Origin of the sequence: Sphingomonas kaistensis (assembly GCF_036884275.1) — a bacterium.
GTDB lineage: Bacteria > Pseudomonadota > Alphaproteobacteria > Sphingomonadales > Sphingomonadaceae > Sphingomicrobium > Sphingomicrobium kaistense_A.
The window spans coordinates 1,990,622-2,103,104 of the sequence record NZ_CP145607.1 but is presented as its reverse complement, the minus strand read 5'-3'; the positions used below and the strand labels follow the sequence as shown (position 1 = coordinate 2,103,104).

110 protein-coding genes, 3 tRNA genes and 1 pseudogene (2 of these 114 cut by a window edge) are annotated in these 112,483 nt (G+C 65.1%); 43 read left to right on the top strand and 71 right to left on the bottom strand.

What is annotated here, in order from left to right:
- The 3 genes in view from V6R86_RS10210 to V6R86_RS10200 are tightly spaced (at most 4 nt apart) and all read right to left on the bottom strand, a layout consistent with a single transcriptional unit that may run on beyond the window.
- Positions 1-276: the 5' portion of a YbaK/EbsC family protein gene (locus V6R86_RS10210; RefSeq protein ID WP_338504316.1), read on the bottom strand. Its footprint begins 192 nt before the window's first position; 276 of the gene's 468 nt are visible here — the first part of the coding sequence; its start codon is at positions 274-276; its stop codon lies beyond the left edge, outside the window.
- A complete protein-coding gene (locus tag V6R86_RS10205) occupies positions 273-689 on the bottom strand; it encodes a secondary thiamine-phosphate synthase enzyme YjbQ (protein ID WP_338504315.1) in 417 nt (138 codons plus the stop codon). The genes V6R86_RS10210 and V6R86_RS10205 overlap by 4 nt, the downstream gene beginning before the upstream one ends.
- Positions 690-693: 4 nt before the next feature.
- Entirely contained in the window at positions 694-1,911 is a 1,218-nt protein-coding gene (locus tag V6R86_RS10200) for an NADP-dependent isocitrate dehydrogenase (RefSeq protein ID WP_338504314.1), read from the bottom strand.
- 89 nt (positions 1,912-2,000) lie between these two features.
- On the opposite strand from V6R86_RS10200, the gene V6R86_RS10195 reads away from it, so the two are divergent.
- Together V6R86_RS10195 and V6R86_RS10190 are read left to right on the top strand one after the other, a co-directional pair.
- Positions 2,001-2,738: a phosphatidylserine decarboxylase gene (locus V6R86_RS10195; protein WP_338504313.1), complete on the top strand. Its 738-nt coding sequence runs from the start codon at positions 2,001-2,003 to the stop codon at positions 2,736-2,738.
- Entirely contained in the window at positions 2,735-3,508 is a 774-nt protein-coding gene (locus V6R86_RS10190; protein WP_338504312.1) for a phosphatidylcholine/phosphatidylserine synthase, read from the top strand. Before V6R86_RS10195 ends, V6R86_RS10190 begins: the two co-directional genes overlap by 4 nt.
- Here V6R86_RS10190 and V6R86_RS10185 read toward each other — a convergent pair.
- The 9 genes from V6R86_RS10185 to V6R86_RS10145 form a co-directional block, all read right to left on the bottom strand.
- Positions 3,462-3,686, bottom strand: coding sequence for a hypothetical protein (locus V6R86_RS10185; protein ID WP_338504311.1), 225 nt, complete (start codon positions 3,684-3,686; stop codon positions 3,462-3,464). The genes V6R86_RS10190 and V6R86_RS10185 overlap by 47 nt on opposite strands.
- Before the next feature lie 139 nt (positions 3,687-3,825).
- Positions 3,826-4,449, bottom strand: a complete 624-nt coding sequence (gene hisIE, locus V6R86_RS10180; RefSeq protein ID WP_338504309.1) for a bifunctional phosphoribosyl-AMP cyclohydrolase/phosphoribosyl-ATP diphosphatase HisIE — start codon at positions 4,447-4,449, stop codon at positions 3,826-3,828.
- A complete protein-coding gene (hisF, locus tag V6R86_RS10175) occupies positions 4,446-5,213 on the bottom strand; it encodes an imidazole glycerol phosphate synthase subunit HisF (protein WP_338504308.1) in 768 nt (255 codons plus the stop codon). The genes hisIE and hisF overlap by 4 nt, the downstream gene beginning before the upstream one ends.
- Positions 5,200-5,913 carry a HisA/HisF-related TIM barrel protein gene (locus V6R86_RS10170; RefSeq protein ID WP_338504307.1) on the bottom strand — a complete coding sequence of 238 codons (714 nt, stop codon included), beginning with the start codon at positions 5,911-5,913 and terminating at the stop codon, positions 5,200-5,202. The genes hisF and V6R86_RS10170 overlap by 14 nt, the downstream gene beginning before the upstream one ends.
- Positions 5,910-6,494, bottom strand: a complete 585-nt coding sequence (gene hisH / locus V6R86_RS10165) for an imidazole glycerol phosphate synthase subunit HisH (RefSeq protein WP_338504306.1) — start codon at positions 6,492-6,494, stop codon at positions 5,910-5,912. The genes V6R86_RS10170 and hisH overlap by 4 nt, the downstream gene beginning before the upstream one ends.
- Positions 6,491-8,143 carry an imidazoleglycerol-phosphate dehydratase HisB gene (gene hisB / locus V6R86_RS10160; RefSeq protein WP_338504304.1) on the bottom strand — a complete coding sequence of 551 codons (1,653 nt, stop codon included), beginning with the start codon at positions 8,141-8,143 and terminating at the stop codon, positions 6,491-6,493. The genes hisH and hisB overlap by 4 nt, the downstream gene beginning before the upstream one ends.
- Positions 8,140-9,426, bottom strand: coding sequence for a histidinol dehydrogenase (gene hisD / locus V6R86_RS10155; RefSeq protein ID WP_338504303.1), 1,287 nt, complete (start codon positions 9,424-9,426; stop codon positions 8,140-8,142). Before hisD ends, hisB begins: the two co-directional genes overlap by 4 nt.
- The gene (gene hisG, locus V6R86_RS10150) at positions 9,423-10,313 is read right to left on the bottom strand and encodes an ATP phosphoribosyltransferase (protein WP_338504302.1); all 891 of its coding nucleotides are present in this window, start codon (positions 10,311-10,313) and stop codon (positions 9,423-9,425) included. Before hisG ends, hisD begins: the two co-directional genes overlap by 4 nt.
- A complete protein-coding gene (locus tag V6R86_RS10145; protein ID WP_338504301.1) occupies positions 10,303-10,635 on the bottom strand; it encodes a YerC/YecD family TrpR-related protein in 333 nt (110 codons plus the stop codon). The genes hisG and V6R86_RS10145 overlap by 11 nt, the downstream gene beginning before the upstream one ends.
- A 372-nt stretch (positions 10,636-11,007) precedes the next feature.
- Between V6R86_RS10145 and proS the strand changes: the two genes are divergently transcribed.
- The 5 genes from proS (at position 11,008) to dnaE (ending at position 18,967) form a co-directional block, all read left to right on the top strand.
- The gene (proS, locus tag V6R86_RS10140; RefSeq protein ID WP_338504300.1) at positions 11,008-12,330 is read left to right on the top strand and encodes a proline--tRNA ligase; all 1,323 of its coding nucleotides are present in this window, start codon (positions 11,008-11,010) and stop codon (positions 12,328-12,330) included.
- Entirely contained in the window at positions 12,327-13,583 is a 1,257-nt protein-coding gene (locus tag V6R86_RS10135) for a lipoprotein-releasing ABC transporter permease subunit (RefSeq protein ID WP_338504299.1), read from the top strand. The genes proS and V6R86_RS10135 overlap by 4 nt, the downstream gene beginning before the upstream one ends.
- A complete protein-coding gene (locus V6R86_RS10130) occupies positions 13,576-14,271 on the top strand; it encodes an ABC transporter ATP-binding protein (protein WP_338504298.1) in 696 nt (231 codons plus the stop codon). Before V6R86_RS10135 ends, V6R86_RS10130 begins: the two co-directional genes overlap by 8 nt.
- Before the next feature lie 15 nt (positions 14,272-14,286).
- Positions 14,287-15,360 (top strand): hypothetical protein, encoded by a 1,074-nt coding sequence (locus V6R86_RS10125; RefSeq protein WP_338504297.1) that lies wholly within the window; start codon positions 14,287-14,289, stop codon positions 15,358-15,360.
- Between the two features lie 166 nt (positions 15,361-15,526).
- The gene (dnaE, locus tag V6R86_RS10120) at positions 15,527-18,967 is read left to right on the top strand and encodes a DNA polymerase III subunit alpha (RefSeq protein WP_338504295.1); all 3,441 of its coding nucleotides are present in this window, start codon (positions 15,527-15,529) and stop codon (positions 18,965-18,967) included.
- Positions 18,968-19,025: 58 nt separating this feature from the next.
- Here dnaE and V6R86_RS10115 read toward each other — a convergent pair whose 3' ends face one another.
- The 4 genes from V6R86_RS10115 to V6R86_RS10100 form a co-directional block, all read right to left on the bottom strand.
- Complete coding sequence (locus V6R86_RS10115) at positions 19,026-19,679, bottom strand: hemerythrin domain-containing protein (RefSeq protein ID WP_338504293.1); 654 nt, start codon at positions 19,677-19,679, stop codon at positions 19,026-19,028.
- Between the two features lie 101 nt (positions 19,680-19,780).
- A complete protein-coding gene (locus V6R86_RS10110; RefSeq protein WP_338504292.1) occupies positions 19,781-20,251 on the bottom strand; it encodes a host attachment family protein in 471 nt (156 codons plus the stop codon).
- Between the two features lie 82 nt (positions 20,252-20,333).
- Entirely contained in the window at positions 20,334-23,045 is a 2,712-nt protein-coding gene (gyrA, locus tag V6R86_RS10105) for a DNA gyrase subunit A (RefSeq protein ID WP_425335986.1), read from the bottom strand.
- A 159-nt stretch (positions 23,046-23,204) separates the two neighbouring features.
- Positions 23,205-23,957, bottom strand: a complete 753-nt coding sequence (locus V6R86_RS10100; RefSeq protein WP_338504290.1) for a YaaA family protein — start codon at positions 23,955-23,957, stop codon at positions 23,205-23,207.
- 177 nt (positions 23,958-24,134) lie between these two features.
- Between V6R86_RS10100 and V6R86_RS10095 the strand changes: the two genes are divergently transcribed.
- Positions 24,135-25,328, top strand: a complete 1,194-nt coding sequence (locus tag V6R86_RS10095; RefSeq protein WP_338504289.1) for a hypothetical protein — start codon at positions 24,135-24,137, stop codon at positions 25,326-25,328.
- Positions 25,329-25,436: 108 nt separating this feature from the next.
- Complete coding sequence (locus V6R86_RS10090) at positions 25,437-26,834, top strand: methyl-accepting chemotaxis protein (protein ID WP_338504288.1); 1,398 nt, start codon at positions 25,437-25,439, stop codon at positions 26,832-26,834.
- Between the two features lie 5 nt (positions 26,835-26,839).
- On the opposite strand, the gene V6R86_RS10085 is transcribed toward V6R86_RS10090, so the two are convergent.
- On the bottom strand, positions 26,840-27,682 hold the full coding sequence (locus V6R86_RS10085) for a MoxR family ATPase (protein WP_338504287.1): 843 nt from the start codon (positions 27,680-27,682) through the stop codon (positions 26,840-26,842).
- A gap of 30 nt (positions 27,683-27,712) precedes the next feature.
- Positions 27,713-28,384 (bottom strand): DUF6975 family protein, encoded by a 672-nt coding sequence (locus tag V6R86_RS10080; RefSeq protein ID WP_338504286.1) that lies wholly within the window; start codon positions 28,382-28,384, stop codon positions 27,713-27,715.
- Between the two features lie 241 nt (positions 28,385-28,625).
- On the opposite strand from V6R86_RS10080, the gene V6R86_RS10075 reads away from it, so the two are divergent.
- Genes V6R86_RS10075 through V6R86_RS10060 form a run of 4 tightly spaced genes read left to right on the top strand, consistent with a single transcriptional unit; the run spans position 28,626 to position 31,905 of the window.
- The gene (locus V6R86_RS10075) at positions 28,626-29,408 is read left to right on the top strand and encodes a hypothetical protein (RefSeq protein WP_338504284.1); all 783 of its coding nucleotides are present in this window, start codon (positions 28,626-28,628) and stop codon (positions 29,406-29,408) included.
- Positions 29,405-30,619, top strand: coding sequence for a M48 family metallopeptidase (locus V6R86_RS10070; RefSeq protein WP_338504282.1), 1,215 nt, complete (start codon positions 29,405-29,407; stop codon positions 30,617-30,619). The genes V6R86_RS10075 and V6R86_RS10070 overlap by 4 nt, the downstream gene beginning before the upstream one ends.
- A gap of 14 nt (positions 30,620-30,633) precedes the next feature.
- Positions 30,634-31,272, top strand: a complete 639-nt coding sequence (locus V6R86_RS10065) for a hypothetical protein (protein WP_338504280.1) — start codon at positions 30,634-30,636, stop codon at positions 31,270-31,272.
- 42 nt (positions 31,273-31,314) lie between these two features.
- Positions 31,315-31,905 (top strand): phosphatase PAP2 family protein, encoded by a 591-nt coding sequence (locus V6R86_RS10060; RefSeq protein WP_338504278.1) that lies wholly within the window; start codon positions 31,315-31,317, stop codon positions 31,903-31,905.
- A gap of 16 nt (positions 31,906-31,921) precedes the next feature.
- On the opposite strand, the gene V6R86_RS10055 is transcribed toward V6R86_RS10060, so the two are convergent.
- Entirely contained in the window at positions 31,922-32,182 is a 261-nt protein-coding gene (locus V6R86_RS10055) for a hypothetical protein (RefSeq protein ID WP_338504276.1), read from the bottom strand.
- A gap of 109 nt (positions 32,183-32,291) precedes the next feature.
- Between V6R86_RS10055 and V6R86_RS10050 the strand changes: the two genes are divergently transcribed.
- From V6R86_RS10050 to V6R86_RS10040, 3 genes are all read left to right on the top strand, one after another.
- Positions 32,292-32,376: transfer RNA gene (locus tag V6R86_RS10050), tRNA-Leu, on the top strand.
- A 59-nt stretch (positions 32,377-32,435) separates the two neighbouring features.
- Positions 32,436-34,058, top strand: a complete 1,623-nt coding sequence (gene tig, locus V6R86_RS10045) for a trigger factor (protein ID WP_338504275.1) — start codon at positions 32,436-32,438, stop codon at positions 34,056-34,058.
- Between the two features lie 104 nt (positions 34,059-34,162).
- Positions 34,163-35,176 (top strand): glycosyltransferase family 2 protein, encoded by a 1,014-nt coding sequence (locus V6R86_RS10040; protein ID WP_338504272.1) that lies wholly within the window; start codon positions 34,163-34,165, stop codon positions 35,174-35,176.
- On the opposite strand, the gene V6R86_RS10035 is transcribed toward V6R86_RS10040, so the two are convergent.
- Entirely contained in the window at positions 35,173-36,189 is a 1,017-nt protein-coding gene (locus tag V6R86_RS10035; protein ID WP_338504270.1) for an acyltransferase family protein, read from the bottom strand. The genes V6R86_RS10040 and V6R86_RS10035 overlap by 4 nt on opposite strands.
- A gap of 172 nt (positions 36,190-36,361) precedes the next feature.
- On the opposite strand from V6R86_RS10035, the gene clpP reads away from it, so the two are divergent.
- Positions 36,362-37,018 (top strand): ATP-dependent Clp endopeptidase proteolytic subunit ClpP, encoded by a 657-nt coding sequence (clpP, locus tag V6R86_RS10030; RefSeq protein WP_338504268.1) that lies wholly within the window; start codon positions 36,362-36,364, stop codon positions 37,016-37,018.
- Positions 37,019-37,074: 56 nt separating this feature from the next.
- Here the strand turns inward: clpP and V6R86_RS10025 are convergent, their stop codons facing one another.
- From V6R86_RS10025 to V6R86_RS10005, 5 genes are all read right to left on the bottom strand, one after another.
- The gene (locus V6R86_RS10025) at positions 37,075-38,292 is read right to left on the bottom strand and encodes an acyl-CoA dehydrogenase (protein ID WP_338504264.1); all 1,218 of its coding nucleotides are present in this window, start codon (positions 38,290-38,292) and stop codon (positions 37,075-37,077) included.
- 10 nt (positions 38,293-38,302) lie between these two features.
- The gene (locus tag V6R86_RS10020) at positions 38,303-39,628 is read right to left on the bottom strand and encodes a lipopolysaccharide biosynthesis protein (RefSeq protein ID WP_338504263.1); all 1,326 of its coding nucleotides are present in this window, start codon (positions 39,626-39,628) and stop codon (positions 38,303-38,305) included.
- Positions 39,625-40,737 (bottom strand): hypothetical protein, encoded by a 1,113-nt coding sequence (locus V6R86_RS10015; protein ID WP_338504261.1) that lies wholly within the window; start codon positions 40,735-40,737, stop codon positions 39,625-39,627. Before V6R86_RS10015 ends, V6R86_RS10020 begins: the two co-directional genes overlap by 4 nt.
- On the bottom strand, positions 40,734-41,789 hold the full coding sequence (locus tag V6R86_RS10010; RefSeq protein ID WP_338504258.1) for a glycosyltransferase family 2 protein: 1,056 nt from the start codon (positions 41,787-41,789) through the stop codon (positions 40,734-40,736). Before V6R86_RS10010 ends, V6R86_RS10015 begins: the two co-directional genes overlap by 4 nt.
- A 45-nt stretch (positions 41,790-41,834) precedes the next feature.
- Positions 41,835-41,924 (bottom strand) — tRNA-Ser (locus V6R86_RS10005).
- A gap of 204 nt (positions 41,925-42,128) precedes the next feature.
- Between V6R86_RS10005 and V6R86_RS10000 the strand changes: the two genes are divergently transcribed.
- From V6R86_RS10000 to V6R86_RS09950, 11 genes are all read left to right on the top strand, one after another.
- Positions 42,129-43,199, top strand: coding sequence for a lytic murein transglycosylase (locus V6R86_RS10000; protein WP_338504256.1), 1,071 nt, complete (start codon positions 42,129-42,131; stop codon positions 43,197-43,199).
- 54 nt (positions 43,200-43,253) lie between these two features.
- Positions 43,254-44,426: a D-alanyl-D-alanine carboxypeptidase family protein gene (locus V6R86_RS09995; protein ID WP_338504254.1), complete on the top strand. Its 1,173-nt coding sequence runs from the start codon at positions 43,254-43,256 to the stop codon at positions 44,424-44,426.
- 4 nt (positions 44,427-44,430) lie between these two features.
- Entirely contained in the window at positions 44,431-45,051 is a 621-nt protein-coding gene (gene tmk / locus V6R86_RS09990) for a dTMP kinase (RefSeq protein ID WP_338505467.1), read from the top strand.
- A complete protein-coding gene (locus V6R86_RS09985; protein ID WP_338504251.1) occupies positions 45,048-46,025 on the top strand; it encodes a DNA polymerase III subunit delta' in 978 nt (325 codons plus the stop codon). The genes tmk and V6R86_RS09985 overlap by 4 nt, the downstream gene beginning before the upstream one ends.
- A gap of 47 nt (positions 46,026-46,072) precedes the next feature.
- Positions 46,073-47,581: a methionine--tRNA ligase gene (gene metG / locus V6R86_RS09980; protein WP_338504250.1), complete on the top strand. Its 1,509-nt coding sequence runs from the start codon at positions 46,073-46,075 to the stop codon at positions 47,579-47,581.
- Positions 47,578-48,360, top strand: a complete 783-nt coding sequence (locus tag V6R86_RS09975; RefSeq protein WP_338504248.1) for a TatD family hydrolase — start codon at positions 47,578-47,580, stop codon at positions 48,358-48,360. Before metG ends, V6R86_RS09975 begins: the two co-directional genes overlap by 4 nt.
- Positions 48,361-49,125 (top strand): MBL fold metallo-hydrolase, encoded by a 765-nt coding sequence (locus V6R86_RS09970; protein ID WP_338504246.1) that lies wholly within the window; start codon positions 48,361-48,363, stop codon positions 49,123-49,125. It begins immediately after the preceding gene.
- 10 nt (positions 49,126-49,135) lie between these two features.
- Positions 49,136-49,726 carry a retropepsin-like aspartic protease family protein gene (locus V6R86_RS09965; RefSeq protein ID WP_338504245.1) on the top strand — a complete coding sequence of 197 codons (591 nt, stop codon included), beginning with the start codon at positions 49,136-49,138 and terminating at the stop codon, positions 49,724-49,726.
- The gene (locus V6R86_RS09960) at positions 49,723-50,316 is read left to right on the top strand and encodes a retropepsin-like aspartic protease family protein (RefSeq protein WP_338504243.1); all 594 of its coding nucleotides are present in this window, start codon (positions 49,723-49,725) and stop codon (positions 50,314-50,316) included. Before V6R86_RS09965 ends, V6R86_RS09960 begins: the two co-directional genes overlap by 4 nt.
- Positions 50,317-50,428: 112 nt before the next feature.
- Positions 50,429-51,208: a nucleoside triphosphate pyrophosphohydrolase gene (gene mazG / locus V6R86_RS09955; protein WP_338504241.1), complete on the top strand. Its 780-nt coding sequence runs from the start codon at positions 50,429-50,431 to the stop codon at positions 51,206-51,208.
- Position 51,209: 1 nt separating this feature from the next.
- Positions 51,210-51,665 (top strand): tRNA (cytidine(34)-2'-O)-methyltransferase, encoded by a 456-nt coding sequence (locus V6R86_RS09950; RefSeq protein WP_338504240.1) that lies wholly within the window; start codon positions 51,210-51,212, stop codon positions 51,663-51,665.
- Here V6R86_RS09950 and hflX read toward each other — a convergent pair.
- The 5 genes from hflX to dusB all read right to left on the bottom strand — a co-directional run bounded on the left by hflX (position 51,662) and on the right by dusB (position 58,226).
- Positions 51,662-52,966: a GTPase HflX gene (gene hflX / locus V6R86_RS09945; RefSeq protein WP_338504238.1), complete on the bottom strand. Its 1,305-nt coding sequence runs from the start codon at positions 52,964-52,966 to the stop codon at positions 51,662-51,664. The genes V6R86_RS09950 and hflX overlap by 4 nt on opposite strands.
- Positions 52,963-53,460, bottom strand: a complete 498-nt coding sequence (gene hfq / locus V6R86_RS09940; RefSeq protein ID WP_338504235.1) for an RNA chaperone Hfq — start codon at positions 53,458-53,460, stop codon at positions 52,963-52,965. The genes hflX and hfq overlap by 4 nt, the downstream gene beginning before the upstream one ends.
- A gap of 41 nt (positions 53,461-53,501) precedes the next feature.
- Positions 53,502-54,893, bottom strand: coding sequence for a sigma-54 dependent transcriptional regulator (locus V6R86_RS09935; RefSeq protein ID WP_338504233.1), 1,392 nt, complete (start codon positions 54,891-54,893; stop codon positions 53,502-53,504).
- Between the two features lies 1 nt (position 54,894).
- Positions 54,895-57,141 carry a sensor histidine kinase gene (locus V6R86_RS09930; protein ID WP_338504231.1) on the bottom strand — a complete coding sequence of 749 codons (2,247 nt, stop codon included), beginning with the start codon at positions 57,139-57,141 and terminating at the stop codon, positions 54,895-54,897.
- 89 nt (positions 57,142-57,230) lie between these two features.
- The gene (dusB, locus tag V6R86_RS09925) at positions 57,231-58,226 is read right to left on the bottom strand and encodes a tRNA dihydrouridine synthase DusB (protein ID WP_338504229.1); all 996 of its coding nucleotides are present in this window, start codon (positions 58,224-58,226) and stop codon (positions 57,231-57,233) included.
- Positions 58,227-58,276: 50 nt separating this feature from the next.
- On the opposite strand from dusB, the gene V6R86_RS09920 reads away from it, so the two are divergent.
- Both V6R86_RS09920 and V6R86_RS09915 read left to right on the top strand, forming a co-directional pair.
- Positions 58,277-59,416 (top strand): bifunctional 2-C-methyl-D-erythritol 4-phosphate cytidylyltransferase/2-C-methyl-D-erythritol 2,4-cyclodiphosphate synthase, encoded by a 1,140-nt coding sequence (locus tag V6R86_RS09920; RefSeq protein ID WP_338504227.1) that lies wholly within the window; start codon positions 58,277-58,279, stop codon positions 59,414-59,416.
- 10 nt (positions 59,417-59,426) lie between these two features.
- Positions 59,427-59,930 carry a CinA family protein gene (locus V6R86_RS09915; protein ID WP_338504226.1) on the top strand — a complete coding sequence of 168 codons (504 nt, stop codon included), beginning with the start codon at positions 59,427-59,429 and terminating at the stop codon, positions 59,928-59,930.
- Here the strand turns inward: V6R86_RS09915 and V6R86_RS09910 are convergent.
- From V6R86_RS09910 to V6R86_RS09900, 3 genes are read right to left on the bottom strand one after another with little or no spacing between them, the layout of a single operon-like run.
- The gene (locus V6R86_RS09910) at positions 59,891-60,349 is read right to left on the bottom strand and encodes a type II toxin-antitoxin system RatA family toxin (protein WP_338504224.1); all 459 of its coding nucleotides are present in this window, start codon (positions 60,347-60,349) and stop codon (positions 59,891-59,893) included. The two genes, V6R86_RS09915 and V6R86_RS09910, sit on opposite strands and share 40 nt — an antisense overlap.
- 4 nt (positions 60,350-60,353) lie before the next feature.
- A complete protein-coding gene (gene lipA, locus V6R86_RS09905; protein ID WP_338504222.1) occupies positions 60,354-61,277 on the bottom strand; it encodes a lipoyl synthase in 924 nt (307 codons plus the stop codon).
- Between the two features lie 54 nt (positions 61,278-61,331).
- Positions 61,332-61,667: a hypothetical protein gene (locus tag V6R86_RS09900; RefSeq protein WP_338504220.1), complete on the bottom strand. Its 336-nt coding sequence runs from the start codon at positions 61,665-61,667 to the stop codon at positions 61,332-61,334.
- A gap of 160 nt (positions 61,668-61,827) precedes the next feature.
- On the opposite strand from V6R86_RS09900, the gene V6R86_RS09895 reads away from it, so the two are divergent.
- From V6R86_RS09895 to mtgA, 5 genes and pseudogenes are all read left to right on the top strand, one after another.
- Positions 61,828-62,454: a carbonic anhydrase gene (locus V6R86_RS09895; protein WP_338504218.1), complete on the top strand. Its 627-nt coding sequence runs from the start codon at positions 61,828-61,830 to the stop codon at positions 62,452-62,454.
- Between the two features lie 4 nt (positions 62,455-62,458).
- On the top strand, positions 62,459-63,163 hold the full coding sequence (locus V6R86_RS09890) for an NYN domain-containing protein (protein WP_338504216.1): 705 nt from the start codon (positions 62,459-62,461) through the stop codon (positions 63,161-63,163).
- Positions 63,164-63,229: 66 nt separating this feature from the next.
- The gene (locus V6R86_RS09885) at positions 63,230-63,751 is read left to right on the top strand and encodes a pyridoxamine 5'-phosphate oxidase family protein (protein ID WP_338504214.1); all 522 of its coding nucleotides are present in this window, start codon (positions 63,230-63,232) and stop codon (positions 63,749-63,751) included.
- 154 nt (positions 63,752-63,905) lie between these two features.
- Complete coding sequence (locus V6R86_RS09880; RefSeq protein ID WP_338504211.1) at positions 63,906-64,118, top strand: hypothetical protein; 213 nt, start codon at positions 63,906-63,908, stop codon at positions 64,116-64,118.
- 46 nt (positions 64,119-64,164) lie between these two features.
- Positions 64,165-64,884: pseudogene (gene mtgA / locus V6R86_RS09875) on the top strand (monofunctional biosynthetic peptidoglycan transglycosylase); the annotation flags it as partial.
- Between the two features lie 247 nt (positions 64,885-65,131).
- Here mtgA and V6R86_RS09870 read toward each other — a convergent pair.
- The 8 genes from V6R86_RS09870 to V6R86_RS09835 all read right to left on the bottom strand — a co-directional run bounded on the left by V6R86_RS09870 (position 65,132) and on the right by V6R86_RS09835 (position 73,257).
- Positions 65,132-65,515 (bottom strand): DUF488 domain-containing protein, encoded by a 384-nt coding sequence (locus tag V6R86_RS09870; RefSeq protein WP_338504209.1) that lies wholly within the window; start codon positions 65,513-65,515, stop codon positions 65,132-65,134.
- A gap of 53 nt (positions 65,516-65,568) precedes the next feature.
- Positions 65,569-65,958, bottom strand: a complete 390-nt coding sequence (apaG, locus tag V6R86_RS09865) for a Co2+/Mg2+ efflux protein ApaG (RefSeq protein WP_338505466.1) — start codon at positions 65,956-65,958, stop codon at positions 65,569-65,571.
- Positions 65,959-65,978: 20 nt separating this feature from the next.
- Positions 65,979-66,590, bottom strand: a complete 612-nt coding sequence (recO, locus tag V6R86_RS09860) for a DNA repair protein RecO (RefSeq protein WP_338504206.1) — start codon at positions 66,588-66,590, stop codon at positions 65,979-65,981.
- Positions 66,591-66,593: 3 nt separating this feature from the next.
- Complete coding sequence (gene uvrC / locus V6R86_RS09855; RefSeq protein WP_338504203.1) at positions 66,594-68,540, bottom strand: excinuclease ABC subunit UvrC; 1,947 nt, start codon at positions 68,538-68,540, stop codon at positions 66,594-66,596.
- A complete protein-coding gene (locus V6R86_RS09850) occupies positions 68,521-70,413 on the bottom strand; it encodes an asparagine synthase-related protein (RefSeq protein WP_338504202.1) in 1,893 nt (630 codons plus the stop codon). Before V6R86_RS09850 ends, uvrC begins: the two co-directional genes overlap by 20 nt.
- Before the next feature lie 193 nt (positions 70,414-70,606).
- Positions 70,607-71,332: an aspartate/glutamate racemase family protein gene (locus tag V6R86_RS09845; protein ID WP_338504200.1), complete on the bottom strand. Its 726-nt coding sequence runs from the start codon at positions 71,330-71,332 to the stop codon at positions 70,607-70,609.
- A 183-nt stretch (positions 71,333-71,515) separates the two neighbouring features.
- The gene (locus V6R86_RS09840) at positions 71,516-72,973 is read right to left on the bottom strand and encodes an NAD(P)(+) transhydrogenase (Re/Si-specific) subunit beta (protein WP_338504198.1); all 1,458 of its coding nucleotides are present in this window, start codon (positions 72,971-72,973) and stop codon (positions 71,516-71,518) included.
- Positions 72,970-73,257, bottom strand: a complete 288-nt coding sequence (locus tag V6R86_RS09835; protein WP_338504197.1) for a proton-translocating transhydrogenase family protein — start codon at positions 73,255-73,257, stop codon at positions 72,970-72,972. Before V6R86_RS09835 ends, V6R86_RS09840 begins: the two co-directional genes overlap by 4 nt.
- A 149-nt stretch (positions 73,258-73,406) precedes the next feature.
- On the opposite strand from V6R86_RS09835, the gene V6R86_RS09830 reads away from it, so the two are divergent.
- Positions 73,407-75,698 (top strand): EAL domain-containing protein, encoded by a 2,292-nt coding sequence (locus V6R86_RS09830; RefSeq protein ID WP_338504196.1) that lies wholly within the window; start codon positions 73,407-73,409, stop codon positions 75,696-75,698.
- A gap of 430 nt (positions 75,699-76,128) precedes the next feature.
- Here V6R86_RS09830 and V6R86_RS09825 read toward each other — a convergent pair whose 3' ends face one another.
- On the bottom strand, positions 76,129-76,338 hold the full coding sequence (locus tag V6R86_RS09825) for a DUF2945 domain-containing protein (RefSeq protein ID WP_338504194.1): 210 nt from the start codon (positions 76,336-76,338) through the stop codon (positions 76,129-76,131).
- 86 nt (positions 76,339-76,424) lie between these two features.
- Here V6R86_RS09825 and V6R86_RS09820 point away from each other — a divergent pair, with 86 nt between their 5' ends.
- Positions 76,425-78,158 (top strand): cation:proton antiporter, encoded by a 1,734-nt coding sequence (locus tag V6R86_RS09820; protein ID WP_338504193.1) that lies wholly within the window; start codon positions 76,425-76,427, stop codon positions 78,156-78,158.
- Here the strand turns inward: V6R86_RS09820 and alaS are convergent.
- The 22 genes from alaS to V6R86_RS09710 all read right to left on the bottom strand — a co-directional run bounded on the left by alaS (position 78,155) and on the right by V6R86_RS09710 (position 101,098).
- A complete protein-coding gene (gene alaS / locus V6R86_RS09815) occupies positions 78,155-80,809 on the bottom strand; it encodes an alanine--tRNA ligase (RefSeq protein WP_338504192.1) in 2,655 nt (884 codons plus the stop codon). The genes V6R86_RS09820 and alaS overlap by 4 nt on opposite strands.
- Positions 80,810-80,904: 95 nt before the next feature.
- Positions 80,905-82,584 carry an energy-dependent translational throttle protein EttA gene (gene ettA / locus V6R86_RS09810; RefSeq protein WP_338504191.1) on the bottom strand — a complete coding sequence of 560 codons (1,680 nt, stop codon included), beginning with the start codon at positions 82,582-82,584 and terminating at the stop codon, positions 80,905-80,907.
- 78 nt (positions 82,585-82,662) lie between these two features.
- Entirely contained in the window at positions 82,663-83,361 is a 699-nt protein-coding gene (locus tag V6R86_RS09805; RefSeq protein ID WP_425335953.1) for an N-acetylmuramoyl-L-alanine amidase, read from the bottom strand.
- A gap of 39 nt (positions 83,362-83,400) precedes the next feature.
- Entirely contained in the window at positions 83,401-84,237 is an 837-nt protein-coding gene (locus V6R86_RS09800; RefSeq protein ID WP_338504189.1) for a protein-glutamate O-methyltransferase CheR, read from the bottom strand.
- The gene (locus tag V6R86_RS09795; RefSeq protein ID WP_338504187.1) at positions 84,224-85,258 is read right to left on the bottom strand and encodes a chemotaxis protein CheB; all 1,035 of its coding nucleotides are present in this window, start codon (positions 85,256-85,258) and stop codon (positions 84,224-84,226) included. Before V6R86_RS09795 ends, V6R86_RS09800 begins: the two co-directional genes overlap by 14 nt.
- 75 nt (positions 85,259-85,333) lie before the next feature.
- Positions 85,334-85,699, bottom strand: a complete 366-nt coding sequence (locus V6R86_RS09790; RefSeq protein ID WP_338504185.1) for a response regulator — start codon at positions 85,697-85,699, stop codon at positions 85,334-85,336.
- A 77-nt stretch (positions 85,700-85,776) separates the two neighbouring features.
- Positions 85,777-86,220 (bottom strand): chemotaxis protein CheW, encoded by a 444-nt coding sequence (locus tag V6R86_RS09785; RefSeq protein ID WP_338504183.1) that lies wholly within the window; start codon positions 86,218-86,220, stop codon positions 85,777-85,779.
- Positions 86,221-88,569, bottom strand: coding sequence for a chemotaxis protein CheA (locus V6R86_RS09780; RefSeq protein ID WP_338504181.1), 2,349 nt, complete (start codon positions 88,567-88,569; stop codon positions 86,221-86,223). It lies immediately after the preceding gene.
- Positions 88,570-88,644: 75 nt separating this feature from the next.
- Entirely contained in the window at positions 88,645-89,127 is a 483-nt protein-coding gene (gene rimM, locus V6R86_RS09775) for a ribosome maturation factor RimM (protein ID WP_338504179.1), read from the bottom strand.
- A 56-nt stretch (positions 89,128-89,183) separates the two neighbouring features.
- The gene (gene rpsP / locus V6R86_RS09770; RefSeq protein ID WP_338504177.1) at positions 89,184-89,693 is read right to left on the bottom strand and encodes a 30S ribosomal protein S16; all 510 of its coding nucleotides are present in this window, start codon (positions 89,691-89,693) and stop codon (positions 89,184-89,186) included.
- Between the two features lie 27 nt (positions 89,694-89,720).
- A complete protein-coding gene (gene ffh, locus V6R86_RS09765) occupies positions 89,721-91,178 on the bottom strand; it encodes a signal recognition particle protein (RefSeq protein ID WP_338504175.1) in 1,458 nt (485 codons plus the stop codon).
- A 171-nt stretch (positions 91,179-91,349) separates the two neighbouring features.
- Positions 91,350-92,618 carry an ATP-dependent Clp protease ATP-binding subunit ClpX gene (gene clpX / locus V6R86_RS09760; RefSeq protein ID WP_338504173.1) on the bottom strand — a complete coding sequence of 423 codons (1,269 nt, stop codon included), beginning with the start codon at positions 92,616-92,618 and terminating at the stop codon, positions 91,350-91,352.
- A 167-nt stretch (positions 92,619-92,785) separates the two neighbouring features.
- A tRNA-Gln gene (locus tag V6R86_RS09755) sits at positions 92,786-92,860 on the bottom strand.
- Between the two features lie 57 nt (positions 92,861-92,917).
- Positions 92,918-94,510 carry an MFS transporter gene (locus V6R86_RS09750; RefSeq protein WP_338504171.1) on the bottom strand — a complete coding sequence of 531 codons (1,593 nt, stop codon included), beginning with the start codon at positions 94,508-94,510 and terminating at the stop codon, positions 92,918-92,920.
- 56 nt (positions 94,511-94,566) lie between these two features.
- On the bottom strand, positions 94,567-95,439 hold the full coding sequence (locus tag V6R86_RS09745; protein WP_338504169.1) for a branched-chain amino acid aminotransferase: 873 nt from the start codon (positions 95,437-95,439) through the stop codon (positions 94,567-94,569).
- A 32-nt stretch (positions 95,440-95,471) separates the two neighbouring features.
- Entirely contained in the window at positions 95,472-96,260 is a 789-nt protein-coding gene (locus tag V6R86_RS09740; RefSeq protein ID WP_338504166.1) for a pyrroline-5-carboxylate reductase family protein, read from the bottom strand.
- A 228-nt stretch (positions 96,261-96,488) separates the two neighbouring features.
- Entirely contained in the window at positions 96,489-97,004 is a 516-nt protein-coding gene (locus tag V6R86_RS09735; protein WP_338504164.1) for a YbjN domain-containing protein, read from the bottom strand.
- A 2-nt stretch (positions 97,005-97,006) separates the two neighbouring features.
- Positions 97,007-97,321, bottom strand: coding sequence for an accessory factor UbiK family protein (locus tag V6R86_RS09730; protein ID WP_338504162.1), 315 nt, complete (start codon positions 97,319-97,321; stop codon positions 97,007-97,009).
- 22 nt (positions 97,322-97,343) lie between these two features.
- Entirely contained in the window at positions 97,344-97,901 is a 558-nt protein-coding gene (locus tag V6R86_RS09725) for a TspO/MBR family protein (protein WP_338504160.1), read from the bottom strand.
- 3 nt (positions 97,902-97,904) lie between these two features.
- Positions 97,905-98,642 carry a TlyA family RNA methyltransferase gene (locus V6R86_RS09720; RefSeq protein ID WP_338504158.1) on the bottom strand — a complete coding sequence of 246 codons (738 nt, stop codon included), beginning with the start codon at positions 98,640-98,642 and terminating at the stop codon, positions 97,905-97,907.
- A gap of 4 nt (positions 98,643-98,646) precedes the next feature.
- Positions 98,647-100,575, bottom strand: a complete 1,929-nt coding sequence (gene dxs / locus V6R86_RS09715) for a 1-deoxy-D-xylulose-5-phosphate synthase (protein WP_338504157.1) — start codon at positions 100,573-100,575, stop codon at positions 98,647-98,649.
- 58 nt (positions 100,576-100,633) lie between these two features.
- Positions 100,634-101,098, bottom strand: coding sequence for a Fur family transcriptional regulator (locus V6R86_RS09710; protein WP_338504155.1), 465 nt, complete (start codon positions 101,096-101,098; stop codon positions 100,634-100,636).
- Positions 101,099-101,169: 71 nt separating this feature from the next.
- Here V6R86_RS09710 and V6R86_RS09705 point away from each other — a divergent pair, with 71 nt between their 5' ends.
- Entirely contained in the window at positions 101,170-101,862 is a 693-nt protein-coding gene (locus tag V6R86_RS09705) for a TMEM175 family protein (RefSeq protein ID WP_338504153.1), read from the top strand.
- Here the strand turns inward: V6R86_RS09705 and V6R86_RS09700 are convergent.
- Entirely contained in the window at positions 101,859-102,248 is a 390-nt protein-coding gene (locus tag V6R86_RS09700; RefSeq protein ID WP_338504152.1) for a MerC domain-containing protein, read from the bottom strand. The two genes, V6R86_RS09705 and V6R86_RS09700, sit on opposite strands and share 4 nt — an antisense overlap.
- A 130-nt stretch (positions 102,249-102,378) precedes the next feature.
- On the opposite strand from V6R86_RS09700, the gene V6R86_RS09695 reads away from it, so the two are divergent.
- The 4 genes from V6R86_RS09695 (at position 102,379) to rpsI (ending at position 104,956) form a co-directional block, all read left to right on the top strand.
- A complete protein-coding gene (locus tag V6R86_RS09695) occupies positions 102,379-103,437 on the top strand; it encodes a COX15/CtaA family protein (RefSeq protein WP_338504151.1) in 1,059 nt (352 codons plus the stop codon).
- The gene (cutA, locus tag V6R86_RS09690; protein WP_338504149.1) at positions 103,434-103,769 is read left to right on the top strand and encodes a divalent-cation tolerance protein CutA; all 336 of its coding nucleotides are present in this window, start codon (positions 103,434-103,436) and stop codon (positions 103,767-103,769) included. The genes V6R86_RS09695 and cutA overlap by 4 nt, the downstream gene beginning before the upstream one ends.
- 121 nt (positions 103,770-103,890) lie before the next feature.
- Positions 103,891-104,370, top strand: a complete 480-nt coding sequence (rplM, locus tag V6R86_RS09685) for a 50S ribosomal protein L13 (protein WP_338504146.1) — start codon at positions 103,891-103,893, stop codon at positions 104,368-104,370.
- Between the two features lies 1 nt (position 104,371).
- Positions 104,372-104,956, top strand: a complete 585-nt coding sequence (gene rpsI / locus V6R86_RS09680; protein WP_338504144.1) for a 30S ribosomal protein S9 — start codon at positions 104,372-104,374, stop codon at positions 104,954-104,956.
- A gap of 70 nt (positions 104,957-105,026) precedes the next feature.
- Here rpsI and V6R86_RS09675 read toward each other — a convergent pair whose 3' ends face one another.
- The 3 genes from V6R86_RS09675 to V6R86_RS09665 form a co-directional block, all read right to left on the bottom strand.
- On the bottom strand, positions 105,027-105,476 hold the full coding sequence (locus tag V6R86_RS09675) for a GFA family protein (RefSeq protein ID WP_338504141.1): 450 nt from the start codon (positions 105,474-105,476) through the stop codon (positions 105,027-105,029).
- A gap of 110 nt (positions 105,477-105,586) precedes the next feature.
- Positions 105,587-106,612, bottom strand: coding sequence for an aspartate-semialdehyde dehydrogenase (locus tag V6R86_RS09670; RefSeq protein WP_338504138.1), 1,026 nt, complete (start codon positions 106,610-106,612; stop codon positions 105,587-105,589).
- 60 nt (positions 106,613-106,672) lie between these two features.
- Positions 106,673-108,907 carry a S9 family peptidase gene (locus tag V6R86_RS09665; protein ID WP_338504136.1) on the bottom strand — a complete coding sequence of 745 codons (2,235 nt, stop codon included), beginning with the start codon at positions 108,905-108,907 and terminating at the stop codon, positions 106,673-106,675.
- 65 nt (positions 108,908-108,972) lie between these two features.
- On the opposite strand from V6R86_RS09665, the gene V6R86_RS09660 reads away from it, so the two are divergent.
- Positions 108,973-111,249, top strand: a complete 2,277-nt coding sequence (locus V6R86_RS09660) for a M20/M25/M40 family metallo-hydrolase (protein WP_338504134.1) — start codon at positions 108,973-108,975, stop codon at positions 111,247-111,249.
- A 60-nt stretch (positions 111,250-111,309) separates the two neighbouring features.
- Here V6R86_RS09660 and rplS read toward each other — a convergent pair whose 3' ends face one another.
- The 3 genes in view from rplS to V6R86_RS09645 are tightly spaced (each overlapping or abutting the next) and all read right to left on the bottom strand, a layout consistent with a single transcriptional unit that may run on beyond the window.
- Positions 111,310-111,705 (bottom strand): 50S ribosomal protein L19, encoded by a 396-nt coding sequence (gene rplS / locus V6R86_RS09655; protein WP_338504132.1) that lies wholly within the window; start codon positions 111,703-111,705, stop codon positions 111,310-111,312.
- Positions 111,702-112,439 carry a tRNA (guanosine(37)-N1)-methyltransferase TrmD gene (gene trmD / locus V6R86_RS09650; protein WP_338504130.1) on the bottom strand — a complete coding sequence of 246 codons (738 nt, stop codon included), beginning with the start codon at positions 112,437-112,439 and terminating at the stop codon, positions 111,702-111,704. Before trmD ends, rplS begins: the two co-directional genes overlap by 4 nt.
- Positions 112,436-112,483 carry the 3' end of a hypothetical protein gene (locus V6R86_RS09645; protein ID WP_338504127.1) on the bottom strand. Its footprint extends 243 nt past the window's final position, so only the last 48 of its 291 coding nucleotides appear in the window; its start codon lies off the right edge, out of view; its stop codon occupies positions 112,436-112,438. The genes trmD and V6R86_RS09645 overlap by 4 nt, the downstream gene beginning before the upstream one ends.

Here is a 112,483-nt window from a genome sequence, read left to right as displayed (position 1 = left end):
GCCGGTGGCGGCAAGCGTCGCTTCCGCATCGAGCATGCGGATCCGCCCGCCAAATGCCGCCTTGCACCTGAGATTGTCGAGCCGCGCATCGCCGCGTGTCACCAGCAAGAGGATGCGATCGCCGACCCGCAGCGCGATCGTCTTGGCGATTCGGCCCGGTTCGACGCCCAGAGTCGCCGCAGCGTCGGCGACGGTCGCGGTGCTGCCGTGCGCTTCGATCAGACGCAGTTCAGGCGCATGTGCGGCGACCCACGATTTGACGCTTTCGAGGCTCATTCGCCCATCAGGTGCACGGCGATCTCACGCCGCCGCGGGGAACGAAGATGCTCGCAAAGATAAATGCCTTGCCACATCCCAAGCCGCATCCGGCGATCCAGCACCGGGATCGACAGGGTGGCGGCCGTCAGCGCCGAGCGAAGGTGGGCGGGCATGTCGTCCGGCCCCTCGTCGTCATGTTCGTAGTCTGACGACTCGGGCGCGATCCGCGCCAGCCAGCGCTCGAGATCGCGGCGGGCGGCCGGTGCCGCATTCTCCTGGATCAGGAGCGAGGCTGAGGTGTGGCGGACGAGGAGGGTCAATAGGCCCTCGCTCATCCGCTGGTCGGCGACCCACGCCGCCACCGCGTCCGTGATCAGGTGCAGGCCCTGACGCGGCGCGGTGACGGTGAGGGTGCCGGACGCCTGGCGCATCGGCTCAGGCGGCCTGCATTTCCTTGTCGAGGTTCTGCACGACGGCCTCGAAGAACTGCTCGGTGGTCATCCACGGCTGGTCGGGACCAACTAGGATGGCAAGATCCTTGGTCATCTTTCCGCTTTCCACCGTCTCGACGCAGACGCGCTCCAGCGTTTCGGCGAACTTCACGACCTCGGGGGTGTCGTCGATCCGGCCGCGGAACTTGAGGCCGCCGGTCCAGGCGAAGATGCTGGCGATCGGGTTGGTCGAGGTCGCCTTACCCTGCTGGTGCATGCGGTAGTGGCGCGTGACGGTGCCGTGTGCCGCTTCGGCCTCGACGGTCTGTCCGTCGGGGGTCATCAGCACGCTGGTCATCAGGCCAAGGCTGCCGAAGCCCTGCGCAACCTGATCCGACTGCACGTCGCCGTCGTAGTTCTTGCAGGCCCAGACGAACTTGCCGCTCCACTTGAGCGCCGAAGCGACCATGTCGTCGATCAGGCGATGCTGATATTCGATGCCGGCTTCCTCGAACTTCGCCTTGAATTCGGCTTCGTAAATCTCCTGGAAGATATCCTTGAAGCGACCGTCATAGGCCTTGAGGATGGTGTTCTTGGTGCTGAGGTACACCGGCCAGTTGCGCTGCAGGCCGTAGTTCAGGCAGGCGCGGGCAAAGTCGCGGATGCTTTCGTCGACATTGTACATGCCCATCGCGACGCCGGCGCTTTCGAACTCGAACACTTCATGCTCGATGACCTCGCCGTCGACGCCTTCGAACTTGATGGTGAGCTTGCCGGCGCCCGGGACGCGGAAATCGGTCGCCTTGTACTGATCACCAAACGCATGACGGCCGACCACGATTGGGTCGGTCCAGCCGGGAATTAGCCGGGGCACGTTGCTGATCACGATCGGCTCGCGAAAAACGACGCCGCCGAGGATGTTGCGGATGGTGCCGTTGGGGCTCTTCCACATTTTCTTGAGGCTGAATTCCTCGACGCGCTGTTCGTCGGGGGTGATGGTGGCGCACTTCACTCCGACGCCATATTGCTTGATCGCATTGGCGCTCTCGACCGTCACCTTGTCGTCGGTGGCATCGCGATTCTCGACCGAAAGATCGTAATATTTGAGGTCGATATCGAGGTAGGGCAGGATCAGCCGCTCGCGGATCCACTGCCAGATGATGCGGGTCATCTCGTCGCCGTCGAGTTCGACGACCGGGTTTTTCACCTTGATCTTGGTCATATGCCTGCCTGCTGAAGGAATTCCGGCGTGCAGGTAGCGTCGGCAAGCCGCTCTGGCAACGCGGGCGTGGGCTCGTTAGAGGGGAAGGCATGGCGCATATCGACAATCCCGACAGCCAACTGACCGCGGTCAAGTGGCGCTTTCCCTCGGTCCATCCGGAAGGGCGCAAGTTCGCCGTCATTTCCGGCGCGATCGCCTTCTTCCTGCTGATCCTCGACGGAGGCTTTACCGAGCTGCTCGGTTGGCTGATGGTCGGCGTGACCGTCTGGGTCGCCGCCTTCTTTCGCGATCCGATCCGGACCACGCCGAGCGACCCCAAGCTGATCGTCTCGCCCGCCGACGGGCTGGTCACCATGATCGCCCGCGTGCCGGCGCCGCCCGAACTTCGCGGCGAGCTGGGCGAGGGAGAATTTACCCGGGTGTCGGTGTTCATGAGTGTGTTCGACGTTCACATCAACCGGACCCCGATCGCAGGCGTGATCCGCCGCATCGCGTACGTTCCGGGCAAGTTCCTCAATGCCGACCTCGACAAGGCGAGCGAGGACAATGAGCGGCAGCATTTCGTGGTCGAAGGCGACGGCGGCGTGAAAATCGGTTTCACCCAGATCGCCGGTCTCGTTGCGCGCCGGATCCTGAGCTTCGTCAAGGAAGGCCAGCGCGTCTCGAATGGCGAGCGGATCGGCCTGATTCGCTTCGGCAGCCGGGTCGATGTCTATCTTCCCGCAGGCACGGGCTCGCGCCTGCTGCTCGGCCAGCGCGCGATCGCGGGCGAGACGATTATCGCCGTGCTGGGTGAAGACCCGCTGCTCAACGGAACCAGCCAGTGAGCCCTGCCGAGGGCCGCGGGCTTCCGCTTCGCGCCTTCATTCCCAATGCCGTGACGGTGCTGGCACTGTGCGCCGGGCTGACCGCGATCCGCTACGCCTTCAACGAGGATTGGGAAAAGGCGATGATAGCGATCGTCGTCGCGGGCGTTCTCGACGGCCTCGACGGCAATATCGCGAGGATGCTGAAAGCCAACAGCAAGTTCGGCGCCGAGCTCGATTCGCTGTGCGACAATATCGGCTTCGGCACCGCGCCGGCGCTGATCCTGTTTCAATTCTCGCTCGATAGCGCACCAAAGTTCGGGTGGACCGTCGCCCTGGCGCTGGCGGTCAGTTGTGCGCTTCGTCTGGCCCGTTTCAATGCGCGGATCGACGCCGACGTTCAGCCGCACAAGTCTGCCGGGTTCAATACCGGAGTTCCGGCGCCGGTGGGGGCGGGCCTCGCCTTTGCGCCGGTCTATCTGTGGCTGATCACTGGAAACGACCTGTTCCGCGACTGGCAACTGGTGATGCCGTGGACGTTGTTCATTGCGGTGCTGATGATTTCGGCGATCCCGACCTTCAGCTGGACCTCGATCCGCATCCGCCGCAGTTGGCGCATCGTCGGCCTGGCGGGGGTGGCGCTGCTGGCGGCGGCGTTGATCAACGAGCCGTGGATTACACTGCTCGCGGTGTCCTTCGCCTATCTCGCCAGCGTTCCGTTCAGCCTTTTGAGCTACGGACGGGTCAAGCGGCGACGCGCAGCGGAGGCCGTGCCGACACCGGCTGGCTGACCCGGCGGGTCGTCACGCGCACGGTCACCGGACGGGTGACCAGCACCGGCTCGGAACGCAGCGAATGACCGCTCAGCGCGGCGGAAATCTTGTTCAGATTGCTGGCGAGCGTTTCGCCGATCGTCAGCAGGCCGAGGCCCAGAATGGCAGTGAAAGCGAGGACGGCGAGAACCAGCATGGCACGTTCTTCCCTTGTTCTTGAGTAGCGCAACGGAGACCGATTCATTTCGTTCCGAGATGAAGCGGAAAACCGTGCTTATGCGCCAATGTTCTCCCTTCGTTCGCAAACTGTCAATGGATTTGTTCTTGCCCCGTTCTCATCGACTTAGATGACGTGCTTGAAGAACCGCGATCACTGATGCGAGGTCGAGCCCGCGCGAACGAAGCACGACAAGCAAATGGAACAGCAGATCTGCCGCCTCGTCGGCGAGGCCTGCGGTGTCTCGACTGACGGCGGCCAGGGCTACTTCGACCCCTTCTTCACCGACCTTTTGCGCCGCTTTGGCGGGGCCTTCCGCCAGCAGGCTCGCGGTATAGCTTTGGGCGGGGTCGGCCGACGCGCGCTCCGCCACGATCCTTTCCAGTTTTCCGAGCCAGCCCGCGCCAAGGCCCGCCTCTCCGAAACAGCTGTCGGTGCCACGATGGCAGGTCGGACCCGCCGGGTTGGCCCGGATCAGCAGGGCGTCGCGGTCGCAGTCCGCAGCGATGGACACCAGGCGCAGAACATTGCCGCTGCTCTCACCCTTGCGCCAAAGTCGCTGCTTCGACCGGCTGTAAAAGGTGACGAGCCCGTCGGACATCGTGGCGCCGAGCGCCTCGCGGTTCATATAGCCCAGCATCAGCAGCTGATCGGTCGCGGCATCCTGAACGACGGCGGGGAGGAGGCCGTCCATCTTCTCCCAGGCAAGGGCGTCCAAGTCCAAGGATCGCTCGTCGCTCATCGCCGCACCTCTACACCTTCTCCAGCAAGCCAATTCTTGAGCCCGCCGATCTCGATCAGCCGATCGTGAAACACCGTCGCCGCCAACGCGCCGCTCGCACCGGCGCGGAAGGCATCGCGGAAATGCTCGGGCGCGCCGGCGCCGCCGCTGACGATCAGGGGCACGCTGACCACGTTCATGACCGCGCGGGCATGAGGCAGGTCGTAGCCCGCGCGCACGCCATCCTCGGCCATGGCATTGAGCACTATCTCGCCAGCACCTCGTTCCGCCGCCTCCTGCGCCCACTCGACGGTCAGCCGCCCGCTGTCGCGCGTCGCCGCCGCATCGCCGGTATATTGCTTTACCCGGTAGTCGCCGTGCGCGTCCTTGAGGCTGTCGATCCCGACGACGATGCATTGGCTGCCAAAGTCCCTGGCGAGATCGGTGATCAGCGAAGGCGTTTCCAGCGCTGGAGAGTTGATCGAAACCTTGTCGGCACCGGCATCGAGCACCGCGGCGGCGGTGTCCCGGTCGCGAATGCCACCCGCGACGCAGAACGGAATGTCGATCACATTGGCGATATCGCGAACCCAGCCAAGGTCGACGCTGCGTCCCTCGGCGCTGGCCTTGATCTCGTAGAAGACGAGCTCGTCCGCGCCTTCCGCCGAATAACGCAGGGCATGCTCGACGATGTCGCCGATGTCGCGATGGTCGCGAAAGCGCACGCCCTTGGTGACGCGGCCATTCGCGACGTCCAGACAGGGAATGATCCTAGCGGCGGGCACGAAGCGCCTCCGCGAGAGGCAGGTGACCTTCCCACATGGCGCGGCCGAGAATCGCTCCCGCGGTGGTCAGCCCTCTGAGGTCATCCAGGGACGTCACCCCGCCGCTGGCCTGGATGTCCAGATGGGGCAGGCGCTCCACCGCTTGTGCAAGAAGCGCGTGATTAGGCCCTTCGAGCATCCCGTCGCGTCCGATATCCGTCAGCAGCAGGTGGCGGGCAGTGGGGTATCGGGCAGCGACATCCCACAGCGAAAGGCCGCTATCTTCCTGCCAGCCATGAGTCGCGACCATCGGCTCGCTGTCGACCCGGACGTCGAGGCTGAGCGTGATGCGCTCCGGCCCGAAGCGATCAAGCAGGGCGATGGTCGCGGCAGGATCGCGCACGGCAAGGCTTCCGATCACCACCCGCGAGGCGCCAGCATCGAGCAACGCGGCGACGTGGTCGGCGGTACGCACTCCGCCGGCCACTTGCAGGCGAAGGGGAGTCGCAGCGGCGAGCGCTTTCAGCAGATCATGCTGAACGGGCATACCCGCCTTCGCCCCATCGAGGTCGACGATATGGGCCCATTGGGCGCCGTCATCGGCAAACGAGCGCAGCGCGTCGGCTGGCAGCGGGTCGTAGAAGGTAACCTCGTCGAACCGACCCTGGCGCAGCCGCACGATGCGGCCGCCAATCAGGTCCATGGCGGGATACAGGATCATGCTGTCAGCCAAGCCTCAAGGAAGCGCGCACCCACGGGGCCAGAGCGTTCGGGATGAAATTGCGCGCCGGTCCAATTGTCCGAGCGAACCACCGCCGGGACCGGAATGCCGTGATGCGCGCGGGCGATGGTAGAAGGGCCATCGGGAGCCGCGTAGCTGTGGGCGAAATAGACATAATCTCCGGAAGTCAGGCCGATCTCAGCCGAGTCGGTCTCAATCTTGCTCCAGCCCATGTGCGGGATGGTGACGGTCGCCGACGGTGTCATTTTCCGGACGTCGCCGGGCAGCAGTCCGAGCAGGGCGACGTCACCTTCCTCACTCCGCTCGAACAGAAGGTGCATGCCAAGACATATCCCGAGCGCTGGCCCGGCGAAGCCGCGCAAGGCCTCGGCAAGACCGAGCGAGGCGATCCGTTGCATCGCAAAGCCTGCTGCGCCGACCCCCGGCAGGAGCAGACGCTCCGCACCGGTGATCCCTGCCGCTTCGCTGGTGCGACGCACCTCGGTCCCGAGCCGGCGAAGCGCGGTCTCGATCGAGCCGAGGTTGCCGTAGCCGAGGTCGACGAGCGTGACGACGTTCACAGCATGCCCTTAGTGCTGGGAAGCGAGTCACCTTTGCCTTCGATCGCAAGCGCTTGGCGAAGCGTCCTGCCAAACGCCTTGAAGCAGGCCTCGACCTTGTGGTGATCGTTCTCGCCCGCCACCTTGACGTGGATTGCGGCATCAAGGCTGTCGGCGAGGCTGCGAAAAACGTGCTGCGTCATCTCGGTCGGATAGTCGCCGATATGCGATGCGACGAAGTCGCCTTCGAAGCGGCAGTAGGGGCGGCCGCTAAGATCGATCAGCACCTGCGCCTCGGTCTCGTCCATCGGCAGCGCGAAGCCGAAGCGTCCGATCCCGCGTTTGTCGCCGAGAGCCGCCTTGAGTCCCTGTCCGAGCGCGATCGCCACGTCCTCGATGCTGTGGTGTGGATCGATATCCAGATCGCCGTCACAGCTCAGGATCAGGCTGAAACCACCGTGCGCCGCGACCTGGTCGAGCATGTGGTCATAATAAGGAATGCCCGTCGCGATTTGTCGCGGCTCGGCGCGATCGAGATCGATGGCGAGCGCAATTCGGGTTTCCTTGGTGTCGCGGGCAATTTCCGCGCGGCGCGGCGCCTTGCGTTCGACCGTGGCTCCGAACGCAGCAAGCGCGGCGTCGTTTTCGGCCCGTGTCCCGATGGTCAGCCGGATCCCGCCCGGTGCGGCCTTTGGCCGGTAGCGGACCCGAATGCCGTCGGCGCTTAGCCGTGCCGCCAGCTGCTCGGTGTCGATCGTTTCAAGGAACAGGAAATTGCCGGCGCTCGGATAGACCTTGCGGACGTAGGGGGAAGCGGCGAGCAACGGCGCCATTCGCTCGCGTTCGGCGAGCAGCTGGGCGATCCGCTCGCGGTGCACGGCCCGGCGCGCCGGCTGAAGCGCGTCGAGCGCGGCGGCGATCGACGGGGTCGGCAGCGGATAAGGCGGCAATACTCTGGCGACAATCTCCAGCGTTTCCGCCGGACCGATAAGCCCACCGACGCGAGCTCCGGCGAGCGCGAAGGCTTTGGACAAGGTCTTCAAGACGAGAAGGTTCAAGCGGACCACAGCTTCGCCAGCGAGGCTCGGCGTGTCGCTGAACTCGATATAGGCTTCGTCGGCGAGGATCATGACGTCGGGCAGCGCGTCGGCAATGCGCAGGATGTCAGCCGGATCGACCGCATTGCCGGTAGGATTGTTGGGCGTGCAGAGGAACAGCAGCTTCGTCCGCGGCTCGCCTTTCACGCCAGCTATAACGGCATCCGGATCGAGATCGAACGTCTCGGTCAAAGGGATGTCGATCACGCCCGCGCCCTGCACCCGCGCGAAATGGGCGTAGGCGGTGAAGCTCGGGCTGGTCACCGCCACCGCGTCCTCGGACCCGCGCAGGAAGGTGCGGCAGAGGAGATCGATTGCGTCGTCTCCGCCTCGTGTCACCAGGAATTGCGTAGAGACGACCCCGTAGAGTGCCGCCATGACGGCACGCAGGCGTTGCGGCTGTGGCTCGGGGTAGCGATTGACACCCGCGGCGAGATTGCCGCCAGACAGCGGACCAAAGGGGCTTTCGTTGGCGTCGAGCAGGATCGCGTCGGGGCTGACCTCGCGATTGCCGAGATCGAAGGGTTCGAGCGCGAGGATCGCGGGCCGGGCGAGGCGGCGGGCGAGGCTCATGCGGCGGCCCTCGCTTCGGCGGCGCGGGCGTGCGCCTCGAGAGATTCGAGACGGGCCAGCGCTGCGGCGGGGGCAGCAAGGGCCTGGCCAGCGGACTCGGACACGCGCTGGATGCTGATCGCCTTCATGAAGCTGTGCACCGTGATTCCACTCCATGCCCGCGCAGCGCCATCGGTGGGGAGAACGTGGCTCGATCCCGCCAGATAATCGCCGAAGCTCTCCGCCGCGGCGTGCCCCGCGAAAATCGCGCCGGCATTGTTGATAGCCGCGATCAATGGTTCGGGGTCGTCTACGGCAAGGCAGAGGTGTTCGGGCGCATAGATATTGGCGACCGACGCGGCCTCGGCGAGATCGCGGACGACAATGGCGCGGCCATGATCGAGCGAGCGACGCGCAAGGTCGGCGCGCGGGAGCTCGGCAACCTGCCGTTCGACCTCAGCTAGGGCTGCAGAGGCAATTTCGGTCGTATCGCTGACCAGAAGCACCTGCGCCGACGCGTCATGTTCGGCCTGGCTGAGGAGATCGGCGGCGACCATCACCGGCGACGCATTGCGATCGGCGATCACCATCAGTTCGGACGGACCCGCCGGCATGTCGATCGCCGGGCCACCAGGGAGGGCGCTGGCCTGCGTCTTCGCTTCGGCGACCCACGCGTTGCCGGGGCCGCAAATCTTGGGGCAAGGCGGAATGTCGCCGGCTCCGAATGCCAGCGCGGCGATCGCCTGCGCCCCGCCCACGGTCCAGATGCTGTCGATCCCGCACAATTCGGCCGCAAGCGCGATTGCCGGGTCAAGGCCACCGGGGCTCGGCGGGGTGACGACCACGATCTCGCGTACACCAGCAGCGCGTGCGGGGAGAGCGAGCATCAGCAAGGTCGAGAATAAGGGCGTCGCTCCACCCGGAACGTAAAGCCCGACCCGGTCGAGCGGACGCCAGACCTTTTCGACGACCAGGCCGGGCATGGTTTCGACCCTGGTATCGGCGGGTCGGCTCGCGTCGTGGAAGCGGCGGATGTTGTCGGCGGCAAGTTCCATCGCGGCTACCGCGTCGGCAGGTAGGCTGGCGCGGGCGGCAGTGGCTAGGGGAGCAATCGCCACTGCCTCGGGCGCGCGTCCGTCGATGCGTTCCGCGATGCGGCACAGCGCGTTCCACCCGCCGCTCCGCACCTCTTCGAGGATCGCAGTCACACCGGCGACGAGTTCAGGGGAGCGCCGCGCCGGCGGCCGAGCCAGCGCCGCCGCGCGCGCTTCGACGTCGAGATCGGACCAGCTGAGCGGGGTCACAGCATCATCTTTTCGATGGGAAGGACCAGGATCGCCGATGCGCCCGCGCCCTTCAATTGCTCGAGCGTTTCCCAGAACACCGATTCCCGCGCCACGGCGTGCACCGCGAAATGGCCCGGACGACCGTGCAGGGGGATGATGGTCGGAGCATCGGCGCCCGGCAGGATACGGGTGATCGCCGGGAGCGATTCCGAGGCGGCATTGAGGAGGATGTATTTGGCGTCCTTGGTCTGGAGCACCCCCTGAATCCGGCTGAGCAAGGCGCTGCCGAGTTCCACGCGAGCCGGCGGCACGGGACGTGTGGTGCGGATCAGCACCGCTTCGCTGTCGAATACGTCGGCAACCGCGCGCAAACCGTTGGCTTCGAGCGTCGCGCCGGTCGAGACGAGATCGCAGATGAAGGGCGCGATCTTGAGCCGCGGGGCGAGCTCCACCGCGCCGTTCATCTTGACCACGCTGGCCTCGACGCCCTGCTCCGCCAGCCAGCGCTCCACGATGCGCGGATACGAGGTCGCGACCCGCTTGCCGGCAAGGCTTTGCGGCCCTTCCCAGACCGTGTTTTCGGGAGCGGCGAGCTTGAGCGAGCAGCGGGCGGTGCCGAGCTCGGCGACGATCTCGACCGCCGATTCCTTCGACGACAGCCGAAATTCCTCCAGCACGTTGCCGCCGACGATCCCGAACTCGCACACGCCATCGGCGACGAAAGTCGGAATATCGTCGTCGCGCACGAACATGATGTCGGCCGCGAAATTCTCGACCCGCGCGGTCAAGGCGTTGCGGCCGTTCTGAAGCCGCAGGCCGGCCCCCTTCAGGAGGTCGCGGCTGATGTCGCTGAGGCGGCCGTTCTTCTGGATGGCGATGTGCAGGCGGTCGTCGTCAATCAGCATCGGAAGGGCTTTCACTGGCGGCAAGAGTATCGATCGCGGCGCGGTAACCCTGGTGCGGTTCCTGTCGCAGAAAGCGCGCGATGCGGACGATGGTGGTGGTGGAAACGCCGGTGGCGTCATGGATGTCCCGGTAGGAAAGGTCGGTCCCGTCGAGCAAACGGGCAACGTGCCAACGTTCGGCCAGCGTTCGTATTTCCTGCGGCGTGCAAAGGTCGGTCAGCAGGCGCGACATTTCTTCTGCCGATCCCGGCGTCAGAAGCGCGCGGCATAGCTCGGCGGTGAGAACTGCTCCGTCACGGGTCGGGGAAGGGTAAGGCGCCATTTGTTCCATCGTGCTAATACGATGAAACGCAGCTAGGGACGCTATTGCGCAGAGTCAACCGCGAGCACTCACCGAGGAAAGGCATGTAAAGTGGCGGGAGAGGGCTAGAGTGCGAGGCGATCAGACAGCAAAACGCCCGGGCCACCTTGCGGCAACCCGGGCGCCTTCGCGTGACGATTGCTCGTCAGCCCCCTTGGACCATTCGCGGCAGAGGAGCCGCCGCGGCTTGGAACGAAGCGAAAGGTGCCTCCTTTTGGGCGTGATGTCATCAGCTTAACGCCGAGCGTGCCAAAATCGCACAAGCCGTGTGACAGACCGGCAACAGTGCTGCTGTGATTGCCTGTTCATCTTGGCCCCTCTAGGGGGGCAGGCATGCGCCTTTCACAAGCTTTTTTGCCCGTCCTCAAGGAAAGCCCCGCCGACGCCCAGATCGTCAGCCACAAGCTGATGCTGCGCGCGGGCCTGGTTCGCCAGACGGCGGCCGGTATCTACGCCTGGCTGCCGCTCGGCCTCCGGGTCCTGAACAAGATCGAACAGATCGTCCGCGAGGAGCAGGACAAGGCCGGCGCAATCGAGCTTCTTATGCCGACGCTGCAGTCTGCCGACCTGTGGCGGCAAAGTGGGCGTTACGACGCTTACGGCCCCGAGATGCTGCGCATCCGCGATCGGCATGACCGTGAGATCCTCTACGGCCCGACCAACGAGGAAATGATCACCGCGCTGTTTGCGGCCGAGACGCGCTCCTACCGCGAACTGCCGCGCACCCTCTATCACATCCAGTGGAAGTTCCGCGACGAAGTCCGCCCGCGGTTCGGCGTGATGCGCGGGCGCGAATTTCTGATGAAGGACGCCTACAGCTTCGACCTCGACGAAGCGGGCGCGCGCCTCAGCTACTACAAGCAGATGCTGGCCTATCTGCGCACCTTTCAGCGGATGGGCATCCAGGCGGTGCCGATGCGCGCCGCCAATGGCCCGATCGGCGGCGACCTTTCCCACGAGTTTATCGTACTCGCCCCAACCGGCGAGAGCGAAGTCTTCTACGACGCAGCCTACGACAGCTTCGACTGGAGCCAGGCGGACCTGAATTACGCCGACGAAGCCGGGCTGAAGGGCCTGTTCGACCGCGTCAACACGACCTACGCCGCGACCGACGAGACCCACGACGAGGCCAAGTGGGCCGAGCTTCCCGAGGAAAGCCGCCGCACCGGCCGCGGGATCGAGGTCGGGCACATCTTCTACTTCGGCACCAAGTACAGTGACGCCATGGGGCTTAAAGTGTCCGGGCCCGACGGCTCCACCGTCTCCCCGCACATGGGCAGCTACGGCGTTGGCGTCAGCCGTCTGGTCGGCGCGATCATCGAAGCCAGCCACGACGACAACGGCATCATCTGGCCCGACGCGGTGGCACCGTGGCAGGTCGGCATCGTCACCATGCGCGGCGACGATGCGGCATCGCAGGCGGGCGCATCCGATCTCTACGACAAGCTCACCTCCGCTGGGATCGAGACGCTCTACGATGACCGCGACGAGCGGGGCGGGGCGAAGCTGGCGGGCATGGACCTGATGGGCCTTCCCAAGCAGATCATCATCGGCCCGCGCGGGCTGGCGGCCGGCACGGTCGAGCTCAAGGACCGTCCCACCGGCGAGAAGCAGGAGATCAGCATCGACAGCGTGCTTTCGAGGCTTACCGCATGATCCTCTCCCGCTACGAGCGGATCATTGCCAAGCGCTATCTCCTCCCAGGCAAGGGCGAGGGCGAGCGCTTCATCTTCCTCGTTTCGATGATCAGCCTCGCCGCCGTCGCCCTTGGCGTCGCGGCCCTGATCATCGTCATGAGCGTGATGAATGGCTTCCGCGCCGAACTGTTCGAGAAGACCGCCGGCCTCAACGGCCACGCCATTCTTCAGGGCTATGACGGCCGCCTCGAAGGTTGGCAGCGCATCGCCGATGGTGCCTTGAAGGTGCCCGGCGTCACGTCCGCCCTTCCGCTGATCGAGCAACCGCTGATGGCAAGCAGCAACGGCCGCGTCGAAGGCGTGCTGGTGCGCGGCATGCGGGTGGGGGACATCCGCAACAATCCGGTGCTGACCGGCGGCGTCAAGAGTGGCAGCCTCGCCAACCTCACCCCCGGCTGCAATTGCGTCGCCATCGGCACGCGCCTCGCCCAGCAGCTCGGCACCTTTCCGGGCGGCGAGATCAGCCTCATCAGTCCCGAAGGCCGCTCGACCCCGGTCGGGACCGTGCCGAGGATCGTCAGCTATACGGTTGCCGCCACTTTCGAGGTCGGTGTCTACGACTACGACAACGCCTTCGTCATCATGCCGATGGAAGACGCGCAAACCCTGCTGATGATGGGCGACGCGGTCGGCATGGTCGAGGTCAAGGTAACGAACCCTGACAAGGTTCAGGACCAGATGGGCGCGCTGACCCAGCTTGTGCAGGGCAGGGGCGCCGCGGTCGATTGGCGCAGCATGAATGCCGCCATCTTCGAGGCGCTGGAAGTCGAGCGCGTCGCGATGTTCGTCGTCCTCAGCCTCATTATCCTCGTTGCGGTGTTCAACATCCTGTCGAGCCTGATCATGCTGGTCCGCGCCAAGACCCGCGACATCGCGATCCTGCGGACCATGGGCGCCAGCCGCAAAGGCATGATGAAGGTGTTCGTCACCGTCGGCACAACCATCGGCACGCTTGGCATTCTCGGCGGGCTGCTAATCGGCGCCATATTCCTGTTCTTCCGCCAGCCGATCGTCGACGCCATCCAGTGGATCACCGGCCAGAACCTTTGGGATCCGAGCGTGCGCTTTTTGAGCGAACTGCCGAGCAAGACCGATCCGGTCGAGGTGACGGTCATCGTCGTCACCGCCTTTGTCCTGAGCTTCCTGTCCACGCTCTACCCGGCGTGGAAGGCGGCGAGCACGGATCCGGTGCAGGTGCTTCGTTATGAGTGAGGCGGTTCTCGAAACGCGCGGCCTCAAGCGCTCCTTTACGCAGGGCGACGTCACCATCACCGTGCTGAATGGCGTCGACCTCGCCGTGCAACCCGGCGAGATCGTCGCGCTGCTCGGGCCCTCGGGCTCGGGCAAATCGACCTTGCTGCAAGCCGTCGGCCTGCTCGAAGGCGGGTTTGAAGGCTCGATCCGCATCAATGGCCAGCAGGCCGAGGCGCTCGACACCGATGGCCGCACCGACCTGCGCCGCGAGGCGCTTGGGTTCGTCTATCAGTTTCACCACTTGCTGCCCGACTTCACCGCGATTGAGAATGTCACGCTGCCACAGCTTATTCGCGACGCGGAGCCGGAGGCGGCGAATGAGCGGGCGGTGTCGCTGCTGACCGCGCTCGGCCTCGGCCATCGCTTGAGCCACCGCCCGGCGAAGCTCAGCGGCGGCGAGCAGCAGCGCGTGGCGGTTGCCCGCGCGCTCGCCAATCGCCCGCCTTTGATCCTCGCCGACGAGCCGACCGGCAATCTCGACGAGCATACCGCCGACGTGGTGCTGGCCGAATTTCTCAATCTCGTCCGGAAAGAAGGCAGCGCGGCCCTTGTCGCCACGCACAACGAGCGTCTCGCCCGGCGGATGGACCGCGTGGTCCGCCTCCACGAGGGACGGCTCGAAGTGCTGGGACCAAAGCCCGCCTGAAGCGTTCCTGCGGCCATGGTTCAGCGTCCTCCCTTCGACCGCAACAATCCGCCGCCACCGGGCGGTTTCAATCCCCGTTTCACCGAGGGACGGAACGAGGATCGCCGCCCCGATCCGCGCTATGCCGAGCGGATTGGCGAGCGCGATGAGGAGCCGCGTTTCGAACGTCGGCCCGACCCGCGATACGACGAGGCCGACCCTTTCGACCGGGACCGTGCACGATCGCCCGCTGCCTCCGGCCCACGCCGCAATGGTCCCAACCGCTGGCTGCTGATCGTCGGAGGCCTTTTGCTGCTTGGCGCCATCCTGTTTGGGCTCTCGCTGACCCGATCAGGTCCGGGCTCGGACGCGGTTGGGGAGAATTCCGAGGGCCAGGACGAACAAACTGCCGCCGCTTCCGACCCGGAGGCGCGCTGCGCGGCGCCCGCGACCTACGACCTGATCAAGCGCGAGCTGTTTCGGCAAGCAGCCACCACGCGCGGGTCCGACCAAACGGCGTTTGATCAGCTTTCCGGCTATTCGGCCCTGCGGGTCGCCAACCCCGTACTGCGTGAACAGGACGCGGGCCTCGAGCGGGTGAGCTGTCAGGCCGACGTCACGCTCGACCTGCCGCCGGGCGTCCAAGTCGTCGGCGGGCGCCGGTCGCTTTCGGCGAGCCTTGGCTACAACCTGCAACCCGCAGCCGACCAGAGCGGCGACGTCGTGACGCTAAGTGGTGCCGAGGGCATCGTGGTGCCGCTGGCGACACTTGCCCGGATGGGAAGCCCCGCGCCGTCACCCGCTTCGACACCGCCGAGTGAGCCTGAAGTCATCGTCCCGCCGACTGCTCCCGAGGTACCCGAAGCGCCCGGCCCCGTAGACGAGCCCGCTGCCCCACCGGCCCCGCCCACGGCGTCGGCCAACCCGAGCTTCAACTGCGCCCGTGCCCGCACCCGCGGTGAGATTGCAGTCTGCAACAGCCCCGAACTCGCCGCCCTCGACCGGCAGATGGCGAACTTCTATGGCACTGCCTATCGCGGCGCCGATCCGGAAGCCCGCGCGCTGCTGGAGCGGACCCGCAGCCGCTTTCTCGGCTTCCGTGATCGTTGACGCAGCGATGAATGTGTGGCCGACGCCTATCGGGGGCGGATCAGCGAAATCAGGGACATCGCCGACGGCCGCTGGCGCGGCCAATAGCTTCCGCAGCGCGACGTAGCTGGGGATAAGTCGGCCCCTTCCGCTTCCCATCAAGAGGTCCCATCTTTAGACCTCGCTCATGGCCTTTGTTCCCCTTCGCGTCCTGTCTTCCTTCTCGATGCTCGAGGGCGCGATCGAGCCGAAGATCCTCGCCAAGACGGCGGCCAAGCGCGGCTTTCCGGCGGTGGCGCTGACCGATCGCAACGGGCTCTACGCCGCGATGGCCTTCAGCGACGCGGCGATGGATGCCGGCGTCCAGCCGATCATCGGTGCCACGCTCGGCGTCGCTCGACCGGTCGAGTGGGGCGGGGCCAAGGAAACGATCGATTGGCTGGCGCTGCTGGCCAAGGATGAGGCGGGTTACGCCAATCTGTGCCGGCTGGTCAGCAAAGCGCACATGGAGCGCCCCGATCACCTGACCCCTCACATCACGATGGACGACCTAGCAGGCCATGCCGAGGGTCTGATTGCGCTGACCGCAGGCGGGGAAGGGGCGGTCGTCCGCCTGCTCGCCGATGGCCAGGCGGGCAAGGCGCGCGCGGCGCTGGAGAGACTCGCCTCCCTCTTTCCCGACCGCCTTTATGTCGAGGTAAGCCGCCGCGGCGACGCCGCCGAGGAAACCGCGGAAGGCGCGCTGCTCGACCTCGCTTACGACCTCGCTCTGCCCTTGGTCGCGACCAACCCGGCGCTCTACGCCGAGCCCCATTTTCACGCCGCCCACGACGCCATGCTATGCATCGCCAACAGCGCTTACGTCGACGAAGCCGAGCGCCCGCGGTCCAGCGAAGACGCCTGGCTGAAGGGCGAGCCCGAGATGGCGGCCCTGTTCGCCGACCTTCCCGAAGCGCTTGCCAATACTCTCGTCGTAGCCCGCCGCTGCGCCGTCAGCGCACCCAAGCGCCGTCCGATTCTGCCGCGGATGGGGGAGGACGAGGACGAAGCTCTCCGCGCCGCGGCCCATGCTGGCCTTGAAAAGCGGATCGAACTTTATGCCGAGGACCTGAAGCCTACCTACCGTGAACGCCTCGACTTCGAACTCGACGTCATCGTCCGCATGGGGTTTGCCGGCTACTTCCTGATCGTCGCCGACTTCATCCAGTGGGCCAAGAACAACGATATTCCGGTCGGTCCAGGCCGTGGTTCGGGCGCGGGCTCGGCAGTCGCCTGGGCGCTGCTGATCACCGACCTCGACCCGCTCGAGCTTGGTTTGCTGTTCGAGCGCTTCCTAAATCCCGAACGCGTGTCGATGCCCGACTTCGACATCGATTTCTGTGAAACCCACCGCGACAAGGTGATCCGCTACGTCCAGGGCAAATATGGCCGGGACAAGGTAGCGCAGATCATCACCTTCGGACGCCTCAAGGCCCGCGCCGTGCTCAAGGACACGGGCCGCGTTCTGCAGATGAGCTATGGCCATGTCGACCGGCTGGCCAAGCTTGTGCCCAACCATCCGACCGACCCGTGGACGCTTGAGCGTTCCCTAAATGGCGTCAGTGAGTTGGCCGCCGAAGTGAAGAACGAGCCGCAGGTAAAGCGGCTGTTCGACCTCGCGATGAAGCTCGAAGGCCTGCCGCGCCACAGCTCGACCCATGCCGCTGGCGTCGTCATCGGCGATCGCCCGCTGCAGGAGCTGGTTCCGCTTCACCGCGACCCGCGGTCGGACATGCCGGTCACCCAATTCGACATGAAGTATGTCGAGGGCGCGGGGCTGGTGAAGTTCGACTTCCTCGGCCTCAAGACCTTATCGGTGCTGAAGGAAGGCCAGCGGCTCCTCGCCAAGCGCGGGATCGAGGTCGATTACTCGAAGCTCAAATGGGAAGACCCGAAAGTCTACGAACTCCTCCAGCGCGGTGACACGGTGGGCGTGTTCCAGCTCGAATCCGAAGGCATGCGGCGGACGCTGGCGGCGGTGCGGCCGACTAACTTCGGCGATATCATCGCGCTGGTCTCACTCTACCGCCCGGGCCCGATGGACAATATCCCGCTGTTCGGCGACCGCAAGAACGGCCGGCAGGAGATCCAATATCCGCACGCCCTGCTCGAGGATGTGCTCAAGGAAACCTACGGCATCTTCGTCTACCAGGAACAGGTGATGCAGGCCGCGCAGGTGCTGGCAGGCTACAGCCTAGGCGAAGCCGATCTGCTGCGCCGCGCGATGGGCAAGAAGATCAAGGCCGAGATGGACGCCCAGCGCGCCCGCTTCGTCGAGGGTTGCGGGCGGCAGGACATCAAGCCGGGCAAGGCAAACGAGCTGTTCGACTTGATCGACAAGTTCGCCGGCTACGGCTTCAACAAGAGCCACGCCGCCGCCTACGCCCTCGTCGCCTATCATACCGCCTGGTTGAAGGCGCATCACCCGGCCGAATTCTACGCCGCCTCGATGAGCTACGACCTCCACCAGACCGACAAGCTCTGCCTGTTCGTCGACGACCTCCGCCGCATGGGCCAGACCCTGCTGCCACCCGACGTCAATGCCAGCGAGGCCGCGTTCGACGTGCAGGATGGCGGCGTGCGTAATGCGCTGGGGGCGCTCAAGGGCGTGGGCGAAAAGGCGATGGAGGAGCTTGTCACCGAGCGGATGAAGAAGCCGTTCGCCAGCCTCGAGGATTTCGCGGCGCGGATCGATCCGAGGATCCTCAACCGCCGCCAGCTCGAAAGCCTCGCTTCCGCCGGGGCCCTCGACAGCCTCAACCCCGACCGTGCGGCGGTCCATGCCGGCGCCGAGACCATCCTTGCCCACGCCGCCAGCGCGCACCAGGAGAAGACCAGCGGGCAGGGCGGTCTGTTCGGTGGCGGCAGCGACGGTCCTGCCGAAGTGGTGCCGATCCGGCTGCCCCGCGACGCGCGCTGGACCCTGGCCGAGCGGATGGCGGCCGAGCGAGACGCCTTCGGTTTCTATTTTTCGGCCCATCCGGTCGATCATCACAAGCATCTGCTTGCCGCGCACAAGGTGCGGCAATCAACCGAGCTTGGCGCGGTCAACATTCCCGCCGACGGGCGCGGCGCTGCGACGATGGCGGGATTGGTCGAGGAAGCGCGCTGGCGCACCTCGCAAAAGGGTCGCCGCTTCATGATGGCCCGCTTCAGCGACAGTGGCGGTCAGTTCGACGCCACCGTATTCGACGACGAAGCCGCCGCAGCGGTAGAAGCCGCTGCCAAGGCAGGGCAATGCGGCCTGCTCACGGTCGAACTCGACCGCCGCCCGGGTGAAGAACAGCCGCGGGTCACGATCAAGCGCTTTCAGCCGCTCGAGGAATTGGCCCGCCGCAGCCGGGTCGAGCTCACCGTCCGCTGCCCTGACGAAGCCGCCATTTCCGCGGTCCTGGCCGAGTTCAAGGAGCTCGCCGCCGGAAGCGGGATCGTGCGGTTGGTGGTTCCGGTCAGCAATGGCCGGGCTGCGCAGCTGCTTTTGCCCGGGCGCTTCGCGGTCGATGCCGAGCTCGGGGCCCGACTGGAACGCTTCGTCGGCGAAGGCGGCGTTACCCTCGCCGCGGCCGAACAATTGCGCCTCGTCGGCTGACACGAAAAAGCCCCGGCATCGCTGCCGGGGCCTTCGTCGATGACAGGGCCGGAAGGCCTCAGGCCATCTTCATGCCTTCCTTGTTCATCAGGCTGGTGATCTTGGCGTTTTGCTCCTCGCTCAGCGAGTTCTTGAAGCGCGGATAGACCTGCTCTTCCTCCATCCGCGCATGTTCCTCGATCAGGTCGCGGAACTCGCGCACGGTGGGAAGGAACTCCGCACTGCCCTTGTCCATGTTTTCAAGGCGATAGAGATAGGTCTTCACATAGCCATGCTCATGCTCGAGATGGTCGGCGTCGACCGTTTCGTTGGCCTGACGCAGCGCCGGATAGACCACCTGCTCCTCCTGCGCGGCATGCTTGTTCAGCGCATAATGCAGCGTCTTGATCAGCGCCGTGCGCTTCAGAGTCTCGTCATCCTCGGTAGCGAGAATGAGATCGAACTTCGCCAGCGTCGCCTTGTGTTCGAGCGCGAGGATCTGATCCCATTCTCCGCCGGCCGCCATCGATTCCGAGGTCTGCTGGACGAATTTGCGAACCCAGTTGACGCCGATGCCGATCGCCGCGCCGGCGGCCAGCGCACCGAGTAGCGGGGCCGCTCCAGTGGCGGTGTCTCCGAAACTGAAGGCGCTACGCTCGGTGTTCGAGCGATTGGTTTTCTTGGTGCCCGCCGTGGTACGGGTGCGCGTACGATTTTCGTTTCGCGTGGCCATGTGATGTCTCCCGGATGGGGTGAATGCTTGGCCGAGAAACGGGTGGAGCAGGGTGGCCGTTCCTGTTGCGAGCGGTTTGCAACGAACGGCCACCCGGCCGGTCAGACGTCGGCGGGTTCTTCTGCCTTGGTATGCTCGACGATCAGCGCTTCGATATCGGGAATCGGACGCCCGCTCATTTCCTTGTTGATGGTACAGACGACGCGCTTTTCGACTTCCTTGTGAAGCGCCTTGCGAAGGACGCCGAGCGCCTTGGGCGGGGCGACGATGCAAAGATGCTCGAAGTCACCGCGAAGCGCGCGAAGGCGCAGCTTTTCGGCCGCTTCCTTGACCCAATTGTCCTCGTCCTGCTGCTTGAAGTCGGTTTCTTCCATGCTCGACCGGCCGGGCCCGACGCTGCTGTGCGAGGTGCCGGGGGCGTCGGTCTTCAGATCGCCGTCATGGGCTGCGTCGTCGCGCTCTTCATGCGCTTCGGTGCGCAGGTCGATCTGGTTCGTGTCGCCTTCGTTGCGGAAGAACAGCATCTTGCGGCCGTCGACCACCAGGACCAGCGCACGATTGGGAATGGGCATGTAAAACTCCTCCTTGCCTACAAGGAAGAGAACGGACGGACCCCGTCAGGGTTGCGCCCCGGCCTGTGCCGAGGCGCCACGATCATTCCTCGCTGACGCCCGGATCCACCGGTTTGTCGAGTTCGTGCTCGGCCGTGTTGGCGCCATCGTCGATCGCGACCTCGCCGTCGTTCAGTGCCTCGACCTCGACCTCGTCCTCCTCGTCGATGCGCGCGACCGACACGACATGCTCGGATTTGTCGACACGGAAGATCATCACGCCCTGCGTGTTGCGACCCGCGATGCGGATCGAGCCCACGGTGGTGCGGATCATCTTGCCCTGGTTGGTCGCCAGCATGATCTGTTCGCCGGGCTTGACCGGGAAGCTCGCCACCACACCGCCATTGCGTTCGCCGGTATCGATATTGGTGATGCCCTGGCCACCGCGGCCGGTGCGGCGGTATTCGTACGCGCTGGTGCGCTTCCCGTAGCCGTTTTCGGTGACGGTGAGGATGAACTGTTCCGCCTCCGCCATGTAAGCGTAGCGGTCGGCCTCGATCCCTTCTGCGCCATCATTGTCGCGCCATTTCGGGCTGCGCAGATAGGCTTCGCGTTCTTCCGGCGTGGTCCCGGCCCGGCGCAGGATCGACATCGAGATGACTTGGTCATCGCCCAGCAACCGCACGCCGCGAACCCCGGTGGAAGAGCGCGACTGGAATTCGCGGATCGCCGTCGACATGAAGCGGATCGCCTTGCCGTTGCGCGTCGCGAGCAGGACGTCGTCTTCCTCGCTGCACAGCGCGACGCCGACCAGCCGGTCGGTCGCATCTTCTTCCTCGCCCTCGTCGGCGATCCCGAACTTCATCGCGATCTTGCCGGCGGTGGGAATATTCTTGAATGCATCCATGCTGTTGCGGCGCACCGCGCCATGCGCCGTGGCGAACATCAGGTGAAGCGCGTTCCACTGCTCCTCGTCCTCGGGTAGCGGAAGCACAGTGGTGATCACTTCGCCCGCCTGAAGCGGCAGGATGTTGATCATGGGCCGCCCCTTGGCGGTCGGGCCGCCTTCGGGCAGGCGCCACACCTTCATCCGGTAGACCCGGCCGAGGTTTGAGAAGAACAGCACCGGGGTGTGGGTCGAGGTCACGAACAGGTTGGTGACCGCATCCTCGTCCTTGGTGGCGATCCCCGACCGGCCCTTGCCGCCGCGCTTCTGCTCGCGGAACACCGACAGCGCGGTGCGCTTGATGTAGCCGGTCATGGTCACCGTCACGACCATGTCCTCGCGCTCGATCAGGTCCTCGTCGTCGATCCCGTCGAACGCCGCGGCGAGCTCGGTCTTGCGCGGGGTCGAGAATTCCCGGTCGACCTCGTCCAGTTCCTCGCGCATCACTTCGTACAGGCGGACGCGATTGCCGAGGATTTCGAGAAGGTCGGTGATGACCTTGGCGAGCCCTTCGAGCTCATTGCCGATTTCGTCGCGGCCGAGAGCGGTCAGGCGGTGGAGGCGCAGGTCAAGAATCGCCTTCACCTGCGCTTCGCTGAGGCGATAATCCGCGCCCACGGCCTGCGCTTCGACCGCTTCGACCAGCCGGATATAGGGGCGGATCTCGTCACCCGGCCACGCCCTCGCCAGCAGCGCTTCGCGCGCTTCTGCAGGCGAGGCGCTGCCGCGGATAATGCGGACGACCTCGTCGAGATTGGTGACCGCTACCACCAGCCCGAGCAGGATGTGGGCCCGCTCGCGCGCCTTCATCAGCTCGAACTTGGAGCGGCGGGTGATGACCTCTTCGCGGAACTTGACGAAGCTCTCGATGATGTCGCGCAGGGTTAACGTCTCGGGCCGGCCCGAGCGGATCGCCAGCATGTTGGCCGGGAACGACCCCTGCGCCGGGGTATGCCGCCATAGCTGGTTCAGGACCACCTCGGGCGTTGCGTCGCGCTTCAGCTCGATAACCACGCGAACGCCTTCGCGGTTGCTCTCGTCGCGAATGTCCGAAACGCCCTCGATGCGCTTGTCCTTGGCGGCCTCTGCGATCTTCTCGACCAGCGCGTTCTTGCCCTGCTGGAAGGGAATTTCGGTCAGGACGATCGACTTGCGGTCGTTGCGGCCTTCCTCGATCTTGTACTTCGAACGCACCGCGACCGAGCCACGACCGGTGGTGTAGGCCGAGCGAATGCCCGCGGTGCCAAGAATGATGGCGCCGGTCGGGAAATCCGGCCCCTTGACGTGCTCCACCAACTGTTCGGTGGTGACCGCCGGGTCGTCGATATAGGCGCGGCAGGCGCTAAGCACTTCGCCGAGGTTATGCGGCGGGATGTTGGTCGCCATGCCGACTGCGATGCCGCCCGCGCCGTTGACCAGCAGGTTGGGAAAGCGCGCCGGAAGCACCTGCGGCTCGCGCTCGGATGCGTCGTAGTTCGGCTGGAAGTTGACCGTGTCCTTGTCGAGATCGCCGAGCAGGAAGCCCGCCACCTTGGCCAGCCGCGCTTCGGTATAACGCATGGCGGCGGGCGGATCGGGATCCATCGAGCCGAAGTTGCCCTGGCCGTCGATCAGCGGCACGCGCATCGACCAGTCCTGGGTCATGCGGGCCAGCGCATCATAGATCGCGGTGTCGCCGTGCGGGTGATATTTACCGATCACGTCACCGACGATGCGGGCGGATTTGCGGTAGGGCCGGTTGTAGACGAACCCGTTCTCGCTTGCCGAGAAGAGGATCCGGCGGTGCACTGGCTTCAGGCCGTCGCGAACGTCGGGCAGCGCGCGGCTGACGATGACGCTCATTGCATAGTCGAGGTAGGAGGTCTTCATCTCCTCGACGATGGAGATGGGGGCGATGAAATCCGTCGACGAAGGCGGGGTTTCCGCCGGGGGCAAGGTGGCCAAGTGCGTTCCTGATGCTTGTGCTTATCGTTATGCTTCGAGGTCTAGCAGCGCGCGCGTGTACGCGCGAGGGATTTCGTGGTTTCGTCAGCCTTTGACGAAGAGCGGGCGGGCAGGGGTGCTGCCTTCCGCGTCATGGGCCCAGCCATCGCGATCGAAGCCCTTCAGCGCCGCGAGGTCGCTGACCCGTTCCTCGCACAGCCAGCGCGCCATGGTGCCCCGCGCGACCTTGGCGGTGAAGCTCTGGAACTGAAGGCCCTTGGCAGTCCTTACCCGGAAATCGGGGCTGACCAGAGTCACGCCTTTCTTGGGCAGGAAGGGCTGCACCACCGCAAAATATTCGTTGCTGGCGAGGTTCATCAGCACGCCGCCGTCGGCCTTGACCTCGTCCAGCACGGCCTTGGCGACTTTACGCCCCCAATGCTCGACCAGCTTGCCGCCGCTCGGGCTCCACCCCGTACCCATTTCGAGCCGATAAGGCTTCATCGCGTCGAGCGGTCGAAGCACGCCGTAGAGACCCGACAGGATGCGCAGATGATCCTGCGCGAAAGCAATGGTTTCCTCGTCCGCGCTGGCCGCGTCGAAGCCGCGATAGACGTCGCCGGCGAACGCGCGGATGGCGGGCCGCTTGTCGGCCTTGCGGAAGGTCTTGAAGCGCGCCGCATTGAGCTCCGCCAGCTTGTCGGAAATGTGCATCAGCCCGGCCAGATCGTCGGGGGTAAGCTTGGCCGCGGCGCGCGCGATGCTGCCCGCTTCCCGCTCGAAGCGCGGCTGGGTCGGCTCCTCGTCGAAGGGGGTTGCGAAATCGAGGGTCTTGGCGGGGGAGAGAAGGATGATCACGATGAAAGGGCGGCTAGCAAAGCTGCGGCCTATCCGTCCATACCGGCTGCTAACCGCATGAAAAGTCACGGTTCAATCGAGGTTCACCGAGAATCGGCTTGAGGCTGGCGAGCGTCGCGGCTGCGGTCTAAAGGGACTTCAGTCGCTTGCCTTTCCATTTCAGGGAGTAGCTTCTCGATGACGACCAAGTCCCGCGCGCTGATGGCCGCCTTTTTGATGTCCGCGGTTGCGGTTCCGTCCGCCGGCCTGGCGCAGCAAAAGGCTGCCGAGGCGCAGCAGCCCAAGCTGACGCCGTCCAAGGAAGCGGCACCCGCCATTATCGCGCTTCAGAAGGCGGCTGTAGAAAAGCGTAATGCCGATGTTCCAGCGCTGGGCGCCGCAGCGCTGGCCGTCGCCAAGACCCCGGCCGATCGCTACCTTGCTTATCGCCTTCAGATCCCGGCGCTTGCCGCTGCCGGAAACAGCGCAGCGCTGCTTCCGGCGGTCGAAGGCGTTCTCGATTCCGGGATGGCCACGCAGGAAGACTTGGCCAGCCTCAGCATCGTTTCGGCCAAGCTGAACTACAACAAGGGCGCGGCCGACACCGCGGCCTCCGCCAAGGCGGCCACCCGCGCCCAGCAAGCGGTGCAAGCCAACCCAAATGACGGCGAGGCGCATTACATCCTCGGTCTAACGCAGAATCGCCAGAAGCAGCCGGTCCAGGCAGTTGCCTCGCTCCAGAAGGCGCAGGCGCTCTGGGCCGCCGCCGGCAAGCCGTTCGACCAGGCCGTCGCCGACCAGATCTTCAGCATCGCCTATAACAACAAGCTGCCGGTCGCCCGCGAGATCGCGCTCACGCAGGCGAAAAAGGTGCCGTCGGGCAAGAACTGGCGCAATGCGATCAAGATCTCCGAGCAGTCTATGAGCCTGTCGGCAGCCGACAAGCTCGACCTGTTCCGCCTTCAGCGCGCGACCTCGAGCTTCGAGGGCGAAGGCGATTATTTCCCTTATGTCGATGCGCTGCTGACCCGCGGTCTGCCGGGCGAAGCCAAGGCCGTGCTCGACGAAGCCTTTGCGGCCGGCAAGCTCGACCGCAACAAGTCGACCTGGAGCGAACTTTACAAGTCGGCCGCGTCGCGTGATGCCGCCGACAAGAGCACGCCCAACGCCGACGTCTATCTCGGCCGCGGCGATTACGCCAAGGCCGCGGCAGCCTATCGTGCGCAAGTGGCCAAGGGCGGGGCCGGTGCCGACCTCGCCAACCTTCGCCTCGGTATTGCGCTGGCGCGGAGCGGCGACACGGCGGGCGCGACCGCGGCGCTGAACGCCGTTCAGGGCCCGCGCGCCGGTATCGCTCAGCTGTGGCTGGCCTATCTGCAGCGCGCTGCGTGATGCTGGGCCGCCCCGGCTTCGGTCGGGGCGGCACCCGCTCTGGTTAACCGAACGGTAAAGCCTGTTGCCTACTCCGGACGCGAGGAAGTTCTCACGTTCGGAGTATGCATGGCTACCGCCGGTCTTGAACAGGTTACCGAAGACGCGATCCGCACCGTCGCGCGCAGTTGCGGTTCGCTGTCGATCGAATGTTCGGATGTCGCCGGCTACGTCAACGACGTGTCGCAGCGCATCGGCGGGCACCTGAAGGCCCTCGACGGGCTGGAAGAAGTCACCACTCGCCTCCTCGCCGACCAGGCCCGCGTGTCGGATTCGACCGACGAAGCGCGCCTTCTTTCCGAACAGGCCAAGGCCAAGCTCGAAGCCGGGCGCGAAGCGATCGAACAGACCATCGCGGGCTTCAAGGGTCTGACCGAACTGGTGGTGGAACTCGGCGACCGGATGGCCGGCTTCGCGTCGGCCATGAACCAGGTGCAGAGCGTGTCCTCGACCATCGAGGCGATCGCGCGCAAGACCAACATGCTGGCCTTGAACGCCACCATCGAAGCGGCGCGGGCAGGGGATGCCGGACGCAGTTTCGCGGTCGTCGCCGCCGAGGTGAAGAAGCTTGCGCACGATACCCGCGCCGCGACCAGCCAGATCGGCCTCACCATCAGCGAACTGACCCGCGAAGCGGGCGCGGTCACGACCGAGATCAAGACCGGCGTCGATCGCAGCCGCGCGGCACAGAAGGGCTTCGGCCAGATCAGCGAAACCGTCCGCGAAGTCAGCGAAATCGTTGGCATGGTCGATCGCCAGACCGAAGGCATCGCGCATTCGACTAGCCTTATCCAGAGCAGTGTCGACCGCGTGAAGGCCAGCCTTACCGACTTTGCCGAGGACGCACGTGAAAATGGCGGCGCGCTCGGCGTCGCGCAGCAGCGTCTTTCCAAGCTCGAACTCATGTCCGCCACCATGCTCGACACGCTGGCCAATAGCGGTGCCGAAATCGACGACACGCCGATGATCATCCTGGCGCAGGACGCGATGCGCTCCATTGCCGAGGTGGTCGAACGCGGTGTGCGCGAAGGCGGCATCACCATGGGGCAGGTATTCGACCGCCAATATGTCGCGGTACCCGGCACCAACCCGGTCCAGTACGACAATCAATTCTGCGATTTCGCGGACGAGCACATCCGTCCGCTGCTCGACCGCTACAAGCTAAAGGATTCGCGGATTCTCGGGTCTGCGATCACCAACGTCGACGGTTTTCTTCCCACCCACTTGTCCGAGCGCTGCAACACGCCCGGCCCCGATCCAGTGTGGAACGACGCCAATTGCCGCAACCGGCGCATCTTCATGGACGAACAGACCCGCGCCGCGATCGAAAGCGACAAGGCGGCGATGCTGATGACCTATCGGATGGAGCTTGGCGACAAATCCTATCCGGTGAAGAACGTCTTCGTGCCGCTGTTCATCAACGGCCGCCGCTGGGGCAATTTTGAACTCGCCTACCGCGAGGAATAAAGGGTTCAGCCCTTGCGCCGGGCCATGAAGGCGAGGCGCTCGAACAGCATGACGTCCTGCTCGTTCTTGAGCAGCGCGCCGTGCAGCGGCGGGATCGCCTTGGTCGGATCGCGCTCCTGCAGCACGTCGAGCGGCATCTCCTCGTGGAGCAGCAGCTTCAGCCAGTCGAGCAGTTCGCTGGTCGACGGCTTCTTCTTAATGCCAGGCACATCGCGCACATCGAAGAACAGCTCGAGCGCCTTGCTCAGCAGGATCTTGCTGATACCCGGGAAATGCACCTCGACGATCCGCTCCATCGTCGCCCGGTCGGGGAAGGCGATGTAGTGGAAGAAGCAGCGGCGCAGGAAGGCGTCGGGCAGCTCTTTTTCGTTATTCGAGGTGATGACGACGATCGGTCGTTCCTTGGCCTTCACCGTCTCGCCGGTTTCGTAGACATGGAATTCCATCCGATCGAGCTCCTGCAGGAGGTCGTTCGGGAATTCGATGTCCGCCTTGTCGATCTCGTCGATCAGCAGCACGGGCAGCTGCGGCGCGGTAAAGGCGTCCCACAGCTTGCCGCGCTTGATGTAGTTGCGGATGTCGTGAACCCGCTCTTCGCCGAGTTGGCCATCGCGTAGCCGCGCCACCGCGTCATATTCGTAGAGGCCCTGATGCGCACGGGTCGTCGACTTGACGTGCCACTCGATCAACGGGGCATTCAGGGCCTTGGCAATCTCGTGCGCCAGCACGGTCTTGCCGGTACCGGGCTCGCCCTTGACCAGAAGCGGGCGGCGCAGGGTGACGGCGGCATTGACCGCGACGCGCAGGTCGTCGGTCGCGACATAATCGGAGGTTCCGGTGAAACGCATGGGTCCCGCCCTAGCAGGGCAGGGCAGCGCTTAGTAGTCCTCGCGCGCCTCGCTGCGGGCTTCGAGCAGATCGAACAGAGCGCGCTGCTGAAGCAGAAGCTGCTCGGCACCGAAGCGGATGGCGCGTTCGGCCGCCATGCTGCTGGCGCCTTCCTCCAGAACCGCCGCGATGCTGTCGTCGCCCGGCAGCGCGCAGGCGGGTACATCGACCCCGACCCGCGCCGCCACCTTGTCGAGCAGGGGACGAAGCGCGGCCCAGTCGGCGACCAAGGCGGTGGTCGCGCCAAGCGCGCAGCCGCTCCGTTCCGAACGGGCGAGGGTTTCGAGCGCATGACGCTGCGCGAGCAGCGCCGCTTCGGTTTCGGCAGCGCCCGGCGTGCTCGGGATCGGCCCCACCGCCGAGGTCAGGCGAACGAGATACAGCCGCTCGCGCTCGAACGCCGCGGACGTCTGCTCCAGCCACGCCCGGACCGGGGCGGGCGGGGCGCTGCCAAGCGCGAGTTCGGACACGGTGGGTTGGCGGCCGTAGACCGCGCACAGCAGGTGCACGAAATCGTCGAGATCGCGGGCGCGATAGGGCGCAAGCGGACCGGCGAGATCCGCGGCATGGGCATGCGCACCGCTTCCTGCCGCGCCGAGGCGCGCGGCATGAGCATCGGCTACCGCCGAACTCACCTGCCGAGCCACTCCCGATTGCCCCATTACCCGTCCCCTTCGCAACGATCTTGTTCTTGAGATCGTTTCTAAGCCGGCAAGCTATACCAACCCGCGTAAAGACAGGGTTAGCGCCGCCTTAAGGATCGTATCGGGGCTTGCTGCGGCGTCGCCCGCGCTGCACTATTCACCAATCGGCAAGCGTTGTCGGATTAATGGAATTCGATTACAAGTCTTTGAAACAACGCGTGTTCTAGCGGCGTAAAGGGGTTTGCGGCGAATGAATCGAATGCGGTCCGCGCTGGCGCTCGGCGCTCTGTCGCTTTCTCTGTCAGCCTGTGTGCAAACGCGGCAGATCGCCGATCTCCAGTTCACCCCGCCGCAGGGCAATTACAAACTGCTGGTGATGCGGCCCAACGTGACCGTGGGCTCGGTCAAGGCGGGCGGTTTGACCGAGCCGCGCGCGGACTGGACCGAAACCGCGCGGGCCAACATCGTCACGGCCTTGCGCGCGCAACAGGCCGGGCGGGGCGGGCAGACCCTGATTCTCGAGCGCCGCGACGCATTGCCCCGTGTTCCGGCCGACACCGTGGCCGAGCTCGAGCGGCTTCATTCGGCGGTCGGCAGCTCGATTGCGCTGCACAAGTTTCTCGGCGCCGAACTCCCGACCAAGCGCGGACGCGGGCTCGATTACACGCTGGGCGAAGACGCGGTGAAGCTCGGCCGCGTCACCGGTTACGATTACGCGCTCTTCATGCACGCCGAGGACAGCTTCGCCGACAGCGGCCGCGTTGCGCTGCAGGTGCTGGGCATCGCCGGCTGCTTTGTCGGCTTTTGCGCGCCCAACATCGGTGGCGGCGGGCAAAGCGCCTATGCCAGCCTCGTCGACCTGCGCACCGGCGAAGTCGTATGGTTCAACGTCGTCCAGGCCGGCACGCAGGTCGCCGGGATCAAGCTCGGCGACATTCGTAAGCCCGAGGGCGCGACCCAGCTCGTCGACCGCCTGCTCGGGCGGATGAAGCCGGGCAGGGACGTTCGCCGCGCTCAGGCGGCCGCGGAGAAGGCCCGGTGAGCCGCCTCGATCTCTCGCGCCGGGGGATGCTGGCAGGCGGCACCGCCGCGCTGTTCGCCGGTCCGGCCGCGGCCCGCATCGCGCCTTCCTCGCTACAGCCGCTGATCGGCCCTGGCTACAAGCCGACCGACACCGACGAAAAAGGTCTGTGGCAGCAGATGGAACGGGTCGAGGAGGAGGTGGCGGGCTCCAACCTCCTGATCCGCGATCCGGCGCTCAACAGCTATCTGCAGGGCCTGATCGGCAAGGTCGGCGGCCCGGCGGCCAAGGACATGCGCATCTATCTGGCGCGGGTGCCCGAATTCAACGCGATGATGTTTCCGACCGGGTTCACCGTCTTCTTCTCCGGTTTGCTCCTGCGGATGCGCGACGAAGCGCAGTTGGCCGGCGTCATCGCCCACGAAAGCAGCCACTTTCTGCTGCGCCACCAGATCCGCAGCTGGCGCGACATGAAGCGCAAGACCAACATCTTCGCCGGGCTGGCGATGGTGGCAGGGGTCGCGGGCGGCGCGGCGGGCACCTACACCGGTGACCTTGTCCGGCTGGCCGAACTCGGCACCATGCTGACCCTGTTCAAATACAGCCGCCAGCTCGAAGCCGAATCTGATGCGCTCGGCGTCAAGCTGATCGCCGAGGCCGGCTACGCCCCGATGAGCATGTCGGAGACGTGGGACCAGCTCATCACCGAACTCGAATGGTCGGCGCGCGAACGGCGCAAGCGGGTCGATCGCGGCTACAGCCTGTTCTCGACCCACCCCGCCCCCCGCGAACGCCTCAAGGATCTTGCCATCTCGGCGCAGGAACTGACGGTGCCGGGGCGCAGCTACGACCGCGGACGGGAGCGCTACCTGCAGGCGATCGCGCCGATCCGCGCCAGCCTGTTCGACGACCAGGTGAAGCTAAACGATCCGGGCGCCAGCCAGTATATCGTCGAGACCCTCGCGCGTGACGGGTGGAATGGCGTCCTGCTCTACAACCGTGCCGAGATCTTCCGCCTGCGCGAGGGCATTCAGAACCAGCAGGCGGCCGCGCTCAACTATGCGCAGGCGGTGACCTATCCCGACGCGCCCGCCGATGCCTGGCGCTGGCACGGCGTGATGCTGATGAAACAAGGCAGGGTGGCGGAAGGGCGCGTCGCGCTGCAACGCTATCTCGCCGTGGCGCCGAGCGCGCCCGACGCGCCGTTCGTGCGCCAAATGATCCTGGGTTGAGGGGGCGTGTGCGCGTGACCAAGATGATCAAAACATTTGCCCTCGCCAACGCTCTCGCGCTCAGCCTGTCCGCCTGCGGATCGACCGGCTCATCGCTCGGCGGGCTGGGCAGTCCCTATGGCCTCGTGCGGGCGGGGCAGACCGTCAACGTCGGTTCGGGCGCGATGAGCGTCACCAGCCCTCGCGAATGGAATCGCCAAGGCGGTTTCTCCTTCACCGACGTTCGCTGGGTCGAAGACTGGACCCTCAATGGACCGTATCTCGACGGCATCACCTTCGTGACGGCACTTCCCGATAACAAAAGGCTGATCTGGCAGGAATATAAGGCCGATCGGCAGGTGCCGCGCTTCCGCTCGACCATGACCGCGCCCGAAGTCGCCAGCCTGCTCGAAACCCTGTTCCGGGTGGAAGGCGGCTCGGTCGAGTTCCGAACCCTCGGTCTCGCGCCACGTACATTCCTCGGAGCCAACGGTTTCCAGCTCGATTTCGAGCATCTCGACGGCGACGAAGTGTGGCGCAAGGGCCGCGCGGTCGGGGCCGTGATCGACGGGCGGCTGTATCTCGTCATGCTCGATGCCGCGCGGGCGCATTATTACGCACAGGCGCTGCCCGATTATGAAGCGATAGTGCGGAGCGCGGCGCGCCGCAGATAGGCGCGGTGCAACATTGTCACCTGCCGCACCGTTGAACGGCTTGTGACGGATTTGCAGAACCATCCCGATTTCGAACCCGCCGCCTCCGTCGAGGAAATGGACGCGGCGGTTGCCGACGTCTTTATTCCGCATGAAGGCGGAGCCGCCGTCACGCTGCTCGGCGCGGTCAGCGAATTATCGGACCAGGAACCCTTATATGCCGCAGCGGCCGGCGTGCTGGCCACCGCGCTCGTCCTGCGCGATGGACCGACGTGGCGAACTGGCACCCGCATCCTCGCCACCCACCTTCTCGCGACGGCGCTTCGCGGCGTAATCAAGAAGATGGTCGATCGCACCCGCCCCGAAGCGGCCGCGCGCCGCGGGGACTATGTCTTGCGTCAAGGCGAGCGGCACGAAAGCGACTTCAACAGTTTTCCGTCCGGCCATACCGCCGGTGCGGTGGCCGTCGCGCTGGCTGTCGCTCGCGACAATCCCGGTGCCCGGCTTCCAGCCTATGGTCTCGCTGCGCTGGCCGGCGCGGCCCAGATTATCCGCTCACGCCATTATGTGACCGACGTCGCGGCAGGCGCGGTGATCGGGATCGCCGCCGACCAGTTGATCGACGCACTGATCGTCAAGGCAAAAGGCGTCTGACGATCCCGTAGGTCTCTCAGGCGATGGGCGACACCGGGGTGCTCGGCGTCTCGGTGCCCGGCGCGCTTGGCGAGGGAACGTCGATCGGCGCATGCGACGGAGGCGCTTCGGGCGGAGCCGGAGTCGGCTGGCCAGGCTGGCTCGGCTGCGCGGGAGGTGCCGGCTGACCCGGTTCGCTCGGCTGTGCAGGCGGGGCGGGCTGGCCGGGCGTGCTGGGCTCTGGCGCGCCGGGATCGAAACCGGGGGCGTCGTCGGGGAAGGGGGGAAGCTGTTGCATGGAGAGTGGAACGTACGGCCTTTCGCTTGGGTCCGCCCCGGTCGAGCTTCCGCCTCAACGTCTTGCCCCAAACCCCAACGCTGCTATAGGGCCGCCCCTGAACGCTCGCGCGGGCGTGGCGGAATTGGTAGACGCGCTGGTTTTAGGTACCAGTATCGCAAGATGTGGGGGTTCGAGTCCCTTCGCCCGCACCAGTTTCGCCCAGGCCAGGGCGAACGACCTATCCACTTGTTATCCGGGATTTCTTGTCACCATGCAGCATGTCGAGATCGAGAACGAAGGCCTGAAGCGGGCCTACCAGCTGACCTTCACGGCAGCCGAGATCGACGAGCGGATCGCCGGCGAGGTCAAGCGCATCGCCCCCTCGATCCGGATGCCCGGTTTCCGCCCCGGCAAGGTGCCTGCCAATCTGATCCGCAAGATGCACGGCGACGCGCTGCTTCAGGACGCGCTCAACACCACCATCCAGCAGGGGGTGCAGAAGCTGCTGACCGAGCAGAGCCTGCGCCCGGCGATGCAGCCGCAGGTTGAGCTCAAGGAAGGGTATGAAGCCGGCAAGGACGCCGAAGTCACTGTTCGCCTTGAAACCCTGCCGCAGATCCCGACCCCGCAGATCGAGGGGCTGAAGCTCGAACGCCTGACGGCCGAAGCCGATGACAGCGCGGTCGATGCGCAGGTCGCGCAGTTCGCCAGCAACGCCAAGCGGTTCGAAGACGCGCCGGAAGGCAAGACGGCGGAGACCGGCGATCAGGTCGTGCTCGATTTCGTCGGCAAGACCTCGGACGGTGTCGCGTTCGAAGGCGGCACCGGCACCGACATGGCGGTCGAGATCGGTTCGGGCACCCTGATCCCGGGCTTCGAAGACCAGCTGATCGGCGCCAAGGTCGGTGAAGAGCGTACGCTCAACGTCACCTTCCCGGACGATTATCCGGCCGAGAATCTGAAGGGCCAGCCCGCCACCTTCGACGTAAAGGTCACCGCGGTGAAGGTCGCTGGCGAGACCAAGATCGACGACGACTTCGCCAAGACCCTTGGTCTTGAAAGCCTTGACCAGCTCAAGGGCCTGTTGCGCGATCAGCAGACGCAGGAACTGAACGGCCTTACCCGCACCCACATGAAGCGCCGTCTGCTCGACCAGCTCGCTGCCGCCCATGATTTCGAAGTGCCGCCCTCGATGGTCGAGGCCGAGTTCGCCAACATCATGGCGCAGCTCGAGCATGAAGCCGGGCACGAGAGCGATCCCGAATCCGCCAAGGCCGAGATCGAAAAGGACAAGGACGAGTATCGCAAGATCGCCGAGCGCCGCGTGCGCCTCGGCCTGTTGCTGAGCGAGATCGGCCAGGCCAATGGCGTCGATGTCTCGAACCAGGAGATGAACCGCCTGATTGCCCAGGCTGCGCAGCAGTATCAGCCCGCCGACCGCGAGCGTTTCATCCAGTACATCCAGCAGGAGCCGATGGCGGCCGCCCAGCTGCGCGCCCCGTTGTATGAGGACAAGGTCGTCGACTTCCTCTTCACCAAGGCCGAGATCACCGATCGCGCCGCGACCCGCGCCGAGATCGAAGCCGACCTCGAGACCGAGGAAGGCCATGTGCATGGTCCGGGCTGTGGCCACGACCATGGCGGCGACGAAAAGCCGGCCAAGGCTGCCAAGAAGGCACCGGCCAAGGGCAAGAAGGCTGCTGCCGCGACCGAAGAGGCTCCTGCCGCCGAAGCCGCCGAAACGGCTGCCGAAGTGAAGCCTGCTGCCAAGAAGGCCAAGCCCGCCAAGGGTGCGGTCGAGGCCGAAGCCGCCACGCCGACCCCGGCCGAGCCGGTCAAGGACGGCGCTGGTGCGAAGGCTCCGGCCAAGAAGTCGAAGAAGGCCTCGGCCTAACTTCCGTGGTGCCCCGGGCTTGACCCGGGGCCACCCGCCGCTGATCCTGCCAGTGGGAAAACGATAGATTCCGCATGGGATCCGCGATGATTGATGAGAGATTGATGAGCGTCGCGCCCAGCCCACGCGTGGCCGTGCTGCTGCCCTGCTATAACGAAGAAGCCGCTATCGCGCCGACTGTCGCTGGCTTTCGCGCCGCGCTCCCTGATGCCACGATTTACGTCTACGATAACAACAGTTCGGACCGCACGGTCGAGATCGCACGGGCCGCCGGCGCCGTGGTCCGCACCGAGCGGCAGCAGGGCAAGGGCCATGTCGTCCGCCGCATGTTCGCGGACATCGAAGCCGACGTCTACGTGATGGCCGACGGCGATCTGACGTATGAACCCTCCGCTGCCCAGAAAATGGTCGACCTGCTGCTAGGCGAGCAGCTCGACATGGTTGTCGGCACCCGCCAGCATGAAGCCAAAGCCGCGTATCGCGGCGGACATGTTCTCGGCAACAAGCTGTTCACGGGATTGCTGTCAGGCCTGTTCGGGAGAACTTTCACCGACATTTTCAGCGGATATCGCGTCTTCTCGCGACGCTTCGTAAAAAGCTTCCCGGTACTATCTGCTGGATTCGAGATCGAAACCGAGATCAGCATTCATGCGCTTGAACTCAGAATGCCCGTCGGTGAGGTTATCACCAGCTATGCGGCACGTCCCGAAGGCTCTGCCTCCAAGCTGAATACCTATCGCGACGGCTGGCGCATCCTCAGCGTCATGCTCACTCTTTTTCGGGCCGAGCGACCGGCCTTGTTTTACGGCTCTGTCGGTTCGGCAATGGTAGTTGCTGCCTTGGCGCTCTCCGTTCCCCTCGTAACGACCTATCTTGAGACGGGTCTGGTTCCGCGGGTACCGACTGCGATCCTCGTAACGGGTATGATCATCATCGCCGTTCTTTGCCTCTTCGCCGGCCTTATCCTTGACACCGTGACCCGTGGGCGGCGCGAAACCCGTCGACTGGCCTATCTGCAATACCCTTCGACGGCGAACTCTTGGTCAAACGTCAGCATGTCCCAAGTGGCGGCGCTACCGGCCTCAGCAGTGACCCACGGTGAGTCTTCGCCGAGTTAAGCGCTACCGAATCCGAGTGGCGAGAGAAGCCTACGTCTACGCGCCCACAAGTAAATCAGCCACGGGACCGTCAGTCCGGCCAGAACGCTGCTACCAAACGAAATTGCATTCTCCGGAGCGACGCCGACGAGCTTGAAGGCGATGCGAGTGCCCGCCGAGAACAGAGTGTGAAGGACGAAGATCGCGAGGCTGGCACGGCCAAGACTGCCAAGTATCGATCCCAGTGTGGCTTGACCTGCCATCAGCATCGACAACGCCATCAGACTGACGCTTCCGAAAATTCCAGTAAGCAGCAGGGACAATCGGGGGAAGCTATCTGCCGCTTCAGTCAGCAAAACCGCGCCAAGGCAACTAAATGCGCCAAGGAAAAACAAGAAATGCGCGATTGGCTGGGCTTGCGCAAGCCGCTTGAGAGCTCCAGTAAACGTCAGTCCCACCGCAACGAATGGAAGATAAATCAGAGCACGAAATCCAATCCAGGGACTTGCGACAATCTGTAGCAAACCCAGACCGATGATGACGAAAAGCCAAAGCCAAGCCTTTGACGGAAACAGGGCCAAGCAAATCAACTGACAAATAAGTAGCGCATACAGAAACCAGAATTGCTCAATTGGAACAAAGGGTAGCAGCAAGACCTCACGTAGGCCGATCGGACTTGTGACATAGTTTGCGAGGCTTAATTCAATCAGCCCGCAAACAAACGACCACAGCAAGTATGGCCATATAACTCCGGACCAACGGCCCTTCAGAAACTGCGACTTCCCCTTGCCGATACTCCGCCAGAGAAAGAGGCCCGCAAGGAGAAAGAAGAGCGGCATGTGAAAGGAGTAGATCCACCGGTCCTGCGCTGCCGCCCACGCAACTCCCGTGAGATCGAAGTGCGCCCGCAGGGCGTGGCCCCAGACCACCAGAATGATGCCGAGGCCGCGTGCTACGTCGACCCACTGTGTACGGTCGTGGGCTAGAAGCGCGGGGGCCGCTGCATCCGACCGTGACTGAGCTTGTGCATCCATTGCTTACCTACGCCGCCGTGCGCACTTCCGAAGTGTTCAACGCAACGACACACGAAACCGCACTACCCAAAGTACGCTGCAAGGGTGCCGCCACGAGCGATTGGCTATGTCAAACTTGAACTCTCCCGACAATCGCCCGATGTAGGTCCCTCAAGCAAGGACATCATACCCAATGGATCATCACGACATCGTTTCCGGCCTCGTTCCTATCGTTATCGAACAATCGAACCGGGGCGAGCGTAGCTTCGACATTTATTCGCGGCTGCTGCGCGAGCGAATCGTCTTCATCACCGGCCCGATCGAGGATCACATGTCATCGCTGATCGTCGCCCAGCTACTCTTCCTCGAGTCCGAGAACCCGAAGAAGGACATCTTCATGTACATCAACTCGCCGGGCGGCGTGGTCACCAGCGGCCTCGCGATCCACGACACGATGCAATACATCCGCCCGCGCGTCGGCACCGTCTGTATCGGTCAGGCCGCGTCGATGGGCAGCTTCCTGCTTGCCGCGGGCGAGCCCGGAATGCGTGTCGCGCTGACCAACAGCCGGATCATGATCCACCAGCCGTCGGGTGGCGCGCAGGGCATGGCGTCGGACATCGAAATCCAGGCCCGCGAAATCCTGCGCATGCGCACCCGGCTCAACAGCCTGTACGCCAAGTATACCGGCCAGGACCTCGAGCGGATCGAAAAGGCGATGGATCGTGACAGCTTCCTTGAAGCCGACGAGGCGAAGGAATTCGGCCTGATCGACGCCGTGTTCGACAAGCGTCCGGATGCTGCCGACATGGAGCAGCTCGGCATGGGTAGCGGCGGCGCTCCCGAATAATTCGGTTGCTTACGAACAAGAAAGGGCGGCTCCTCGCGGAGTCGCCCTTTTTCGTATCAGAAAGCGCTGAGGCCGGTGATCGCCCGGCCGATGATCAGCGCGTGGACGTCGTGCGTGCCCTCATAGGTGTTGACGGTTTCCAGGTTCAGCGCGTGGCGGATGACCTGATATTCGGCGCTGATCCCATTGCCGCCATGCATGTCGCGGGCAATGCGGGCGATATCGAGCGCCTTGCCGCAATTGTTGCGCTTGATGAGGCTGATCGTCTCGGGGATCAGTTCGCCGTCTTCGAGCCGGCGTCCGACGCGCAGGGCCGCCTGCAGGCCGAGCGTGATTTCGGTGACCATGTTGGCAAGCTTAAGCTGCACGAGCTGAGTCGCCGCGAGCGGACGCCCGAACTGGTGGCGCTCCAGCGTATATTGCCGCGCGGCGTGAAAGCAGGCTTCGGCCGCGCCCATCGAACCCCAGCCGATGCCGTAGCGCGCACGGTTGAGGCAGCCGAATGGCCCCTTCAGTCCTTCGACGTTTGGCAGCAGCGCATCCTCGCCAACCTCAACGCCGTCCATCACGATCTCGCCGGTGATCGAGGCGCGCAGGCTGAGCTTTTGTTTGACCTGCGGGGCGGTGAGGCCCGGCATGCCCTTCTCAAGCACGAAGCCGCGGATCTTGCCGCCATGCGCTTCGGACTTTGCCCAGACGACGAAAACGTCGGCGATGGGACTGTTGGTGATCCACATCTTGGCGCCCGACAGGATGTAGCCGTTGGCCGTTTTCTTGGCGGTGGTGCGCATGCCGCCGGGGTCGGAGCCCGCGTCCGGCTCGGTCAGGCCGAAGCAGCCGACCAATTCGCCGGACGCCAGGCCCGGCAGATACTTACGACGCTGCTCTTCCGAGCCGTAGGCGAAGATCGGGTACATGACGAGCGAGCTCTGCACGCTCATCGCCGAGCGGTAACCGCTGTCGACACGCTCCACCGCGCGCGCGATCAGGCCATAGGCGACATAGCCGAGACCGGCGCCGCCATATTCCGCCGGGATCGTCGCGCCGAGCAGGCCGAGCTGGCCCATTTCGCGCAGGATCTCGCGGTCGAAGCTTTCTTCGAGATACGCTTCGGTGACGCGCGGCTGGAGCTTTTCCTGCGCATAGCCTTCCGCGGTGTCGCGGACGAGGCGTTCGTCTTCGGTCAGTTGCTCGTCAAGGCCGAACGGATCGGACCAGTCGAACGGCAGAAGCTTGGGCTCGTGGGCGAGGGCGGGATCGGGGGTCTTGAGCATGGGCCAGCCTCTAGCCGAGCTGACGACCAGCTTCCACCCCGGCCTTGTGCCGTCGATAGAGGACGGCGAGCTGTGCACTCATGATGAGGAAGGAGCACAGGCGCCCCACTACCAGCGCCGCGCCAGCGCCGACCAAGCCGTGTACCGAGGTCAGCGCGGGCAAGCTTCCTACGAATATGATCGCGCCGATGATATTGGCGATCAATGGCCCGCCGGGTTTGCCCAGACTGTAGAACATCGCGGGCAGCGGGAAGGCGAGGGTGGCGATTACCGGAAGCATGAGCAGCACCGTCAAAAGGGGCGCGGCAGGCGTGAATTCCGGACCGAACGCCAACGCCAGCAGACGCTCGCCGAACAGGCCGATCAGTACCCAGGCGAGCAGTGCTACCATCGTTCCCAGCGCCATGGTGCGCAGCATGAGACGCCACGGGTGGGCCGAGGCCGGATCATGCCGCATCAGTTCGGGATGCACCGCCTTGGCCATCAGGTCGATCGGGCTTTGCACCGCGTCGATCAGGCTGCTCGCCACGCGGTACAGGCCGGTCGCCGCTGGACTCAGCAGCCCGCCAACCAGTAGCCGCGCGACCGGGCCCCAGGCGCTGTTGACCGACGCCGTTAGATTGACGGTAAAGGCGAAGCGCCAGCCGCCATCCAGACCCTCAGCGCGCAATGTCGGCCGCAAGCCATGGAGCAGCCCCCGCCGGCGCAACTCACGGATCGCGGCACTCCACAAATACATATCGCCTAAGAGATCGGTGGCCGCCCAGATGATGAGATAGGCGATCAGATCGAGGTCCAGAAGGTAGGCACCGATGACCAACAGCAGACGCACCCAGGCGTCGATCGGTGACTGCCAGGCGATCAGGTCGAAGCGGTCGAGCGCGCGGAGCACCCCGTTGGCAGCGCCCGATGCCATGGTCGGGATCAGCAAGCAGTAGATCAAGGCTGGCGTGCGTAGGTTGGCGGTGATTCCAAACCATCCGGCAAGCAGCGGAAGCAGCGCCATCGCCAGCAGCATGCCCCCGATCCCGGTCAGCACGTCGAGCCCGAGGGCAAAGCAAACCGCGCGGCGAAAGGGCTCCGGATCGCCCTCGGCCAAGGGCCGGCTGCCATAGCGGACGATGACCTGCCACGACTGGAAATGCGTCAGCGTACTCGCCGCCAGCGCATAGCTGTGAACGAGCAGCAGGAACCCGACCCCGGTCGGGCCGAGATCGCGGGCGGCGAGCGCGAGGACCGCAAGACTGGCGATAGCCGCGGTGCCCTTGGACAATCCCAGGAATGACGTATTGCGAAGGATCGAGCGCATCGCGCTGTCCTGAAACCAGCTCCTCACTGCCGCTCCGCGATGCATTCCAAAATTGCGTCGGCCGCGCTTTCGGAAGATCCTTTCAGTCTCGCGAAGGTCTCAGCCACGGCGGCTTGCTGACGCTCGGCGTAAGCGTCGCGTTCGGACAGCGCGGTCCGTAGTCCTTGAACCACGCCTGCGGGCGTCACCACGCTTCCTAGATGCCAGTGCCGATAGCTCAGATCGTCGGCCCACTTCACGCCATGAGCGTTGACGAAGACGCACGGCCGCAGGCCAAGAAGCAGAAACTCGTAAACCTGGCTCGACACATCGCCGAGATAGAGATCCGCCGCGGCGACGTAGCTCATATCGATCAGGCGTGGAGAGCCGGTATCCACGATCACCCGGCCAGGGACCGCAAGCGCGTGCCAGCGGCGCAGCTCGTCTTCGGAGGCCCCCTCGAACGATCGGATATGCGGCGCGACGATCAGATTGTAATCGGTTTCAGCAGTGATCGCTTCGACAATTTGCATCGCTGCGTCGAGCGAAGACAAATGCCGTCGGAAGTGCGGATTGAAAAACACCACCGGGCGGCCATTTTCGAACAAGGGCGATTTGCCCCCCGCAATATCCGCCAGAAATTCCGCCTTGGGATAACCGACCTGGCGGATGCTGGATGCCCGGATACCGGTGCTGATCATGCGCGCAGCCGTTTTCGGGCCGGCTAGGAGGATGCGATCGAATAAGTTGTAGCGAGGATCCACCGATATCGCGCGGTCGCCGGCGCCGTGGGGGAGATTGATGAACGCCGGGCGAGTGACCCCCATGCGGCGCAGGATCAGCGAAGTGCGTTCGGGAACGACGATGGCGTCGAAGGATCCGAGTTCGCGCCGGTTGCGCCACAACAGGGGTAGCTTTGCACGGTGGGCGCCGAACAACCGATCCACCAGCTTTGGCCGCCGCATCCGCCTGATGGTGACGTTGCCTCCCATATCTTGTTTGACGGTGGCCGCCGTCCATTCGGTCGGCTCGTCCGCCACGAATGCAATCACCTCGACGTTTTCTCGGCGCGAAAGCGCGCAGGCGACGGGCATGGTGTGAAAGACGTGATGGACCCCGCCAATGAAGACAAAGGCGACCCGGCGCTCGGCGCTCATGCGCGGCTCATCGCTTGAATGCCGGCCGCGGGCGGGTGCGCTGCAAAGGGGATAAGCGGCACGAGACTTTCGCGAGCAAGAGCCAGTGCTCCGTGCGGATGGGCTGCGAACTGGCGCAACAAGCCGCCGACCTTCACCGGACGATCGCGCAGTCGTCCCACGGCGAATTTCACGATCAGCCGCTCCAGGCAGGCACGAAGCGCTTTCTGATCGAAGACGGAACACTTGGCATTTGCGGCCAATAGCGTCTGGCTCCAGCCATCGGCCCAGGCCAGCAGATCTCCGCCGTCGCGCTCATGCCGCCCTTTGCCGAGCAAAACGTGCCGGCGGAGATCGCTTTCGTCAAACGTCACACCGAGCACCTCAAGCTGGCGCGCGCTGATCGCCATCTGCCGCTCGATGATCCGGTCACTGTTGCTGCGAATGGTCTGATCAGCGTGGATTCGCCTGGCAATCAGAAACTGCGGCAGGTTCTCGGCACGAAAGCTGGCCGTGAAACGGACGAACATGTCGACGTCCTCGCATACCGGAAAGTCGAGGTCGTAGGGGTACGCCTTGATGGCCTCGGCGCGCCCGAAAATGCTGCTCTGCTGAAACGCTGAGCGGAACAGCAGCAGGGCGCGGATTGCCTCGTGGGACCGGGCGGGCATCCGGCCCGTTCGCATCAGCGTGCCGTCCGCCCTGATCTTGCGTGCCGCGCTGCCGATCATGGCGACGTGCGGGGTGCGCTCGAGATAGTCGTATTGCACCTGTAGCCGCGTAGGATGACAGACGTCATCGCTGTCGAGCCACGCGATGTATCTTCCCCGTGCATCGGCGAGGGCGCGATTGCGGGCGAGGGGAATGCCCTGGTTGGGTGACGTCCGCACCAACCGCAGGCGCGGGTCGGCGAACCTAGCCACGACGTCAGCCGTCGCATCGGTCGACCCGTCATCGACCACCACCAGCTCGAAATCCGTAAAAGTCTGCGCCAGCACGCTTCGCACCGCCGCGCCGATCGTGCCCGCGCGGTTGTGGACGATGATAAGAACAGACACCGCGGGCGCAGCCATGGCCGCCGTCTGGCGCAATGCCTGGGGCAGGGCAAGCCGCGAGACTGGCGGATGGGGTGGGATTCGAACCCACGGTGAGCTTCCACCCACGGCGGTTTTCAAGACCGCTGCCTTAAACCACTCGGCCACCCATCCACGTGAACCGGCCATCGCAGGTCTGGTCGCGTTCAGCTTGTGCCGCCTAGACCGGGTGCACGGCTTGGCGCAAGGCGGGCTGAACGGCACGGCCAGGTCGTGCGTTGGTGGTTCATGGTTGGGGAGGGCGAAAGCAAGGTGGCGTTTCGGTGGAGTAGTTCGCTTGTCTGCCTGGCGGCGGTCGCCCTCACGCCGGCAAGCGCTATGCAGGAACGCGATCCGCTTGCGCCCTTGCCGAGTGTGCCCGCGCCGCAGCCCGTTCAGGTGCTGATCGTCCAGCCGCAGCCCACACCGACTCCGGTATCGCCCCCGGCGCCCGTCAGCGGGTTCGAGCGATATAAGGGGCAACTGGCAGCGACCGCCCGCGCAGCCGGGGTGCGTGACGCAACCATTGCCGCCGTCATTCCCTACCTGCGCCAGAACGCCCGGGTGATCGCGCTCGACCGTGCTCAGCCCGGCGGCCCGCCCAACAGCAACGTAATTCCGCCCTTTGCGCCCTATCGCGCGCAGCACGTCACGACAGACCTCATCACCCGCGGGGCCGCCCGCTTTCGCTCCTATGGGCCGCAGCTGGCCTGGCTCGAGCAGCGTTTCGGGGTCGAACCGCAAGTACTGATGGCGATCTTCGGGCATGAAACCAGCTACGGCCGGATAACCGGCAATTTCGATCTTCTCGAAGTGCTTGCGACGCTTGCCTACGAAGGCCGTCGCCGCGCCTTTTTCGAAGCGGAGTTCATCGCCGCGTTGAAGCTGGTCGATCGCGGAACCCCGCGTTCGCGCCTCAAGGGCAGTTGGGCCGGCGCGACGGGCTATCCGCAATTCATGCCGTCCAATGTCCTGCGGCTCGCGACCGATGGTGACGGCGACGGAGTCGCCAACATCTGGAGCAGCGAGATGGACGGCCTCGCCTCGATCGCTGCCTATCTGCAGGATGCGGGATGGAAGCGCGGGGTCCACTGGGGCGTGCCGGTGAATGTCCCGGCCTCGCTCAATCGCGCCGCCATCACCACCAAGCTGGTGCCGCCGCGCTGCCCGGCGGTATTCCGGCGTCACAGCCGCTGGCTGACCATGCGCGAATGGCGTGCGCTCGGCGTGCAGCCGGTCGGCGCCTCGCTTCCCGAAGCCGAGATGGCGACGTTGATCGAGCCGGACGGGCAGGGGGCGACCGCTTATCTCCTCACTTCCAATTACCGGGCGATCCTCGATTACAATTGCTCGAATTTTTACGCCTTGTCGGTCGGACTGCTTGCCGACCGGATTGCGGCGGGCCGCTGATTTAACGCGGGCGAGGGGCTTCAAGCGGTCGGGGCGGGCGGCTACGACAGCCTCATGAATCGTCCCCGCCTCTTTGCCGCCCTGTTGCTCGCCACTGCCGCCAGCGCCGCCGTCGCCGCCGCCCCACCGTTCGAGACGCCCGCTCGCGTCGCCTATCTCGTCGACTTGTCGTCGGGTGCCGAGCTTCTGGCAAAGGACGCGGACAAGCCAATGCCGCCCGCATCGATGGCCAAGATGATGACCAGCGAAGTCGCGTTCGAGCTGATCAAGTCCGGCCAGCTTCCCCTGTCCAAGATGTGCACTGTGCGCCCCGAAACCTGGAAGCAATGGCACAGCGCGGGCTCGACCATGTTCCTGTCAATCAACGAGCAGGTCAGCGTCGAGAACCTCCTCCACGGGATAGTCACCCTGTCGGGCAATGACGCCAGCGTCGTGCTCGCCGAATGCATCGCGGGCACCGAGCAGGCTTTTGCCGCGCAAATGAATGCGCTCGCCAAGCGGCTGGGCATGAAGAACAGCCGCTTCTGCAATGCGACCGGCTGGCCGGACGAGGGCTGCACCACCACCACCGCACGCGATCTTGCGACGCTGGCCCGTGCCTCGATCGAGCGGCATCCCAAGCTCTACAAGCAATTCTATGGCCAGCCCCGCTTCACCTGGGGCAAGACCCTCGGTGCCGGCGCCGACATCACGCAGGCCAATCGCAATCCCATCCTCGGCGTCGTGCCGGGGGCCGACGGGCTCAAGACGGGGCACACGGAAGAGGCGGGCTATGGCTTTACCGGCTCGGCCGAACAGAATGGCCGCCGACTGGTGATGGTGCTGGCCGGGCTCGACAGCTTCACGGGCCGCATTGCCGAATCCAATCGGCTGATGAATTGGGGCTTCGCCGCCTGGCAGTCGCGGCCCCTGTTCGCGGCCAATGCGCCGGTGGGTTCCGCCGAGGTCCAGCTCGGCGACGAAAGCCAGGTGCAGCTGGTCGCTCCGCGCGCCATCGCCGTCACCTATCCCGCCGGCGCGGTGGGCGGGGAACCCAAGATGCGAATCGCCTATAACGGTCCGCTGAAAGCCCCCATCGCCAAGGGTGCTGAAGTCGCGCAGCTGATCGTTACGACGCCCGACGGCACGGTCCAGCGGATGCCGCTGGTGGCCGCCGAGGCCGTCGAGGAAGCAGGCTTCTTTGGCCGCTTCTGGCTCGGTCTCAAGCAGCTGGTCGGGCTTGCCTGACCTGGTGAAGTGCGGCCGTTTCATCACGCTGGAAGGCGGGGAAGGGGTCGGCAAATCGACCCAGGTCCGCGCGCTCGCCGACGCCTTGCGCGCCCGCGGGCTCGAGGTCGTCACCACCCGGGAGCCCGGCGGCAGCGATGGCGCCGAAGCGATCCGCCGTCTGCTGCTGGAAGGCGGCGAGGAGCGCTGGAGTGCGCCGGCCGAAGCCCTGTTGTTCGCGGCGGCACGCACCGACCATGTCGACAAGCTGGTCCGGCCCGCGATCCAGTCCGGCAAATGGGTGTTGTCCGACCGCTTCATCGACAGCTCGCTCGCCTACCAGGGCGGTGCAGGCGGGCTTGGCATCGAGGCGGTGCGGGCGATCAACGCCTTCGGGATCGAGGGGTGGTTTCCCGACCGCACCCTCCTTCTGCTTCACCCCGACGGCGCCGAGCGGGCGCGGGCGCGCGATGGGGATGAATCGGACCGCATCGGTGGCCGTCCGGCGTCTTATCACGACGCCGTCGAGCAGGCGTTTCGCGACATTGCCGCCGCCGAACCCGATCGCGTCCGGTTGATCGATGCCTCGGGATCGCCCGAGGACGTGACCGAGCGTTTGCTCGGCACGCTCGAGGATCTGCTTTGACCCTGCTAGGGCAGCACCGTGCCGTCGCCGCCTTTCGCGGTGCGATGGACAGCGGCGGGCTGCATCATGCCTGGTTGCTCGCCGGCCCGCGAGGCGTGGGCAAGGGGACCTTCGCCCGCGCCGCGGCACGCCGGGTACTGGCCGAGGCGGGCGGGCCACCGGTCGACCTTCCGGGGCTGGAAACGCCGCCCGATCACCGCATGGTGCGCCTGATTGACGCCGCCAGTCATCCCGACTTCCGCCTGATTAAGCGGGAAGCGCACGAAACCGGTACGAAAAAAGGCGAACTTCGCCGCGGCATCATCATCGATCAGGTCCGCAAGCTGCAGGACCTGTTCGCCGTCGCGCCCAGCCTCGGCGACTGGCGGGTGGCGATCATCGATTGCATGGACGAACTCGAGCCGCAGGCCGCCCAGGCGCTTCTGAAAACGCTTGAGGAACCACCGGCCAAGAGCCTGTTTCTGCTTGTTTCCCATTCGCCGGGGCGGTTGCTGCCGACGATCCGGTCGCGGTGCCGGCGGCTCGATTTTAAGACCCTTGATGCGACCTCGCTCGACGCAATCTTGCAAGCCGAGCGCCCGGGAATGTCCGCCGAGGAGCGTGGCCGCCTGATCCCGCTCGCCGGCGGATCGGCATCACGGGCGCTCGACTTCGCCGAACTCGATCTCGGACCGCTGGCGCAGGAGGCGCTTGCCATTCTCCGGCACGGCGACCCCGACAATGCCCGCCGTTCGCGCCTTGCGTCGAGCCTCGCGCTCAAGGCAGCGGCACCGCGCTATGCCGCCTTCCTCGACATGGTCCCGCCGCTGATCGCCGGCGAAGCGCGCCGGGCCGAGGGAGCCCGTCGATTGCGCGCGGCCGAGGCATACGAACGCGCCCGCGAGACCGCGTCGCTTGCTCCACGCTTGTCACTTGACCCCGCCAGCACGGTCTTCGCGCTCGGCACCATCATGGCGGAGATCGGCAGGGCCTAGCCAGCGCTCTTCCTCTCCGCCTCACCCTTGCCTAAAGCGCTCGGGACATGTCCGAGCCATTCTACATCACCACCGCCATCGCTTACCCAAACGGCCGTCCGCATATCGGCCATGCCTATGAAGCGATCGCCGCAGACGTCATTGCCCGCTTCATGCGCGGGCAAGGCCGTGACGTTCGACTGGTCACCGGGACCGACGAGCACGGCTTGAAGATGGTACAGACCGCCCGCGGTCAGGGCCGCGAGACGCTCGAATTCGCTGACGAAATGTCGAGCTATTTCCGCGCGATGTGTGACGGTCTTGATATCAGCTACGACGCCTTTGTCCGCACCTCGGAAGAGCGCCATCACGCCGCCAGCATCGCGCTGTGGAAGGCGATGGAAGCCAATGGCGACCTTTATCTCGATCGCTACGAAGGCTGGTACTCGGTCCGCGACGAAGCCTATTACGACGAAAAGGAACTGGTCGCTGGCGAGGGCGGCGAGACATTGTCGCCGCAGGGTACGCCGGTCGAATGGACGGTCGAAGAAAGCTGGTTCTTCCGGCTGTCCAACTACGCCGATCGCCTGCTCGCGCATTACGAGGCCAACCCCGATTTCATCCGTCCGGAAAGCCGCCGCAACGAGATCGTCCGCTTTGTCGAAGGCGGTCTCAAGGATCTCAGCGTCAGCCGCACCAGCTTCGACTGGGGCGTACCGGTGCCGGGCTCGCCGGGGCACGTCATGTACGTCTGGGTCGACGCGCTGACGACCTATATGACCGGCGTCGGCTATCCCGATAATCGCGCCGACTACGACCGTTTCTGGCCGGCGGACCTGCATCTCATCGGCAAGGATATCGTGCGCTTCCACGCGGTTTATTGGCCCGCGTTCCTGATGAGCGCGAAGTTGCCGCTGCCCAAATCGCTGTTCGGCCACGGCTTTCTCCTCACCCGAGGCGAAAAAATGTCGAAGAGCCTCGGGAATGTGGTCGACCCGATGGTGCTGGCCGACACCTATGGCGTCGATTCGCTACGCTATTTCCTGATGCGCGAAGTCAGCTTCGGGCAGGACGGCAGCTATTCGGACGAAGCGATCGTGACTCGCTGCAACGCCGAGCTCGCCAACAGCTTCGGCAACCTCGCGCAGCGCACCTTTTCGATGATCGTCAAGAACCTCGACGGAGCCGTACCGCCAGCGGGCACGGCCGCCGACGATATTGCCCTGCTCGACAAGGTCGCCGAAGCGGAAGACGGGGCCAAGGCGCGCTTCGCCGATTACGACTTTTCGGCGGGCCTCGAAGCCTGGATGACCGCGGTGTTCGCCGCCAATGCCTATGTCGATGCGCAGGCGCCTTGGGCGCTGCGCAAGACCGATCCGGCGCGGATGGCCGAGGTGCTTGGCACCCTTGCGGCGGCGGTGGAGCGACTGGGCGCCATTGTCGCGCCGATCATTCCCGGTTCGATCGCCAAGCTCGACGCCTATCTGGAAGAGGGGAGGGCCGCGGGCCGCCTGTCGCAGCCGAGTCCGATCTTCCCCCGTCTCGAATTGGTCGCGACGGAGGAGACGGGCGCGTGACGCTGATCGACAGCCACTGTCACCTCAATTACCCCGGCCTCGTCGAGCGCGAGGACGAGGTGCTGGACAATGCCCGAGCACGCGGGGTCGCCGGCTTCTTGAATATCTCGACCCGCCAACGCGAATGGGCCGACGTCGTCGCCGCGACCGAGCGGCATCCCGACGTCTGGGCTTCGATCGGGGTCCACCCGCACGAGGCCGACGCGCATTCCGACCTCGGCACTTCTGCCTTGATCGAGGCCGCAGCCCATCCGCGGGTAGTCGCGATCGGCGAATGCGGGCTCGACTATTTCTACGACAAGTCCGATCGCGACAGCCAGAAGGCCCGCTTTCGCGCCCAGATCGAGGCCGCGCGCCAAGCCGACCTACCGCTCATCATCCATACCCGCGATGCGGAGGAGGACACCGCCGCCATCCTGTCCGAAGAGGCCGCAAAAGGTGGGGTGCGGGGCGTGCTGCACTGTTTCACCGGTACCCAATGGCTCGCCGATCGCGGGCTCGAGATCGGCTTCTACGTTTCCCTCTCCGGAATCGTGACCTTCAAGAATGCCAAGGACTTGCAGGACGTTGCAAAGTCCATTCCTGAAGACCGCCTGCTGGTCGAAACCGACGCGCCGTTCCTGGCGCCGGTCCCCAATCGCGGCAAGCCGTGCGAACCCTCCTTCGTCGCCGACACCGCCGCGTTCGTGGCTGGCCTGCGCGGCACTTCGGTGGAACAATTGGGCGACGCGACCACCGCCAACTTCTTCCGCCTCTTCAATAAGGCGCGGCCGGCCTAAGTGAAGCTTCGCATTCTCGGATCGGGCACCAGCTCGGGCGTTCCCCGGATCGGCAACGACTGGGGCAGCGTCGATCCTGCCGAGCCGAAGAACCGCCGCCTGCGCGCCTCCGCACTCGCGACAATCGGATCGCAGCGACTCCTCATCGACGCCGGTCCCGACCTTCGCGAGCAGCTTATCACCGCCGGTATCGCCGCATTGGACCGCGTCGTCATCACCCACGACCATGCCGACCATATTCATGGTCTCGACGACCTGCGACAGGTCGCTCACAACCGCGGCGACCAAGTGCCGGTGTACGGGCGGGCCGATTTGATCGAGCGCCTGCGCGAGCGGTTCCGCTACCTGTTCGACGGCAATGCGCTCTACCCCGCGGTCTGCCGGACGCACGAGATCGGCGGCGAATGGGACATCGACGGCACCCGCGTGCGCTTCGTCGACCAGCCGCACGGCCGGATCACCAGCCTCGGCCTGCGCTTCGACGAAGGTGCGAGGAGCCTCGTCTACGCTATCGATTATGTCGAGCTGACCGACGCCATGGCGTCACTGTACGAAGGCGCCGACATCTGGGTCTCCGATTGCCTGCGCCGCCGTCCGCACCCGACCCACGCCCATCTCGACGCCGTGCTTGGCTGGGCGCGCGAGCTCAAGGTCGGGCATCTCGTCCTGTCGCACCTCGACAACAGCATGGACCATGCCCAACTAGTGTCCGAACTGCCCGACTGGGTCGAACCGGCTTTCGACGGGCTAGAGCTGGAGCTTTGATTTCAACGACATGGACGATGGTCAGCTTCCCAGTGCGTTGATCCTGCTGGCCATGCTGGTGTTCGTCGCCACCGGCCTGATCGGTCGCGGACTGAGCGCCGGCAAGACGGCGCGGATGGGCTTCACCTGGTTCGGCATTTTTGCGGTCGCGTTCGCCTTGTTCGCCTTTCGTGGCGAATTCTCCTCCATCGGCGCAAGACTGAAAAGCGAAGCGCTTGGCGAAGCGCCGGCAGTCGTCAGCGGCAGCGCGGTGCGCATTGCAAAGCGCGACGACGGCCATTTCTGGGTCGACGGCAAGGTGAACGGGAAGGGGGCTCGCTTCCTTATCGACAGCGGCGCCACCACCACCACCATTTCAGCAAGCCTCGCCGAGGCGGCGGGGCTCGAAGCCGGCATGCGCGGCAACATGGTCAGCACGGCCAATGGGACGGTCTTCATGCCGAGGGTGACTGCCGGCCTAGTCGAGATCGGCCCGATTCGGCGCACCGACAAATCCATCAACGTCAACCCCGCCGACAGCGTGAACGTGCTCGGCATGGACTTCCTGTCGAGCTTGGCGAGCTGGGGCGTTCAGGGTGACACGCTGGTGCTTCAGCCGTGATCACCAACGATATCCATCTGGGCGGTCTTTACCTGCTGATGGCCGCCATGCTGATCGCCGGCGCCTTGATCGGGCGGCGCGCGCCGTTGGCGAAGGGCATGACGTCGATCCTGGCCTTCGTGGTGATCTTCGGCGCCGGTTTCATCGTCTTCAGCTTCCGCGATGACCTGAACTATGTGGTGCAGCGGCTCGAGGCCGAAGCGACAGGCAAGCCGGTGCAGCTCGCCGGCGACATAATTCGCGTGCCGATCGCGGTGGACGGGCATTTCTGGATCCAGGCCGAGGTCAACGGCGTGCCGGTCGATTTCCTGGTCGACAGCGGCGCGACCATGACAACCATCGGCCGCAAGACCGCGGCATTGGCCGGCATCGCGGTCAGCGACGGCCGCAATCAGGTGGTCCGTACCGGCAACGGGCTGATCCGGGTCGCGACCGGACGGGCGCAGACGGTATCGGTCGGCGATATCGAGCGCCGCAACGTCCGTATGTTCGTAGCCGACGGCGACGAGCTCAACGTGCTCGGCATGAATTATCTGACGAGCCTGCGCCGCTGGAGTGTCGAAGGGCGGTGGCTGGTGCTGGAAAGCTAATCGCTAACATCGTAACACGTACTTTACATAATACTTATTATCAGACCGAAGTTTAGGCTTGTTCGGTGACTTCCGAATTGCGTTCTCTCTCCTCCCATCGCACATCGCGGCCATGACCAAGCCCACTGATCATCTCACACAGCCCGACGCTGCGCCAGCCTTGCTGAGGCTCATGACGATCATGGCTCGGCTGCGCGATCCGGTTTCCGGATGCGAATGGGACAAGATGCAGAGCTTCGAGACCATCGCGCCCTATACGATCGAGGAAGCCTATGAGGTCGCGGACGCGATCCAGCGCGGCGATCTTGGCGAGCTGAAAGACGAACTGGGCGATCTCGCGCTGCAGATCGTCTTTCACGCGCAGATGGCGACCGAAGCCGGCCATTTCACTCTTGCCGAAGTCCTCGATGGAATCAGCGACAAGATGGAGCGCCGCCACCCGCACATCTTCGGCGACGATCCCACCGGCGGCCATCACCGCTGGGAAGAAATCAAGGCGGCCGAGCGCGCGGCAAAGGCTGACGATCCCAGCGTGCTAGGCGGCATTGCCTTGGCCCTGCCGGCGCTGGAACGCGCGGCCAAGCTTCAGAAGCGTGCCGCCCGGACAGGCTTCGACTGGCCCGACATCGACGGTCCGCGTGCCAAAATCCTTGAAGAGCTGGAGGAAGTATCATCCGCCGCGACCGACGAGCATCGCGAAGAAGAAATCGGCGACCTGCTCTTCGCTGTTGTGAACCTCGCACGCTTTCTCAAGATCAATCCCGAAGAGGCTTTGCGTAAGGGCAATGCCAAATTCGAACGGCGCTTCCGCGCGATCGAACAAGCGCCCGGATTTGGCGACATGACGCTTGAAGAACAGGAACGTCTCTGGACCGAGCAGAAGGCGCGCTGACGTGCGGATTGCGCTTTTTGAGCCGGAAATTGCCGGCAACGTCGGCGCGGTCCTTCGACTTGGCGCCTGCATGGGTGTGGCGGTGGACCTGATCGAGCCGATGGGATTTGCCTGGGACGACCGCCGCGTCCGGCGCACGGCGATGGACTATATCGATCATGTCGACATTGTCAGGCACGCCAGCTGGGAAGATTTCCATGCCGCGCATGCCGCCTCACGCCTGACCCTGTTTTCGAGCAAGGCTGCGCAATCGCCTTACGGCCATGTCTTCGATGCCGAAGATATCCTGTTGTTCGGCAAGGAAAGTGCCGGCGTTCCTCCGCATGTCGCCGAGTGCTGCAAGGTCCGCCTGCGCATTCCAATGCGCTCCGACGTCCGCTCGCTTAATCTCGCAACCTCCGCTGCCCTGGCGGTTGTCGAAGCGCTTCGCCAGACAGGGCAATTGCCGCCGCTCTAGAGCGACTGCCAGCGCTGCCAGTTTTCGGGCGACAGGCGCACCGCCAAGAACATCTCGTCCCCTTCGGAACGGCTGTCCAGAACCTCGCCGCTGCGATGCAGCCAGGCGATCCGCTGGCCATCCCCCGCCGGCAGCCGCAGATGATGCACACTGGCGCCTTCGCGCAGCATTTGACCCATCCGCGTGAACAGGCCGTCCGTCCCCTCCCCGCTCAACGCCGAGAGCGTCACCACATCGTCACGCCGCGCGGCCTCGTTCAGCACCGCTTCCTGATCGTCACCGCCCAGCAGGTCTATCTTATTCCATACCTCCAGCCGGGGCGGGCCCCCGTCCCCTTCCCCAAGCCCAAGGCTGGTCAGCACCTGTTCGACATCGGTCTTCTGAGCGTCGCTGTCCGGGTGATGGATATCTCGGACGTGAAGAATGAGGTCGGCCGAAGCCACTTCTTCCAATGTTGCCCGAAAGGCCGCGACCAGTTCGGTCGGAAGATTGGAAACGAACCCCACCGTGTCGGACAAAATCGCCTTGTCGAACCCCGGCAGCTGGATCTCGCGCATGGTCGGATCGAGCGTCGCGAAGAGCAGGTCTTCGGCCAGCACGGCCGCCTTCGTCAGCCGGTTGAACAGCGTCGATTTGCCCGCATTGGTATAGCCGACCAGCGCGATCACCGGCCACGGCGCACGCTTGCGGCGGTCGCGGTGCAGTGCGCGGGTGCGCTTCACCTGCTCCAGTTCCTTGCGGATCCGTGCCATCCGGTCGCGGATCAGGCGGCGGTCGGCCTCGATCTGGGTTTCGCCAGGCCCGCCAAGAAAGCCGAAGCCGCCGCGCTGCCGTTCGAGGTGGGTCCAGCTGCGCACCAGCCTCCCCGCCTGATAGTCGAGATGGGCGAGCTCGACCTGAAGCCGGCCTTCGGCGGTCGCCGCACGCTCGCCGAAGATTTCGAGGATCAGGCCGGTGCGGTCGATGACCTTGGCTTTAGTCCCATCTTCGAGGTTCTTCTGCTGCACTGGGGTTAGAGCGGCATCGACCACCAGTACCTTGGCCTCGGCCGCCTCGGCGCGTGCCGCAATCTCTTCCACTTGCCCCTTGCCGAACAAGGTAGCGGGACGCGGCTGGCGGATGCGAAAGTACACACGGTCAGCGACATCGAGACTGATCGCCTCGGCCAGCCCCGCCGCTTCTTCGAGCCGAGCGTCGGTGGTCCGCGCATTAGGCTCGCTCGATCGATCGGGCAGCACTACCAGCGCGCGCTCGCCGCGGCGCAGGCCGTCGCCGCCGGCGCGATCGAACCCGGTGCTCATTCGCCCTCCCCGCCGTCAGGATCCGCTGCGCCGAGTTGGAGCGAATGCGCCGGCTGCATGGTGGACACCGCATGCTTGTAGACGAGCTGCACCTGATTGCCGCGGCCAAGCAGCATCGAGAAACGATTGAAGGCCACCACTTCGCCCTGCAGCATGACACCATTCACTAGGAACACCGTCATCGCCGCGCGCTCGTGGATGGCGGCGGCAAGGAACAGGTCCTGCAGCGTCGCCCTCCCCTCTTCCAGCCCGTCACCACGAAAGCTGGCGAGATCGATGTCGGTTGGGGTCTCGGCCGGCAGGATGGTCGACATCGCGTGCTTGTAGATAAGCTGCGCCACGCCCTCGCGTCGAAGCAGCAGCGAAAAAGCGTCGAACCAAGTGATCACCCCCGTCAACTTCACACCCTTGACCAGGAAGATAGTGACGGGCGTTTTGGAGCGGCGAAGGCTGTTGAGAAAATGATCCTGTAAACTGAGCGACTTGGACGGCATTGCTTGCTGTTCTTCTTATTATCGTTGCGAGCTTTGCAGTGTTAACGCTCCTCCTCGCCATTCTGTCCCTTGTCGCCGAGGCCGAGCGCCTTGAGCTTTCGGTGCAGGGCTGAGCGCTCCATCCCGATGAAACTCGCCGTGCGGCTGATGTTCCCCGAAAAACGGCGGATCTGGACGCGGAGATATTCGCGTTCGAAGCTCTCGCGCGCTTCGCGCAGGGGCGAGCCCATGATCGACAGCGTCGCCGACGACAGCCCGCCCGAACCGCCGCTGTCGAGCACTTCGGTCGGCAGCATGTCGACGTCGATCCGCGCCAGCCGATCGCCCGGGGCCATGATCACCGTGCGTTCGATGATGTTGCGAAGCTGGCGGACGTTGCCCGGCCAGTCATGTGCCTGGAGTGCGGCCAGCGCTTCGTCAGACAGGTTGGGCGGCGGCATTCGGCGCTCGGTGGCGAAACGGGCGAGATAATGCGTGCTGAGCTCCGGAATATCCTCGCGTCGCTCGCGCAGGGGCGGGATGCGAACTGGAACCACATTGAGGCGGTAATAAAGGTCCTCGCGAAAACGTCCTGCGGCGATTTCCTCCGACAGGTTGCGCGAGGTGGCCGAAAGAACGCGCACGTCGACCTTGACCGGACGCTGCCCACCGACACGCGTGAAGCTCTGGTCCGTGAGCACCCGCAGGATCTTGCCCTGCGTGGTGAGCGGCATATCGGCGATCTCGTCGAGGAACAGGGTCCCGCCATGCGCCTGCTCAAGGAAACCAGGACGGGCGACGCCGTCGTTCTCAGAGCCGAACAACTCTTCCTCGACCCGGTCCGGATCCATGCGAGCAGCGGCGACGGTGACAAAGGGACCTGACGCCCGCGTGCTCCAATTGTGAATGGTGCGCGCGGCAATCTCCTTGCCCACGCCTGCCGGGCCGGTGATCAGCACCCGGCTGCCGGTCGGCGCCACCCGCTTCAGGGTCGCGCGCACGGTGTTGATCGCGATCGACGAGCCGTTGAGCTGATCCTCGGTCCCGACCCGCAGCTTCAGGTCGGCGTTTTCGCGGCGGAGGCGATCGGTCTCGGTCGCGCGGCCGACGAGATGAAGAAGGCGGCTCGCCTCGAACGGTTTTTCGATGAAGTCGATCGCGCCCTCACGGATCGCGGCCACCGCGGTGTCGAGATTGCCGTGACCGCTGATCATCAGCACCGGTAGCGAAGGGTCGCGCCGCTTCACCTCGGCGAGGATCTGCAACCCGTCCATCCGCGAGCCTTGCAGCCACACGTCGAGCAGCACGAGGCTCGGGCGGCGGCTTTCGATCGCGTCCAGCGCTTCGGTCGAATTGGCGGCGGAGCGAACGGCATAGCCCTCATCCTCGAGCACGCCGGCAACCAGTTCACGAATGTCGGCCTCATCGTCGACCACCAGCACTTCAAGTGCCATCTTAGGCTGACTCCTCGTCTTGGGATTGTTCGGCCGCCTCGGCCAGGAGGGCCAGGCGGGCAAGGTCAAAGGCGATGCGGACATGGGTGCCGCCGCCTGCGCGGTCGAGAAAGGCGATCTCGCCGCCATGCTCCTCGACGATCTTCTTGACGATGGCGAGGCCAAGACCGGTGCCCCGCACCCGCGTCGTCATATAAGGTTCGGTCAGTCGTTCGCGATCCTCAGGCAGGCCGATACCGGTGTCGGTCAGGTCCATCACCAGCTGCCGCTCGTCCTTCGCCAAACGCATGGCGATGCGATCGCCTTCAAGGCTGTGCTCACCGCGATTACGCCTGCTTTCAATCGCTTCCACCGCATTCTTCACGACATTGGTCAGGGCCTGACCAAGCTGACCGCGATCGCAGATCATGCGGATATCGCCCTGCGGCGGATCGAGCGTGAAGGTGATTTCCGGATGCGCCACTTCGTGCAGGAAGAGGCTGGTGCGAGCGATATCGTGGACGTTCTCGTCCTTGAATTTCGGTTTGGGCATCCGCGCGAAATTGCTGAATTCGTCGACCATCCGGCGCAGGTCGCCGACCTGGCGGACGATGGTTTCGGTAAGTCGCCCGAAGGTTTCGGGATCGCTTTGCACTTCCTTGCCAAACCGACGCTGAATGCGCTCGGCGGCAAGCTGGATCGGGGTCAGCGGGTTCTTGATCTCATGCGCGATGCGCCGCGCAATGTCGGACCAGGCCGCCCGGCGCTGATCGGCGAGCTGCTCGGTGATGTCGTCGAAGGTCAGCACCCAGCCATCGGCATAGCGCACGCGCTTGACCGCCAGAGTCCGCTGCCCGCCCTCGGCCCGGACCAGCACATCGGCCTCGCGCTGATCACCGCAGAGAAACTCCTCGAGCTCATGGCTGACCTCGTGCAGCGCGCGCTCCTCGATTCCCTCGGCGCCATGCTGAAGCAGGGCCTCCGCCGAGCGATTGGTGAGCAGGATGCGGCGCTCGTTGTCGAGCGCGATGACGCCAGCAGTCACCGACCCCAGCACCGCCTCGATGAAGGCACGCCGCGTATCGAGCTGCGTATTCACGGCTTTCAGCGCGCCGGTCTGCTCTTCGAGACGACTGGTCATGCGGTTAAAGGCAGCCGCCAGAACCCCGATCTCGTCGTCCTTGCGATTGACCGCCACGCGGGCCGAAAAGTCGCCTTCTTCCACCCGCCCGGCAGCGGTCACCAATCCGCCGAGCGGCCGTACCAGCCGATCGGCCAGCCGCAGCGCGACAACGATCGCCAGCCCGACGATGATCAGCGAGCCGAGCAGCAACGCAGCATTGAAGCGCAGCTGATACAGCCGCGCCCGTTCCTGAAGCGTCCGATAATCGATCAGCACGCTGTCGGCCCGGTCGAGCTGTTGCTTGAGCGCAGGCTCGAACACCCGCGCCGAATAAAGATACAGCCCGTCGCTTTCGGGAATGCGAGTCAGTGTCCCGACCCGGTCGCCGGAATTGACCTCGACCCATTCCCGCCCCTCGAGCTGCTTCAACTTGGCCGGCGTGATGAGCCGGTCCAGCGGTCGGTCGTAGGGATTGATCAGGACCTGCGTGCGCACCTCGCCGTCATCGCCGACGGTGAAGATGATGGCTTCGCTGAGGTTACGCGGAAGCACCTGCGAGCGGGCAAAGGCGTCGGCGAAGCGGATGTCGTCGAGCGAATAACGCGGCAGCAGGATGCGAACGACGTCGACCGCCATGGTCGTCGTCTCGGCCGCCACCCGGTCGACTTCCTGCTGATAGGCCCCCCGGGCAATCTGCACGCTGTTCTCCAGCATGCCCCGCGCCTTGTTCGAAAACCAGAATTCCAATCCCGATTGCAGCAGAAAGGAAGCGAAAATGGCGACCAGCACCGTCGGCACGGCGGCAATGATCGAGAACAACGCCACCAGCCGGGTGTGTAGCAAGCCGGTGCCGAGCTCGCCTTGCGCCGCGCGTTTCACGGCAAGGCGCCGCGTCAGCAACACCATCAACAGGATCGCGGGGATCAGGTTGCCGACCAGCAGCAGCGCAATCAGCGGCGGCGAGGCCATCTCGGTCGGGTCGCCGCGCGCCAGCGTCGCATAGCTCGACCCCAGCATCACGAGAAGCAGGGCAGCGGCAACCAGTTCCAGAACGCGGTAAAAGCGACCGTTCGCCCGTTCGGTCACCAGCCAGCGCTTCAGGCTGGGCGGCTGATCAAGGGTGGAAGCGGACGAGCGGGCATCCATGAAAAGGCCCTAGCATGGACTTGTGGCGCAAAGAACACAGTTTGTGGCGGTCGGCGTTAACTTTCTTTCGGCTCGACCCGGCGAACCGCTCAGGCCGCCGCCTTGCTCAGCCACGGCGCGTAAAAGTCGCGCAGCATCTGCACCACCATCTTGGGGTCGTCGATCGTATTGACCTTCTGCCGGAATTCGGCCGACCCGTGCAAACCCTTGGTATACCAGCCGATATGCTTGCGGGCGAGATTCACGCCGGTGTGCGCGCCGTAGAGTGACTGCATGGCGTCATATTGCTCGAGGATGATCGCCAGCTGTTCGTCCATGGTTGGATCGGGTCGCTCGCCACCCGCCAGATCGGCCAGCACCTGCCCCAGCAGCCACGGCCGGCCATAGGCTCCACGACCGATCATCACACCGTCAGCGCCCGACTGAGCCAAAGCCTCGCGCGCGTCCTCGCGGCTGTTGATGTCGCCGTTGACGATGACCGGCAGGCTGACCGCTTCCTTGACGCTGCGGACGAAGCGCCAGTCGGCCGAGCCCTTGTACATCTGGTTGCGGGTGCGGCCGTGAACGGTGATCATCTGAGCACCAAGGTCTTCGGCGATCCGCGCGAGCTCGGGCGCATTCAGACTGTCATGACACCAGCCCATCCGCATCTTCACCGTGACCGGCACTTTGACGGCCTTGACCGTCGCCTCAATGATCGCGGCGGCCAGCGGCAGGTCGCGCATCAGCGCGGAACCGGCGTCGCCGTTCACCACCTTCTTGACCGGGCAGCCCATGTTGATGTCGATGATCGCCGCGCCGCGCTGCTCGTTGAGCTTCGCCGCGTCGGCCATCTCGATGGGACTGCATCCGGCGAGCTGAAGGCTGACCGGCTCCTCACTCGGATCCCACAGCGCCTTTTGCAGGCTCTGCCGCGTCTCGCGGATCGCGGCCTGGCTGGCGATCATCTCGCTGACCGTCAGCCCGGCGCCGAAGCGCTTGACGATCTTGCGGAATGGCAAGTCGCTGACGCCCGTCATCGGTGCCAGAATGACCGGCGCGTCGATGCGGACCGGACCGATCGAGATAGGCTTGAAGCTGTCCATGGGAGCCCGCGCCTTTACAGAAGCGGGCCGCAGGGGGCAAGGCACGCGCCGTGGACAAGGTCACCGCCCTCATCGTCGCCGCCGGCTCCGGCACCCGCATGGGCGCCGACACGCCCAAGCAGTATCGCCGTCTCGCCGGCAAACCGCTTGTTCGCCATGCGGTGGAAGCGCTTGCCAGGCATCCGCGGATTACGGCGGTCAGGGTCGTGATCGGCGCCGGCCAGCAAGAACTCGCCCGCGAAGCACTCGCCGGGCTGGACGTCGGACCCCTTATCACCGGCGGCGCCGAGCGCGCCGACAGCGTTCGCGCGGGTCTTGCCGAGATCGAGGACGGCATCGTGCTCGTCCACGACGCCGCCCGCCCCTTCTGCCCGCCTGAGGTCGTCGACCGCCTGATCGACGCGCTGGGCAAGGCCGATGGCGCGGTCCCGGTGCTCCCGGTCGCCGATACGCTGGCCAAGGGCGACAGCGAACTCCGCGGCACGGTCAATCGCACTCAGCTCCTTCGCATCCAGACCCCGCAGGCCTTTCACCTCGAGGACCTGCGCTACGCCTATGACGAAGCAGGCACGGGCGCGCCGACCGACGAATCCACCGTCATGCAGCATGCGGGCCTCAAGGTCGCGACCGTGGCCGGGGATGAGAATCTGTTCAAATTGACGTCGCCAAGAGATTGGGAACGCGCCGAAATGATGCTTGCCGCTCGAATGATCAGTCGCTCCGGCAGCGGCTTCGACGTCCACGCCTTCGAAGGAACCGGTCCGCTGATCATGGGCGGGATCGTCATCGACCATCCACAGGGTCTTGCCGGGCACAGCGACGCTGACGTGGTCCTGCATGCCATCACCGACGCTCTACTCGGTGCCGCGGCGCTGGGCGATATCGGACAGCATTTCCCGCCGTCCGATCCGCAATGGAAGGGTGCTTCGAGCGATCGTTTCCTTCGCCATGCCGCCGACCTGATTGAGGCCAGGGGCGGGATCATCGATCATGTCGATTGCACGGTCATTTGCGAAGCGCCCAAGGTCGGCCCGCACCGCGCCGCCATGCAGGCGCGGGTGGCTGAGATCCTCGGTCTTCGGCCGGATGCGGTCAGCATCAAGGCGACCACCACCGAACAGCTAGGTTTCACCGGCCGCCGCGAAGGCATAGCGTCCTCAGCGATCGCCACCATCCGCCTGCCAGCCTAAAGGTTCGCCAATGGACTCGCTGCTTCCATCCGAACTTGTCGACAAGGCCCGCGAGGTCATCGAGAAGAATCGTGCTGCCGGACGCCGGATCGCGGTGGCCGAAAGCTGCACCGGCGGCCTCGTCAGCGCCGCCCTCACGGAAGTGCCCGGCAGCAGCGCCGTGTTCGAAGCGGGCTATGTGACCTACGCCAATGAAGCCAAGATGGCGGCGCTCGGCGTGTCCGAAGACGTCCTCGGCACCTTCGGCGCGGTCAGCATCGCGACCGCCTGGGCGATGGCCAAAGGCGCGCTGGCGCGCTCGGGCGCGGATGTCGCAGTGGCGATCACCGGCATCGCCGGTCCCGAAGGCGGCAGCGCGGCCAAGCCCGTCGGCACCGTCGTCTTCGCCCGCGCCGAGCGCGGCCAAAGCGACGACGCGATCATCGCCGACACCAAATTGTTCGACGCCGCCACCGGACGGTCGGGGGTTCGGCTTCAGGCGGCGCTGTGCGCGCTGGAATTGCTCGAACCGTAGAGCGCGTTTGCCCGCTCTTCGAAGGCGTTGGTCATCTTGCGCAGCGCGCGATCGAACACCTGGCCCGCGACCGCCTCGAAAATCCGGTTCTTGAACGCGAAATCGACCGTGAAGCCGAGATTGGTGCCGCCCTCGGCAGGCTCGAACCGCCATTCGTTGTGCAGAAACTTGAGCGGTCCCTCGACATAATCGACCGTGATCCGCCCCGGCCGCTCCTTTGCCACCCGGCTGGTGAATCGCTCGCGAAAGGCACCGAAACCGACGATCAGATCGGCCACCATCTCGGTCTCGCTCGATGAGCGCACCCTGACCGCGGTGACCCACGGCAGGAACTCGTCATAGCGCTTCACGTCCGCGACGAGGTCGAACAATTGGTCGGGCGTATAGGGCAGGAAGCGCTGTTCGCTGTGACGAGGCATGAGCTTAGCGGGCGAGCCGCTCCGCGCGCGCTGCCTGCATCTTCTTGAAATCGTCGCCGGCGTGATAGCTCGACCGGGTCAGGGGCGAGGCGGCAACCAGCAGGAAGCCCTTGGCCCGCGCGATGGCGCCATAGGCCTTGAACGCGTCCGGGGTTACAAACTCCTCCACCGTCGCGTGGCGCGGGGTCGGCTGGAGATACTGGCCCATGGTCAGGAAATCGATGTCGGCCGAGCGCATGTCGTCCATCACCTGATGCACTTCGAGCCGCTGCTCGCCGATGCCGACCATGACGCCCGACTTGGTGAAGATCGCCGGATTGCGCCGCTTCACGCTCTCCAGCAGTCGCAGCGAGGCATAATAGCGCGCGCCCGGGCGGATGGTCGGATAGAGCCTCGGGACGGTCTCGAGATTGTGATTGTAGACGTCCGGTCCCGCATCGACGATCCGCGCCACCGCATCCTCGCTCTTATTGCGGAAATCGGGGGTGAGGATCTCGATCGTTGTCTTGGGCGTCTCGCGGCGAAGCGCTTCGATCACCTTGACGAACTGACTGGCGCCGCCGTCGGGCAGATCGTCGCGATCGACGCTGGTGACGACGATGTGCTCGAGCCCGAGTTCGGCCGCGGCGATGGCGGTGTTCTGCGGCTCGAACGGATCGACTGCGCGCGGCATGCCGGTCTTGACGTTGCAGAAGGCGCAGGCCCGCGTGCAGGTATCGCCAAGGATCATCACCGTGGCGTGCTTCTTGGTCCAGCACTCACCGATATTGGGGCAGGCCGCCTCTTCGCACACGGTGGCGAGCTTGAGGCTGCGCATCAGGCGCCGGGTCTCGGCATAGCCTTCGCTGGTCGGAGCCTTGACCCGGATCCAGTCAGGCTTGCGAACCCGCGGGGGGTTGGGGACGGGCAGATCGGCAGGCGCGTTCATGGCTTGCCATGTAGCGAGGAGGGGTAGCTTCTGCCACCCCTCCCTCGGGTCGATTTAGCAGCGAACCGTATTGTCGTAGATCGGCTGGCCGTTGCGATCGACGTAATAGCAATAGCCGCGGGTATCGCGATAATATTGGCGGTTGTTGATCACCGCGCCGAGTACCGCGCCCGCGATACCGCCGGCAACCGCGCCGCCGACCGTCGACACGCCCGGAACCACCGCGCCGACCACGCCGCCGGCTACCGCGCCGACCGCAGCGCCCGTTGCCGCGCGGCTCGCCGTGCTGCTGTTGCGATTGCCGTAATAAGGATCGTTGTAACCGGTCGTCGCGCAAGCGCCGAGCGAGAGGCTACCGACGAGCACTGTCGCCATCATTGCCTTTTTCATGGGGTCTTCTCCTGAAGCTGTTTCACCGCCGCAACAGCGTCTTTGACCGCCTTCGGGTTCCATGCACGCCGCATTGCCAATTGCGAACACCTCAATTAGCCGCCCGAACGAAGCCGGCTTCGTCGGCTTTGTGATGCATCCCAAAGCGAGCCATGGTGCCATGTCTGAATTTCAAGCTCTTCTCAGCGGATACAATCGCTTTCGCACCCACGGTTACCGCGAAGAGCGGCGTCGGTGGGAAGAACTGGCGACAGGGCAGGAACCCCCGGTAATGATCATCGGCTGCTGCGACAGTCGGGTGGATCCCGCGACCATTTTCGACACCAAGCCTGGCCAGGTCTTCATCCTGCGCAACGTCGCCAATCTGGTTCCGCCATTCGAGCTTGGGGGCGGCCTCCACGGCGTATCGGCGGCACTGGAATTTGCGGTCACCAAGCTTGGTGTGAAGCACATCCTGGTCATGGGCCATGGCATGTGCGGCGGCGTCAGCGCTTGCCTTTCCGGGCACGGCGAGCCCGACCGCATCTTCATCGACAAGTGGATCGGGCTTCTCGACGGCGCCCGCGACAAGGTAGTGGCCGAAGCTCCGGAAGACCCGCAGCGCGCGCTCGAATGGGAAGGCGTCAAGGTCAGCCTAGCCAACCTGCGCACCTTCCCCTTCGTTGCGGAGCGGGAAGCGGCCGGCGCCCTACAATTGCACGGCGGCTGGTTCTCGATCGCCGAAGGCACGCTTTACGAGCTCGACGAACAGGTCGGCGAGTTCGCGCCCGTCCCGGACGCGGGCTGATCCGATGGAACGTGATCGCAACATCGCTCTCCTGATCGATGCTGACAACGCATCGCCCGATCACCTCGACGAAGTGCTTCTGGTGCTGGGAGAGCTCGGCGCGATCAACGTCCGCCGCGCTTATGGCAATTGGTCCAAGCAAGCCCTCAAGGGCTGGGGCGATCTGACGACCCAGCATTCGATCCAGCCGATCCAGCAATTCGATGTCGTTAAAGGCAAGTCCGCGACCGACATGCGGATGGTGATCGACGCGATGGACATGCTCTATCGCGGCGGCCTCGAGGGCCTCGGCATCATGTCGAGTGACAGCGATTTCCTGCCGCTTGCCCAGCGCATCCGGGAAGCCGGAATCCCGGTCTATGGATTCGGCACCGCCAAGACCCCGATCAGCTTCCAGAACAGCTGCACCCGCTTTTTCGACGTGGCCGCCCTTGCCCGCAACGAAGAGCAGCAGGTCGAGCCCACGGCCGAAAGCCGCGCCGCGGACGACGAACTGCTGAATCTCCTCGGCGCGGCCTGGAAGCAGAGCAAGCGCGATGCCGAGGGTTATGCCTCGCTGTCCGAGGTTGGCCAGCGCGCCAAGGCGGTGCTCAGCTTCTCGGTCCGCAACTATGGCGCCCGGTCGTTGAGCGAACTGGTTCGCGGCCTGCCCGAATTCCAGGTCAAGGAAATCGACGGCGGCGGTCTGCTGGTGCGCCGGGTCCGCTAAGCACTCGGAACCCCCGCTCCCCTGCCCCGTTTCGCCAGTCAAACCATCATCGTGGGAGACTGACACGTGGCCGATGCAGAGCGCGCCGAAGAACTGAAGCAGCTTTTCTGGGAAGAGCTGAAAGACAGCCCGTTCGTAATGATCGGCCTGCAAGGGGTCGAAGACAGCCGGACCCGCCCATGGACCGCGCAGGTCAACTGGGAAGACGAGAAGGAGCTACAGAGCGGCGGCGACATCTATTTCTTCGGGGCCAAATCCGAAGCGATCGTCAAGGGCCTCAGCGAGAACAACCGCGTGGTCTGCACTTTCGTCTCGAAGGGTCACAAGGTCTTCGCCCACATTCACGGAACGCTTGAAACGATCGAGGACCGGGCACTCGTCGACAAGTTCTGGAACCCGTTTATCGCCAGCTGGTACAAGGACGGCAAGAACGATCCCGATCTTCAGTTGCTTCGCCTCGACACCACCAAGGCCGAAATCTGGAAGGCCGAAGCTGGCGCCACGCTGGTCGCCGCTGCGCTGAAGCTGCTGGGCCGCGATCCCGGCAAGGACCATCAGGAAGAGAATCAGGCCGAAGTCGCTCTCTGACCAACGCGCCGCCTGTGTCGATGATGTCACAGGCGGCGTCGGTTTCGTGATCCGCAGTGTTATGTTCGGAACCTGACGTTTCGCCTTCCGTTCATGCCGGACGTTCGCGATCATGTGGGCGTGCATCGTTCTGAATCGTCGACGGATCTTTGCCTTGGCCAGTGACCCTTCATTCGAAACGAAGTTCAGCATCGGCAATGCCCCAGATCCCTGCGAGGATGCCGAAGCGCTCACGGCGAAAGCCGAGCGTTGCCGCCGCCTTGCCGCCGGGATATCGGACAAGCAGGCGGCCGACGTGCTGACAGGCATGGCGCATACCTATGAGGAGGCGGCCGACCGTCTCAAGGCCGCGACCCCCGACAATTAGTTGCGCGGACTGGCGCAGCAACGCTGTCCCGGTCTAATTCCGCTTAATGGCTCGACGGTCCACTCGTTCACCACAGAAAACTAGGTCACGATCATGGCCGGCCCGAATCCTGTTCGGGTTGATCAAGCTGATGCTGGTTCTGCTCCTGCTGTCGATTGGCTGGGTCCTTCTTTATCGCTTCGTCAATCCACCGATCACCGCGACCATGGTGGGCGATATCGTCGCCGGGCGCGGTGCCGAGCGGAAGTGGATGAGCCTCGACGAGATCGACCGCGACATGGTCCGTGCGGTGATCGGCGGCGAGGATGCCAAATATTGCGCGCATTCGGGCTTCGACTGGGATGCTATTTCCGACGCCGCACGGCGCAATGCCAGCGGCGGCCGGATCCGCGGTGGATCGACGATCAGCCAGCAGACCGCGAAGAACGCCTTCCTGTGGCAAGGCGGCGGCTATGTCCGCAAGGGCATGGAAGCCTGGTTCACCTTCCTGATCGAGCAGCTGTGGGGCAAGCGGCGGATCATGGAGGTCTATCTCAACGTCGCGGAGACGGGGATCGGCACTTACGGCGTCAATGCCGGCGCGCAGCGCTATTACGGGCATGACGCCAGCGCGATGACACGGGTGGAAGCCTCTCGGCTAGCGGCGGTGCTGCCGCTGCCCAAAGGCCGCGAGGCGATCGCCCCGCGTGGGTTCACTAAGCGCTACGGCAATACCATCACCGCCCGGATCGGAACCGTTGCCCGGGACGGGCTCGATGCCTGCGTCTATCAGGGCACCACGGCACCGCGCGACCGCACCCCGCCCCCGAGCCGCAAGCCGGTCGGCTTGCCGGGCGCGGATGTGGAGACGGCCACCCCGCCCCCGCCCCCGCCCCGCGAAGTTTTGGAGCGGTTGCCGCCCGAGCCGGAGCCGATTGCCGAGCCGCAGCCGACCGAGATCGCACCGGCACCTGCACCGGAGCCCGAGCCTCTCGATCAGCCATCACCGGCTCAGCCGGGCAACGGGCTCTAGGTCAGGGAAAGAGGTGCTCGACCTCGACGCCGGGCAGTGCTTCGCGGATCAGCATGCTGCGGTGACAGCCCTCCGGATGCCGTTCGTAGCAGAGCAAGGCCGACGGTTTCTCCCGCACCAGCGCGCCAAGTTGCGCGGCAGCGGCCATCGCTTCAGGCAGGACGAGCTGTTCCGCATAGATCCGCTCCATCTCCGCGGTTCGCCCCTTGCGCGCGGCCTCGCGTCCGTCGGCGGGCGTGCCGAGCGCGCGCAAGTGGACATAGCCGATGCCCTCTTCCTCGAGCGCCAGGCGCAGCGGCGTCTTGGAAAAGCCGGGGCGGCGCGACAGCGGCAGGGCGCGGACGTCGATCACCTGAGCAACCCCGGCGGCTTTCAGGGCCGCCACGAACTCGGCCGTGGTCGTCGCTTCATAGCCGATGGTGAAGACCCGCGGGGGCGTCAGACCGGACCCACCAGCGGGAAGCTTGGAATGGAGACGTCGAACGAGCGACCTTCGTCGTCGACCATCTGATAGCTTCCGGTCATTCGCCCCGTCGGGGTCGGCAGCGGGCAGCCCGAGACATAGTCATAGGCGGCGCCGGGCGCGATGACCGGCATTTCGCCGACCACGCCCTCGCCCTTGACCTCGTGCACCGCGCCGCGGCCGTCGATGATAGTCCAACTGCGGGCGAGAAGCTGAACGCTCGTGTCCCCGTGGTTTTCGATGCGGATATGATAGGACCAGAACCAGCGCCCGTTGGACGGGGCCGATTGCTCGGCGAGATAGCTCACCGCCACCCGCACCGTGACATCACCGGTCACCGCTTCGTGCGGAAAGAGGACGGCCATGCCGAGCGAGTTCATGGGCGTCACGCTAACAGGCCCGCAGCCCTGCGCAACCGATGAGTGAGACGTTCACGGGCATCCCATGACGGATCGTCGGGCCGGTCGATGATGTCGCGGCGGAGGCGGCGGCCGGTCAACGACAGCCCCGGCAGCCAGTCTGCCGCCACGCGTGCGATCAGCTCAGGCTCGAGCCCGAAGCCCAGTTCGGCCAGGATCAGCAGTTCGTAGCGAAGCAGCGCTGGCCCCCACCCGCTTGCCGAGGGCGCTGCGCCGATTGCCTCCAGCAGGCCATCGAGCCCCTCGTAAAGTGCGGGATAAGCCTGATGTTCGGGCAGCACCTGGGCGGTCAGCGCCGTCACCCACAGGATTGCTGCGGCGGGAAGCGGCTCGGTCATCAGGGTCGCGCGACTGCGGGTCAGCTCCACCTCGGCCTGCGGCAATTGGGTGTCGTTGCGCGCCGCGAGCCGAGCTTCGACTGCATTGCCGGCAAGCAGGACCGGTCGCATCCGCCGTCCCCGTGCGCCGCGGACATAGGCCGCGACGAGGCCTTGGTCCGGGGTCAGCAGCCGCACCACCGCGCCATGCTCGCCATGCGCCCGAAGCGCGAGCACGATGGCCGGCGTGGTCAGCCGCACCCGCTAGCCGCCGGGATGAAAATAATCATACAATTGCCGCGCGGTGGCCTTGCTGATCCCCGGCGCCTTTTCGAGATCCTCAAGCGCCGCGCCCTTGACCGCCCTCGCGGTGCCGAAGTGCATCAACAGCGCGCGCTTCCGGGTCGGGCCGATACCCGGCACCTCGTCGAGGGTCGAAGTGGTGAGGTTCTTCGCGCGCTTGGCACGGTGCGTGCCGATGGCGAAGCGGTGAGCCTCGTCGCGCAGGCGCTGCAGATAGAACAGCAAGGGCGAATTGACCGGAAAGGTCAGTTCGCGACCGTTGGGCAGGTGAAACACCTCGCGCCCTTCACGACCGTGGTGCGGACCCTTGGCGACGCCCACCACCGGAACGTCATGCACCCCGGCATCCTCCATGATCTCCAACACGGCATTGAGCTGCCCGCGCCCGCCGTCGATCAAAATGAGATCGGGCCATTCCCCGCTGGAGCGATCGGGATCGTCCTTCTCCAGCCGCTGGAAGCGCCGCTCGAGCACTTCCTTCATCATCCCGAAGTCGTCGTCGGTCGCAGCCTTCTTGATGTTGAACTTGCGATAGCTGTTCTTTACGAACCCCTGCGGCCCGGCAACGATCATCGCTCCGGTCGCGGCGGTGCCCATGATATGGCTGTTGTCGTAGACTTCGATCCGCTTGGGTGCGTCCGGCAGCTCGAACGCGTCGGCGAGCTCGCGCAGCAGCTTGGTCTGCGTCGTGCTTTCCGCGTGGCGACGGTCGAGCGCTTCCACCGCGTTGCGGCTGGCCTGTTCGATAAGCTTCTTGCGGTCGCCGCGCTGGGGCCGCTCGATCAGCACCTTGCGCCCTGCTTTCTCCGCAAGCGCTTCGGCGACCAGTTCGCATTCAGCAATCTCGCGATCGACGAGAATGCGTTTGGGCGGCGGCATGTCCTCGTAGAACTGGATCAGGAAGCTCGACAGCACCTCGTCTTCGGGCACGTCGGCGGTGTGGCTGGGGAAGAAGGCGCGGTGGCCCCAGTTCTGGCCGCCCCGAATGAAGAACGCCTGGATGCACATGGTGCCGCCCTTCGCTGCCAGCGCGAAGATGTCGGCATCGCCCAAGCCCTCGGCGTGCACCGTCTGAGAACCCTGAATATAGGTCAGCGCCCGCAACCGGTCGCGATAAACGGCGGCGAGTTCGTAATCCTGCTTCTCGGCCGCCTCCGCCATCTGCTTCGACAAGCGCGACTGCACGCCGGTCGATTTGCCGGCGAGAAAATTCTTCGCATCGTCGACCAGTTCGCCATAGGCCTCGGGCTCGATCCGGCCGACGCACGGCCCCGAGCAACGGCGAATCTGGTACAGTAGGCAGGGCCGCGATCGATTGTTGAAAAAGCCGTCGCTGCAAGACCTTAGAAGGAACAGTTTCTGCAGAGCGTTAAGTGTGCGGGTGACCGATCCGGCGCTCGCGAATGGCCCGAAATATTGCCCCTTGCTCCGCCGCGCCCCTCGATGCTTCTGGACCCGGGGATAAGCATGATCCTCGCGCAGGAGGATGAAAGGGAAGCTTTTGTCATCGCGCAGCAGCACGTTGTAGGGCGGACGAAACCGCTTGATCAGCTGGGCTTCGAGAAGCAGCGCTTCGGCTTCGGTATTGGTCGTGACGATCGTCATCGACCGCGTCTGCGACACCATTCGCTGCAAGCGCTTCGAGAGCCGCGTGACCTGGGTGTAATTGGTAACCCGGTTCTTCAGCGCCCGCGCCTTGCCGACGTAGAGTACCTCACCCCGTGCATCCTGCATCCGGTAGACACCTGGACGCACCGGCAAGGTCTTCACGACATTGCGGATGGCGGCGACGCCCGCTTCGATGTCAGGCGCCTCCCCTCCCCCTTTGACGGTAAAGGTAGCAGCGTCTTCGTTGAAGCGTTCGGTCGCGCGGGGGTGATCCGGTCGGTCAGCCGGTGTGCGGTTCATGCCCCGCATGTAGGCGTTCGGGGCTTTTTGCGGAAGCACCAGAGGCGGGGAAATCCAGGCTGTTGAGATAGCTGGCGAGCGACAGGGCCGGGAGGAATTGCCCGATCCAGTAGGACAGGTGGCGCATGTCGGTGCGACGCTCGGTCGGCCAGCGAGCGGCAGCGTCGCCCAAGCGATCGAGATCGATCACCTCGCGGCACTGGGCCGAGGCGCGATAGCGCTCCACGGCGGTTTCCAGGTCGAGGCGCTCGACTGCCGCATGGAAATCGACATTCTGCTGACCTCGCTTGCTTGGCCTCATGACGTCATCGGGCACCAGATCCATGAATGCCTCGTCGAACAGCAGCCGCCGATCAGGAGCGCTGGCGAGCATCGAGCTTGGCACCGACAAAATCAGCTCGAACAATGTCCTGTCGTTCCAAGGCGCAAGCAATTCGACGCCGAATTCGAACCTGCCCAATGGCATGGGATTGCAGCGATTGGCCGCGATCTCCTGGATCAGGGAACGAGCGGACGCCGGCGGGCGGGGATCCTCCCTGCCAGCGGAGATCGCGAGGAGCTTGCCGCGCAAGGCCCCTCGGACGAAGAGGAAGTCATTGGCGAGGATTGCCGGCTGCCCCCGCTTGCGCCCCGCTTGGTACAGCGGCAGCGGGAGCGATCCGCCGAAACTCTCCCGCACGAGGTCGCGCATCGTGACGCCGTCCGTGCGAGCGATCGTCGCGCTGGTGCGAATCCAGTGAAGTAGACCTTCCTCGCGCCAGACATCGGACAGATTGAGAAGACCGCCGGCGCTGACCGTGAAGTTCCCACTGTCCCCCGTCAGGAGCGCCGGAAGGCCGAGCTCCGCGCAACGCGCGAGTTGAGGCCATATCCAGCCCAAAGACACTGGCTGATGAATCGGCTCGCCAATCTGGCGATGAAGCTCATCGAGGATACGCGCGAGCGGCAGCGGCTTTGGCCGGAATAGATGATGCTCGACGTTGTGGTAGCGAGCGGCGGTCGCGGCGGCGGCGGCCCCTTCATCGAACTGGTAATAGTCGTCCGCTTCCGGAAGGTTCGCGCACGGTAGGGCAGTCAGGGCGTGAACCGTCCGGTCTTGACCCGCAAGCTGGCGGGCGGTGAGCGCGCACAGGACGCTGCTGTCACGCCCGCCACTGAGATGCACGCCGACCGGACCCTCGGCGGGAAGGTTGCGGCGAACCACCTCTTCGGCAATCCGGCGAAGATCTGCTCCAGCCCGCTTCAAGGTGAGGTCACGGTGGATTGCCAGCCGGCGTGGCTCCCACCAACGGCTGACCGCAAGCTGTCCGCCGCCGGCTCTGACCTCGTGTCCCCCGATGATCCGTTTGACGCCCGGAGCCACCGTATCGGCGCTGTCCACGGTGAGGGCGCCGGCGAATCGATCGGCGAGGGCATCGAGATTGAGCCTCTCGTGTGAACGACGTTGCTCGAGCAGCGTGGCGACCGTGCTTGCAAGCAAGAGGCTGCCGTCTTCGTCCAAGGTCGCAAAGAGATCGAAGGAAGAGGCCGGCGCAAGCGTGACCTGCCATGCAGCCCCTTTGCCGATGACGACAAAGCCATCGCTGATAACGTCGGGCCAGCGCCGTAGCGCCTGCGCCAGACCCTCGTCAGTCATCGCGCTGAGATCAGTCCCGAGCTCGCAACGCCTGACGAACAGGACTTGCGACTGGTCCGGCAGGCGCAGGACACGCCACTCCAGCATCGCAGAGCCCGCGATATCGACGGAAAAAGATGATCGCGCCGGTGTTTCTGCGACACAGGCGCGGATCGAAAAATCTAAGGAGGAACCAGATCGCGGGCTTGCCGCGCCCGTCAACCCGGACAGATCGTCAGCTGAAGTTGAGGCCGCCATTCCCGTTCGGGGTGGAGTCCGTGCGTCCGGCCTTGAGCCGCGACTCAGCTGCACCGGCGACAAGGCGTCGCAGCTCCGGCTTGTTCCAGACCTTCTTCATATGCTCACCTCTACCCAAGCAATCATCGATAATTGCCTCGTAACGGTGGCCTATCGCACCTGTTCCCAATTCGCAATCGCTCTGTAGGACGGCTTAAGCCGCTGCGGCGATCTTGCCATCCTCAAGATCGGACAGGATCCACTCGACGGCCTTGCGCGCATGAATAGCGGTCGTGTCATAGACCGGCAGCACGTTGGCGCGCGGATCCACGGCCAAAACGAGCTCGGTGCAGCCCAGAACGATCGCCTCGACCCGTTTCTTGCCGAGCTCGGTGATCAGCGTCTTGAGCTTGCGCTGGCTCTCTCGCACCACCCGGCCCGCGGCCAGTTCCTCGTAGATGATGCGGTCGACTTCGCCGATCCAGCTTTCCTCGATCGGCGCCAGTTTGATTCCGCGTGCTTCGAAATGACGGCGGACATGCGGTTCGGTCATGGTCACCCGTGTGCCGAGCAATGCGACGGTGCGGCGGCCATCGGCGGCGATGCGCTCCGCCGCGGCTTCCCCGATGTGCAGCACCGGCAGCTCCATCGCGGCTGCGACCGCGTCATAATGCTTGTGCATTGTGTTGGAGGTGAGGATCAGCCCCTCGGCGCCCGCATCGCGCAGCCGCTCGCAGGCTTCGATCACCACCTTTTCACCACCCGCCCAGTCGCCGCGGCGATGGAAGGCGGCATAATCGTCCTCGCAATCGAGGCTTTCGATGACCAGTCGGGCGCTATGCAGACCGCCAAGCCGCGCGGCGACGCCCTTGTTGATATGCTCGTAGTAGAGCGCCGTGCTGTTCCAGCTCGCCCCGCCAACGATCCCGAGCTTCTTCACGTATTCGTCCCCTCGCCCCGCCGCGTCCTTTCGTGCGGCGACAAACAGTTAACGAACTTCTTGTCTCGCAGAAGGCCACGGTCGGCAAGCCGGTTACCCGAGATTCTGGAGCAGTTTAACGCGGCAAAGATGGACTGTTGTGGCGCGGCGACAAAGCGTTGCTTCCGGCGTGAGGACGGCTGGTCAGGCGAGTGCCTTAACGATCTCCTCGACCATCTTCTTGGCGTCGGCCAGCAGCATCATCGTGTTGTCGCGGTAGAAGAGCTCGTTGTCGACGCCCGCATAGCCAGCGCCCCCCATCGAGCGCTTGATGAACAGGACCGTCCGCGCCTTTTCGACGTCGAGCACGGGCATGCCGTAGATCGGAGAGCTCTTGTCGGTCTTGGCCGCCGGATTGGTGACGTCATTGGCACCAATTACGAAGGCCACGTCCGTCTGCGCGAACTCGCTGTTGATGTCCTCGAGCTCGAACACCTCGTCATAAGGTACATTCGCTTCGGCCAGCAGCACGTTCATATGCCCGGGCATCCGGCCCGCCACGGGGTGGATGGCATATTTGACCTTTACCCCTTCCTTCTTCAGCTGGTCGGCCATCTCCCGCAGGATGTGCTGTGCCTGCGCTACCGCCATGCCGTAGCCCGGCACGATGACGACCTGGTCGGCCTGCTTCATCAGGAAGGCGGCGTCCTCGGCCGAGCCGCGCTTATAGGGACGGTCGATGATTTCGCCGCCACCGGATGAGGTGACGGCACCGAAGCCGCCGGCGATGACGCTGATGAAGCTGCGGTTCATCGCCCGGCACATGATGTAGCTGAGGATCGCGCCCGAGCTTCCGACCAGCGCACCGGTAATGATCATGGCGCTGTTGTGCAGCGTGAAACCCATCGCCGCCGCCGCCCAGCCCGAATAGCTGTTGAGCATGGACACCACGACCGGCATGTCCGCGCCGCCGATCGGAATGATCAGCAGAAAGCCGATCGCGAAGCTCAGCGCGAGAATGGTCCAGAACACCCACGGCGCCTGGTCCTGGGTAAAGTAGGCGACCAGCCCGAGGATCGCGAGCAAGGTGCCGAGATTGAGCACGTGGCGCCCAGGCAGCAGGATCGGCGCGCCGCCCATGTTGCCGTTGAGCTTCAGGAACGCGATCACCGACCCGGAAAAGGTGATGGCGCCGATCGCCACGCCGAGCCCGAGCTCGATACGGCTGACCGGATTGATCATCAGGAACGAGGGCTCCGCAATCGGCGTGATGCGGGTCGCGATCCCGAACGCTTCGGGGTTGAGGAAGGCGGCGGCACCGACCAGCACTGCGGCAAGGCCGACGAGGCTGTGGAACGCTGCGACCAGCTGGGGCATGTCGGTCATCGCGATCCGCCGCGCGGTCACGATCCCGATGACGCCACCGATCGCGATGGCCCCGGCGATCTCGGGCAAGCTGGCGATGTCGTGGGTGGCCAGCGTCGTCACCACGGCGATGGCCATGCCGATCATGCCGAAGCGATTGCCGCGCTGGCTGGTCGACGGGCTGGACAGGCCGCGTAGAGCCAAGATGAAGCACACGCCCGCCACGAGGTAGGCGAGCATCACCCAGGCCGGGGTTTCGTGCAGCACGGCGGCGTCGGGAACGGCGGGAAAGCTCATTCGGGCCGCTCCTTCTTCTTGTACATGGATAGCATCCGGCTGGTCACCGCAAAGCCGCCAAAGATGTTGATGCTGGCCAGCACCACTGCGAGCAAGCCAAGCCACTTGGCGACCACGCTTCCGGCCGCCGCGGCCGCGATCAGGGCGCCGACAATGATCACGGAGGAGATGGCGTTGGTCACCGCCATCAGCGGCGTGTGCAACGCCGGGGTCACCGACCAGACGACGTAATAGCCGACGAAACAGCTCAGGACGAAGATCGACAGAATGGAAATAAAGTCCACAAGCCCTCCCCTCAGGTGCGCAGAGCCCTGTGTGGCACAGCCGAGCCGCGCTGCTAAGCGCAAAAAGCGCGGCGTTCGCTGGCAGCCCATGTGTCGTTCACCCGACTGCAGTTTCCGAATTAATAACCTTTCTCGGACACATGGAACGAATGGGCTCGGAATTCGCCAGCAAGAACAGGGAACGGCAGCGGCCATGGCGGCTGTTGCTGGGAGCGCTCGGTGCTTCCCTGCTCGTCTGGGCGCTCCAGCTCAGCTATCCGCTCGAAAAAGTTTTGCAGACAGCTCGTAACTCATTTCACACTATCAGTGCCAGCGGCGACATCGTCTTCCTGGGCATCGACGACAAGAGCCTTTCAGAGATCGGCGTCTGGCCCTGGCCGCGAACCGTGCAGGCCGATTTAGTCCGGCTCGCAAGCGAAGGCGGCGCCGAGGACATCCACCTCGATATCATCTACGACAGTCCGTCGAAGCCTTCCGACGACCGGGTCTTTGCAAAAGCCCTCAAGAAATCGGGACGAGTGGTACTGGCTGATCGTCACGTTCTTGGAACGTCGACTGACTTGTATGTCCCGGCAACGAGGCCCCTTCCCGTGTTCCGCCGCGATGCGCGTACGGCCAGCATTTCCACTGTTTACGACTTCAAGGGCGCGATCTGGACTTCGACCCTGTCAGCCGAGATCGACAAGAAGGTCGTACCCACCTTTGCGGCGAGCCTTGCCAAGCGCCTGACTGAACCTGACCGGGATTTCTGGATCGATTACTCGGTCAAGCCGCAGACGGTACCTTATCATTCGGCATCTGACCTCCTGACAGGAAAGCTCAAGCCTGACGCACTTAAAGGCAAGCAGATCATCATCGGTCTCAACGCCGATCAGCTGGGTGACCAGTTCTGGATCCCCGGTTGGGGCCGGATGGCGGGAGCCTATGTCCAGATCATCGCGGCCGAGACACTGAAGCGCGGGACGCCGGTCGACCTCGGCGGCGGACCTGCGATGTTACTTGCGCTGCTCGCCTCCCTTTGCGCGATTTTCGCTCGACGTCCCAAGATCGGACCCGCTGTCCTGATCGCCACTGCCTTAACGCTGCTGTTCGCGCCGATTGAGCTCGAACGGTCGCTGATCACGCTGGAAGTGGTTCCGGGCCTGCTGATGATCGGGATCGTCGCTAGCCGGCTTGCCTTTTTTCGCTTCAAGAAACGTGGACGCGTGCATGAGCAGACCGGCCTCCCGAATTTTGCGGCGCTTCGGACCTCGGGCAAAATCGATCGGTCGCTTGTTCTGGCCAAGATCCACAACCATGCCGAGATCTGCAGTGCCCTGACCGAAGCGGAACAGGAGGACGCTTATCGCCAGGTCGTCGCGCGCATTTCGGCCGGCGCTCGCAACGATCTTCATCAAGGCGACGATGGTACCTTTGCATGGACCGTTCCGAATGGCGCGCCCATCGGCAACCACCTTGAAGCACTGCACGCGATGTTTCGGTCTCCGGTACACGTGTCGGGACGTCAGATCGATGTTGCCTTGTCCTTTGGCGTTGAACTGGGTGTCGCCCGAACCCTCCCCAATCGCATCGGCAGCGCCATTCTGGCGGCCGATGAAGCCTGGACCGAAGGCCTGCGCTGGAAGCTTCACGATCCCGCCCGTCAGGAGGAAGTGAACTGGCGCATGTCGCTGCTCGGCGAACTCGACCAGGCGATCGACCATGGCGAAGTGTGGCTCGCCTACCAGCCCCAGCTCGACATCAAGTCCGGGCGTATCGTCGGGGCGGAAGCGTTGGCGCGATGGACCCACCCGCAAAAGGGTCCGATCAGCCCGAGCGAATTCGTTGCCGCCGCCGAAGCCAACGGCAGGATCGGCAAGCTCACCGACTTCGTTCTCGACCGCGCAATCAGTTCAGGCGCCGCAATCAACCGGCGCGGGATCGACTTTCAGGTAGCGGTGAACTTGTCTGCCCGCCTGCTGGTCGATCGCAATCTTCTGACCCGGGTTGAGGCCATGCTGAAGGCTCACGGCCTTGCCCCTGCCCGCCTTACCCTTGAACTGACCGAAACCGCTTCGTTGCAGGATGCGGAAAGTGGATTGGCGACCTTGGGCGCCATGCGCGATCTCGGCGTCAAGATCGCGATCGACGATTATGGTACGGGTCTGTCGACGCTGGAGTATCTGAAGAAGATTCCAGCGAGCGAGATCAAGATCGACCAAAGCTTCGTCAAATCCATGCGGGTCAATCGGTCCGACCTCATCATGGTCCAATCGACGATTGCCCTTGCGCACTCCCTTGGCCGAACGGTCGTGGCCGAAGGAGTCGAGGACCAGCAGTGCCTTGATGATCTGCGCCAGCTACGCTGCGACGTAGCCCAGGGTTTTGCGATCGGACGACCGATGGGCGTGCGTGAACTGGTGCAGCGTCTGCAGATCCGCACCGCGCGCCGGGCGGCGTAAGACCAACCTCTCTTAATAGTTTCGAACAACTACTGGCACGCGGGTCTTTGCGCGTGCGCGAACATATAGCTAATGAAGATGGCTAATCGTTTGCTAACCGTTTCGATTAAGGTTAATACTGGCTTCACAGCGACGAGTCGTCGTCGCACAACAGGGAGCTGGACCATGTGGAATTTCTGGAACTGGCTGCTCGGCTCGGGCGCTGCGAGCACCGGCGGCCGCGGCTAAGCAAGCCTCGGTTTTAGCTAGCTAAAATCGCAAGTTTTGATGCGCGTCGCAACTTCGGTTGCGGCGCGCATCTGCTTTTGGTGCAGGGAAATTCTACAGGATTGCGATAGGCGCTAGGCGATTCGCTTATGCGTGATGAAAGGCCTTGATGCCCTTTCACGTCTCGCCGCGCTTGGGATGGCGGGACGCGAAATCCACAATATCAGGCTTTCTTGAGCGAACCCGGTTTGTGAGCGGCTTGCTTGCCATCCTCGGTCTCGACCAGATATTCAGGATTGTCCTTGGTCGCCGCTACGTGATGGCCTTTGATATCGGTCGCGCTGGTCAGCTTTTTGACGACCTTGCCATGCGCGGTCCCGCCGTGGCTCGACCAACTCACCTTGTCACCGGCCTTGAACGTCTTTTCTGCCATCAGCTTGCTCCTGTCTTGCAATAATTCCCTCGAACGACCGGTCGTCTGACTTGGCTCCCCCTCCCTGCTACGGCACAAGGACCGTCATGGCAGGGGAATTGGGCGGTCAGGGGTTTCACGATGCATTGGTGATCCTGGGCGCGGCCGGGGTCGTCATCCCGGCGTTCGCCCGCATCCGGATCTCGCCGGTGATCGGCTTCATTCTGGTCGGCGCAACGATCGGCCCCGCAGGACTCGGCGCGTTGGCGGGCGATCACCCGTGGCTCGCTTCCATCACGATCACCGATCGCGAGCGGATCGAACCCTTTGCCGAAATCGGCATCCTGATGCTGCTCTTCGGGATCGGGCTCGAACTGAGCTTTCGCCGCCTGTGGGCGATGCGGGGCAAGGTCTTCGGCCTTGGCGGGCTGCAGATGATGGTGACGGGTTTCCTGCTCGGGCTTGGCCTGCTGTTCGGGCTGGGGCTGTCCGCACCTGCCGCGGCCATCCTCGGCCTCGCGCTGGCGATGAGTTCGACCGCGCTCGTCATGCCACTCGCCGGCACGGCCAGCACCACCGGTCAGATCGCCTTGGCGATCCTGCTGCTTCAGGACCTCAGCCTCGTCCCGTTGCTTCTCGTGCTGGACGCCAAAAGCAGTCCCGACGCGCTTCTCCAGGTCCTGCTCGGCGGTATCCTCGTCATCGGTGCATTGCTGCTGATCGGGCGCTTCCTGTTGTGGCGGCTTTTCGCGCAGGCGGCGCGGACCAAGAGCCCCGAACTGTTTCTCGCCATCAGCCTGCTCGTGGTCATGCTGGCAAGCCTCGCCACCGGATCGGTCGGCCTTGGCGCCGTGCTGGGCGCGCTGATCGCCGGCCTGCTAATCGCCGAGACCGACTATCATGCCGAAGTCGAGGTCATCACCGCGCCGTTGCGCGGACTGGCGCTCGGCATCTTCCTCATCACGGTCGGTATGCGGCTGGACCTCGCCGAAGTGCTTGCCGTCTGGCCACAACTGATCGTCGCCACGGCGCTGGTGCTGATCGTCAAGGCGCTCGTTATCTTCTCCCTCTTGCGCTGGCGAAAGAATCGGCGTGGCACCGCGGTGGAAACCGGCCTGCTCATGGCCAGCCCGTCCGAATTGACCCTGATCGTGCTGGCCAGCGCTCTTGCGGCAGGCGTGGTCAGCGCGTCGACCGCAGCCTTCTGGACTCTGGTGACAGCCTTCGGCCTTACCCTCACCCCGCTGCTTGCCGCGGCGGGGCGGAGAATGGCTCGGCGCGTCGATCCGCAGGCCCTGGCGAGCGGGGTATCCGATACGAGCGGCGTGACGCTGATCTTCGGGTTCGGCCGGGTTGGGCGGATCGTTGCGGACATGATGGCGGAGCACGGCCGCCCCTACTTCGCAGTCGATGGCGACATCGATTGCGTGGCGAGTGCTCGCGAGCAGGGGTACAAGGTCATCTTCGGCGATGTCGCCCGCGGCGATGCGGTGGAGCGGTTCGGGCTGTGCGACTCGGCCGCGCTGGTGCTGACGATGGACGATCCCGTGCTGACGGTCCGCCTGTCGCGCGAAGTCAGGGCCGCCTGCCCCGATCTCACCGTCGTCGCCCGCGCCCGCGACGGCCAACATGCAGCGCAGCTCTACAAGGCGGGCGCGACCGATGCGGTGCCCGAAACGATGGAAGGCTCGCTCCAGATCAGCGAGGCCGTGCTGGTCGACATCGGCGTCGCGATGGGGCCGGTGATCGCCTCCATCCACGAAAAGCGCAGCCAGCTCCGGGCCCAGATCCGCGAAGCAGGCCAGCTGGCCGAGGAGCCGGCGCTCGGCCGACGGCGCTAGGCCGCCACCTTCGCCAGCGTTTCGCGGATGGCGGTCAGCGCGTCCTGTGCCTTGGCGCCGTCCGGACCGCCGCCCTGCGCCATGTCGGGACGACCGCCCCCGCCCTGCCCGCCGAGCGCCGCGACCGCCGCCTTGACGAGATCGACCGCGCTCACCTGACCCAGAATATCGTCGGTGACGCCAGCAGCGACCGAGGCACGGCCGTCGTTGACCGCAATCAACGCCGCCGCACCGCTGCCGAGCTGCTTCTTCATCGCGTCGACTTCGCCGCGCAGGCCCTTGGGGTCGAGCCCCTCGACCACCCTGCCGAGGAACTTGACGCCGGCAATGTCCTCCGGACCGCTAGCGTCGCCGCCGGAGCCGCCGCCGAGCGCGATCTGGCGCTTGGCATCGGCGAGTTCGCGTTCGAGACGGCGAATTTGCTCCGCCATCGAAGCGACGCGTTGCGGGGCTTCGTCGGGCGACGCCTTGAGGCTGGCGGCAATGGCGCGGAGGCGGTTGTCGCGGTCGATCAGCCATTGGCGGGCGCCCTCGCCGGTCAGCGCCTCGATCCGCCGCACACCGCTCGAGACCGCGCTTTCCGAGACGATCTTGAACAAGGCGATATCGCCCAGCGCGTTGACGTGGGTGCCGCCGCACAGCTCGACGCTGTAAGTGCCGCCATCCTCGAGGCCCATCGACAGCACGCGGACCTCGTCGCCGTATTTCTCGCCGAACAGCGCCATCGCGCCCTCGGCAATCGCCTCGTCCGGGCTCATCAAGCGGGTCGTGACCGGCTGGTTGTGGCGGATATGCGCATTCACCTCGGCCTCGATCGCGGCGATGTCGTCCGGGCTGAGCGCGCTGTTGTGCGCGAAGTCGAAGCGCAGGCGGTCGGGCGCGACCAGACTCCCCTTTTGCGTCACATGCGCACCCAGGCGATGGCGCAGCGCGGCGTGCAGCAGGTGGGTGGCGCTATGGTTGGCGCGGATGGCGCGGCGGCGCTCTTCGTCCACCTTCTGAGTGACCGTCTCCCCGACCCTGAGCGAACCCTTGGCGACCTTGGTGCGCAGCAGATGCAGCTTGCCGAGCTGCTTCGAGGTATCCTGAACGTCCGCTTCGAAGCCGTTGAGAGTGGTCAGTTTTCCGGCGTCGCCGACCTGGCCGCCGCTTTCTGCGTAGAACGGCGTCTGGTTGAGGAGCAGCTGCACTTCCTCACCCTCGCCGGCCTGATCGGCCTTGGCGCCGTCGCGGACGATGGCGAGGACGACGCCTTCGCCATCATGACCGGCATAACCGGTGAATTCGGTCGCCCCATGTTCTTCGGCAAGATCGAACCAGACCTCGTCCGACGCGGCCTGGCCCGAGCCTTTCCAGGCGGCGCGGGCGCGGGCCTTCTGCTCGGCCATCGCGGCGTCGAAGCCGGCACGGTCGACGTTCTGTCCCTGTGCGCGAAGTGCGTCCTCGGTCAGGTCGTAGGGGAAGCCGTAGGTGTCGTAGAGCTTGAAAGCCGTTTCGCCCGGAAGCGTGCCGCCTTCGCCCATTCCGGCGGTGGCTTCGTCAAGCAGGCGCAGGCCATTGGACAGCGTCTGACGGAAACGAGTTTCCTCCTGGCGCAGCGTCGCCTCGATCAGCGGCTGGGCACGGATCAGCTCCGGATAGGCGGCGCCCATCTCGGCCGACAGCGCCGGGACCAGGCGGTGCATCAGCGGCTCGGACGCGCCCAGCAGGTGCGCGTGTCGCATGGCGCGGCGCATGATCCGGCGCAGGACGTAGCCGCGGCCCTCGTTGGCCGGAAGGACGCCGTCGGCGATCAGGAAGGAGCAGGAGCGCAGGTGATCGGCGATGACCCGGTGCGAGGCCATCTGCTCGCCCTCGGCGCGCGTGCGGGTCAATTCTTCCGAGGCGTGGATCAGCGCTTTGAAGGTGTCGGTGTCGTAATTGTCGTGCACGCCCTGCAGCACGGCCGCGACTCGCTCCAGCCCCATGCCGGTGTCGATCGACGGCTTGGGCAGGGCGGAGACGATGACGTCGTTTTCCTGCAGGTGCTGCATGAAGACGAGGTTCCAGATCTCGACGAAGCGATCGCCGTCCTCGTCGGGGCTGCCCGGGGGGCCGCCGGGAATGTGGTCGCCGTGATCGAAGAAGATCTCGCTGCACGGACCTGACGGACCGTCCGGACCCATCGCCCAGAAATTGTCCTTGGTCGCGATGCGGATGATCCGCTCGTCGGGAAGGCCGGCGATGCGCTTCCACAGCAAGGCCGCCTCGTCGTCGGTGTGATAGACGGTGACCGTCAGCCGGTCCTTGTCGAGCCCCCATTCGCGGGTCAGCAGCGTCCAGGCGAGCTCGATCGCGCGATCCTTGAAATAATCGCCGAACGAGAAATTGCCGAGCATCTCGAAGAAAGTGTGATGCCGCGCGGTGTAGCCGACATTGTCGAGATCGTTGTGCTTGCCGCCGGCGCGGACGCACTTCTGCGAGGAGGCCGCGGTGCTGTACGGGCGAGTCTCCAACCCCGTGAAGACGTTCTTGAACGGGACCATGCCCGCATTGACGAACATCAGCGTGGGATCGTTCTGCGGCACCAGCGGGGCGGACGGCTGGCGGCTGTGTCCGGCGTTCTCGAAATAGTCGAGGAAGGAACGGCGAATATCGTTGGTCGAGGTCATGGGCGGGCCTCTATCACGGCCATGCTGCGCTGCGAAAGAGTGAGAAAGGGACTGCTCCGCGCCGATTTGACTCGGTGCGGAGCAGTCCGAACGGTTCAGCGCGCCAGCTTCTTGTAGCTGGTCCGCGTCGGGCGGTCGGCCTCGGGACCGAGGCGACGCTTCTTGTCTTCCTCATAGGCTTCGAAATTGCCTTCGAACCATTCGACGTGGCTGTTACCTTCGAACGCGAGGATGTGGGTCGCGAGGCGATCGAGGAAGAAGCGATCGTGGCTGATGACCACGGCGCAGCCAGCGAAATTCTCGATCGCATCCTCGAGCGCGCCCAAAGTCTCGACGTCGAGATCGTTGGTCGGTTCGTCGAGCAGCAGCACGTTGCCGCCCTGCTTCAGCATCTTGGCCATATGAACGCGGTTGCGCTCACCGCCCGACAGCTTGCCAACGTTCTTCTGCTGGTCCGGTCCCTTGAAGTTGAAGGCGCCGACATAAGCGCGGGTGGAGGCGTCCTGGCCGTTGACCTTCATGTAATCGAGGCCGTCCGAGATTTCTTCCCAGACGTTCTTCTTGGGATCGAGATGATCACGGCTCTGGTCGACATAGCCAAGGCGAACGGTCTCGCCGACGCTGATCTTGCCGTTGTCGGGTTCTTCCTTGCCGGTCAGGATCTTGAACAGGGTCGACTTGCCCGCGCCGTTGGGGCCGATCACCCCGACGATGCCGCCCGGCGGGAGGGTGAAGGACAGGTCTTCGAACAAGAGCTTGTCGCCATAGGCCTTGGAAATGCCTTCGACCTCGATGACCTTGCCGCCGAGGCGCTCGGGCACTTGAATGACGATCTGGGCCTTGCCGATGCGGCGGTCGTCCTGCGCGTCCTGCAGTTGCTCGAACTTGCGGATACGCGCCTTTGACTTGCTCTGGCGGGCCGCCGGGGTCTGTCGGATCCACTCGAGTTCACGCTGCAACGCCTTCTGCTTGCCGCTCTCTTCGCGCGATTCCTGTTCGAGGCGTTTCGCCTTCTTTTCCAAGTATGTGGAGTAGTTTCCTTCGTAAGGATAATAGGACCCGCGATCGAGTTCGAGGATCCATTCCACCACGTTATCAAGGAAGTAGCGGTCGTGGGTGATCATCAGCACCGCGCCGGCATATTCCTTGAGATGGTTTTCCAGCCACTGGACGCTTTCGGCGTCGAGATGGTTGGTCGGTTCGTCGAGCAGCAGGATCGAGGGCTTCTGGATCAGCAGGCGGGTCAGCGCGACGCGGCGCTTTTCACCGCCCGACAAGTCCTTGACGCTCCAGTCCGACGGCGGGCAGCGCAGCGCCTCCATCGCGATTTCGAGCTGGTTGTCGAGCGTCCAGCCGTCGACCGCGTCGATCTTGCCCTGAAGCTCGCCCATTTCTTCCATCAAGGCGTCGAAGTCGGTGTCGTCCTTGGGATCGCCCATCTCGGCCGAAATGGCGTTGAAGCGATCGACCATGTCGGCAACTTCGCGCGCGCCGTCCTTGACGTTTTCGAGCACGGTCTTCGATTCGTCGAGCTCGGGCTCCTGCTCAAGATAGCCGATGGTGATGTTCTCGCCCGGCCAGGCCTCGCCGGTATATTCCTTGTCGAGCCCGGCCATGATCTTGATCAGCGTCGACTTACCCGCGCCGTTCGGACCCACGATGCCGATCTTGGCGCCCTGGTAGAATTGCAGGTTGATGTTGTTCAGCGTCGGCTTGTTCGCGCCGGGAAAGGTCTTCGTGAGGTTCTTCATCACGAAGGCATATTGAGCGGCCATGGGGTCGCGTTTCCTTGTGTTCTTGGCGGTAAGGGGTTGCGCGCCAGATAGTCGTTCGGGCGGCCTTTGCCTAGCGGGTCACGGCTCGCCCTGTGGCCGCGGCAGGAGCAAAGCGAGGAGCTTAGCGCGGCATTCGCCGTCGATGATGCCGTCAATCCGGTCCGGGCGGAAACGGCGCTGGAACGCGATCACCGCTTTCCAGCTGTCGGTGACGTCATAGCCGAAGCGTTCAAGGGCCAGCAGAAAGGCAGCGTCGGACCAGTAGGGATCGATGAGGTTGCGGGTCGGGCTGGGCAGCGCGAGCCGGCGTTTGGCCAGCGCATCCCACGGGAACAGTTCGCCCGGGTCTTCCTTTCGGGTCGGGGCGATGTCGGAATGGCCGACAACGTTGCCGCGGCCGATCCCGTGCCGGTCCTTGATCCCGGCAACCAGTGGAATGAGTGTCGCCATCTGCTCGTCGGGAAAGGGCCGGTAGCCGAATTCGTGGCCCGGATTTACGATCTCGATCCCGATGCTCGCGCTGTTGATGTCGCGGATGCCACGCCAGTAGCTTTTGCCCGCGTGCCAGGCGCGGCGTTCTTCGGGGACGAGGCTGTAGAGCGTGCCGTCTTCATCGAGGCAGTAATGCGCCGATACCTTGGCTTCGGACGAACAAAGACGATCCAGCGCGTCTTCGCAGGTCGGCATGCCGGTATAGTGCAGCACGATCATGCTGATCGGCGCGGCGCGCTCGTCATGATTGGGGGATGGGCGAGAAATGGCGTCCACGGCCCGCATCCGACAGGGCGCGACCGCGCCCGTCAAGCGCCGAATTGCTCAGGCGGCTTTGGCCGAGGAATCCCGGTGGCGATACAGGCCGCGCATGTCACGATCGGCTTCAAGGGTTGGTGCCTGGCCGATCACGGTTTCCCCTGCGCCCAGCATCAGCCAGCCGTCGGGCGCAAGTGCAGAGGACAGGCGGTCGAACGCCTTTTTGCGTGTGCTTTCATTGAGATAGAGCAGCACGTTGCGGCACAGGATGAGATCGAAGCGGCCGGGATGGACGGCGGGCTCGAGCAGGTTGTGTACCTGAAAGCGGACCGATTTTCGCAGCGCTTCGGACGCGCGCCAACCGCCGGCGCCTTCTTCGAACCAGCGGATCATCTGCTGGATGCCAAGGCCGCGCTGCACCTCGAATTGCGTATAGGTGCCGTCGCGGGCGCGACTCACCATGGTTTCGCTGACGTCGGTGCCGAGGATGTCGATCGTCCAGCCGGCCCATGTGGCGGGATCTTCGGCGAACAGCATGGCGAGGCTGTAGACCTCTTGCCCGGCCGAGCAGCCCGCCGACCAGATGCGCAGGGTTCGCGTCGCTTCGCGGCGACGGGCCAGCACCGGAAGCGCGGCGGACTTGATCAGGTCGAACGGCAAGCGATCGCGGAAGAAATAGGTTTCGTTGTTCAGCAGGGCCTCCACCACGCGGGTCGAGAGACTGGGCTCGCGGCCCATGACGAGAATGGTGATGAGTTCATCGATGCTGGCGATTCCGCGTTCGCGAAGCAGCTGCGACAAGGCCGTTTCGAGGCGCCAGCGGCGGCTCATGGTCAGCTGCTGGCCGGTTCTCGCCTCGAGCAGGCCGGCGAGGATGCGCGAGCTGGAATCACTTATCTGCATGACACTGGCCGATCCGGGACGCGACACGACGGGCAAGCTTGTCGGGGGGGAGGATGGCGGCGGCAAGGCCGGCATCCGCGATCGCCTTGGGCATGCCCCAGACGGCGCAGGTGGCTTCGTCCTGCACCAGGATCGAACCGCCCGCCGCGACCAGTTCGGCGGCGCCTTCCACCCCGTCGCGCCCCATGCCGGACAGGATCACCGCCACCGCGCCCGGAAGGCGCAGCCGCGCGACCGACGCGAGCATCGGATCGACGCTCGGCAGGCAGCCGCTGGCGGCGCGGCCCCGCTGGAGGTGGACGTGCAGCGCTCCGCCGCGTCCGGCTTCGACCGAGAGATGCGCGTCGCCCGGCGCGATCAGTATTTCGTCGGCGACCAGGGCTGCGCCTTCCACCGCAATACTCGCCGGGCGGCCGGCGGCGGTGGCGAGCTGCCGGGTGAATACATCCATGAAAGGCACGGGAAGGTGCTGGGTGACCAGGATCGGCGCTCCGATCCGCGGCGGGAGCTGGCTGAAAAAGCGGCCAAGGGCATGGATGCCGCCCGTGGAAGCGCCGATCGCGAGCAGCGACAGCGGTTCGACGCTCATGGCGCGCAGCGAGGCCATCGGCACGGGCCGGGCCGGTGCGGGCGGATTGGCCTCGGCTTCTCCGAGCGCACGGATCTTGGCCATCAGTATATCGGCAAAGCGCCCCTGGATGCGGCCGGTACCGGGTTTCAGCAGCGTATCCGCGGCGCCTGCGGCCAAGGCGGCGACGGTCGCCGCCGCGCCATCCTCGGCCAGGCTCGAGACAACCAGCACGCGCGCGCCGCGGGCGGTGGCGATGATCTCGGGCAGTTTGTCGAGCCCCCCTGCCCCCGGCATCTCAAGATCGAGCAGGATGACGTCGACCGAAACGTGGGCGAGCGCTTCGACGGCGTCTTCGGCCGTGCCGGCGACCGCCGCAATCTCGATTCCGCCGCCCAATTCGACCATCCGGGTCAGCACGGCGCGAGCGACCACCGAATCGTCGACGATCATCAACCGGATGTTGCGCCGGCCGGGCGGCGACGCCGCGTTCTGTCGGGCGAGCGCCGGAGCCACGGGTCAGAAACCTCAGGCGACGCCGACGAGCTGAAGCTTGATGTGCAGCGTTTCGCGGTCGAACGGCTTCATCACATATTCGTCCGCCCCGGCCTCAAGCGCCGCGCGGATGTGCGGCATGTCGTTTTCGGTGGTGCAGAAAACGACCTTGGGCTGGTCTTCGTGGCCGCGCTGGCGAAGGAGCTTCAGAAACTCCATGCCGCTCATCACCGGCATGTTCCAGTCGAGCAGCACGACGTCGGGCATCGAGGCTTCGCAGCGATCCAGCGCTTCGCGGCCGTCGCCGGCTTCCTCCACCGTAAACTCGAGCGTTTCAAGGATGTGGCGGGCAACCTTTCGGATGACCTTGGAATCGTCGACGATAAGACAGGTCTTCATGGGACTAGACACCGTTCCTGGGTCCTGACGTTAAGTGATTGAAAGCGTTATAGGCGGCCAAGCGTTAAAAAAGGTTCTCACGCCGCCTGGCGGGCGAAGTCTGGCCCGGTGACAAGGCTTTCGACGTCCAGCAGCAGCATCGCGCCTTCCTCGGTCTCGATCATACCGGAAGACACCCGCTCCCACCCCTCACTCATGGCGGCACGCACCGGCGCGGAGTCGCTGGTCGCCGTCAGGACGTCCTCGACCCCGTCGACGATCAGCGCATAATGATGGCCGTCGACTTCGGTGACCGCCGCTTCGAGGATGCCGTCGGTCCGTTCGGGCATCGAAAGGCCGAGCGAACGGCGGCAGCAGATGACGGTGAGCACCCGGCTGCGCAGCGCCGACAGCCCCGCGACATGATCGGCCGCGCGCGGCACCGGGATCAAGGTATCCAGCTCGACCACGCTTTCGATCCGCGCGGCGGGCAGCGCGACCCGTTGTCCCGCGATGCGAACGACCAGCAGCAATTCGTTCATTTACCCGTTCTTTCCGGCTGCAGCCTCGCGCAGGGCGACGAGCAGCCCGGCACGATCATAGCGGTAGAGATGGTTTTCGTTGGCCGCGCCGTCTGCGTCGGCGCTGAGGAACAAGGTTCGGCGCGCGGTATGGCCGACATCGGCCCCGGCCGACGCAATCGCGAGATCTGCCTCCGCCTCCGTGTCGAACGTGATGACGCGGTATCCGGCGGCCTCGACAATGGGGCGAAGCATGTTGCGGACCCACGGGTCGTCGAGGTCGAGCCGGCAGACCGGCGTTGAGGAGCTCGGCTCGGCGACGGGGCGCGCGGCGCTTGCGAACAGCCAGTGCGCGTCGATCAGCTCGGCCGGCTCGCCCGCCACCAGGGTCACGCCCTCGATCATGCCCGGTGCTTCGGCGGGAATGATCTGGTCTGCGATGGCGTCGAGGTCGAGCACGTCGCTGAAGGCAAGGCCTAGCTGCGACTGGCCGTCGCTCAGGCGGAACAGCTTGATCTTGCTGTCGGGCGCGGGAAGCCGGTCGAGGCCTTCCAAGGGAATGATGTCCTGGCCGAGCTGGACCCGAACGCGCCCCGCGGAAAGCGAGATGGCGCTTCCAGACACTTCTTCGATGCGATCGACGATGCCGAGGCGGATTGCGCGGCGCGCCGCCATGCAGTCGCGGAACAACAGCACCGGAGTCGCCGCTTCGCTCGCCTCATTCGGAGCGACGTCATCGAGCAGGCGAACGCTGCGTTCCTGCGCTTCGAAGCGCACGCCGCCGACCCGGGCGAGCCCCGCAGGATCAAACAGGAGAATAGGTGAACCGTCGTCGGCGAGCGTCGTGCCGGCATAGAGGCCGGTCGCCATGACCGCCGGAGCGGCCGGCTTCACCACCAGTTCCTCGTGATCGTGGACGCGGTCGACGGACAGGGCGTAGACGTCGCCGCCGGCGGGCTTGAGCACGATCAACGTGCGCTCTTCGTCGGGCAGGCCGCTGTCGAGGCCGAGCAGATCTGCGAGCACGATTTGAGGCACTCGGCGGCCTCGAATGGTGACCAGGCCGGCCCCGCCGACTTCCGACAATTCGACGCTGTCGCCGCTGGCCCGGACGATCTCTTCGATCGCGACGCGGGGAATGGCGAAATGCTGCGCCCCGATCGACACGGTGAGCGCGGGGATGATGGTCAGGGTCAGCGGCACGCGGAGCGTCATCCGGGTCCCCTGTCCCGGCGTCGAATCGACCTCGACCACCCCGCCGATGCGTTCGACGTTGGAGCGGACGACATCCATGCCGACCCCGCGCCCGGAAATGCTGGTCACCGCTTTGGCGGTCGATAAACCGGCCTCGAAGATCAATTGCAGCCGCTCTTTGGGGCCAAGGCGGGCGGCTTCGACACGGTCGAGAATGCCGGCGGAAATCGCCTTGTCGACCAGCCGCTCGCCATCGATACCGCGGCCGTCGTCGACGATGTCGATCAGAATCTGGTTGCCCGATTGGCGGGCCGATACACTCAGCAGACCAATCTCGCGCTTGCCGGCCTTAAGGCGTTCGGCCGGGGTTTCGATGCCGTGATCAACTGCGTTGCGGACGATGTGTGTCAGGGGATCGCGGATCATCTCGATCATCTCACGATCGAGTTCGACGTCACCGCCGTCGATATCGACCAGGACCTGACGGCCAAGCTCGGCCGAGAGATCGCGAACCATGCGCGGCAAGCCGACGAACAGGCTTTCGATGCGCTGCATGCGGGTGCGGGTGATGGCGTCGCGCATGTCGGCGATGATGCCGCTCATCCGCTCGAACGCGCTGGCAACCGCGACGTCGGTGCTGGTGTCGCGCAGGCGCCGGGCAAGTTCGTTGCGGGCGAGTACGAGATCCGACACGCCGCTCATCATGCGGTCGAGGAGGTCGACCGACAGACGGATGGTGCGCGGGGCGGCCTGGCCTTGCGACACGGCGGTCGTGGCCGGCACGGGAGCCGCCGGCGCGGTCTGTTCGGCGCCCGGCTTCAGTGCTTCGATAAGATCATCGTCGCTTCCCTCAGGTAGAGGCGAGCCGGCGGCGATCACTTCCACCATTTCGCCGATGCGATCGATCACGGCGAGAACGCCGCTGACCAGGGCGGGATCGGGCTGGCGGCGACCGGCGCGGACGTCGGCGAGGGCGTCCTCGGCCGCGTGACTAAGCGCTTCGAGGCGCGGAAAGTCGAAAAACCCGCAATTGCCCTTCACGGTGTGGACGAAGCGGAAGATGCTATCGAGGCGGGCGCGGTCTTGCGGCGCCGCTTCCCAGGCGACGATCTCTCCGCCCAGGCTTTCCAGCATGTCCCGGCATTCGGAGACGAAATCGGCAATCAGGTCGTCCATGGCCCCACTTTGCGTCGGTGACAGACGACGGGGTTAGACGGCGAGGGTTAAGGGGCCGTTAGTGGCGGCAATTCGTCAGGCGAGGAAGACCGGGTCGAGGACGATGCGCCCGTCGGTGAGATCGGCGATGCCCGGCTTGTAGGGGATCAGTGACTTCTTGCCGCTGGACAGCTCGACTTCGAGGAGGTCCCCTGCCCCGAAGTTTTCCACCGCCGACACCGTGCCGATCGCCCCGCCATCCTGGTCGACGCAGGGGAGACCGATGAGGTCTGAGTGGTAATATTCGCCCTCTTCGAGTGGCGGCAAGGCGTCACGTTCGACCTCGATCAGGGTGCCGCGAAGCGCTTCGGCGGCGGAGCGGTCGGCGATCCCTTCGAGGCGGGCAATCGGGCTTTTGGTCGTGCCGCCAGCGCTGAGCAGCCGGCGCGGGGTGCCGTTCACCAGCACCAAGTCGTGCGCTTTCAACGCCTTCAGATCGTCGGCGAAGAGCTTGAGGCGCACTTCGCCCCGGACGCCGTGGGCGCCGGAGATTGCGGCAAGGGTGATGCGCGTAGTCATTCACATAGCCAAGTCGGCTTCACCCAAGACGTTAAGCGAAGCCGACCTGCACCAGCTTATTCGGCCTTTTCGGCGCCTTCGGCCGGAGCGGCGTCATTGCTGCCTTCAGCCGGCTCCGGCTGGGTCGGGGCGCTGACCTCTTCGGCCGGAGCGTCGGCGGCCGGCGCTTCCTCAGCGGCGGGCTCTTCGGCCGGCGCGGCAGCGGCGGCGGCGGCAGCCTCGGCAGCTTCAGCGGCCTTGGTCGCGCGCTCTTCAGCGCGCTCGGTGGCCTTTTCGCCCGGCTTGCCCTTGTTCGGGTTGTTGCGAGCGGTGCGCTCCTTGAGGCCAGCGGCATCAAGGAAGCGGGCGACGCGGTCGGTCGGCTGCGCGCCGACGCTCAGCCAGTGGCTGATGCGGTCATGGTCGAGCTTGATGCGCTCGGGCGAATCCTTCGCCAGCAGCGGGTTGTAGGTGCCGACCTTTTCGATGAAGCGGCCATCGCGCGAATTGCGGCTGTCGGCCACGACGACGCGGTAATAGGGACGCTTCTTGGAGCCGCCACGAGCCAGGCGAATTGCTACTGCCATTTGTTCAATCCTTCTTTTAAGTGTCTGTTACTTCTTACCGAATTTGTTGCCGCCCGGGGGTAGGCCGAACGGATTGGAACCGCCGGGAAGACCAGGCAGACCGGGCGCTCCGGCACCGGGCAGGAGCCCTCCCATCGCGCCCTCCATGCCGCCCTTACCGAACATCGCGGCCAGCTTTCCGAAACCACCCATCTTCTTGAGGCGCTTCATCGCGCCTTCCATTTCCTGGTGCATCTTCAGGAGCTTGTTCACTTCCTGGACGGTTCGGCCGCTGCCCTTGGCGATGCGGATCTTGCGCTTGGCATTGATCAGGCCGGGCTTGGCCCGCTCGGTCGCGGTCATCGAGGACAGCATGGCTTCGAGATGGACCAGCGCCTTGGTGTCCTGCGCTTTTTCCATGGCGCCCTTCATGCCCTTCATGCCCGGCATCATGCCGGCCAGCGCGCCAAGGCCTCCCATGCGCTTCATCTGGTCGAGCTGCATGCGGAGGTCGTCGAGGTCGAACTTGCCCTTGGCCATCTTGGCCGCAAGCTTTTCGGCGTCCTCGACCTTGATGGTTTCCGCCGCGCGCTCGACCAGGCTGACGACGTCGCCCATGCCAAGGATGCGGCCGGCGACGCGGCTGGGGTGGAAGGGCTCGATTGCGTCGAGACCCTCGCCCGTGCCGGAGAACTTGATCGGCTTTCCGGTGACCGCGCGCATCGAAAGCGCCGCACCGCCGCGGGCGTCGCCGTCCATCCGGGTCAGGATCACGCCAGTGAGGTCGATCTGGTCGGAGAAGCCCTTGGCGACGTTGACCGCATCCTGGCCGGTCAGGCTGTCGACCACCAGCAGGGTCTCGGCCGGGCGGCTGACCTCGGCCACCGCCTTCATCTCGCCCATCAGGCTATCGTCGACATGGAGACGGCCCGCGGTGTCCAGCAGCAGAACGTCATAACCCTGGAGCTTGGCCGACTGGACCGCGCGCTTGGCGATATCGACCGGCGACTGGCCGGGCACGATCGGAAGCGTGTCGACGTTCGCTTGGCGGCCGAGCACCGCCAGCTGCTCCTGCGCCGCCGGACGGGCGACGTCGAGCGAGGCCATCAGGACCTTCTTGCGATCCTTGGTCGCAAGCCGCTTGGCGAGTTTGGCGGTGGAAGTGGTCTTGCCCGAGCCCTGGAGCCCGACCATCATGATGATGGCGGGCGGCGCGACGGCGAGGTCGAGCTCGCTGCTGTCGGCGCCGAGCATTTCGACCAGCGCGTCGTTGACGATCTTGACGACCTGCTGACCCGGCGTAACCGAGCGAAGCACTTCCTGGCCCACCGCGCGGGCGGTGATGGTCTCGACGACATCGCGCGCGACCGGCAGCGCAACATCGGCTTCGAGCAGGGCTACCCGCACTTCGCGCATCGCGCCGCGCACGTCGTCCTCGGTGAGGGCGCCGCGGCCGCGAAGCTTGTCGAACACGCCGCCAAGGCGGTCGCTCAGGGTCTCGAACATCAACTCAACTCCGGTATCGAAACGCGCAAAGCGGTAAAACGCCGGCGGGCGAAACCTCGCCGGCCAGCGTACCCCGCAGGGCGCTCATCGATGGTGTGTCACTGGGACAAAGCGGCGCTTAGCCAAAAGCGGGCAGAAGTGCAACCGGCACCCCTGCCCGCCCTCAATGAATCAGGCGGCGGCGTCGTCCGCCTTGTCGCGATTGGCGTAGACGCGGACCGGTTCCTTGCTGCCGGCCACCACGTCCTTGTCGACGTGGACCTTTTCGACCCCGTCCATGCCGGGGAGATCGAACATGGTGTCGAGCAGGATCGCCTCGAGGATTGAGCGAAGCCCGCGGGCCCCGGTCTTGCGCTCGATCGCCTTGCGGGCGACCGCGTTCAGTGCGTCGTCGGAGAAGACGAGATCGACTTCCTCCATGTCGAACAGCTTGGCGTATTGCTTAACCAGTGCATTCTTCGGCTCGACCAGGATCTTGACCAGCGCCGCCTCGTCGAGGTCCTCGAGCGTGGCGATCACCGGCATACGGCCGATGAATTCGGGGATGAGGCCGAACTTCATCAGATCCTCGGGCTCGGTGTGCTTGAGCACCTGGCCGGTCTTGCGCTCGTCCGGGCCGGCGACATGCGCGCCGAAACCGATCGACTTGCCCTGCAGACGGTCGCCGATGATCTTTTCTAGGCCGGCGAACGCGCCGCCACAGATGAACAGGATGTTGGTCGTGTCGACCTGCAGGAACTCCTGCTGCGGATGCTTGCGGCCACCCTGCGGCGGAACGGACGCGGTAGTGCCCTCCATCAGCTTCAAGAGCGCCTGCTGCACGCCCTCGCCCGACACGTCGCGGGTAATCGAGGGATTGTCCGACTTGCGGCTGATCTTGTCGATTTCGTCGATGTAGACGATCCCGCGCTGCGCCTTTTCGACATTGTAGTCGGAGGCCTGCAGCAGCTTCAGGATGATGTTCTCGACATCCTCGCCGACATAGCCCGCTTCGGTCAGCGTGGTCGCGTCGGCCATGGTGAAGGGCACGTCGAGAATGCGGGCCAGCGTCTGCGCGAGCAGGGTCTTGCCGCAGCCGGTCGGCCCGATCAGCAGAATGTTCGACTTGGCGAGCTCGACCTCGGTGCCGCTCTTGGCCCCGTGGTTCAAGCGCTTGTAATGGTTGTGGACGGCGACCGACAGGACGCGCTTGGCGCGGTTCTGCCCGATCACATAATCGTCGAGCACCTTGCAGATCTCCGCCGGCGTCGGAACGCCGTCACGGGTCTTCACCAGCGCGGACTTGGATTCCTCGCGGATGATGTCGTTGCACAGTTCGACGCATTCATCGCAGATGAAAACGGTCGGCCCGGCGATGAGCTTGCGCACCTCGTGCTGCGACTTGCCGCAGAAGCTGCAGTAAAGCGTGCTCTTGCCGTCGCCACCGGAAAGCTTGGTCATAATCGTCCTTGTGTCGCCAGACGCCGAAGCGCCCGGACGGGCAGCCTAGCCCGCTTATTTGCCGGATACAAACTCTCAGAAGGCTTAACGCGTTGCGTTGCTCAGGTGAGGATGTGGAGGAGATATGGCTTCCGTGCCACGGTCCGGCAAGGGCCGGACGGAGGTGCTGGCTGGGGCGGCAGGATTCGAACCTGCGCATGCCGGTACCAAAAACCGGTGCCTTACCGCTTGGCGACGCCCCAGTGCGCGGGGGGCTTATAGCGGATGAAAACCGCTCGGGAAGCCTCCCCGTCACTTGGCTAGTCGAGGACTTTCTTGTGGGTCTCCGGAAGCCAGATCGCGCTGACCACGAACGCCATCCCCACCACCGCGATCGTGTACCACAGGCCAGCGTAGGCGTCGCCTGTGCGGACCACGATATACTGGCTGATCAGCGGCAGAAATCCGCCGAAATAGCCTGAGCCGATGTGATAAGGCACGCTCATCGACGTGTAGCGGATGCGGGCCGGGAACATCTCGACCAGGATCGCGGCGACCTGCCCATAGGTCATCGCCGACAGGGCGACCATTACCGCGACCGCGAGGATGATCATCCACGGGCGCTTCTCGGCCGGATCGGCTTTGTCGGGATAGCCGGCGGCGGCGAGTGTGGTGGTGTAGGTGGCTTGGTCGAAGCCTTCGATCCGTTTGTCACCGACACGCAGCGCGACCGCTCCGGTCTCGGCCTTGGAATAGCTGACGCCGCGCTTGGACAGATAGTTCAGTGCCTGCGCGCAAGGCGTCGTATGCTTGGAGGCGAAGACGTTGAAGTCGCAATTCGCCGGCAGTTCCAGCGTCACCGGGTTGGCGGCGGTCGCGCGGGCAAGTGCGGGGTTGGCGCCGTTCGCCATCAGATGAAATAGCGGGAAAAGCAGGATCAGCGTCAGGCCGTAGCCGATCAGCAGGATCTTCTTGCGGCCGACCCGATCCGATAGCGCGCCGAAGCCGACGTACAGCGGCGCGGCGAGCGAGGCGCCGGCGGCCATGTAGAGCAAGGCCTCGGTCTCGCCGACGCGGGCGGTGCCTTGCAGGAAGTAGAGCGTGCCGAACTGGCTGGTGTAGTAGATGACCGTCAGGCCCGCCGCGACGCCGAACAGGGCGACCAGCACGCGCTTGATGTTGCCGGGATAGGTCAGGCTGTCCTTGAACGGGTTGCGGCTGGTGGTGCCGGCTTCCTTCATTGCCTTGAACACCGGGCTCTCGTTCAGTTTCATCCGGATGTAGAGCGAGATGGCGAGCATGATGATGCTGGCGAGGAACGGGATCCGCCAGCCCCAGGCGTCGAATTCTTCCGGAGTCAGCGCGGCGCGGCAGGCGAGTACCATGACGAGGCTGAGGAGAAAGCCGCCGACGACGCTGACCTGGATCCAGCTGGTATACTGGCCGCGCTTGCCGGGCGGGGCGTGCTCGGCGACGTAGATCGCCGCGCCGCCATATTCCCCGCCGAGCGCCAGGCCCTGGAGCAGGCGGAGGCCGACCAGTAGCGTGGGGGCGAGCAGGCCGGCGCTGGCATACGTCGGCAGGAAGCCAATCGCAGCGGTGGCGCCGCCCATCAGGGTGATGGTGATGAGAAAGGTGTATTTGCGGCCGACGCGGTCACCGAACCAGCCGAACAGGAGGGCGCCCAGCGGCCGAACCCCGAAGCCGGCGCCAAAGGCGGCGAGGCTGGCGAGGGTGGCCGCGGTGGGGTTGTCGGCGGGGAAGAACAAGCGGCCGAGCAGCGCGGCGAGGATGCCGTAGACGAAGAAGTCATACCATTCGAAGACGGTCCCGAGCGCGCTGGCGGTAATCACCAGCCGATCGCGCTTCGGATCTACGACATATTCACCCGCTGAACCTATGGCAGTGGCCATACTCGAAACTCCCCATCGCCAGCGGTTCTAGCGAGGCGAAGAAGGACGGCAAGCGCCTAGTCGAGGCGGCCGTTCACCAGATCGTCGTAATCCTTCGCCAGCTGCTGCTGGAGCGCACCGATCTCGAACCGCCACGGGCCAGCCGACTGGACAAAGGTCACCTCCGCAGCCGAGCCGGTAAGGAAGAAGCTTTCAAAGCTTTCCAGCTCCTCCGGCCAGATCGCGCGCTCCTGCACCTCGATCCCGCGGCGCTGGGCGAGGTCGATCAGGGTCTGGCGAGTGAGGCCGTTGAGGAAGCAGTCGGGCGTCGGCGTGTGGATCACGCCGTCGCGAATGAAAAAGGCGTTGGCGCCGGTCGCTTCGGCCACTTGGCCGCGCCAGTCCATCATCAGCGCGTCGTCGAAGCCGCCGGCGTCGGCCTTGGCCTTGGACATGCTGGCGATCATGTAGAGGCCCGCCGCCTTGCTCTGCGTCGGCGCGGTATAGGGCGCGGGACGGCGCCATTCGGCGAGGTCGAGACGGATGCCCTTGGCGGCTTTCTCGGGCGGATAATATTTGCCCCAGTTCCAGGCGGCGATGGCGAGGTGCGGCTTGGTCCCGACCGGATTGACGCCCATGCTTTCCGATCCGCGCCAGGCGACCGGGCGCATATAGGCGTCGGTGAGATTGTTGGCCTTGAGCACTTCCTCGCAGGCGGCATCGATCTCGGCGACGCTCCACGGCAGTTCGAAACCGATCAATTCGGCCGAGCGGCGCAGGCGCGTGCTGTGGTCGGACAGGCGGAAAATCTTGCCGCCGTAAGCGCGCTGGCCCTCGAACACGCTGGACGCGTAGTGGAGGGCGTGGGTCAGGACGTGGACGTTGGCTTCGCGCCACGGCACCAGCTTGCCATCGAACCAGATCCAGCCGTCGCGGTCGTCGAAGCTCACGTTATCTTTCCCTTCAGAAACTTGAGGGCGGCTTAGGAGCCACGCGTCTCTGCCGCAAGTTCAGCGGACCGCGCGGAGGCGGCGGCAAGGGTGTCGTCGATGAGCCGGGGCAGGTGCGCGTCGAGTATCTTGAGGCCGGCTTCGGTGGTGCCATTGGGGCTGGTCACGCGCCGCGCGAGGTCGGTCATGGTCTCGCCGGTCGATGCCGCGAGCCAGGCCGAACCGAGCACCGCTTCGCGCGCGGCGGTGAGCGCAAGACCGGGGTCGAGCCCCCTGCCCTCACCCGCCGCGGCGAAGGCAGCGATGAAGCGGGCGGTGTAGGCCGGGGTCGAGCCGGCGACGAAGCCGATGGCACCGAATTCCTCCTCACTCGCGCACCACGGCGCGAAGCCTAGCATGGAGAACCAGGGCTGAAGCTCGGACTGGAGCGCGGGGTCCGAGCAGAGGAGCGGAAGCACGCCGCGGCGCACCGCGACGGGAAGATTGGGCATCACCCGGACGATGGCGCGGGCGCGGGGGAAGTAGCCCTGCAGCGTCGCCATGTCGGCGCCGGCGAGGATCGAGATCACCGTGGTGCGCGAGGTGACCCACTGGGCGACATCGGGCGCGAGGGCGCGCAGCTGCTGCGGCTTGAAGCCGAGGACGATGCGGTCGGGGATGAGGTTCGCTTCGCCGACCGTGCGGACGGTGCGAATGCCTGGGACCGCCCTGCCACTGGGGCGGACGGCGGTGAAGCTGCCGGGGTCCTCGCCCGCCAGAAGCCATCCAGCGACCATTGCCGAGCCCATGTTGCCGCAGCCGATAAAAAGGGTGTGGGTCATGTCGGGCTCACTTCAAAGATGAACAAGGTCACAAAGGTCACCGGTGGCGGCCCTGCAGAATGGTTGGTTTTCCGCCACTTTTTGATTCGAGGGTCACAGGGTGACCGGAGCAGGCGAAATCCTATTTTGCAAGCTTGGCAGGCTGAGCCCTGTTCGCCCTGAGCCGCGTCGAAGGGCGTTTGGCAAAGAGTGCTTCGACTTCGCTCAGCACGAACGAGAAATCTAAGGCTAAGCCTCGCCGGCAGTTTCGATCAGCGCGGCCTGGATCGCTTCGGTCGGGCTCTTGCCGCCCCACAGGACGAACTGGAACACGGGGTAGAAGCGCTCGCATTCCTCCAGCGCGGCTTCGCTGAGCGACTCCGCTTGTTCGAAGCTGAGACCATCGTCGCCGCCGTCGACCAAGGCGGCGTAGCGGAAGACGATCAGGCCGCTCGACGACCACAGCTCGAAATGGCCGAGCCACAATTGCTCGTTCACCAGGCCCAGCGTCTCGTACATGGCGGCGCGCTTGTCGGTGGACACCTTGACGTCGGGGAAGGCGAGGAACTGGAGGACGCTGTCTTCGGGTCGCCAGACGCCGCGAAGCTCATATTGCGCCCAGCTGCCGGGCGCGGACGCCACGATCTCGCCGTCGCCGGTCCGTTCGTTGGCCCAGCCGCGGGCTTCGAAATAGGCTTCGAGCACTTCGATGGGAGCGCCGTCGTCGCGCTCTTCACCGGCATTATCGTCGTCGCGGGCGGACAAGCTCACTCCTCGGGCGTCTCGATGCCGGTGGTGCCGGCAGGCGGCGGCTTGACCTCGCCCGTCGGGGTCTTGTGGGCATGACCGCCGGTCAGCGCCGCGAGCTGGGCCTTCAGCGTCTCGACTTCCTCGCGGGCGGTGGCGGCCATCTGCTTCACCGCTTCGAATTCGTCGCGCGACACGAAGTCCATGCCGGCGACCCATTCCTTGGCGCGCTCACGCATGCCGTCCTGCGCTTCGCGGGTCATGCCGGCGACCGTGCCGGCGGCGCCGTTCATGATCTTTACCAGGTCTTCGAAAAAGCGGTTCTGCGATTGCATAAGAACTAACCCCCAAACATCTTCACTCAGACGTGATTCCCAGTGGTGCACGGTCGGCGCCGGGATTGAGCTTGCCCGTCTCATAGTTGAGCGTGGTGGCAAGGCACAGCCATGCCAGATAGGGCACGAGCAGCGAGGCCGCCACCCTGCTTAGCGGCCAGGCGGCGATAATGAGGGCGGTGACCAGCACGTTCATGCCGAGGATGAGGACAAACGCCCAGTCGATATAGCCGGCCCCGAAGAAGGTCGGCGACCAGGCCCAGTTGAGGAGCATCTGCGCGGCGAACAGGGTCAGCGCGAGGCTGCGCTGCTTCGACGCGGGGCGCGACAGGAGCAGCGCTAGCGTGATTCCCATGAAGGTGTAGAGGATCGTCCAGACTACGCCGAACGCCCAGCCGGGTGGCTGGAAGCTCGGTTTTTCGAGCGGCACATACCACCCGTTCGAGAAGCCGCTGTTGGACAGATAGCCGATCGCCGAGCCGGCGATCACCAGCACGGGCACGGTGACAAGGGCGATCTTCCACCACGGCCGGCGCGGCGGTTGTTGGCGGCGGTCGAAATCGTCGGCCAGCGTGGCCATGGCTCAGTTCTCCTTTACGGCTGCGAGCAGGAACTCGACATTGCCTTCGGGTCCGGTGATCGGACTGGGCGTCGTGCCCAGAACCCGCCATCCGCGCGAAGCGATCCACTGTTCGGCTTCGGCGACGACGCGGGCGTGCACGGCCTCGTCGCGGACGACCCCGCCCTTCCCCACCTCGGCGCGGCCGGCTTCGAATTGCGGTTTGACCAGCAGGAGGGCGTGGCCGCCGGGGCGGACAAAGTCGATCGCCTTGTCGAGCACCTTGTGGAGCGCGATGAAGCTGGCGTCGCAGACGAGGAGGTCGATGGGTTCGGGTATCTGCTCGGGCGTCAGATGGCGGGCGTTGGTCTGTTCGAGCACGACGACGCGAGGGTCCTGGCGGAGCTTCCAGGCGAGCTGGTTGGTGCCGACGTCGACGGCAAAGACCTTTGTCGCGCCGCGCGAGAGCAGAACGTCGGTAAAGCCGCCGGTCGAGGAACCGACGTCGAGGCAGGTCCAGCCCGCGGGATCGATGGCGAACTGGTCGAGCCCGCCGACCAGCTTGAGCCCACCACGGGACACCCAGGGGTGGTCCTTGCCGCGAACGTCGAGCGGGGCGTCAGGCGCGACCGTATCGCCGGCTTTGGCGATCTTGCGTTCCCCGGCGAAGACGAGACCGGCCATGATGAGCGCCTGGGCGCGGCTGCGGGATTCGGCGAGGCCGCGATCGACGAGGGCCTGGTCGACGCGTTGTTTGGCCAAGGGGCTAGGCCCGCGCTCCATTCTCCACGCCGACGCTGTTGCGGCGGAGCGCCTTCAGGACCGTGTCGACGATGTGCGGTGCGTTGAGGCGGGCTTCGTCATATTGCTTGGTCGGATTGTCCTGGTCCTGGAAGGTATCGGGCAGGCGCATGGTGCGCAGCTTCAGGCCGGCGTCGATCAGGCCTTCGTCGCTGGCAAGCGTCAGGACGTGGGCGCCGAAGCCGCCGACGGCCGCTTCCTCGATGGTCACCGCGACCTCGTGGGTGGTGAGGAGCTTGCGGATCAGCGCTTCGTCGAGCGGCTTGGCGAAACGCATGTCGGCGACGGTGGTGCTGAGGCCCATCGATTCGAGCTGTTCGGCGGCCTTTTCGGCTTCCTCGAGACGGGTGCCGAGGGAGAGGATCGCGACGGTCTTGCCTTCGCGGACCACCCGGCCCTTGCCGATCTCGAGTTGCTGGGGCTCGGCCGGCATGGCGAGTCCGCGGCCGTTGCCGCGGGGATAGCGGACGGCAATGGGGCCGCTGTCGTGCTTCGCCATGGTGTGAACCATGTGCGTTAGCTCGACCTCGTCCGCCGCGGCCATGACGACGAAGTTGGGAAGCGTGCAAAGGTAGGCGAGATCGAACGAGCCTGCGTGGGTTGCGCCGTCGGCCCCGACCAGCCCGGCGCGGTCCATCGCGAAGCGGACGGGCAGGTTCTGGATCGCGACGTCGTGAACCACCTGGTCGTAGGCGCGCTGGAGAAAGGTCGAATAGATGGCGCAGAACGGGCGGAAGCCTTCGGCGGCGAGGCCGGCAGCGAAGGTCACGGCGTGCTGCTCGGCAATGCCGACGTCGAACATCTTGGTCGGGTGGGCTTGTTCGAACACGTCAAGGCCAGTGCCGCCGGGCATGGCGGCGGTGATCGCAACAATCTTGTCGTCCTTGTTGGCTTCGGCGACCAGGGCATCGGCGAACACCTTGGTGTAAGCGGGCGGGCCGCCGCCGGGGCCCTTGTCCTGCTTGCCGGTAATGACGTCGAACTTGACCACGCCATGATATTTGTCGGCGCTGCTTTCGGCGGGCGCGTAGCCCTTGCCCTTCTGGGTCACGGCATGGATCAGCATCGGGCCGTGGTCGCTGTCGCGGACGTTTTCGAGAATCTCGACCAGGCTCAAGACGTCATGGCCGTCGACCGGGCCGACGTAATAGAAGCCCAGTTCCTCAAACAGGGTGCCGCCGGTCATCATCCCGCGGGCATATTCCTCGATCCGCTCGGCCGCGTTGCGCATCGGCTTGGGCAGGTGGCCGGCGAGGCGCGCGGCCAGCTTGCGCGGACTGAGATATTTGTTCGACGAGACCAGCCGGGCAAGCGCGTTGCGTAAGTTGCCGACCGGCGGGGCGATCGACATGTCGTTGTCGTTCAAGATGACGATCAGGCGGTTGCCGCCCGCTTCGGCATTGTTCATCGCTTCGAACGCCATGCCGGCGGTGGCGGCGCCATCGCCGATCACCGCGATCGCGCGGCGGTTGGCGTTGTCGAGTTTGGAGGCGACCGCGAAGCCGAGTGCCGCCGAGATGCTGGTAGAGCTGTGCGCCGCGCCGAATGGGTCGTATTCGCTTTCGGAGCGCTTGGTGAAGCCGCTGAGGCCCCCGCCCATGCGAAGCGTGCGGATGCGGTCGCGGCGACCGGTGACGACCTTGTGCGGATAGCATTGGTGGCCGACGTCCCAGACCAATTTGTCGCTCGGCGTGTCGAACACATAGTGGATGGCGACCGTCAGCTCGACCACGCCGAGGCCGGCGCCGAGGTGGCCGCCGGTGACCGAGACGGCCGAGATAACTTCCTGCCGCAGCTCGTCGCAGAGCTGGGGAAGCTGGTTCTTGTCCAGCGCCCGGATGTCGGCGGGCGAGTTGATCGTGTCGAGGAGCGGAGTGTCAGGGCGCGAATTCATAAGGATCTTGCCCTACAACCACCCGCGCGCGAAGTCGAATAGGGCTTTGGAGCCCGGTTCAGGCTTCGGCGCAATCCTCGCAGGTGCCGCGCACTTCGATCACGGGGCGGGTCGGTGCGAAGCCGCTTTTTTCCGCGGCCTTGCGGACGCCGTTCGAGATGCTGTCGTCATCGATATGCTTGGCCTGACCGCAGGTGTCGCAGATCAGGAAAATGCAGTCGTGCAGGCATTCGGGGTGATTGTTCGCGACATAGGCATTGGCGCTTTCGACCCGGCGCGCGAGGTTGGCGCCGACGAACAGGTCGAGGATGCGATAGACGCTGTTGGCCGCGACCCGGCGTTCCTGCGCCTTGCTGACCGCTTCGGCGATGTCATAGGCGCTCGCCGGGCGATCGAATCCGGCAAGCGCGTCGAACACCGCTTCGCGCATGCCGGTCCATTGTTCGCCGCTGGTGGTCAGCCGCTCGCGCGCCGCGGTCTTCAGGTCGTCGCCGCCGTGATCGTGGTGATGATGCTTGGCCATGGGCTAACATAGGCGCGTGGCTCCCGTTTCCACAAGTGAACCGGCACCGGCATGGCTCGTTACGCCTGCCTATGCGCGCTCCCGATCCTCAGGCCCCCGTTCACCGCGACGAGGTGGAAGGCCAGGGCGCGATTCGCGGGACATCGCGAATGGAAGCGTTTGCCGACGGCGTGTTCGCGATTGCCTTTACCCTGCCGATTTTCAATGTCGCCCTGCCCGCGCTGAACGGGTCGGGCGCAGGGTTCGGCGACCGGCTGGTGGCGGGGTGGCCCGAGAACCTCAATTACCTGCTCGCGAGCATGGTGATCGGACTTTATTGGGTTCACCATCATTTTTCGGGCGCGATCTATCGCACCACGGGCCATTATTTCCTGCTGGCGACCGTGCTGTTTCTGACCATGATCGGCTATATCTCCTTTCCGGTCCGCGCTTTCACCGAAAGCCTGTTGCACGAGGACGCGCTGCCCGATTCGGCGGTGTTTCTGTCGATGAGCCTGGCGCTGACGTCGCTGAGCTGGCTGCTCAAATGGACGGTCGGCAATGCCCAGGGGCATGTCGATACGCGGCTCGACCCGGCTTATGTGGCGCGGCTGACCCGGCGCTATCGGCGAATGACGGCGTGGAACGTGACCGCCGCAGGCGTCGTGTGGCTGTGGTGGCCGCTTGGCGTGACGATGAGCTGGATCGGGGTGCTGGCCAAGCTGCGCGTGCCCGAAACTCCGCGTTACCGGACGCAGGCGCCGGTCATCGAGGGCGAAGGCTAGACCCGGCGGCCGAACGGATGCGCGGTGCCGCGGCGGTTGAGGTCGTGGCCGAGCGCCAGGATCATCACGCCGAGCATGGTCGCGACCGCTTCGGTGCCGTCATGCGGCAGGGTCAGCGAGCCGGCCATCACGCCAAGCCCCATGCCGCCCACCGCGCTGGGCATCACGAAGCCATGTTCGAGGATCCCGCGGCCAAGCGCAAAGGCGCCGAGCGCCATCGCCAGAGTCAGTCCAACCTCGTGGATCCAGTGCGAGCCCAAGAGCCCGCCGAACGCCGACATGAAGGCGAGCAGCACCGTGGTCGCGAGGCAGTGAACGAGGCACAGCCCGGACAGGCCGATGGCCATCCGGTCCCACAGCGGATTCGAGGCGTGCGTGTCATTCATCTTTGCGTGGCGATGTTATAGTGCAACATGGTGGAGGTTACAACGTCTCCGGCCCAAAAAGTTGCACCCTTTAAGGTGGACAATTCGTCCGCTTGCCCCCTCCCCCATGCGGGCTCATATGCCCGGCCCCATGACCTCTGCTGCCCTCTCCCCGCCCTCGGCCCGACCGCTAGCCGTGTCCAACTGGCTGCTGAGCCTGTGCGGCCTTATTTTCGTGATGGTGGTCGTCGGCGGGATCACCCGGCTGACCGAAAGCGGGCTGTCGATTACCGAGTGGAAGCCGATCACCGGCGCCATTCCCCCGCTGACCGAAGCGCAGTGGCTGCGTGAGTTCGAACTCTACAAGCGCATCCCCGAATATCAGCAGATCAACAAGGGCATGAGCCTGGCGGACTTCAAGAACATCTTCTTCTGGGAATGGGCACATCGTCAACTTGGCCGGGTGATCGGGCTGGCCGCGCTGCTGCCGCTGGCGTGGTTCGCGTTCAAAAAAGCGATCCCGTCCGGTTATGGCTGGCGGACGGGGAGCATCTTCCTGCTGGTCTGCGTGCAGGGGGCGATCGGCTGGTGGATGGTGGCGAGCGGGCTGACCGAGCGGACCGATGTCAGCCATGTGCGGCTGGCGGTGCATCTGCTGACCGCGCTGTTCATCTTCGGCTTCGCGTTGTGGACCGCGCTCGATCTGCGCTCGGCCAGCGCGGTGCCGCGCAAGATCCCGACGCTCGGGCTGTGGGCGTTCGCGGCGCTGGCGATCCAGCTGTTGTTCGGCGCTTATGTCGCGGGGCTGGACGCGGGCTATGCGTTCAACACCTGGCCGCTGATGGGCGACAGCCTGTATCCCGCCGCTGCGCCGTGGCTCGAGCCCTTCTTCCGCAATTTCGTCGACAATCCGGTCACCGTGCAATTCATCCACCGCTGGTGGGCGTTCGTGGTGGTGGCTTTTGCGGTGATGCTGGCGCGGAGGCTGAAGCGCGTGAGCCGCAAGCATTCGATCGCGCTTCATGCGGCGGTGGGCACGCAGATTCTGCTCGGCATCTGGACCTTGTGGTCGGGCGTCGACCTGCACGTCGCGGTGGCGCATCAGGCGACGGCGGCGCTGGTGGTGGCGGCGTTCGTCGCGGGTGTGCACCGGCTGGCGGTCGCGGGGGCGTTGTCCCGCAGCCGCGCAGCGCCGCTGGTCGCAGCATGAGCGAGCCGCGCCTCGTCACCGTTTATTGCGTGTTCGCCGACGAGGCCGAGGCGCGGCGGATCGGGCGGCTGGTGGTCGAGGAACGCCTCGCGGCCTGCGTCAATATCCTGGGGCCGTGCCGCTCGATCTATCGCTGGGAGGGGCAGATCGAGGAGGCGAGCGAGGTGCCGGCCTTGTTCAAGACCACCGCCGAGGGGGCGGCGCGGCTGGTCCAGCGGCTTGCCCTCCTCCACAGCTATGATGTCCCGGCGATCACCGTTTGGCCGGTCGAGCGGGCGATCGAAAGTTATGCAGCATGGGTCGAAAACAACGGCGAGGAAATGGCTGGGTAACATTTTACCCGCTTCGAAACCCGCTGTTTTGCTTGACTTTCCGGCCCTCTCTCGCGATTAGGCCCGCACAAGCGCTGCCCGGACGGGTGGCGTTTTCCTGTTTGAAAAAGGGTTTTCAGCCATGAAGGCGCTGATGAAGACCACCAAGTCGGCCAAGCCGGCTGAGGTCGAGAAGAAGTGGCATCTGATCGATGCTGAAGGTCTGGTCGTTGGCCGTGTCGCCACGCTGATCGCCAACATCCTGCGCGGCAAGCACAAGCCGAGCTTCACCCCGCACGTCGATTGCGGCGATCACGTCATCGTGATCAACGCCGACAAGGTGCGCTTCACCGGCCGCAAGGCGCAGCAGAAGATCTACTACAAGCACACCGGTTATGCCGGCGGCCTGAAGGAAGTCACCGCTGCCAAGGTGCTCGAGGGCCGCTTCCCCGAGCGCGTGCTGGAAAAGGCCGTCGAGCGGATGATTCCGCGTGGGCCCCTCGGCCGTGACCAGATGCGTGCCCTGCACCTCTATAACGGGACCGAGCACCCGCATAACGGCCAGGATCCGCAGACGCTCGACGTCGCGTCGATGAACCGCAAGAACAAGGTGGGCGCATAAGATGGCCGACAAGAAGTCCCTCGCCGATCTCGGCGCCCTGACCAGCCAGTCCGCCCCGGCTCCGGAAGCGGATGCCGCTCCGGCCGAGACCGCTGCCGCCGACGCCAACGGTGCCGCTCCGGAAGCCGCCAGCGACGAGCCGGCGCCGTTCGTGCCCGCCGTGTCGGACGCTCCGCTGCGTGAGCAGCAGCTCGACAAGTTCGGCCGCGCTTATGCGACCGGCCGCCGCAAGGATGCCGTTGCGCGCGTCTGGCTGAAGCCGGGCTCGGGCAAGATCGTGGTCAACGGCCGCGACCAGGAAGTCTATTTCGCGCGTCCGACGCTGCGCCTCGTCATCAACCAGCCGTTCGGGATCACCGACCGCGCCGGCCAGTATGACATCATCGCCACCGTCAAGGGCGGCGGTCTGTCGGGCCAGGCGGGCGCCGTGCTGCACGGCATCGCCCAGGCGCTGACCCGCTACGAGCCGGTGCTTCGCACCACCGTCAAGCGCGCCGGCTTCCTGACCCGCGATCCGCGCGTCGTCGAGCGTAAGAAGTACGGCAAGGCCAAGGCCCGCCGCAGCTTCCAGTTCTCGAAGCGCTAAGCTTCTTTTCAGACCTCAAACAGAAGAGGCGTCCCGGTTCGGCCGGGGCGCCTCTTCTTTTGCTCGTTTGCTAGAGCTTTGGCGGCTCGGCCCCGGCCTTGCGCCACATGTCCTGCAATTTGTCGTAGTCGTCGGTGCGCTGCTCGAGCAGGCCTTCGGTATTGAGCCAGGCGCGGTGAATGCTTTCGGCGCCGAAGTGGCTGTCGGGCGTGAAAACCGACGGATCGTCGAAGGCAGCGACGGTGAGATCCATGTTCTCGCTGCCTTCCATGAAGCGGAAGCCGAGGCTGGTGCCGCAGGTGGCGCAGAAGGGCCGCCGGGCGATCGGCGAGCTCTGATACCAGTCGGGCTCTTCGTTCCAGCTGACGTCGGCATGGCGGACGTTGACCAGCGCCAGGCTGACGTTGCCGCTGGCCTTTTGGCACATGCGGCAATGGCAGAGATAGGCGTGCAGCTTGTCCGGCATGTCGGCGGTGAAGCGTTTGGCGCCGCACAGGCAGCCGCCGGTCATTTGGGTCATCGCCATCCCTCCTGTCGTCACCCCGGACTTGATCCGGGGTCGCGCTTCATTTTCAAACGAGAAGGATAGAAGCGGGATCCCGGGTCAGGCCCGGGATGACAGGGGGAGCGTCAGCCTTTCTGGAGATGCTTGCGGCCCAATAGCTCGGCGATCTGGACGGCGTTCAGCGCGGCGCCCTTGCGGAGGTTGTCGGACACGCACCACAGGTTGAGGCCGTTCTCCACCGTCGGATCCTCACGGACGCGGGAGATGAAGGTGGCGTAGTCGCCGACGCATTCGACCGGGGTGACGTAGCCACCGGGTTCGCGCTTATCGACCAGCATGACGCCGGGGGCTTCGCGCAGGATGTCCTGCGCTTCCTGAGCGCCGATCTCGCGCTCGAACTCGATGTTGATGCTTTCGGAATGGCCGACGAACACCGGCACCCGGACGCAGGTCGCGGTGACCTTGATCTTGGGATCGAGGATCTTCTTGGTCTCAACCACCATCTTCCATTCTTCCTTGGTCGAGCCGTCGTCGAGGAAGTCGTCGATGTGGGGAATGACGTTGAAGGCGATCTGCTTGGGGTAGAAAACGGGCTCGACCGTGTCGCCGACGAAGATGTTGCGCGACTGGTTGAACAGCTCGTCCATGCCCTGCTTGCCGCTGCCCGAGACCGATTGGTAGGTCGAGACGACCACCCGCTTGATGCCCGCCGCGTCGTGGAGGGGCTTCAGGGCCACGACCATCTGCGCTGTGGAGCAATTGGGGTTGGCGATGATGTTGCGGGCCTTGTAGCCGGCGAGCGCCTCGGGGTTCACCTCGGGGACGATCAGCGGCACGTCCGGGTCCATGCGATAGAGCGAGCTGTTGTCGATCACCGTGCAACCGGCGGCCGCCGCACGCGGGGCGTGGAGCTTGCTGACCGCGGAGCCCGCGGCGAACAAGGCGATATCCCAGCCCGTGAAGTCAAAATGCTCGAGGTTCTGGACCTTGAGCTCCTCGCCGTTGTCGCCGAAATCGACGATGTCGCCCTGACTGCGGCTGGAGGCGAGTGCCGCCACCTCGTCGAGCGGAAACTGCCGCTCCGACAGGATCTGCAGCATCTCGCGCCCGACATTGCCCGTCGCGCCGACGACGGCGACCCGATAACCCATGCTCTTATTCTCCGGAAACCCTGAGCCGCGCATATAGGGAGCGCGGGGCTCAAGCGAAACCTAATTGCCCGGCGCGACGCCGTGGCGTTCGAGGAAACGGAGCATGGTGCCGTAGCGGTGGACCGAGATGTTCGGCCCCGCGACGGCATGGGTCTTGCCGGGATAGACCATCGTTTCGAACGGCACCTTGGCTTCCTGCAGCTTGGCCATCAGCTCGGTCGAGTTCTGGAACAGGACGTTGTCGTCGCTGAGGCCGTGGATCACCATCAACGGGTCGGTGATCTTGGTCGCGTCGGTCAGCGCGCTTGCCTTGGCATAAGCGGCGCCGTCGGTACGGGGGTCGCCCATGTAGCGTTCGGTATAATGGGTGTCGTAAAGCTCCCACTTCGTGACGGGCGCGCCGGAGATGCCGGCGGCGAACGCGCCCGGCGCGGCCTGGAGCAGCTTCAGCACCATGTAGCCGCCGTAGGACCAGCCACTGACCGCGACCTTGTCGGCCTGTACGAACGGCTGGGCCTTGAGCCATTTGAGCGCCGCGAGCTGGTCGGCGACCTCGACTCCGCCAAGCGCGCGATAGGCCGGCTGCTGGAAGGCGACGCCCCTGCCCTCCTCGCCGCGGTTGACGACCTGGAACAGGATCCAGCCCTGCTGGACGAGATACTGGTTGAGCGCGCCGCCAAAGCCGGTCTGGACGTCCTGCGCGGTCGGGCCGCCATAGACGGTCATCAGCACCGGTGCCTTGCCGCCGCGTTCCTTGAGGCCGGGCGGCAGGATCAGGCTGTAGTCGAGCTGGGTCTTGCCGTCGGCGGCGGTGAGCTTGCCGTAGGTCGGCATGATGCGCGGGTCGTAATAAGGCGCGAAGGGATGGCCGTCGGCGAGGCGGTTTTCCTCGATCCATGCGAGGCGCTTGCCGGCGGCGTCGGCAAGCCAGACCTGCGCCGGCTGGGTCACCGAGCGGCTGGTGATGACGGCGAGCTTACCGCTCTTGTCCATCGTCACCCCATTGTTGGTGCCGTTGGCGGTCAGCTGCACCGGCTTGGCGCCCCGCTTGCGATAGTCCAGCGAGTAGAGCTGATATTCGATCGTCCGCTCACGATTGGCGGTGAAGAACAGCTTGCCGGCCTTTTCGTCGAGGCCGACCAGTTCGCCAACCGCCCACGCTCCCGTGGTCAGCGGCGTCGAGCGGCCGTTGGCCCAGCGGTAGAGGTGGCGGTGGCCGCTGCGTTCGGACGAATAGAGCAGGCTCCCGTCGCCGAGCGACTTCAGGTCTTCGTGGAGGTTGATCCAAGTCGGCGAAGTGTCGGAGAACAACAGGGTCGAGGCGCCGACGGCGGCATCGATGCGGAGATAGTCGAGCCGCTTCTGATCACGGGTCTGACGCTGGACGATCAGGCTTCGGCCGTCCTTCATCCAGTCGACCCGGGCGAGATAGACGTCGGGATTGGTGCCGAGGTCGGCCTTCACCTGGCCCGATCCGTCGGGGTTCATGAGGTAGAGGTCGACCCTGGCATTGTCGGTGCCCGCACGCGGATAACGCTGCTGAACCACAGTGGTCTTCTCGGCGCCGATCGCGGCGCGGGTGGCGACTTCGACGCCGCTTTCGTCGACCCGGGCGACGGCGATGCGGCGATCGTCGGGCGACCACCAGTGGCCGCGCGTGCGCTTCATTTCTTCCTGCGCGATGAATTCAGCGAGACCCCAGCTAACGGTGTCCGACCCGCCATCGGTGATCTTTGCCGCGCGGCCGTCGGCGAGATTGATGACGTGCAGTTCGTTGTCGGCGACGAAAGAGACGAAGCGGCCGGTTTCGCTGACCGTGCCGTCGAGTTCGGTGTCCTTGCTGTCGGTCAGGCGGCGGACCTGCCCGTCGAGACCGGCGAGGTAGAGGTCTCCGTCGAGGGGCACGAGCAGGCTCTTGCCGTCGGGCGCCCAGTCGTAGCTGACGATGCCCTTGATGTTGGCGGTGCGGGCCCGCTCCTGCTGCATCCGCCCCGCTTCACTGAGCGCCGCGCCGCTGCCGACCTTTTTGCTGTCGACCAGCATCCGCATCTGGCCGGTGGCGGGGTCGATCGCCCACAGGTCGTAGCGCTCGGTGTCGTCTGGGCGGTTGCGGAGCAAGGTCGCAAGGCGGCCGTCGGGCGACAGCTTGACCATCCGCGGGACCGGCCCGGATAGCGACGGCGCGGCGAATACGCGTTCGAGCGTCAGCGGCTGTGGCGGCTGGCCGGTCTGGGCGCAAGCGGTGGAGGCGAGGAGGCCGAGCGCGGCGGCGGCAAGCAACAAGCGATGATTCATGGGCCATGGCCTATCGGGCGTCGCGGCGATTGGCAAAGGCGGCGGGGTCGTTAAGCTCGCGTTCCATGCGTGACACCCTCTCGATACGCCGGCTGCTGCTGCTCGGATTGATTGTGGCCGGCTTGCTGCTGGGGATGGCGTCCACCCGCTGGCTGACCCTTCCGCCGACCCTTCGGACGGAGACTGCGGCGGGCGAGTTCGACGCGGTGCGGGCCAAGGCGCGGCTGGCACGCGTGCTGGGCGACCAAGCGCCCCACCCCGCCGACAGCGCGGCGAGCGATGGGGTCCGTGATCGCCTGGTCGCCGAATTGGTCGGTCTTGGCCTTCAGCCGCAGGTAACCGACCGCTTCGCCTGCAACAGCTTGAGCAAGTCGAGCGGCGTGTCCTGCGCGCGGGTGCGCAATGTGCGGGTGACGATCGGCGCGCAGTCGCGGGCCAAGCATCTGCTGATCAATTCGCATTACGATAGTTCGACGGTGGGACCAGGCGCGAGCGATGCCGGACTGGGTGTCGCGTCGATGCTCGAGGTGCTGGCGCTGATGAAGGATCGCCCGCTGGTGCGGCCGGTGACCTTCCTGTTCAACGAAGGCGAGGAACTGGGGCTGATCGGGGCGCGCGCTTTCCTCGATGCCGATCCGCTAAGCGGCGAGGTCGATACCCTCATCAACCTCGAGGCGCGGGGCACGACCGGCCCGGTCAACATGTTCGAAACGTCCGAGCCCAATGCATCGGCGGTGGCGCTGTACCGGCAAGCGGTGCGCAACCCGGTCGGCAACAGCCTGGCGGTGAGCGCCTACCGGCTGATCCCCAATTCGACCGATGTCAGTACCTTTCTCGAGGATCGCGACTGGCTGACGTTGAACTTCGCGCCGATCGGCAACGAGACGCGCTATCATTCGCCGGGCGACGATCTGGCGGCGATGGACCCGGCAACGTTGCAGCATATGGGCGACCAGTTGTTGCAGGTGGCGAACGGTGTGGCCGGACAGAATGGCGTCGACCTGCGCAAGCGCGACGGCGAGCGGCTGTTCATGAATGTCGGAACGCGCTGGCTGTTCGAGATCAGCGCTTTCTCGCCATGGCTTTTCGCGATCGCCCTAGCGGTGGGCCTCGCTGCTGATTTCATCAGCGGCCGCCGGCGGACACCGCGTCGTGAGCAGCTGCGGGTCGCCAGCGCCATGCCTTTCTTGCTTCTCGTCCTTCTGCTGCCGCTGGCGGCGGCTTGGGCGGGACTGGGCATTGTCGGGATGCTTCGTGAAGGGCAATTCTGGCGGGCTTATCCAGCAGCAACCGAACTCGCGATCTATGCTGGCGTGATCGCCTTCGGGCTCGCGCTGCTCGCGGCGGGCAAGCGATGGAGCGTTCTGCAGCTTCGCCGCGCCTGGTGGCTGCTGTTCATCGTCATTGGTATCGGCTTCAGCGTGGCCGCCCCCGGAGCGATTGTCTATTTTGCGGTGCCGTCCCTGATCTACGCGATTGGTATCGTCGCGGGCCGCCGCTGGCCGGTGGTCGAGACCGCCGCTGCCCTCTTCGCCGCGCTTGCACTGTGGATCACGCTAGGCGCAGCACTGGGCTTGATCCAGGACCTTATCAACAGCGGTCCGTTGTGGATTCTGGCGCTATTCGGGGGGCTTGTCATGATGCCGTGGCTGATCGAGGCGAAGCCGTTGCTGGCGGGCCTGCGCTGGTCGCGTGCAGCGGGGGTGGCGGTGGCGTTCGCTGCGCTCGCATGGGTGCCGGCAGCGCTCGCCCCGGCCTACAGCGCCGACCGGCAGCAGCAATGGACGCTGCAATATGTCGTCGGCGCCGGGCCGGATCAGCCCTTCTGGTCGGTGGTGAACGACGGCAAGCCGTTGCCCGAAGCATGGAAGAAGCTCGGCCAATGGCGGCTCGGCACGCTGCCGCTCGGCACGCGCCAGCGCTGGCTGTCCCCGGCGCGGCCGGTCGAAGGGCTTGTCCCGGCGCGGGCGATTGCCGTCGAAACGGTAGCGCGTCCCGGTGGACGGCGGGTGCGGCTGCGGCTTCAGAGCAATGGCGCTGACAGTATCGCTCTCACCGCCCCCGCAGGCGCAAAGCTCGCTGGGCTCGGTGTTCCGGGGCAGGTCCGGAGGATCGACGCGAAGCGCGCCAAGGGTCCTTACAGCCTCAGTTGCACCGGGCGTTCGTGCGATGGGCAGGTGGTCGAGCTGCTTGTCGGGCCGCAGCCGGTGAAGTTGCAGGTCACGGGCACCCGCTGGGCGCTTCCCGCCGCCGCCGCGCCGCTGGTGGCCGCGCGGCCCGCCAATGCCCGGCCGCAATATTCGCCCGATGCTACCATCACCATCGAGCGCATCCGGATCTGACGGCACACAAGAAAAGGGCCCGGTCTTGCGACCGAGCCCCTGTTTCTCGCGTCAGCAGCCTTATTCGGCGGCGGTGGCGGTGTTCTTGGCCGGGCGCGGATCGCGGCGCTCGGCGATACGGGCCGACTTACCGGTGCGGCCACGCAGGTAATACAGCTTGGCGCGGCGAACGACACCGCGACGGACGACGGCGATCTCTTCGATCGACGGCGAGTAGAGCGGGAACACGCGCTCGACACCTTCGCCGAAGCTGATCTTGCGCACGGTGAAGTTGGAGCCGATGCCCTTGTTCGAGCGGGCGATGCAGACGCCCTCGTAATTCTGGACGCGGGTGCGCTCGCCTTCGACGACGCGGACGCCGACGCGGAGCGTGTCGCCCGGACGGAATTCGGGGATGGCGCGCTTGGCGGTGAGCTCGTCGATCTGCTCACGCTCGAGGGTCTGAATCAGGTTCACTTACTTCTACCTTCGTCTCGTTGCCGCGCACCAGAGGGCGACGCCTGCGAGACACCCCCATGGCGCTCGTACAGGTCCGGCCGCCGTAGCCGTGTATCCTCGATTGCCCGGGCTTTACGCCACCTGGCAATCTTCGCATGATCCCCCGATCGCAGCACTTCGGGGATCGTGCGCCCTTCCCACTCTTGCGGTCGGGTATAATGCGGATGTTCGAGCAGCCCCGTTTCGAAGCTCTCGTCCACACCGCTGTCGGGGGCGCCCATTACGCCGGGAAGCAGCCGAACGCAAGCATCGAGCAGCACCATCGCGCCGAGTTCGCCGCCTGACAGGATGTAGTCGCCGATCGAGACGGGTTCGACCGGGCGGGCGTCGAAGATGCGTTCGTCGAAGCCTTCGAAGCGGCCGCACAGGATGATCGCGCCCGCTCCCGCCACGAGATCGCGGACTTTCCCCTGCGTGAGCGGGGCTCCGCGGGGGCTCATGGCGAGTATCGGGCGACCGTCGGCCACACTGTCGATCGCCGCGGCAAGCACGTCGCAGCGCAGCACCATCCCTGCCCCGCCGCCGGCCGGCGTGTCGTCGACGGTGCGATGTTTGTCGATCGCGAAGTCGCGGATGTTGGTTGCGTCGAGGCTCCACTTGCCACCCTCCAGCGCGCGGCCGGCAAGGCTGGTCCCGAGGGGGCCGGGAAACATGTCGGGGTAGAGGGTGAGGACGGAGGCGCGGAAGGTCATGCGTGCGAGCTCTTCAGGAAGATGCCTGTGCTTGGAAGCGCTAT

Excerpts from the sequence above, each read along its gene's own strand:
- V6R86_RS10205 (WP_338504315.1), bottom strand. The coding sequence starts at position 689 with ATGCGCCAGGCGTCCGGCACCCTCACCGTCACCGCGCCGCGTCAGGGC.
- V6R86_RS10200 (WP_338504314.1), bottom strand. The coding sequence starts at position 1,911 with ATGACCAAGATCAAGGTGAAAAACCCGGTCGTCGAACTCGACGGCGAC.
- V6R86_RS10195 (WP_338504313.1), top strand. The coding sequence starts at position 2,001 with ATGGCGCATATCGACAATCCCGACAGCCAACTGACCGCGGTCAAGTGG.
- V6R86_RS10185 (WP_338504311.1), bottom strand. The coding sequence starts at position 3,686 with ATGCTGGTTCTCGCCGTCCTCGCTTTCACTGCCATTCTGGGCCTCGGC.
- hisIE (WP_338504309.1), bottom strand. The coding sequence starts at position 4,449 with ATGAGCGACGAGCGATCCTTGGACTTGGACGCCCTTGCCTGGGAGAAG.
- V6R86_RS10170 (WP_338504307.1), bottom strand. The coding sequence starts at position 5,913 with ATGATCCTGTATCCCGCCATGGACCTGATTGGCGGCCGCATCGTGCGG.
- hisB (WP_338504304.1), bottom strand. The coding sequence starts at position 8,143 with ATGAGCCTCGCCCGCCGCCTCGCCCGGCCCGCGATCCTCGCGCTCGAA.
- hisG (WP_338504302.1), bottom strand. The coding sequence starts at position 10,313 with ATGCTGATTGACGACGACCGCCTGCACATCGCCATCCAGAAGAACGGC.
- V6R86_RS10145 (WP_338504301.1), bottom strand. The coding sequence starts at position 10,635 with ATGGCGCCTTACCCTTCCCCGACCCGTGACGGAGCAGTTCTCACCGCC.
- proS (WP_338504300.1), top strand. The coding sequence starts at position 11,008 with ATGCGCCTTTCACAAGCTTTTTTGCCCGTCCTCAAGGAAAGCCCCGCC.
- V6R86_RS10135 (WP_338504299.1), top strand. The coding sequence starts at position 12,327 with ATGATCCTCTCCCGCTACGAGCGGATCATTGCCAAGCGCTATCTCCTC.
- V6R86_RS10130 (WP_338504298.1), top strand. The coding sequence starts at position 13,576 with ATGAGTGAGGCGGTTCTCGAAACGCGCGGCCTCAAGCGCTCCTTTACG.
- V6R86_RS10125 (WP_338504297.1), top strand. The coding sequence starts at position 14,287 with ATGGTTCAGCGTCCTCCCTTCGACCGCAACAATCCGCCGCCACCGGGC.
- dnaE (WP_338504295.1), top strand. The coding sequence starts at position 15,527 with ATGGCCTTTGTTCCCCTTCGCGTCCTGTCTTCCTTCTCGATGCTCGAG.
- V6R86_RS10115 (WP_338504293.1), bottom strand. The coding sequence starts at position 19,679 with ATGGCCACGCGAAACGAAAATCGTACGCGCACCCGTACCACGGCGGGC.
- V6R86_RS10110 (WP_338504292.1), bottom strand. The coding sequence starts at position 20,251 with ATGCCCATTCCCAATCGTGCGCTGGTCCTGGTGGTCGACGGCCGCAAG.
- gyrA (WP_425335986.1), bottom strand. The coding sequence starts at position 23,045 with ATGAAGACCTCCTACCTCGACTATGCAATGAGCGTCATCGTCAGCCGC.
- V6R86_RS10095 (WP_338504289.1), top strand. The coding sequence starts at position 24,135 with ATGACGACCAAGTCCCGCGCGCTGATGGCCGCCTTTTTGATGTCCGCG.
- V6R86_RS10090 (WP_338504288.1), top strand. The coding sequence starts at position 25,437 with ATGGCTACCGCCGGTCTTGAACAGGTTACCGAAGACGCGATCCGCACC.
- V6R86_RS10085 (WP_338504287.1), bottom strand. The coding sequence starts at position 27,682 with ATGCGTTTCACCGGAACCTCCGATTATGTCGCGACCGACGACCTGCGC.
- V6R86_RS10080 (WP_338504286.1), bottom strand. The coding sequence starts at position 28,384 with ATGGGGCAATCGGGAGTGGCTCGGCAGGTGAGTTCGGCGGTAGCCGAT.
- V6R86_RS10075 (WP_338504284.1), top strand. The coding sequence starts at position 28,626 with ATGCGGTCCGCGCTGGCGCTCGGCGCTCTGTCGCTTTCTCTGTCAGCC.
- V6R86_RS10055 (WP_338504276.1), bottom strand. The coding sequence starts at position 32,182 with ATGCAACAGCTTCCCCCCTTCCCCGACGACGCCCCCGGTTTCGATCCC.
- tig (WP_338504275.1), top strand. The coding sequence starts at position 32,436 with ATGCAGCATGTCGAGATCGAGAACGAAGGCCTGAAGCGGGCCTACCAG.
- V6R86_RS10040 (WP_338504272.1), top strand. The coding sequence starts at position 34,163 with ATGAGCGTCGCGCCCAGCCCACGCGTGGCCGTGCTGCTGCCCTGCTAT.
- V6R86_RS10035 (WP_338504270.1), bottom strand. The coding sequence starts at position 36,189 with ATGGATGCACAAGCTCAGTCACGGTCGGATGCAGCGGCCCCCGCGCTT.
- clpP (WP_338504268.1), top strand. The coding sequence starts at position 36,362 with ATGGATCATCACGACATCGTTTCCGGCCTCGTTCCTATCGTTATCGAA.
- V6R86_RS10025 (WP_338504264.1), bottom strand. The coding sequence starts at position 38,292 with ATGCTCAAGACCCCCGATCCCGCCCTCGCCCACGAGCCCAAGCTTCTG.
- V6R86_RS10015 (WP_338504261.1), bottom strand. The coding sequence starts at position 40,737 with ATGAGCGCCGAGCGCCGGGTCGCCTTTGTCTTCATTGGCGGGGTCCAT.
- V6R86_RS10010 (WP_338504258.1), bottom strand. The coding sequence starts at position 41,789 with ATGGCTGCGCCCGCGGTGTCTGTTCTTATCATCGTCCACAACCGCGCG.
- V6R86_RS10000 (WP_338504256.1), top strand. The coding sequence starts at position 42,129 with ATGCAGGAACGCGATCCGCTTGCGCCCTTGCCGAGTGTGCCCGCGCCG.
- V6R86_RS09995 (WP_338504254.1), top strand. The coding sequence starts at position 43,254 with ATGAATCGTCCCCGCCTCTTTGCCGCCCTGTTGCTCGCCACTGCCGCC.
- metG (WP_338504250.1), top strand. The coding sequence starts at position 46,073 with ATGTCCGAGCCATTCTACATCACCACCGCCATCGCTTACCCAAACGGC.
- V6R86_RS09965 (WP_338504245.1), top strand. The coding sequence starts at position 49,136 with ATGGACGATGGTCAGCTTCCCAGTGCGTTGATCCTGCTGGCCATGCTG.
- mazG (WP_338504241.1), top strand. The coding sequence starts at position 50,429 with ATGACCAAGCCCACTGATCATCTCACACAGCCCGACGCTGCGCCAGCC.
- hflX (WP_338504238.1), bottom strand. The coding sequence starts at position 52,966 with ATGAGCACCGGGTTCGATCGCGCCGGCGGCGACGGCCTGCGCCGCGGC.
- hfq (WP_338504235.1), bottom strand. The coding sequence starts at position 53,460 with ATGCCGTCCAAGTCGCTCAGTTTACAGGATCATTTTCTCAACAGCCTT.
- V6R86_RS09935 (WP_338504233.1), bottom strand. The coding sequence starts at position 54,893 with ATGGCACTTGAAGTGCTGGTGGTCGACGATGAGGCCGACATTCGTGAA.
- V6R86_RS09930 (WP_338504231.1), bottom strand. The coding sequence starts at position 57,141 with ATGGATGCCCGCTCGTCCGCTTCCACCCTTGATCAGCCGCCCAGCCTG.
- dusB (WP_338504229.1), bottom strand. The coding sequence starts at position 58,226 with ATGGACAGCTTCAAGCCTATCTCGATCGGTCCGGTCCGCATCGACGCG.
- V6R86_RS09915 (WP_338504226.1), top strand. The coding sequence starts at position 59,427 with ATGGACTCGCTGCTTCCATCCGAACTTGTCGACAAGGCCCGCGAGGTC.
- V6R86_RS09910 (WP_338504224.1), bottom strand. The coding sequence starts at position 60,349 with ATGCCTCGTCACAGCGAACAGCGCTTCCTGCCCTATACGCCCGACCAA.
- lipA (WP_338504222.1), bottom strand. The coding sequence starts at position 61,277 with ATGAACGCGCCTGCCGATCTGCCCGTCCCCAACCCCCCGCGGGTTCGC.
- V6R86_RS09900 (WP_338504220.1), bottom strand. The coding sequence starts at position 61,667 with ATGAAAAAGGCAATGATGGCGACAGTGCTCGTCGGTAGCCTCTCGCTC.
- V6R86_RS09895 (WP_338504218.1), top strand. The coding sequence starts at position 61,828 with ATGTCTGAATTTCAAGCTCTTCTCAGCGGATACAATCGCTTTCGCACC.
- V6R86_RS09890 (WP_338504216.1), top strand. The coding sequence starts at position 62,459 with ATGGAACGTGATCGCAACATCGCTCTCCTGATCGATGCTGACAACGCA.
- apaG (WP_338505466.1), bottom strand. The coding sequence starts at position 65,958 with ATGGCCGTCCTCTTTCCGCACGAAGCGGTGACCGGTGATGTCACGGTG.
- uvrC (WP_338504203.1), bottom strand. The coding sequence starts at position 68,540 with ATGAACCGCACACCGGCTGACCGACCGGATCACCCCCGCGCGACCGAA.
- V6R86_RS09850 (WP_338504202.1), bottom strand. The coding sequence starts at position 70,413 with ATGGCGGCCTCAACTTCAGCTGACGATCTGTCCGGGTTGACGGGCGCG.
- V6R86_RS09840 (WP_338504198.1), bottom strand. The coding sequence starts at position 72,973 with ATGAGCTTTCCCGCCGTTCCCGACGCCGCCGTGCTGCACGAAACCCCG.
- V6R86_RS09830 (WP_338504196.1), top strand. The coding sequence starts at position 73,407 with ATGGGCTCGGAATTCGCCAGCAAGAACAGGGAACGGCAGCGGCCATGG.
- V6R86_RS09825 (WP_338504194.1), bottom strand. The coding sequence starts at position 76,338 with ATGGCAGAAAAGACGTTCAAGGCCGGTGACAAGGTGAGTTGGTCGAGC.
- V6R86_RS09820 (WP_338504193.1), top strand. The coding sequence starts at position 76,425 with ATGGCAGGGGAATTGGGCGGTCAGGGGTTTCACGATGCATTGGTGATC.
- alaS (WP_338504192.1), bottom strand. The coding sequence starts at position 80,809 with ATGACCTCGACCAACGATATTCGCCGTTCCTTCCTCGACTATTTCGAG.
- ettA (WP_338504191.1), bottom strand. The coding sequence starts at position 82,584 with ATGGCCGCTCAATATGCCTTCGTGATGAAGAACCTCACGAAGACCTTT.
- V6R86_RS09805 (WP_425335953.1), bottom strand. The coding sequence starts at position 83,361 with ATGCGGGCCGTGGACGCCATTTCTCGCCCATCCCCCAATCATGACGAG.
- V6R86_RS09800 (WP_338504189.1), bottom strand. The coding sequence starts at position 84,237 with ATGCAGATAAGTGATTCCAGCTCGCGCATCCTCGCCGGCCTGCTCGAG.
- V6R86_RS09795 (WP_338504187.1), bottom strand. The coding sequence starts at position 85,258 with ATGATCGTCGACGATTCGGTGGTCGCTCGCGCCGTGCTGACCCGGATG.
- V6R86_RS09790 (WP_338504185.1), bottom strand. The coding sequence starts at position 85,699 with ATGAAGACCTGTCTTATCGTCGACGATTCCAAGGTCATCCGAAAGGTT.
- V6R86_RS09785 (WP_338504183.1), bottom strand. The coding sequence starts at position 86,220 with ATGAACGAATTGCTGCTGGTCGTTCGCATCGCGGGACAACGGGTCGCG.
- V6R86_RS09780 (WP_338504181.1), bottom strand. The coding sequence starts at position 88,569 with ATGGACGACCTGATTGCCGATTTCGTCTCCGAATGCCGGGACATGCTG.
- rimM (WP_338504179.1), bottom strand. The coding sequence starts at position 89,127 with ATGACTACGCGCATCACCCTTGCCGCAATCTCCGGCGCCCACGGCGTC.
- rpsP (WP_338504177.1), bottom strand. The coding sequence starts at position 89,693 with ATGGCAGTAGCAATTCGCCTGGCTCGTGGCGGCTCCAAGAAGCGTCCC.
- ffh (WP_338504175.1), bottom strand. The coding sequence starts at position 91,178 with ATGTTCGAGACCCTGAGCGACCGCCTTGGCGGCGTGTTCGACAAGCTT.
- clpX (WP_338504173.1), bottom strand. The coding sequence starts at position 92,618 with ATGACCAAGCTTTCCGGTGGCGACGGCAAGAGCACGCTTTACTGCAGC.
- V6R86_RS09750 (WP_338504171.1), bottom strand. The coding sequence starts at position 94,510 with ATGGCCACTGCCATAGGTTCAGCGGGTGAATATGTCGTAGATCCGAAG.
- V6R86_RS09740 (WP_338504166.1), bottom strand. The coding sequence starts at position 96,260 with ATGACCCACACCCTTTTTATCGGCTGCGGCAACATGGGCTCGGCAATG.
- V6R86_RS09730 (WP_338504162.1), bottom strand. The coding sequence starts at position 97,321 with ATGCAATCGCAGAACCGCTTTTTCGAAGACCTGGTAAAGATCATGAAC.
- V6R86_RS09725 (WP_338504160.1), bottom strand. The coding sequence starts at position 97,901 with ATGGCCACGCTGGCCGACGATTTCGACCGCCGCCAACAACCGCCGCGC.
- dxs (WP_338504157.1), bottom strand. The coding sequence starts at position 100,575 with ATGAATTCGCGCCCTGACACTCCGCTCCTCGACACGATCAACTCGCCC.
- V6R86_RS09710 (WP_338504155.1), bottom strand. The coding sequence starts at position 101,098 with ATGGCCAAGCATCATCACCACGATCACGGCGGCGACGACCTGAAGACC.
- V6R86_RS09705 (WP_338504153.1), top strand. The coding sequence starts at position 101,170 with ATGCGCGCTCCCGATCCTCAGGCCCCCGTTCACCGCGACGAGGTGGAA.
- V6R86_RS09700 (WP_338504152.1), bottom strand. The coding sequence starts at position 102,248 with ATGAATGACACGCACGCCTCGAATCCGCTGTGGGACCGGATGGCCATC.
- V6R86_RS09695 (WP_338504151.1), top strand. The coding sequence starts at position 102,379 with ATGACCTCTGCTGCCCTCTCCCCGCCCTCGGCCCGACCGCTAGCCGTG.
- cutA (WP_338504149.1), top strand. The coding sequence starts at position 103,434 with ATGAGCGAGCCGCGCCTCGTCACCGTTTATTGCGTGTTCGCCGACGAG.
- rplM (WP_338504146.1), top strand. The coding sequence starts at position 103,891 with ATGAAGGCGCTGATGAAGACCACCAAGTCGGCCAAGCCGGCTGAGGTC.
- rpsI (WP_338504144.1), top strand. The coding sequence starts at position 104,372 with ATGGCCGACAAGAAGTCCCTCGCCGATCTCGGCGCCCTGACCAGCCAG.
- V6R86_RS09675 (WP_338504141.1), bottom strand. The coding sequence starts at position 105,476 with ATGACCCAAATGACCGGCGGCTGCCTGTGCGGCGCCAAACGCTTCACC.
- V6R86_RS09670 (WP_338504138.1), bottom strand. The coding sequence starts at position 106,612 with ATGGGTTATCGGGTCGCCGTCGTCGGCGCGACGGGCAATGTCGGGCGC.
- V6R86_RS09665 (WP_338504136.1), bottom strand. The coding sequence starts at position 108,907 with ATGAATCATCGCTTGTTGCTTGCCGCCGCCGCGCTCGGCCTCCTCGCC.
- V6R86_RS09660 (WP_338504134.1), top strand. The coding sequence starts at position 108,973 with ATGCGTGACACCCTCTCGATACGCCGGCTGCTGCTGCTCGGATTGATT.
- trmD (WP_338504130.1), bottom strand. The coding sequence starts at position 112,439 with ATGACCTTCCGCGCCTCCGTCCTCACCCTCTACCCCGACATGTTTCCC.